This window comes from Rubellimicrobium sp. CFH 75288, from assembly GCF_009904055.1.
GTDB lineage: Bacteria > Pseudomonadota > Alphaproteobacteria > Rhodobacterales > Rhodobacteraceae > Rubellimicrobium.
The window spans coordinates 1-109,521 of the sequence record NZ_WYDP01000005.1 but is presented as its reverse complement, the minus strand read 5'-3'; the positions used below and the strand labels follow the sequence as shown (position 1 = coordinate 109,521).

Genomic DNA, 109,521 nt, shown 5'->3' with positions numbered 1-109,521 from the left:
GAACGATGCCTCCTCGCCGGGCAGGACCTTTTCGATGACGACGCGGGCAGCTTCGGCGGAAAAGGCGCTCTCCAGCGCGGCCTCCGCCTGGTCCAGCGTGGCGGCGACCGTCACACCCTTGCCGGCGGCGAGCCCGTCCGCCTTGACCACGATGGGCGCGCCCTCCGCCCGCACATGGGCGAGCGCCGCGTCCAGCCTGTCGAAGGCGGCCCAGGCAGCGGTGGGCGCTCCGCAGGCGTCGCAGATCGCCTTGGCAAAGGCCTTGGACGATTCGAGCCGTGCCGCTTCGGCCGAGGGTCCGAAGACGGCCAGCCCTGCGGCGCGCAACCGGTCGCCGATGCCGGCCGCAAGGGGCGCTTCCGGGCCCACGATCACCAGGTCCACCGCGGCCTCGTGGCAGAATTCCGCCACCGCATCCCCGTCCAGGGGGTCGATCGCGGCGCATTCGGCGATCGCGGCGATGCCGGGATTGCCGGGCGCCACGATCAGCCGGTCGCATTTGGGGTTCTGCTTGACCGCCCAGGCCAGCGCATGTTCCCGCCCGCCGCCGCCGAGGATCAGGATGTTCATCCGCGCCACTCCTGCTGCCGCGGGACCGGCTTGGCCCCCGTCGCCGCGCGTTCTAGGGTGCCGGTCCGCACCCCACAAGCGGCGAGGCGCCCATGACCCTTCTCGACGACGAGCCGCAGACCGGCGCCAACGTCCCGGAATGGCGGGTCTCTGACCTCGCGCAGGCGATCCGGCGGACGCTGGAGGGAGGCTTCTCCTTTGTCCGTGTCCGGGGCGAGGTGGGCCGGGTCACACGGGCCTCCTCGGGCCATCTCTACTTCGATCTCAAGGATGCCAACGCGGTCCTGTCCGCCGTGAGCTGGAAGGGGCAGGCCGCGCGCCTGACGGCCCGTCCCGAGGAGGGGCAGGAGGTCGTGGCGATCGGACGGCTGACGACCTTTCCGCCCCAGTCGCGCTACCAGATGGTGGTGGAGGACGTCATCCCCGCCGGGGCCGGCGCGTTGATGGCCCAGCTCGAGGCGCGTCGCCGCAAGCTGGCAGCCGAGGGCCTGTTCGATGTCGCCCGCAAGCGACCCATCCCGTTCCTGCCCCGGGTCATCGGCGTCGTGACCTCGCCGCAGGGTGCCGTGATCCGCGACATCCTCCACCGGCTGCGCGACCGGTTCCCGCGCGAGGTGCTGGTCTGGCCCGTGGCCGTGCAAGGCACGACCTGCGCGCCGGAGGTGGCAGCGGCCGTGCGCGGGTTCAACGCGCTCGCCCCGGGCGGGCGCATCCCGCGGCCGGACCTCATCATCGTCGCGCGCGGGGGAGGCTCCATCGAGGATCTGTGGGGGTTCAACGACGAGGCCGTGGTGCGCGCCGTCGCGGAATCGGCCATCCCCGTCATCTCGGCCGTCGGACACGAGACAGACACGACGCTGATCGATCATGCGGCCGACCTCAGGGCGCCGACGCCCACCGCGGCGGCCGAACTCGCCGTGCCCGTCCGGGCGGAACTCGCGGAGCGGATCGCGGGACATGGCGGACGGCTGCATCGCGGGTTGCGTCTGGCTCTCCGCCAGCGCCAGCAGCGTCTGGGCGATCTGGGCCGCGCCCTGCCGCGCGGCGAGGCGATTCTCGGCGCGGCCGGCCAGCGGCTCGACCTGCTCGCGCAGCGGCTGCCGGCCGCGCTCCGCCGCGCGGTGGCGAAGGGGCGCGTGCGCCTCGGGGAGGCCCGCGTGGGTCCCGCGATCCTGCGCCGGGCCCTGCACGACGGCAGACGCCGACTGGAGGAGGCGGATCGGGCGCTGCAGCCGGCGGCGGAGCGCAACGGCGCCGATGCGGCACGCCGGCTGGCCGTGCTCTCCGGCCGGTTCGACCTGGCCGCCGGCCGGTGGACCGTGGGCCGCACGGAGCGGCTGGCGGCGCTGGCTCCCCGGCTCGGCATCGCCGCGCGGCGCCAGATCGCCCTGAGCCGCACGTCCTTCGGCAGGGTGGGGAACTCCCTGATGCCCGGTCTCGTCCGCACGCTCCTGGAGCGTCGCGCCGCCCGCCTGGACGCGCTGGCGCGTCTCAACGAGACCCTGAGCCACCGGGCGACGCTGGCGCGCGGCTTTGCGCTGGTGCGGTCGGGCGACCGGGTGGTGACCAGCGCCGCGACGGCCGCGCGCGAGTCGCTTCTCGAGATCGAGTTCGCCGACGGCCGACTGTCCGTCGTGCCGCGCGGTCAGGCCCCGCGCCGCCGCGAGGCGACCTCGCCCGGTCAGGGCAGCCTGCTCTAGACGCCCACTCCGCCGCAGACCAGCGAGCCCGGCCGGTCCACCAGTTCGTAGAGGACCGAGGGTCCGCCGCCGCCCAGATAGACCGCCCGCAGGCCGTTGCCCTGGCGGAACACCTGCCAGCACTGGGTCTCGAACGGCGTGTCGTCGTAGACGAAGCAGATGGCCGGATCGTCGTTCGGTCCTTGCTGATACCACCGGCCCGACAGGCACTGGTCGTCCCCGATCCAGGCCCAGGTCACGCGACGGTTGGGGTGGTAGTGCTCGACCCCATACGCATCCGACCCTGCGGCACCGTAGGTGAGCGTGCGTCCCTCGACGAGCGATTCGAACTCCTCGGCCGTAAGGGGGCCGTCTTGGGCCGCGACAGGCAGCGCAGCCAGGAGGAGGGCGACAAGGATCGGGCGCATGGGGCGACCATAGGCGGGTCGCCTCCGCTGCGCCAGTCACCCTTGCGGGAGCATCCAGCGTCTGGCGCGACGATCCATCATGCGCCGCCAGAGGGGCGGGATCAGCGCGACCGTTCCCATGACCGGCAGGCTCCGCGGCAGACGCGGCGCATCCCGGTCCGAGGGCAGGGCGAGAACGGGATAGGCGCGGGACGGATGGGCATGATGGTCCGAGTGACGCGGTGCATTGAAGGTCAGCGCGGAGGAGGCGCGATGGGGGCTGTTCCATGAATGCCGCTCGTCCACCGGCTCGGGGCGGCCGTCGGGGCGCGTCCGGCGTCGCAGGCCGTAATGCTGCACGTAGTCGGTCAGCAGAAGCTGGCCCGAGGCGTGAAGGCCGATCAGCATCCAGACCGCCACGCCTGCAACGCCTCCCAGAAGCCATGCGAGCGCCCCCGCGCAGACGGTCGCGAGGACATAGCCGCCATAGGGATGCTGCCATGCCGCCCGTCCGGCCCGCCCGAGCCGCCGGCTCTCGGCCCGCCAGCCCTCGCGGAAGGACCCCCGCCAGGCCCGACCTGCGAACCGCCAGAACGACTGGCCGAGGGGCGCGCTGTTCGGGTCGCGGTCCGTGGCGACGTGGACATGGTGCACCAGCGGGTGAGCCGAGGCGTGATGCCCGAACAGAAGCGCCGCGTAATGGGCGATGCCGAGCCGCCGGAGCGCGCGTTGCGGCCGATGGATCAGTTCGTGGGCGCAGGCATTGCCGACCTGTCCGAGCCAGAGCCCGGCGGCCAGCACGAGCGCGCCAAGCGTCAGGGGGGAGAGCGTTCCGCCGCCGGCCGCCCGGACCACCAGCCCCAGAAGGACGAGCCCGCCGAGCGCCGTCACCGCCAGAAGCGCGTCCGACCCCGGATATTCCGCATCCGGCATCTCCGCAGGGGCCGCGGCCAGGACGCGGTCGAGCGCCGCGACCAGAAGGGTCATGGCTCCGAGCGCGAGCCACGGCCAGGGACCGCCCCAGACGGCACCCGCGAGCGCGAGGGCAAGGGGGCCGAGGGTGGCGGCGGCGAAGGCGGCCATGGATCTCCCGGAGACGACGGGGCGGCAGGCGCGTCGGCTTTGCATCGTCGCCCCGAGGCATTAGGTCAAGGGCGCACAACGCGGAGGCCGCATGTCCTTCTTCGGTAAGCTCAGGGAGCGCCTGTTCAAGTCCTCGTCCCGGCTGGAGGAAGGGCTGAACGACATCGTGGGAGAGGCCCCGCTCCCCTCGCCCGAGGCGGCGGCGGGGGCCGGTGCCCCGCCAGCTGCTGTCAGATCTGCCGCGTCGTCCGCCGCAGCCTCCGGCCCTGACGCTCTCCCGCCCTCCGGCCCTGACGCCTCCGCCCCGACCGGGCGGGGTCTGCTGGGGCGGCTGTTCGGCCGGCCTGCCGAGGCGGACCTGCCGCGCCGGGTGCTGGACGACGCCATGCTCGAGGAGATCGAGGACCTGCTCGTGGCCTCCGACATGGGGGTGGAGACGGCGCAGCGCGTCGTCGCCAACCTGGCCGAGGGGCGCATGGGCCGGCGCCTGTCGGTGCCCGAGATCAAGGGCCTGATCGCGGCCGAGGTGGCGCGGATCATGGAGGGCGTGGCGCGCCCCATGCCCCTGTTTCCGCGCCGGCCGCAGGTGGTTCTGGTCGTGGGCGTCAACGGCTCCGGCAAGACCACGACGATCGGCAAGCTCGCCGCGCAGTTCCGGGCCGCCGGCAAGTCGGTCGTGATCGCCGCCGGCGACACGTTCCGTGCGGCCGCGGTCGAGCAGCTCCAGGTCTGGGGAGAGCGCGCCGGGGTGCCGGTGCTGACCGCGCCGCAGGGCTCGGACCCCGCCAGCCTCGCCTTCGAGGCGATGGAGCGGGCGGGACGGGACGGGGCGGACCTTCTGCTGATCGACACGGCCGGGCGGCTGCAGAACCGGGCCGACCTGATGGAGGAACTGGCCAAGATCGTGCGCGTGATCCGCAAGAAGGACCCCTCGGCCCCGCACAACACGCTTCTGGTGCTCGATGCCACGACGGGGCAGAACGCGCTGAGCCAGGTCGAGACCTTCCGGCGCATGGCGGACGTGACCGGCCTCGTGATGACCAAGCTCGACGGGACGGCCAAGGGCGGCGTCCTGGTCGCGCTGGCCGACCGCTTCGGGCTGCCCATCCACGCGATCGGCGTGGGCGAGGGGATCGACGACCTCCAGCCCTTCGACCCGGAGGATTTCGCCCGCGCCCTGACCGGAGGGGATCTCGCGGCGGCCTAGTCGCTGCGGGGCGCGTGCGGCCGGTCGAACAGCCGCAGGACGAGCAGGACGAACAGCGTCAGCGCCGTCGCCAGCGCCGCGAGCGGCACCTGGCCCGCCCCGCTGGCCAGCCCGATCGCCCCGGCCAGCCAGAGCGAGGCGCCGGTGGTCACGTTCTGCACCCGTCCGTCCGCCCGGAAGATCAGCCCCGCCGCTAGAAAGGCCACGCCGGCCGTCACCGCCTCGATCAGGCCGAAGGGCTGGATGCGCACCTCTCCGCCGCCATAGTCGATCAGCGCGAGTTCCCGGCCCACCAGGATGAACAGGCACGCCGCCAGGCTGACGAGGACATGGGTCTTGATGCCTGCGGGCTTGGCCCGCCATTCCCGCTCGAACCCCACGCAGGCGCCCAGCACCACCGCGGAGACGAGGCGCAGCAGGGTGACGTCGAAGGGCACCGCGTCGAAACCGTAGAGGTCTCCGGCGATCGTGTCTTGCATCTGGCTCCGATCCGGGTTGGGGATGGCACGCTTCGTCCCTGCCGTGGAGTGTCACGAAAGCGTCATGGATTCCAAGCCCCCCACCGATCTTCGTCCCCGCGAGCAAGGCGTCCGCCCGCCTGTCAACCCGTGGTTGCGTCAGGCGCTGGAACTGGGGCCGACGATCCTGTTCTTCCTGCTCTACATGCGGATCAAGGACGACACCTTTGTCCTGGGCGGCACGGAATATTCCGGCTTCATCGTCGCCACGCTGGCCTTCGTGCCCGTCCTGCTGCTGGCCATGGCGGTGCTGTGGCGCCTGACCGGGCGGCTGGGGCGGATGCAGGTCTTCACCGCGGCGATGGTGGTGCTGTTCGGCGCGCTGACCGCCTGGTTCAACGACGAGAGCTTCTTCAAGATGAAGACGACGATCGTCTACGGCACGCTGGCCGCGCTTCTGGGGGCGGGGCTTCTGTGGGGCCGCTCCACCCTCGAATGGGTGATGGGAGAGATGCTTCCCATGCGGCACGAGGGCTGGATGATCCTGACCCGGCGCCTGGCGGCCGTGTTCGTCGCGCTGGCCGTCGCCAACGAGGCGATCTGGCGCACCCAGAGCACCGAGCTGTGGGTGACGCTCGAGACCTTTGCCTTTCCGGCCGCGCTGATGCTGTTCCTGTGGGTGCAGATCATGCGCCTGCAGCCCTACATGATCGAGGAGGAGGCCGAGGAGGCGCGCTAGCGCCGGCCGAACAGCACCTCGCGCGCCCGCGCGTCGAGGGGGCCCGGCGCCCGCGCCTCGGCCGCGACCGCAAGGCCCCGCGCGACGGCCGGGCGCGCCTCCATCGCCGCGAGCCACCGCGCCATGTGGGGCTTGTCGTCCAGGGTCTGCTCCTGCCGGGACCAGCCGCGGGCCCAGGGAAAGATCGCGAAGTCGGCGATCGTCGGCTCCTCGGTGGCGACAAAGGCGCCCGTGCGGGCGAGCTGGCGGTCGAGCACGCCGTAGAGGCGCGCGACCTCCGAGCGGTAGCGGTCCTGCGCATAGGGCAGGACCTGCGGCGGCTCCATCTGGGGGGCGTAGCGCAGGAAGTGGTTGGCCTGTCCCGCCATGGGACCGAGCCCGCCCATCTGCCACATCAGCCACTGGTCCACCGCGATGCGCTCGCGCTCGGTCCGGCCGCAGAAGGTGCCGGTCTTGCGGGCGAGGTATTGCAGGATCGCGCCCGATTCGAAGATCGAGACCGGTGCGCCGTCCGGCCCTTCGGGGTCCACGATGGCGGGCATCCGGTTGTTGGGCGCGATCTCGAGGAAGTCCGGGCGGAACTGGTCGCCCTGGCCGATGTCCACCAGATGCACCTCGTAGGGCAGGCCCATTTCCTCCAGCGCGATGGTGATCTTGTGGCCGTTCGGGGTGGGCCAGTAGTGAAGCGCGATCGGTGCGGGCATGGGGACTCGTCTCCTGTGTGCCGGGGCTGCCGCACGGGAGACCCGCACCGCCCGCGACAGGCCGGCTCCGGCCTGCCACAGCGGGGTGTCCGGCGCAAGGAAGGGCGCCCCTGGCGTGCGGCAGCCGCATGGGAGACGTCCCGGTGGGCTCGGGCGACGGAACCCGACGGAGCGTTGCGCCGGCCGGGTCGTTCAGGGATGCGAGACGGCCGGCGGCAGGGCGGCCGCCGATCGGCCGGGGCGGGGTGAAGCCGGCAGCGGCGCGGCCGCGCACAGCAGCGACCAGGGCGTGGCGTCCGGCTCGAGCAGGATCGAACGGTAGAGGCGCCAGATCCCGGGGCGCAGGTAGCCCGACCAGTGGCAGATCGCGCGCGAGGGGGGCGGGATGCGCCAGCCCGCGCGAGCCAGGGCCCCGAGTGTCGCCGGGCAGTCCAGCGGCAGGTCGAGCCAGCCCGGCGCGCGGACGTCCCCCCCCGAGAGCCGCGGCCCCTGCCAGGGCAGGGCTGCGCGCAGCACCCAGTCGAAGGGGCGGTTCTCGGCCCCCGTGACGTTGACGATCTCGGCCGTCCGGCCCGATGGGCTTTGCGCCAGGGCCAGCGCCTCGGCGCGCGAGAGCGCGGCGGCCAAGAGGATCGCGCGCCGCACCGATCCCGGGGGCAGCCGCATCATCGCGGCGGCGGCCACGCGCGCGCCCAGCGAATGGGCGAGAAGCCCGACCGGGCGGCCGGGGTCCAGCCGCCGCACCAGCGCGAGGTGCTGCGCCAGCGCCGCCCCGGCCTCCGCCGCGCGGGCATGCGCCCGCCAGAGCGAGCCCTTGGCGTCCCAGCCGAAGCCGAGCGCCAGCCCCGCCTGTCCGCCCAGTCCCAGGCGCCGGGGCCAGGACACCGCGCCCCAGAGGCTGCGGTCCGGGCTGAGCGACAGGATGTGGCGGAACGGGTCGTCCGGGCCGGCGCCGGGGCGGAAGCGGTAGCCGTGCACCAGCGCCACGACCGGCGCCCCCGGCGGCAGCACCGCCAGCGCGCGGGCGAGCGCGCCCGGGTCGGGGGGGTCTGTCTCGGTCGTGGCGAGCAGCATGGTCGGGCGGCCCTCCTGCCTCGGCCGCCCCGTAGCTTCCTTGTCTCACAACCCGGTGACGGCACGGTGACGATGCGGTGACAGCCGCGCTTGACGGGACCGGAAGGGGCCGCCATAGCCCCGCCGCGGCCGGAGGGGCGGAGGCGATCGGGGGGCGGCGATGGACCGTTGGAGCAAGCGCACGCGCGCCGTGCAGGCCGGCATCCGGCGCAGCCGGTTCGGCGAGATGAGCGAGGCCATCTTCCTCACGCAGGGCTTCGCCTACGGGAGCGCCGAGGAAGCGGAGGCGCGCTTTCTCGAGGCGGGGCCGGACGAATTCATCTATGCCCGCTACGGCAACCCCACCACGGCCATGTTCGAATCCCGCATGGCCGCGATCGAGGGGACGGAGGACGCGTTCGCCACCGCCTCGGGGATGGCGGCGGTGTCGGGGGCGCTCCTCGGCGTCGTGCGGGCGGGCGACCGGGTCGTGGCGGCGCGGGCGCTGTTCGGATCGTGCCTCTACGTGCTCGAGGAGGTGCTGCCGCGCTTCGGGGTGGAGACCGTGTTCGTGGACGGCACGGACATGGACCAGTGGGCCGAGGCGGTGACGCCCGGCACGCGCGCGGTGTTCTTCGAGACCGTCTCCAACCCCACGCTCGAGGTGGTGGACATCGCCGCCGTCGCAGGGATCGCGCGGGAAGCGGGCGCGCTCGTGCTCGCCGACAACGTGTTCGCCACGCCCGTCTTCTCGCGCGCGGCCGAGCTGGGCGCGGACGTGGTGATCTATTCCACGACCAAGCATGTGGACGGGCAGGGGCGCGCGCTGGGGGGCGTGGTGCTGGGGAGCCGGGCCTTCGTGCGCCGGACGCTCGAGCCCTTCATGAAGCATACCGGGGGGGCCATGTCGCCCTTCACGGCCTGGCTGATGCTGAAGGGCCTCGAGACGATGGACCTGCGGGTGCGGGCGCAGGCGGAGACGGCGCTGACGCTGGCCCGCGCGCTGGAGGAGCGGGGGGTGCGGGTCCTCTATCCCGGCCTGCCGAGCCATCCCCAGCACGCGCTGGCCCTGGCGCAGACGGGGTCGGGGGGGACGGTGCTGTCCTTCGACCTCGGCTCGCGCGAGCGGGCGTTCGCGTTCCTGAACGCCCTGCGGATCGTGACCATCTCGAACAATCTCGGGGATGCGAAGTCCATTGCCACGCATCCCGCGACCACCACCCATCAGCGGCTGCCGCAGGACCAGAAGGACCGGCTGGGCATCGGGCCGGGGCTGGTGCGGCTGTCCTGCGGGCTGGAGGCGCCCGAGGACCTGCTGGCCGACGTGACGGAGGCGCTGGACGGGTTGCCGTGATCCGGCTTGCGGGGCGGGGCGTAACCCCCGCATCGTTGCAGGGCCGTCGCCGCGACACCACATGACGGCCCTGCCTGCCGCGCCGAGGGGACCGGAGCCATGAACCTGCATTCGCCCGACCTGGAGCGGGACCTGACGCGCGCCGAGGCGGAGGAGGCGCTGGCCGCCCTGCGCCGCTGGGCCTCGCGCGCGACGCCCGAGGAGATCGCCGATCTCGAGCCCGCGCTGGCGCGGCTGCTGCCGGGGCGGGAGGTGGCCAACTACCCGGACCTGCGCCGGACCTATCCCGAGGATTTCGCGCCCGACGCGGCCTATCGCGCGGGGCTGCCGGACCTGCAGAACGGCCCCGCCTCGCTGATCCGCGGCGCGCGGGCGGCGATCCAGCATGTCGGCATCTCGGGCTTCCGGCTGCCCATCCGGTTCCGCCGGCGCGACGGGGGCGAGGTGGTGCTCGAGACCGCGATCACCGGGACGGTGAGCCTGGAGGCCGGCAAGAAGGGCATCAACATGAGCCGGCTGATGCGCAGCTTCTACCGCTTTGCGGGCGAGGAGTTTTCCTTTGCCGTGATGGAGCGGGCGATCGAGGCCTACAAGGCCGATCTGGGGTCCTGCGACGCGCGGCTGCAGATGCGGTTCCGGTTCCCCATGCTCGTCCCCTCGCTGCGGTCGGGGCTGGAGGGGTGGCAGTACTACGCGGTCGCGCTGGAACTGGCCGAGCGGGAGGGGGTGCGCAAGAAGATCTTCCACCTCGACTACGTCTATTCCTCCACCTGCCCCTGCTCGCTCGAACTGGCCGAGCATGCGCGGCAGGCGCGCGGCCAGCTCGCGGTGCCCCATGCCCAGCGCTCGGTCGCGCGGCTGTCGCTGGAGGTGCTGCCGGGGCCGCGGCTGTGGTTCGAGGACCTGGTGGAGATGTGCCGCCGCGCGCTGCCCACCGAGACGCAGGTGATGGTCAAGCGCGAGGACGAGCAGGCCTTCGGCGAGCTGAACGCGGCCCATCCCGTCTTCGTGGAGGATGCCGCGCGCCTCTTTGCGGCCGAACTCCTCGCGGACCGGCGGGTGGGCGATTTCCGCGTGGTGGCGAGCCATCAGGAAAGCCTGCACAGCCACGACGCGGTGAGCGTGCTGGTGGAGGGAGAGACGTTCCGGGCCGAGAGCCTCGACCCGCATCTGTTCGGGTCGCTGGTCCATGTGCCCTGATCCTGCTGCGGTGGATGGGGGCAGGATCGCGCAGACAGGTTAACGAGGCGTTACGGCACCGCGCGCAGGGGGCGCGGATCGCGCAACGGGGTTGACCGTGGCGCGGGAGCCGCGCGAATCGGGGGGTCAGGCTGCCGCCATCATCTCCTTGGTGGCGCTGAGGCGCAGGGCGGGGAAGTCGCGGCCGATGCGGTCGATGTCCCATTGCAGGCGCGTCAGGAACACCGTGTCGCCGTCGTGGTCGTGGGCGATGTGGCCCTTGTTCTTCGCCACCATCTCCTCCACGGCCTCGGGCGGGCCCGAGACCCAGCGGGCGGAGGTGAACTGCGTGCCCTCGAACCGGACGGGCAGGCCGTATTCCCCCTCGATCCGGGAGGCGAGCACGTCGAACTGGAGCGCGCCGACGACGCCGACGATGTGGCCCGAGCCGACGAGGGGCTTGAACACCTTGGCCGCGCCCTCCTCGGCGAACTGCATGAGCGCCTTCTCGAGATGCTTGGCCTTCATCGGGTCGCCGGGGCGGACGGCCTGGAGGAGTTCGGGGGCAAAGGAGGGGATGCCGGTCACGCGCAGCGCCTCGCCCTCGGTCAGGGTGTCGCCGATCCTGAGCTGGCCGTGATTGGGGATGCCGATGATGTCGCCGGCCCAGGCCTCCTCGGCCAGCGCGCGGTCGGAGGCGAGGAACAGGACCGGCGCGGAGACGGTGATCGGCTTGCCCGCGCGGACGTGGTGGAGCTTCATGCCGCGCTGGAAGTGGCCCGAGGCGAGCCGGACAAAGGCCACGCGGTCGCGGTGGCGGGGGTCCATGTTGGCCTGGACCTTGAACACGAAGCCCGTCACCGCCGGCTCCTCGGGGGCGATCATGCGGGGGGTGGCGCGCTGGGGCTGGGGCTCGGGGCCGTAGGCGCCGATGCCATCCATCAGTTCGCGCACGCCGAAGGTGTTGATGGCGGAGCCGAACCAGATCGGCGTGAGGTGCCCCTCGAGCACCGCCTTGCGGTCGAAGGGGGGCAGGAGGCCGCGCGCCATCTCCACCTCCTCGCGCAGCTTGTCCAGCAGGTCGGGGGGAACGTGGGCCGCGATGCGGGGGTCGTCGAGGCCGTCGATCCGGATCGACTCGGCCACGCGGTTGCGGTCGGCGCGGTCCATGATCTCGAGCCGCTCGCGCAGGAGATCGTAGGCCCCGAGGAAGTCTCGCCCCATGCCGATGGGCCAGGAGGCGGGGGTCACGTCGATGGCGAGCGACTCCTGGATCTCCGAGATGATCTCGAAGGTGTCGCGGCTCTCGCGGTCCATCTTGTTGCAGAAGGTGAGGATGGGCAGGTCGCGCAGGCGGCAGACCTCGAAGAGCTTGCGGGTCTGGCTCTCCACCCCCTTGGCGCCGTCGATGACCATGACGGCGGCGTCCACGGCCGTGAGCGTGCGGTAGGTGTCCTCGCTGAAGTCGGAGTGGCCGGGCGTGTCCACGAGGTTGAAGCGCCAGTCGCGGTAGTCGAAGGACATGGCCGAGGCGGAGACGGAGATGCCGCGCTCCTTCTCCATCTGGAGGAAGTCCGAGCGGGTGCGGCGCGCCTCGCCCTTGGCGCGGACCTGGCCGGCCATCTGGATGGCCCCCCCGAGCAGGAGGAACTTCTCGGTGAGCGTGGTCTTGCCGGCGTCGGGATGCGAGATGATCGCGAAGGTCCGGCGGCGCGTTATCTCGGCAGGAAGGGGGGCGCGGTTCGTCATGGCGCGCCCTTCTAGGCGGGGCGGGCCCGTTCGGCAATGCGCCGCGGCGGCGCCCCCGGAGAGGAGAGAGGCGGCCATGGGCCTGTGGACGAGTCGAGGACGGTGGATGGTGGCGGCCGCGGCCGCGCTGGCGGTGGCGGCGGGCTGCTCGTCGCGTGAGCGGGACGTGCTCGCGCGGTCGGGCGAGAGGCTGCAGGAGGCCGGGGCGCTGGCGGACCGGGTGGGGCGGCTGCCCGTGACGGATGCGGCGGCGCTGCCCCGGACGGGGACGGCGCGCTATGACGGCTTCGCGGCGCTGCGGCTGGAGCCGCCGACGTCGGGGCCGGGCGGGGGGGCGAGCGTGGTCGGCCGCGCCGACCTGCGCGCCGATTTCGGCCGCAACACGATCGGGGGCGAACTCAACGACTTCATCGGCGTGGTGGACGGCCGGCCGGTGACGGATTTCTCGGGCTCGCTCGCCGTGACGGAGGGCCGCATCGCGCGGGGGCCTGCGACCGGCTGGCAGGCGGATGTGGAGGGCCGGCTGCGCGGCGGCCGGGATCGCATCAGCGTGGACGGCGACCTGATCGGGGTGTTCCACACGGACGGCCGCCGGCCCGCGGCCGCCGTGAGCGCGATCACCGGGCCGCGCACGGACCTGCGGCTGAACGGCCAGCGCCGCGAGGGCGGCATCGTCGTCTCTGCCGAGCGTCCGCGCTGAGCATCAGGCTTGCCAGCCGGCCCGGCCGCGCGCCTGATGGCGGCGCGCGGTCGGGGAGGCGGAGATGATTCGGTCGTGGATGGCGGCGGCCCTGCTGGCTGCGGCAGGGTGCAGCGGGGCGAGCGTCGGCATGGATCCCGCGGAGCGGTATGCCGACCTGGCCGATCGCAACGCGGCCATGGCGCGGCGGGTGAACGCGGAGCCCGTCACGGGGCTTCTCGACATGCCGGTGACGGGGGCGGCGCGCTATGACGGCCATGCGGTGCTGGCCATGGGCGCCGGGAACCAGACCAGGCTGATCGGAGATGCCGCGCTTGTGGCCGAGTTCGGGCTGGACCGGATCAGCGGCACGGTGGGCAACATGGTGGGCTCGCTCGACGGTGGCGCGATCCAGGCGCTGGACGGCGAATTGCGCATCCGCAACGGCGACCTGCGCGCCGGCTCGCCCAGCCGGTTCACGGCCGACATCGCCGGGGTGCTGACGGGTCGCGAGAGCGGGGTCGTGGGAGTGGACGGCTCCATCTTCGGCAATTTCCGCGGCCGGTCGGCGGGTGTGCCGCCCGCGCTCAACGCTGCGCAGGGGGCGGGCACGCGCTTCACGCTGGACGGGCGGACGCAGCCGGGTCTTCTGGGGATCGTGGCCGAGCGGCGCTGAGGCGCGCGTCTCAGCGGGCGGAGGAGGCGCGGCGCAGCAATTCGGCCATGTCCGCCCCCGGCAGCAGGTTCTCGGCCACCTCGTAGGCGAGATGGCGCCGCGGACCGTGCGGACGCGCGCCCATGGGCAGGCCCGCGCAGGTGCGCAGGTCCACCAGGAGCGATTCGGCCGCGATCCCCTCGGCGAAGACGATCTGGTGGTCGTCGAACAGGAGCTGGAAATAGTCCACGAAGCCGCCTTCGCGGATCTGGACGCTGTCGCCGTTGACGAGGTGGCGGACGCGCACCAGCACCTCGGCGCGGCCGGCGCCGAGACGGTCCTCGCGCTGCCAGACGAAGATGCGGTGGTCCGGCGCTAGGACGAGGTCGCCTGCGTTGTGAAGCGCGCCCGCGCGGATGACGACCGGCGCGAAGGCCCCCGTCGCGCGCACCGTCCGGCAGCCGATCCAGCGCAGCGGCTGGGGCCCGTCGTCGCGCGTGAGCACCCGGTCTCCGGGGCGGAGATCCTCCACCGGGACCTGCGCGCCGGAGGCGAGCGCGATGCGCGTGCCGCGCGCAAAGGAGGCCGAGGCGAGTTCGGCCAGGCGTGCGGTGGCGGCGTGACGGTCGATCCCGACCAGGCGGTGCTCCGATCCCGGCTCGGCCCCGGCGAGCGGCAGGGCGTGGATCGCGGCCACGGCGTCGTTCTCGACCTCGACGAGGACCAGCATCTCCCACAGCCGGCCGTCCGCGGCCGCGAGGGTCAGCGCGCAGTCGAGATGGACGGCATGGCCCGTCTGCCCCGTCTCGGAGCCGGGCGCCACGGTCATCCGGCCCGCAGCGTCGAGCGCGACCCGCAGCTTGCGCGGCGCCGCGTCCGGCACGAGGCGGTAGAGGTCGTCGGGCACCAGGTCGTCGGCGATGCCCAGCGCCTCGCCGCGCGCGACGCCCCACACGACGACGAACGCCTCGGCCGGCAGGACGGCCAGGGTCTCGACCGTGGGCGACGGGGCGGGGGTCATGGAGGGCGACGGCCGATCGGGGTTGCACAGCCGCGACACGCTAGGATCATGCCGGGGCAGGGTCAACGCGGAGGACAGGCATGGATCTGGGGATCGCCGGGCGGCGGGCGGTGGTGACGGGCGCCTCGCGCGGGTTGGGGCGGGGCTGCGCCGAGGCGCTGGCGGCCGAGGGGGTGCATCTGGTCCTGGCCGCGCGGGGCCGCGAGGCGCTGGAGGAGGCAGCCGCGGCGATCCGCGCCGCCCACGGCGTCCCGGTGACGGCGGTGGCCGCGGACGTGACCGCGGCGGAGGGGAGGCAGAGGCTGATCGAGGCGGCCGGCGAGGCCGACATCCTCGTGACCAATGCGGGCGGGCCGCCGCCGGGCGCGTGGCACGAGTTCGGGCGCGAGGACCTGCTCGCCGCGCTCGAGGCCAACATGCTGTCCGCGGTGGCGCTCGCGGGCGCGTTCCTGCCGGGCATGTGCGCGCGCGGCTGGGGAAGGGTGGTCAACATCACCTCCTCGGCCGTGCGCGCGCCCAGCCGGTCGCTGGGGCTGTCCACGGCGGCGCGGATGGGCCTGACGGGCTGGGTCGCCGCCGTCGCCCGCGAGGTGGCGGGGCAGGGGGTGACGATCAACAACCTCCTGCCCGGAAGCCACGAGACGGACCGGATCGTGGCGCTGGACCGCGCCGCCGCAGAGCGCGAGGGCCTCAGCCTGGAGGCGGTGCAGGCCCGGCGGCGGGCGGAGATCCCGGCCGGGCGCTACGGCACGCCGGCCGAGTTCGGGGCGGCCTGCGCCTTCCTGTGCTCGGTCCGGGCGGGCTACATCGTCGGGCAGAACCTGCTGGTGGACGGGGGGGCGACCGCGCTCACGCTGTGACGGGTTGCGTCCCCGGCCGCAGGGTCCTAGTTGCCTGAGATGTTTTGTCGGAAACGGAGGCTCCCGTGGCGCCGAGGCTGGCCGTCGAGGGACTGACCCGCGCCTTCGGGGGGCGGACGGTCGTGCGCGACGTCTCGTTCGAGGTCGAGGCGGGGCAGGTGAGCTGCCTGCTGGGGCCCTCGGGCTGCGGCAAGTCCACGACGCTGCGGATCGTGGCCGGAGTGGACCGGCCCGATGCGGGCACGATCCGGGTCGAGGGAAGCCCCGTCGTGGGCGAGGGGGTGCACGTGCCGCCCGAGGCGCGCGGCATCGGGCTGATGTTCCAGGATTTCGCGCTGTTTCCGCATCTGAGCGTGGCCGACAACGTGGCCTTCGGCCTGCCGCGCCGGATGGCCGGTCGGGCGGAGCGGGTGCGCGACCTGCTGGCGCGGGTCAACATGGAGCGCCACGCCGACGCCCTGCCCCATCAGCTGTCGGGGGGCGAGCAGCAGCGCGTGGCGCTGGCGCGCGCGCTCGCCCCCCGGCCGCGCATCCTGCTGATGGACGAGCCCTTCTCGGGGCTCGACGGGCGGCTGCGCGACGAGATCCGCGACGAGACGCTGGCCGTGCTCAAGGCGGAGGGCGCGGCGGTCCTTCTCGTCACCCACGACCCGGCCGAGGCGATGCGGATGGCGGACGAGATCCTGCTGATGCGCGACGGCGCGATCGTCCAGCGCGGCGCGCCCTACACGATCTACAACAACCCCGTGGACCTGCGCGCGGCGGCCTTCTTCTCGGACCTGAACGTCATCCGCGGCGTGGTGCGGGGCGCATTGACCGAAACGCCGTTCGGCCCCTTTCTCGCCCCCGGCCTGCCCGACGGCACGGAGGTGGACATCGCGATCCGGCCCCAGCATCTGGCGCTCGACTTCGACCGCGGCGGGCGGGGCCCGCGCGAGACGGCGAGCCACGGCGTCGCGGCGCGCGGGGTGGTCGAGCGCGCGCGGTTCATGGGGCACGAGAGCCTGGTGGAGCTGCGCATGGATCATGACGGATCGGTGCTGAAGGCCACCGTGCCCTGGGTCTTCCTGCCGCGGCCGGGCACGCCGCTCTGGATCATGTTCCGGCGCGACCGCTGCTTCGTGTTCCCGCGCGGGGCTGAAGGTGCGGGCCGGGGAGCGGCGCCTGTTCAGGACGCGGCCGCCTGACGGTCGGCGAGGGTGCGGCCCGGCTCGTCGGCGAAGAGCTGCGGCAGGGGGGTGAGCGTCTCGATGAGGTCGGCGCGCAGGTCGGCGAAGCCTTCCGTCGTTTCGCACCAGACGGTGACGGTCCAGACGCGGCCCCAGTAGTCGAGGCGCAGCGGGCGGACCACCCGCAGGGGGGCGGCGGGATCGGCCGGCATCGCCACGCGCAGCTTCTGGCGCGCGCGCAGCGCGGCGCGCAGCGCGGGCAGATGGCGGAAGCCGCGAGAAGCCTCGGCAAAGGCATGAAGCGCGAGCCCCGCCGGTGCGGCGGCCGGCGGCAGCCGCCCCTCGGGCAGGGTGGCGTCGAGCTTGGCCGCGAGGCTGCGCGCGGCGGCGACGAGGTCGGGGTCGCCCCCCCGCTCCACCGCGGCGAGTCCGAGCTGGAGGGCCTCGAGTTCGGGCAGGGTGAGGTTCAGCGGCGGCAGGGTGACTGCGGCGGTGGCGGTGTAGCCGAGTCCGCGTTCGCCAGCGATGGGCACGCCCGAGGCGATCAGCGTGTCCATGTCGCGATAGACGGTGCGGCGGCTCACCCCGAGACGGCGCGCCAGATCCTCGGCCCGGTGCAGCCGGCCGTCGCGGAGAAGCCGCGCGAGAGCGAACAGGCGATCGGTGCGGCGCATGACGGCCCTCCTGACAGGTTTTTGTCACAAAAAGCGACTCCCGTCGCGGCTTCAAGGCGCCTGGACGGTTCCAGAGGCGGGCCGGGGCGATTATCTAGGGGCGGTCAGCAGAGGGAGACACCCCCATGGGACTCGGCAATATCGGCCCGATGGGCCTGCTTCTGATCGCCATCGTCGTCCTGGTCCTGTTCGGGCGCGGCAAGATCGCCTCCATGATGGGCGAGGTCGGCAAGGGCATCACCGCCTTCCGCAAGGGCATGGATGACGGGCGCCGCGAGATCGAGGACGCCAACGCGCAGGTCGCGCGCGACGTGACCCCGCCCGAGGCCGCACCGACCGTCAACCCGGTGCCGCCGGCCGCCGTCCAGCCCGCTCCCGAGCGCGAGCGGGTCTGAGGGCGCCGGTTCGCCGGTGCCGGTCGGCGGAGCGTGACACCGTCCCGTCGGGGACGGGGTGAGGAGGGCGGAGCATGTTCGATCTCGGCTGGACCGAGATGGTCATCATCGGCGTGGTCGCATTGATCGTGGTGGGTCCCAAGGAGCTGCCCGGCCTGTTCCGCGCCGTGGGGCAGATGGTCGGCAAGGCGCGCGGCATGGCGCGCGAGTTCAGCCGCGCCATGGAGGCCGCCGCCGACGAGGCCGGGGTCAAGGAGATCGACCGGACCATCCGCGCGGCCACGCGGCCGATGCAGTATGGCGCCGACCGCCTGCGCGAGGCGGCCCTGGGCGACCGGCCGGGCCGGACCCGCTCCGCGGCCCCCATCCCGCCGGCGGGAACGCCCATCGAGGGCGGCCGCCCCGCTCCCTCCGCCGGAACGGCCACCTCCGCCCTGGCCCAGCAGCGGGCCGAGGAGCGCGCGCGCCGCCTCGAGGAGGCCGCCGCGCGGGGCGCCGCCAGACCCCCGCCGGCCGCGCCGGTTCAGGCCGCGCAGGCGCCCGCTCCGGCGCCGGCCGCGCCCGCGACTCCCCCGGCGACACCCAAGGACGAGACGGCCGCATGAGCGCCAAGCCCCTTCCCGGCGCGGTTCCCGACGAGATCGAGGACAGCTCCGCCCCCCTGATCGAGCATCTGGCCGAACTGCGCACGCGGCTGATCTGGTCGGTGTTGGCCTTTGTGGCGGCCATGCTGGCCTGCTTCTTCGTGTGGCAACCCATCTACGGCTTCCTGACGCGGCCGCTCTGCGTGGCGCTGGAGGCGCGGGGGCAGAACTGCGCGCTGGTCTTCCTGAGCTTGCAGGAAGGGTTTTTCCTGGCCTTCTCCATCTCGATGATGGCGGGGCTCGTCCTGGCCTTTCCGGTCATCTCCTACCAGATGTGGCGCTTCGTGGCGCCGGGACTCTACCGCAGCGAGAAGAACGCCTTTCTGCCCTTCCTGATCGCCTCGCCCTTCATGTTCTTCCTGGGCGCCGGCTTTGCCTATTACATCGTCACGCCGATGGCGTTCTCGTTCTTCCTGACCTTTCAGGACACGGGCACGCTCGCCTCGCCCGAGGCGGCCGAGGCCGCCGCGCGCGAGGCCGGGACCGCGGCCATGGTCTTTCAGGGATCGGCCAAGGCCTATCTCAACCTCACCATGGCCTTCATCGTGGCCTTCGGCCTGTGCTTCCAGCTGCCGGTGCTGCTGACGCTGCTGGGGCGGGCCGGGATCGTGTCGGCGCGCGGGCTCGCGCGGGTGCGCAAGTACGCCCTCGTGGGCATCCTCGTGCTCGCCGCGGTGGCCACGCCGCCCGACGTGATGAGCCAGATCATCCTGTTCCTGGTGGTCTATCCGCTCTACGAGGTGTCCATCTTCCTCGTCCGTCGCAGCGAGCGCGCGCGGGAGGCGCGGCTGCGGGCCGAGGGGGTCCTGGGGCCGAACGAGTCGCTCTACGGCGAGGAGGACGAGGCCGCCGCGGCGGACGGCAAGGCGTGAGCCGCGAGGGGATGGCGGATTCGCTCCGCCGCATCGCCGCCGCGCTGGAGCGGCTGTCGCCGCCCGTCCCGCCGCGTCCCGACCTGTCGGCCGAGGGATATGTCTGGCATCCCCAGCCGGACCGGCTGGAGCCGGTGGAGCGGGTGAGCCGGGTGGATCTGCGCCTGCTGCATGGAGTGGACCGGGCGCGCGACATCCTGCTTGCCAATACCCGGGCCTTCGCCCGCGGCCTGCCGGCCAACAACGCCCTGCTGTGGGGTGCGCGCGGCATGGGCAAGTCGAGCCTCGTCAAGGCGGTCCATGCAGCCGTGGCGGCGGAGATGCCCGGCCTCAAGATCGTGGAGGTCGGCCGCGAGGACCTGCCCACGATCGGCCGCTGTCTGGCGCTGCTGCGGGAGGCGCCGGCGCGCTTCGTGCTGTTCTGCGACGACCTGTCCTTTGCGGGGGACGACCAGCACTACAAGGCGCTCAAGGCCGTGCTCGACGGCGGGATCGAGGGGCGGCCGGAGAACGTGATCCTCTATGCCACCTCCAACCGGCGCCACCTGATGCCGCGCGAGATGATCGAGAACGAGCGGCAGACGGGCATCCACCCCTCGGAGGCGGTGGAGGAGAAGGTCTCGCTGTCGGACCGCTTCGGTCTGTGGCTGGGCTTTCATCCCTGCTCGCAGGACGACTTCCTAGCCATGGTGCGGGCCTACCGGGACGCCTGGGCCATCCCGGTGGACGATGCCACGCTGCGCGCCGAGGCGATCGAGTGGCAGGCCACCCGCGGGGCGCGATCGGGCCGGGTCGCTTGGCAGTTCGTGACCGACTTGGCCGGTCGCCACGGCATCCGCCCCGGTTGAGGACCGAAGGCCCGGGTTCCGAGAAAGGCGAATCGTTCGCGGTTTGTCCGACTGGCGGGACGGGGAGGGGCAGGCTATCGTCGCCCGGCAGATCCGGGTCAACCGGACGCCACGAGGCAGAGGCGGTGCTCCATGACGGACCTGGTTCATGGGACGGTCCCCGCGCGCGCGGCGGACCCGATCCTTCCGCGATGGTGGCGAACCATCGACAAGGGCGCCCTGTCCTGCGTCATGGGATTGTTCGGAATCGGCCTCCTGCTAGGGCTGGCGGCCTCGCCGCCCCTGGCGGCACGCAACGGCCTCGACCCCTTCCACTATGTCGCGCGGCAGGCGGCCTTCGGGCTTCTGGCGATCGCGGTGCTGCTGGTCTTTTCGATGATGTCGCCGCGGCAGGTCCGGCGTCTGGCCGTCCTCGGGTTCGGCCTGAGCTTCGTGGCGCTGGCGCTGCTGCCCTTTCTCGGGACGGATTTCGGCAAGGGCGCGGTGCGCTGGTACTCGCTGGGCTTCGCGTCGTTCCAGCCGTCCGAGTTCCTCAAGCCCTGCTTTGTCGTGCTCTGCGCCTGGCTCATGGCCGGGGCGCAGGATCCGCACGGCCCGCCGGGGCGGCTGTGGAGCTTCGCCATCGCGGTCGTGGTGGTGGCCATGCTGGCGCTCCAGCCCGATTTCGGGCAGGCGGCGCTGGTGCTGTTCTCGTGGGGGGTGATGTACTTCGTCGCCGGAGCGCCGATGACGCTTCTGCTGACCCTGGCGGGGATCGTGTTCTTTGCCGGAACGCTGGCCTACGAGCGTTCGGAGCATTTCGCGCGGCGCATCGACGGGTTCCTGTCGCCGGATGTCGATCCGCGCACCCAGATCGGCTATGCGACCAACGCGATCCGCGAGGGCGGCTTCTTCGGCGTGGGCGTGGGCGAGGGCTCGGTCAAGTGGTCGCTGCCCGATGCGCATACCGACTTCATCATCGCGGTGGCGGCCGAGGAATACGGCCTCGTCCTCGTGCTTCTCATCATCGTGCTCTATGCCTGGGTCGTCGTGGGCTCGCTCGGCCGGCTGCTGCGCGAGCGCGATCCGTTCATCCGCCTGGCGGGGACCGGGCTGGCCTGCGTGTTCGGCGTGCAGGCGATGATCAACATGGGCGTGGCGGTGCGGCTGCTGCCCGCCAAGGGCATGACGCTGCCCTTCGTGAGCTACGGAGGCTCCTCGCTGATCGCGGGCGGCATCGCCGTGGGCATGCTTCTGGCGATGACGCGGACGCGGCCGCAGGGACAGATCCGCGACATCCTGGGGACCCGGCGGTGAGCGCGCGGGCGGCAGAGGCGCCCCGCCTCGTGGTCGCGGCGGGCGGCACGGGGGGGCACATGTTCCCCGCCCAGGCCCTGGCCGAGGCGATGCTGGCGCGGGGCTGGCGCGTGACGCTGAGCACCGACGAGCGGGGCGCGCGCTATGCGGACGGGTTCCCCCCCGAGGTCGTGCGCGAGGTGGTGGCCTCGGCCACGCCGGCGCGGGGCGGCGTGGCGGCCCGGGCGCTGGTGCCGCTGCGCGTCGGCCGCGGTGTGGCCTCGGCCTATCTGCGGGCCGGACGCGACCGGCCCGCCGTCGTTGCGGGCTTCGGAGGCTATCCCAGCATCCCCGCCCTGACGGCGGCCGTCCTGCGCGGCCTGCCGAGCCTGATCCACGAGCAGAACGGCGTCCTGGGCCGGGTCAACCGCGCCTTCGCGCGCCGCGTGGGCGCGGTGGCCTGCGGGACCTGGCCCACCGACCTGCCGGGCGACGTGGAGGGCGTCTATGTCGGCAACCCGGTCCGGAGCAGCGTGCGGGCCCGGGCGGCCTCGCCCTACCGGCCGCCAGACGAGGCGGCCGAGATCCACGTCCTCAGCATCGGCGGCAGCCAGGGGGCGCGGGCGCTGTCGGATCTCGTGCCGCCCGCGCTCGCGGCCCTGCCCATGGACGTGCGGCGGCGGCTGCGCGTGAGCCATCAGGCGCGCGAGGAGGACCGCGCGCGCGTGGAGGCCTTCTATGCCGCCGAGCACATCGCGGCCGAGGTGCGCCCCTTCTTCGACGACGTGCCCGAGCGCATGGTCCGGGCGCAGCTGGTGGTGGCGCGCGCCGGGGCCTCCACGATCGCGGACCTGTGCGCGATCGGCCGGCCGGCGATCCTGATCCCCTATCCGCACGCCGCGGCCGACCACCAGACCGCCAATGCCCGCGGTCCCGCCGCCGCCGGCGCGGCCGAGGTGCTGGCCGAGGCGGGCCTGTCGGTGGACGCCCTGGCCGAGCGGGTGGCGGCGATCCTCCTCGAGCCCGAACGGGCCGAGCGGATGGCGCGGGCCGCCGCCGCCCTGGGCCGCCCGGACGCAGCGGAAGCGCTCGCGGCGCTTGTGGAGCGGCTGGCCGCGGGCGAAGGGAGGGGCCTTTCGTGAAGGACGGAGACGCGCCGATGCAGAGGCCCACCATGCTGCCCCAGGATGTGGGGCCCATCCACTTCGTCGGCATCGGCGGGATCGGCATGTCCGGCATCGCCGAGGTGCTGCTGACGCTGGGCTATACCGTCCGCGGGTCGGACGCGCGCGAGAACGACAACACCGCCCGGCTGCGCCGGCTGGGGGCCGAGATCTGGATCGGTCAGGCGGCCGAGAACCTGGAGGGCGCGGAGGTGGTGGTCGTCTCCTCGGCCATCAAGCCGGGCAACCCGGAACTGGATGCGGCGCGGGCGCGCGGCCTGCCCGTCGTGCGCCGCGCCGAGATGCTGGCCGAACTCATGCGGCTGAAGTCCAACGTCGCCGTCGCGGGCACCCACGGCAAGACCACCACCACGACCATGGTGGCCAAGCTGCTGGAGGCCGGGGGCATGGACCCCACGGTGGTCAACGGGGGCATCATCCGCTCCTACGGCTCCACGAGCCGGATCGGCGGGGGCGAGTGGATGGTGGTCGAGGCCGACGAGAGCGACGGCACCTTCAACCGGCTGCCCGCCACCGTCGCCATCGTCACCAACATCGACCCCGAGCACATGGAACACTGGGGCAGCGTCGAGAACCTGCGACGCGGCTTCCACGAGTTCGTGTCCAAGATCCCGTTCTACGGCCTTGCGGTCTGCTGCACGGACCACCCGGAGGTGCAGGCGCTGGTGGGACGCATCACCGACCGGCGCGTGCGCACCTTCGGCTTCAACGCGCAGGCGGACGTCCGCGCAAGCCGGCCGACCTACAAGGCGGGGGTGGCGCATTTCGACGTGGCGCTGCAGGCCGAGGGGGACCGGATCGAGGGCCTGACCCTGCCCATGCCGGGCGACCACAACGTGTCCAACGCGCTCGCCGCGATCGCGGTCGCGCGCCATCTGGGCATCCCCAAGGACGTGATCCGCGACGCGCTGGCCGCCTTCGAGAGCCCGGCGCGCCGGTTCACCCGCGTGGGCGAGGCGGGAGGCGTGGAGGTGATCGACGATTACGGCCATCACCCGGTCGAGATCGCGGCCGTCCTGCGCGCCGCGCGGCAGGCCATCGAGGGGCGCGAGGGCGCGCGCGTGATCGCCATCCACCAGCCTCACCGGTTCACGCGCCTCCATCACCTCTTCGAGGAGTTCTGCACCTGCTTCAACGAGGCGGACGTGGTGGGCATCGCCGATGTCTATGCCGCGGGCGAGGAGCCGATCCCGGGGGCGGGGCGGGACGATCTGGTGGCGGGGCTGATCCGGCACGGCCACCGCCACGCCCGCGCCGTGCACGGCGAGGACGACCTGCTGCGCCTGGTGCGGGAACAGGCGCGGGCGGGCGACCTCGTCGTGTGCCTGGGCGCGGGCAGCATCACCCAGTGGGCTCAGGCCCTGCCCGAGCGGCTGCGCAGGGTGCAGGGCGGATAGGAAGGGGAGGGCGGGCATGGCGCCATCGCTTGTGGCGGGCTGTCTCTGGATCGTGACGGCGGCGCTCGTGGCTCTTCTGCCATGGCGCCGGCAGATCGGGCCGGGTCTGGTTCTGGCCGCGGCGGCACCCCCGGTGCTGCTGTGGATCGGCGCGGAGGCGGGCTGGGCTGCTGCGGCGCTGGGCCTTCTGGCCGTCCTGTCGATGATGCGTCGCCCGCTGGCCGGGGCCCTGCGCGGCCTCCGGCGGACGGAGGCCGGGGCATGAGCGCCGCGGCCGTTGCCACGCTGCTGTGGTTCGTGGGCGCCAACGTGCTGGCGATGATCCCGTCGCGGGACCACCACCGGACGCGGGCCTGCCTGCTGATCGTGGTGGGGGTTCCGCTTCTGGGCTGGCTCACGGTGGCGGAGGGGCCGGTCTGGGGCCTCCTGGCCCTGGCCGGGGGCGCATCGGTGCTGCGCTGGCCGCTCATCCAGCTGGGGCGCCGCCTTCTGGGGCGGCCCGGAACAGGCGCCGCCGCACGGCGCGAACCGGCGGAGTAGGCCCTGGACGCGGGGGCCCTGCGCGCGCTGCTGATCGCGCTGCTGCCCCTCTCCCTGGGGATCGGGTTCGGCTGGCTCTGCGGCCGGCGGGGCTGGCGCCTCGCGGGGATCGCGGCGGGGGCGGCGCTGCTGGGGATGCTGGCCCTGCTGCTGGTGCGCGCCCGGGGCACAACCGAGGGGATGCGGGCCCTCGCCGATTTCGTGACGGCGCTCGTGCTCGTCTTTCCTGCGCTGGTCGGTCTCTGTATCGGAGGGGCGGCAGGATGGATCGCGCGGCGGAGGCGGCATGGACGGTGAAGGCGGCAGGATGCGCTGGCCGCCCCTGCGGGGGAGCCTGAGCGAGGGGCGGGTGCTGGCGGACCTGACCTGGCTGCGGGTGGGCGGGCCGGCCGACGCGCTGGTCCAGCCCGCCGACGAGGCCGACCTCGCGGCCTTTCTGGGCGCCCTGCCGCCGGAGGTGCCGGTGTTTCCGATGGGCGTGGGCTCCAACCTGATCGTGCGCGACGGCGGCATCCGGGGCGCGGTGATCCGGCTGGGCCGCGGGTTCAACGCCATCGCGATCGAGGGGGGGCGCGTGCGCGCGGGCGCGGCGGCGCTCGATGCGCATGTGGCGCGCCGCGCGGCCGAGGCGGGGCTGGACCTGACCTTTCTGCGCACGATCCCCGGCACGATCGGCGGCGCGGTGCGGATGAACGCCGGCTGCTACGGCGCCTATGTGGCGGACGTCCTGGTGGAGGTGCGCGCGGTGCTGCGCGACGGAACGGTGGCCACCATCCCGGCCGCCGACCTGCGCCTGGCCTACCGCACGAGCGAGCTGCCCCCCGGCGCCGTGGTGACGGAGGCCGTGCTGGCCCCGCCCGCAGGCGACCCCGCGGCGCTGGCCGCGCGGATGGAGGAGCAGGTCGCGCGGCGCGACGCCACCCAGCCCGTCAGGGACCGCACGGCGGGATCGACCTTCCGCAACCCGGCGGGGTTCTCCTCGACCGGGCGGGCGGACGACGTGCACGACCTCAAGGCGTGGAAGCTGATCGAGGCGGCGGGGATGCGCGGCGCGCGGCTGGGCGGCGCCGTGATGAACCCGATGCACGCCAACTTCCTCACCAATGCGGGGGGCGCGACGGCGGCGGAGCTCGAGGCGCTGGGCGAGGCGGTGAGAAAGGCGGTTTACGATCACGCGGGCCTCACGCTAGAGTGGGAAATCATGCGGGTCGGCGAACCCGCCTGAGGGGCAGGACGGGCCGAACGGCCCGCATGTGGGGCAGATTCAGGCATGCCGGGCAGGGCAGGTCCGAGAGTTGCCGTCCTGATGGGCGGCCCGTCGGCGGAGCGCGAGGTGTCGCTGTCCTCGGGGCGCGGCTGCGCGGCGGCCCTGCGGGAGGCCGGCTACGACGTCGTGGAGATCGACGCGGGCCCCGACCTGCCCGAGCGGCTGCGCGAGGCGGCGCCCGACGTGGCCTTCAACGCGCTGCATGGCCGCTGGGGCGAGGACGGCTGCGTGCAGGGGATGCTGGAATGGCTGCGCATCCCCTATACCCATTCGGGGGTGCTGGCCTCGGCGCTGGCGATGGACAAGGGGCGCGCCAAGGACGTCTTCCGCGCCGCCGGACTGCCCGTGGCCGAGAGCCGGATCGTGCCCCGCGAGGAAGCCGAGGCCGCCCATATCCTGCCGCCGCCCTATGTGGTCAAGCCCAACAACGAGGGCTCCTCGGTCGGCATCCACATCGTGGCCGAGGGGGCGAACCGGCCCCCCGTGCTCGGCCCCTCCATGCCGGCGGAGGTCATGGTGGAGGCCTATGCGCCGGGGCGCGAGCTGACCGTGGCGGTGCTGGGCGACCGGCCGCTGGCGGTGACGGACATCCTGACGGAGGGCTGGTACGACTGGGAGGCCAAGTACGCGCCCGGCGGGTCGCGCCACGTGATCCCGGCCGAGATCCCGCCGGAGGTGGAGGCGGCCTGCCTGCGCATGGCGCTGGCGGCGCACCGGGCGCTGGGCTGCCGGGGGCTGACGCGGACCGACTTCCGCTGGGACGAGGGGCGGGGGCTGGACGGGCTGGTGGTGCTGGAGCTGAACACCCAGCCGGGGATGACGCCCACCTCGCTCGCGCCCGAGCAGGCGGCGGCGGCGGGGATGGACTTTCCGGCCCTGTGCCGCTGGATCGTGGAGGATGCCGGATGCGGACGCTGATCCTGCTGTGGCGCCTCACGTTGCCGTCGCTGCGGCGTCAGCCGCCTGCGGTGCCGGCGGGGATGCGGCGCGACCCGGCCCCCACGCTCTGGTCCTATCGCTACCAGCGGCTGATGCTGACCCCGTTCTACCGCCGCCTGGTGCGGGTGGGGCTGCCCGCCGCCGGCATGGCGGTGGCCTCCGCGCTGTGGCTGTCGGCCGACGCCAACCGGGCCTGGCTGGCCGAGCGGGCCGACGCGCTCCGGGACGCGCTCTACCAGCGGCCCGAATTCCTCGTCCACGACGTCGAGGTGACGGGGGCGGACCGCGCGCTCGCCGTGGCGATCCACGGCATCGTCGATCTGGAATTCCCGGTCTCCTCCTTCGACATCGACCTGCCGGCGCTGCGGGCGGCGGTGGCGGCGCTGACGGCGGTGCGCACCGTCGAGGCCGAGGTGGAGCCCGGCGGCCTGCTGCGCATCAAGGTCACCCAGCGCGTCCCGGTCGCCGTGTGGCGCTATGCCGACGGTCTCCGCCTGATCGATTCCGAGGGCGTGATGACGGGCATGATCGCCTCGCGCTCGGACCGCGCGGACCTGCCGCTGATCGCCGGCGACGGCGCCAAGGAGGCCATCGGCGAGGCGCTGGCCCTGTTCGCGGCCGCGGCCCCCATCGCGCCGCGCGTGCGCGGCCTCGTGCGGATGGGCGAGCGGCGCTGGGACATGGTGCTGGACGGGGACCTGCGCATCCTCTTGCCCGAACGCGATCCCGTCCCCGCGCTCGAGCGCGTCCTCGCGCTGCACGAGGCGCAGGACATGCTCGACCGCGACCTGGCCCTGGTGGACATGCGGCTGGGCGCGCGCCCGACCCTGCGGCTCAACCAGCCTGCGCTCAACGTCCTGCGGACCGCGGCCGCAGCCAGCGCGGCGGGCGTTCCCGCCGCCCCGATCGAGGAGGAGCACTGACCCCGATGCGCCCGCTCTACCAGTCCCAGCGCATGATGCGCGACCTGCGCCGCGCAGCGCTTCAGCGCGGCGTCATCGCCATCCTCGATCTGGGCACGACCAAGACCGCCTGCCTGATCCTGCGGTTCGACGGGCCCGAAGGATCGGCCGCCGACGGCGTGGGCCCCATGGCGGGGCAGTCGCGCTTCCGCGTGATCGGTGCGGCGGTGACGCGTTCGCGCGGGATGCGTCTGGGCGAGGTCGATTCCGCCATCGAGGCCGAGCGCGCCATCCGCACGGCCGTGCAGGCCGCGCAGAAGACGGCGCAGGTGCGCGTGGACCACGTCATCGCCTGCTTCTCGGGCGCCCGCCCCGAGAGCTTCGCGCTGAGCGGCGAGGCGGAGGTGGAAGGGCAGGCCGTCACCGGCGGCGATATCGGCCGCGCGCTGGCCGCCTGTGCGATGCCGGAGATCGGGGCCGGCCGCGAGGTGCTCCATGCCCAGCCCGTCAACTTCGCGCTCGACCATCGCAGCGCCGTGTCCGACCCGCGCGGGCAGGCGGGCCGGATGCTGTCCACCGACGTGCACCTTCTGGCCGTGGACGGGGCGGTGGTGGACACGGTCCTCCAGTGCCTCAAGCGCTGCGATCTCGAATGCGCGGGACTGGCCTCCTCGGCCTACGTCTCGGGTCTTGCCAGCCTCGTGGAGGACGAACAGGAACTCGGCGCGGTCTGCATCGACATGGGCGGCGGGTCCACGGGGCTGTCGGTCTTCATCCGCAAGCACATGATCCATGCCGATTCCGTGCGTCTGGGCGGCGATCATGTGACCGCCGACATCTCCATGGGCCTTCAGGTGTCCACCGCCACGGCCGAGCGTCTCAAGACGCTCCACGGCGGCGTGGTCGCGACGGGGCGCGACGACCGCGAGCTTCTGCCGCTCGATGCCGATACCGGCGACTGGGAGCACGACCGCCGCACCGTGAGCCGCACGGAGCTGATCGGGATCATGCGTCCGCGCGTCGAGGAGATCCTGGAGGAGGTGCGCGCGCGGCTGGATGCGGCCGGCTTCGACCATCTCCCCTCGCAGAGCATCGTGCTGACCGGCGGGGGATCGCTGATCCCCGGTCTCGACGGGCTGGCCAGCCGCATCCTGGGGCAGCGGGTGCGGATGGGCCGCCCGCTGCGAGTGCAGGGCCTGCCTCAGCCGGCCACGGGAGCGGCCTTCTCGGCCGCGGTGGGCCTGTCGCTGTTTGCGGCCAATCCGCAGGACGAATGGTGGGATTTCGAGGCGCCGCCCGACCGGGCCGGGGCGCGGTCGCTGCGGCGGGCCGTCCGCTGGTTCCGGGAGAACTGGTGATGCGCGGGGTCCCGCCGATCGGGGCGGCACACCGATTCGCCCCTTGCCAAAAGATCGCGCGATGGTGACGGGAGAAGAGTTTAGGGCGTGACGAGGGCGCAACACGCCAGTAGAGTCGATGCAACCGTCAGCGAAGTCCCGGCCCCGTGGCCGGAACGCCGACCGACGGCGGCCGATGGACAGCGGCACAGAGAAACGGACAAACAGGCGGACAGCGCGATGGCTCTCAATCTCTCCCTCCCCGGTCAGGAGGAGCTCAAGCCCCGGATCACGGTGTTCGGCGTGGGCGGTGCCGGCGGCAACGCGGTCAACAACATGATCGAGAAGCAGCTCGACGGTGTCGAGTTCGTCGTCGCCAACACGGATGCCCAGGCGCTCAAGCAGTCGCATGCGCCGGCCAAGATCCAGATGGGGGTCAAGGTCACCGAGGGGCTGGGGGCGGGGGCGCGGCCCTCGGTGGGAGCGGCCGCGGCCGAGGAATCGATCCAGCAGATCGTCGATCACCTGGCCGGGGCGCACATGTGCTTCATCACCGCCGGCATGGGCGGGGGAACGGGCACCGGCGCGGCCCCGGTGATCGCGCAGGCCGCGCGCGAGCTGGGCGTGCTGACCGTGGGCGTGGTGACCAAGCCCTTCCAGTTCGAGGGCGGCAAGCGGATGCGGCAGGCCGAGGAAGGCATCGAGGCCCTCCAGAAGCATGTCGATACCCTCATCATCATCCCCAACCAGAACCTGTTCCGCCTGGCCAACGAGAACACCACCTTCACGGAGGCCTTCGCGCTGGCCGACGACGTGCTCTATCAGGGCGTCAAGGGCGTGACCGACCTGATGGTGCGGCCGGGGCTGATCAACCTCGACTTCGCCGACGTCCGCGCGGTGATGGACGAGATGGGCAAGGCGATGATGGGCACGGGCGAGGCCGAGGGCCAGGACCGCGCCACCCATGCCGCCGAGAAGGCGATCGCCAACCCGCTTCTGGACGAGATCAGCCTCAACGGCGCCAAGGGCGTGCTGATCAACATCACCGGCGGCTACGACCTGACGCTGTTCGAGCTCGACGAGGCGGCCAACATCATCCGCGAGAAGGTGGACCCCGAGGCCAACATCATCGTCGGCTCCACGCTCGATCCCGACATGGGCGGGCGGATGCGGGTGTCGGTGGTGGCGACGGGGATCGACGCATCGGCGAGCCGGGCCGAGACCCCGCTGCCGCGGCGGTCCATGTCCGCCCCCCTGCGCGAGCGCGTGAGCCTGGAGGAGCCGGCCGCCGCGCCTGCCCCCCGTCCCTCCGCGCCCAAGCCCGCCTTCCAGCCGGCCGCCCGCCAGCCGCAGCCCGTCGCCCGGGTCGCCCAGCAGCCTGCGCCGCAACCGGCCTCTCCGGCGCCTGCCCGGGCGGCCGCCGCTGCGCCCGCCGTGCCGCGCCAGCCCGAGCCGGAACCGGCCGTGTTCGAGGCGCACCATTTCGACGGGATCGGCACCCCGCCGGTCGACGACTTTGCCGATATCGAACAGGCCCTCGCCGATGACGGGATGCCGCCGCCCGCCTACCAGCCCCAGCCTGCCCCCGCCGCCCAGGCGCCGCAACCCCCGGCCGGGCGCCCGGCCGCCGGCACCCCCACGCCCGAGGCGGTTGCGCGCCTGCGCACCCTCATGGCCCAGCGCGCCCAGGAGGCGCGCCAGACCGCTCCGGCCGAGCCCGTCCGGCCCGAACCGGCTGCGCGCCAGCCGGCGCCCGAGCGGCGGGGCGGCGGGCTGGGCCTGTCCTCGCTCATCCACCGGATGACCGGCCAGAGCGCAGAGGCGGCAGCGCCCGCCCCTGCAGCCCCGCGTCCGGCGCCCCGCGCCGAGACGCCAACCGATCCGGACGCCGAGCGGGCCGACATTCCCGCCTTCCTGCGCCGTCAGGCCAACTGATCGCAACCCCTTCGCGGTCTCCGGGGGCCGCCCGTCCGGGCGGCCCGTCCGCTCGGGCGCGGACGCCGCATGTTTCAGGCCGTCAGAAACCGTGAATTGGCTGCGCGTCCTGCTGCGCCTATGTCCAAGACGGCCACTTCGAGACCAGAGCAGAATGCCCGAGCAGACCACCCTTCAGGCCCCGGCCTCCGTCGCGGGCACGGGACTTCATACCGGCGCCCCCGTTCGGGTCTTGCTGCGCCCGGCGCCGGCCGGCAGCGGCATCGTGTTCCATCGGCTCGATGTGCCCGAGGGAACCGACCCCCGCATCCCGGCCCGCTGGGACCGGGCCCTGTTGTCGCCCCTGGCCACGCGGCTGGCCAACGGGTCGGGGCTGACGGTCTCGACCGTCGAGCATCTGATGGCGGCGCTGGTGGCTTGCGGGGTCCACAACGCCCTGGTCGAGCTGGAGGGACCGGAGGTGCCGATCCTCGACGGCTCCGCCGCCCCTTGGGTCGAGGCGATCCGCAGGGCCGGAACCGTCCCGCTGGACGCTCCGCTCGAGGCGATCGAGATCCTTCGGTCGGTGGAGGTGCGCGACGGCGAGGCGGTCGCCCGGCTCGATCCGCATGACGGATTCGCGATGCGCTTTGCCATCGACTTCCCCGACGCGGCCATCGGACGGCAATCCAAGGCTCTGGACCTCGGCGGTGAGGCCGTGCTGCGCGAACTGGCCGACAGCCGGACCTTCTGCCGGCAGGCGGATGTGGAGCGAATGCGGTCGATGGGGCTGGCGCTGGGCGGAACCTATCTGAATGCGGTGGTGGTGGAGGGGGCGCGCGTTCTCAGCCCCGGAGGGCTGCGCCATCCTGACGAGGCCGTGCGCCACAAGATGCTGGACGCCGTGGGCGATCTGGCGCTGGCGGGCGCGCCGATCCTCGGGCTCTATACCGGGCGGCGCTCGGGGCATGCCCTGACGGCACGGCTTCTGACCGCGCTCTTCTCGAACCCGGACGCCTGGCGGCGCATCCTGCCCAGCCCTGCGCAGGCCGCGCGCCTGGTCGGAGCCGGAGTGGGGCGGGCGCACATCGCCCCCGCCTCGGCGGCAGCCTGATCGCCGAAAGGCTTTCTCCCGCTCCGGCGCCCGTGCTACACCGGCGCCGGACGCGGCGCGCGTCCCAAGAGGACGGAACGGGCGGCGAGGCACGGCATGGCTGAACGATGGGGACGGCTGGCGCTCGCAGGGGTGCTGGCTCTGGCACTGGCGGGCTGTGGCGAGCAGCGCGGCGGCATCCGTGCGCCCGGCGCGCTCGACGCATTCACGCCGGAGCAGATCTATCTTCAGGGCGAACAGGCCTTGGACCGGGGACGGGAGCGCGACGCGGCCTTCCTCTTTGCGGAGATCGAGCGGCTCTATCCCTATTCCGAATGGGCGCGGCGCGGCCTCATCATGGCCGCCTTCGCCCATCACCGCGACCGCGACTACGAGAGCGCGCGCGCGGCGGCGCAGCGCTATCTCGACTTCTATCCTGCCGAGGAGGATGCGGCCTATGCCCAGTATCTCCTCGCGCTCAGCTATTATGACCAGATCGACGACATCGGGCGCGACCAGGGCCTGACCTTCCAGGCGCTGCAGGCGCTGCGCGAGGTGATCGAGGTCTATCCCGACAGCCCCTATGCCGCCGATGCCATGGTCAAGTTCGACCTGGCCTTCGACCACCTGGCCGGCAAGGAGATGGAGGTGGGCCGCTACTACCTGGCCCGGCGGCACTACAACGCGGCCGCCAACCGCTTCCGCGTGGTGGTGGAGGACTTCCAGACCACGCGCCACACGCCCGAGGCGCTGTATCGCCTGGTCGAGGCCTATCTGGCGCTGGGTCTGGACGCCGAGGCACAGACGGCCGGCGCCATCCTGGGCTACAACCACAACGGCACCGTCTGGTACCGCGACGCCTATGCGCTGCTGACGGGCCGGGGTCTGCGGGCCGAGGCGGTGGGCGACAACTGGCTGTCGGCGATCTGGCGGCAGGTCGTACGCGGCGAGTGGATCTGAGGCGACCCGCTCACATCACCGCGCCCATCTGCCACGGCACGAACTCCACCCCGCCGAAGCCCAGCTCCTCGGACCGGGTGCGGCGGCCGGAGGCCACGTCGAGGAACGCCTCGAAGATCTCCCGGCCCTTCTGCTCGACCGGGACGCCCCGGGCGACGATGTCGCCGCAATCGATGTCCATGTCCTCGCTCAGGCGGGCGAACATCTCGCTGTTGGTGGCGAGCTTCAGGCAGGGGACGGGCTTGTAGCCCGAGACCGAGCCGCGCCCCGTGGTGAAGCAGACGAGGTTGGCCCCCGACGCGATCTGGCCCGTGACCGAGCACGGGTCGTAGCCGGGGCTGTCCATGAACACGAAGCCGCGCGTCGTCACGGGCTCGGCGAAGCGGTAGACGGCGCGCAAGGGCGCGGTGCCGCCCTTGGCCACGGCGCCGAGGCTCTTCTCGAGGATCGTCGTGAGGCCTCCGCGCTTGTTGCCGGGAGAGGGGTTGTTGTCCATCTCGCCCCCCCAGCGGGCGGTGTACTCCTCCCACCAGCGGATGCGCTCGAGCAGGCGCTCGCCCACCTCGGGCGTCTCGGCGCGGCGGGTCAGCAGGTGCTCGGCGCCGTAGATCTCGGGCGTCTCGGACAGGATGGCTGTACCGCCATGGGCCACAAGCAGGTCGGAGGCGTGCCCGAGCGCGGGATTGGCGGTGATGCCGGAATAGCCGTCCGAGCCGCCGCATTGCAGGCCCACCACGAGGTGCTCGAGCGCCGCCGGCTCGCGCACCGCGCGGGAGGCGACCTCGGCCATCTCGCGCAGGATGGCCACCCCGCGCTCGACCGTGCGGCGGGTGCCGCCGGCGGCCTGGATCGTCATGTGGCGCAAGAGGCCGTCGGCGCGGATGGGGCGCGCGCCCACCAGTTCGGGGACCTGCATCACCTCGCAGCCCAGGCCCACGACGAGGATGCCGGCGAAGTTGGGGTTGCGCCCCCAGCCGCGCAGCGTGCGCAGCAGCGTCTCGTAGCCCTCGCCCGAGGCGGCCATGCCGCAGCCGGTGCCGTGGACGATCGGCACGACGCCGTCGATGGCGGGGTTGTCGCGCAACCACTCCTCGCGCTCGCAAGCCTCGGCGATGAAGCGGGCGACCGAGCCCGAGCAGTTCACCGTGGTGAGCACGCCGAGATAGTTACGCGTGCCCACCCCCCCGTCGGCGCGCCGGTAGCCGAGGAAGTGCCGCGGTGCCGCGACCGGTGGCAGGGGGCGCAGGTCGGTGCCGAAGGCGGGATCGGCGCGGTGCTCGCCCATGCCCAGATTGTGGGAATGGACGTGCTCTCCGGCCGCGACAGGGCGGGTCGCCGCGCCGATGATCTGGCCGTAGCGGGTGACGGGCTCGCCCGGGGCAAGCGGGCGCAGCGCGACCTTGTGGCCGCGGGGGATGGGATCGCGCAGGACGATGCCCCATTCGGGCAGCTCCGCGCCGGCAGGCAGATCCGCGAGGGCGATGGCGACGGCGTCCTCGGGATGGAGGCGGAGCATGCGGGCGGCGGCGGCATCGAGCATCGGGGGGTCCTGGTCAGCGGCGCGTTGACAGCCCGAAGGCTGCAGCTAGCATGCTAGCATGCCGGCGATGGGGCGCGACAGGGGGGGAGTGGCGGAGGCCGGCACGGCCGCTGCGCAGCCTGCCGCCACGGACCAGTCCTTCGGTCCCCTGCCGGAGGACGGCGGATCGCTCGGGGATCGTGTGCATCGGGTGCTGCGGTCGGCCATCGTCGAGTTGCGCCTCCGCCCGGGTGCGATCATCCGCAAGGCCGAGGTCTGCGCCGCCCTGGGCGTGTCGCGCAGTCCGGTCGCAGAGGCGGTGGCGCGGCTGTCCGTGGAGGGGCTGGTCAGGGTCGTGCCGCAGGCCGGTACCTTTGTCGCGCGGCTGAGCCTTGCCGCGGTGCGCGAGGGTGCGTTCCTGCGCGAGGCGCTGGAGGGGGCGGCGGCCGAGTCGGTGGCCGGAACCGCGAACCCTGCGGAGGTGGCGGCGCTGCGCGACTGCCTCGAGCGGCAGCGCGAGGCGGCGGAGTCCGGCGACGGAGGCGCGTTCTACCGGGAAGATGCCCGGCTCCACGAGACGATCCTGGGCATGACGGGGCACCGGACCCTGCCGGTCCTGTCCCGCACCGCCTGGGTCCATCTGGACCGGGCGCGGCGCCTGATGCTGCCGGTGCCCGGCCGGATGGCCGAGTCGCTGGAGGAGCACCGCAGGATCGTCGAGGCCATCGCCATGGGGGAGGCAGACGCCGCGCGCGCGGCCATGCGACACCATCTGCGGGCGGTCCTGGCACGGCTGGAAGAGGTCGCGGCCGAGCGGCCCGAACTGTTCTCCTGAGCGATCTGTGCGACCGACGGGGCGGGGCGGACGGATCGCCCGTCCGGCCGCGTCAGCTTGGCCGGCTCCAGTCGATCGGAGTCTCTCCGCGGTCCGCGAGCCAGTCATCGACGCGCGAGAACGGGCGCGAGCCGAAGAACCCGCGCCTGGCGGCCAGCGGAGAGGGATGGGCGCTGTGGTGGACGAGATGCGCGCCGGGGCGGATATGGCGGGCCTGGGCGCTGGCCGGACGCCCCCAGAGGATGAAGGCCGCCGGACGGCGGGAGACGCGATCGAGCACCTGGGCCGTGAGCGCCTCCCATCCCAGCCGCGCGTGACCGCCGGCCTCGCCGCTGGGAACGGTCAGATGCGTGTTGAGCAGCAGGACCCCCTGGCGCGCCCAGCCCGACAGGTCCCCGTTCGGCAGCCGGTCGCCCGTGTCCTCGGCCAGCTCGGCGAAGATGTTGCGCAGCGAGGCGGGAAGGGGGCGGACCTCCGGCGCGACCGAAAAGGCAAGCCCCATGGCGTGGCCGGGTGTCGGATAGGGATCCTGGCCGAGGATCACGACCCGCGCGGCCTCGGGCGGGCAGAGTTCGAGCGCCAGGAAGCGACAGGCCGGAGCAGGCAGGGTCGGGCGCGTCTCGGCCGCGAGATGGCGGGCGATGCGCGGCCAGTCCGTGCGCCAGAAGGGCAGGTCTGCCCAAGCGACGGGAGGGGTGCCCTCGGTGCGGGGCAGGGCGCCTGGGGGCGCGGCGAACAGGTCAGGCTGCTGCGGCATGGCCCCTCCGGCGGGTGCCGGAGAGGACGCGTCGGGAGCGGCGCCGGTTCCCTCTCCGGTCACTCCGCAGCGGCCGTGGCGGCGGCAAGGCGCTCGAGCGCACGGGCCGCTGCCCCCGAGTCGAGGCTCTCCCGGGCGATCGCGACTCCCTCCGGGAGGTTCGCGGCGCGATCGGCGATCACGAGGGCGGCCGCGGCATTGAGCAGCACCGCGTCGCGATAGGCCCCCGGCGCGCCCCCGAGCAGCGCGCGGAAGGCGCGGGCGTTGTCCTCGGGCGTGCCGCCGAGGATCGCCTCGAAGGGATGGACAGGCAGTCCCGCCTCCTCGGGATGGGTCTCGCGCTCGGTCACGGCCCCGTCGCGGAGTTCGGCCACGCGGGTCGGCCCGGCGATCGAGACCTCGTCCGTGCCGTCCGCGCCATGCACGAGCCAGGCGCGCTCGGACCCCAGCCGTCCCAGCGTCTCGGCCATGGGACGCAGGAGGTGGGGCGCATAGGCCCCCGTGAGCTGGCGGCGCACCCCGGCCGGGTTCGTGAGCGGACCGAGGATGTTGAAGATCGTGCGCGTCCCCAGTTCGGTCCGGGCGGGCATGACATGCTTCATGGCCGGATGGTGCATGGGGGCCATCATGAAGCCGATCCCGGCCTGTTCGAGCGCGCGCTCGACGGCTGCGGGACCGACCATCACGGCGACCCCCATCTGCCCGAGCGCGTCGGCCGCACCCGAGCGCGAACTGAGATTGCGGTTGCCGTGCTTGGCCACGGGGACGCCTGCGCCGGCAACGACAAAGGCCGCGGCGGTGGAGATGTTCAGCGTGCCCTTGCCGTCGCCCCCGGTGCCCACGATGTCGATGGCGTCCGCGGGGGCCCTGACGGCATGGCAGCGCGCGCGCATCTCGGCCGCGGCCGCTGCGATCTCCTCTACCGTCTCGCCGCGGGTGCGCAGCGCCATCAGCAGCCCGCCGATCTGGGCGGGGGTCGCGTCGCCTGCAAACAGGATGGCAAAGGCTTCCCGCGCCTCCTCGGGGCGCAGCGGCCGCTCGGCTGCGGCGGCGATGAGGGGGCGCAGCGCCTCGCTCATGCAGGGACCGGCAGCAGGTCGAGGAAGTTGCGCAGGAGCGCGTGGCCGTGCTCGGAAGCGATGGATTCGGGGTGGAACTGGACGCCTTCGATCGGACGGTCCCGGTGCCGCAGGCCCATGATCGTCCCGTCGGCCAGCTCGGCCGAAACCTCGAGCACGGAGGGGAGGGTCGCGCGCTCGACGACAAGGGAGTGGTAGCGCGTGGCCTGAAATGGGGAAGGCAGGCCGCGGAACACGCCCGCGCCCCGGTGGTGGATCGTGCCGGGCTTGCCGTGGACGGGCTCCGCCGCGCGAACGACACGGCCTCCGAACGCCTGGCCGATCGCCTGGTGCCCGAGGCAGACGCCGAGAAGCGGCACCCGCGCCTCGGCGGCCGCGGCGATCAGCGGCAGGCAGATGCCCGCCCGATCCGGATCGCAGGGCCCCGGCGAGAGCACGATGCCGTCGGCGCCCATGGCCATCGCCGCCTGCACGTCGAGCGCGTCGTTGCGCACGACACGCACCTCCGCCCCCAGCTCGCCCAGATAATGGACCAGGTTCCACGTGAAGCTGTCGTAATTGTCGATGAGCAGGATCATGGATGCTGGCGGGATCTGGCGCGGCAAGCGCTGGCGGGGCTACCGCCCGCCGGGGTGGCTGGTCTAAGACGGAGGCACCATGCGGCGGCCTGCGGGCGGGGTCAAGCGGACGGGCCGGAACGCGGACCGGCTGCGACACGGTGCGCGGGGCGCGGAGGGGGCGCGGTGTCGAGCGGAGGCAGGCCGGTGAGACGGGGGCTCTGGAGCGGGGTGGCGGCGGGCACGGCGACGGCGGTGCTGGGCCTCGGGGCGATGTCGCTGCTCGTTCCGCTGCAGGCGCCGCCCGTTGCTCCCCAGATGCCGCAGGCGGATGCACCGGACGCGCCGAGCGCCCCCGGGGGCACGGGAGCGCCGCCGGCGGCTCCGGCGGCGGATGGGGCCGGGAGCAGGGTCCGTGCGGATGACGCCCGGCCCGGCCGCCTCGATCCTCTGCCCGCCTCCGCAGGCGAGCCGATCGCCCTTGACGGCACGCTGCCTGCCAGGCCCGAAGCGGGGCGCGATCCGGCGCCGTTCCCCTCCCGAGCGATGCCGCTGCCACCCCCGGACCTGCAGGCGCCGCGTCCGGCGGTTCCCGGCGGTGCACCCCGTCACGCCGAGATGGCACCCGTCCTGCCCTCGGCCCCCGCCGAGATGGCGCCCGAGGCAGTCGAGAGGGTTTCACCGCCTCCCGTGTCGCCGGACCTGTTGCCGACAGCCCCCATGCAGTCCGGCGGTGCCGAGGATGGGCCTGCCCGGCTGCCCGTGAGAGCCTTGGCCGCGACGCCGCAGCCGGACGGCGGGCCTGCGGATATGGGTGCGCCGGATCTGACGGATGCGGCGATGGCCGTTCCGGCCCTGCCGGCGCCGCCGCCCGCGCTGGGTCCGGCCGTACCGGCGCTCGCCGGGCCCGGGACGGTGTCGGACGCTGTCGCGATGCTGGCGCCGGAGGCGCCGTCCGCGTCCCATCGGGCGCCCGGATTCCTCTCGTCCACCCGGGACGGCGAGGCAGGCGCTGTGCCCCGCCCCCCGGAGGGACCGCTGCATCCCGCTGTGGCGAACATCCCGCCCTTCGGGCTGGATGCTGCCCCAGCGGATGGTGCGGCGCCGGTCCTTCCGGACGAGGAGGCGGTGCCGGTCCGAACGGCCTTTGCCGGCCCTCTCGCGCGGCCCGACAGGCCGGCGCGCCAACCCGATCCGCCCGCGCCCCCTGGTGAGCCCCCGCAGGTATGGGCTGCGCCGGATGCGACTGCGGCCCCTCCCCGGACGCAGGAGCAGCCCGGCCTGCCCCCGGCGGCGGATGCCGTCCCGCCGGGCGCGGTGCTGCCGGAGCGGGTTCTGCCGGCCGCTCCCGACAGCGTTCCGCCCAGCGAGGTGGCCATCGGGGCAGAGCCGTCTGCGGGGGTCACCGGCATGGTCGTGCCGACGCGCCCGCCGATCCGACCTGGCCCGGCCCTGCCGCCGGATGAGGCGCTGGCGGAACTCGGGCCATCGGAGGCTCGGCAGGCAGAACCGGCGCGCGAGGCCGGCGAGGAGGAGACGGCGGAGGCTGCCTCCGTCGCCCCTGCTGTCGGCATGCCGGTTGCGGAGGGCACAGACGCCGGGACGATGCCGCCCGACGGAGCCGACAGCGCCGCGCGGGAGGCGCCGGCAGGGCGGATCGTGGTGGGCGGCCAGACCATGCCGGCCGGGGGCGCCGTGCCCGTGCGGCGGCCCCCGGCGCGCGAGCCATCCTCCACGGAGGCGGGGGAGGCAGCCGCCCTGGAGACCGACCCTTCCGCGCTGCGCCGTCATGCGGCGGACTGGACGCCGCCCGCGGTCGAACGACCGCTCCTGTCGGTGCTCCTTCTCGACGATCCGTCGCTCGACGGGGCCGAACTGGCCGTCGCTGCCCTGCCCTGGCCCGTCAGCGTCGCGATCGACCCTGCCGCTCCGGGAGCGACGGAACGGATGGCTGCCTATCGTGCAGCCGGCGTGGAGGTGCTGGCCCTGGCGGAACTGCCCGCGCGGGCGCAGCCCTCCGACGCGGCCGTGGCCTACGAAGCCATGCTCGCCACCCTGCCCGAGGCGGTTGCGGTGCTCGATCTGGGCGGGGGCGGACTGGCGCAGTCCGGGGGCGCGGGGAGCGTCGCGCTGGACCGTCTCGCCGAGAGGGGACTGGGCCTCGTCCTGGCGCCCGCGGGTCTGGGCGGCGCGGAGCGAGCCGCGGAGGCGGCGGGAGTGCCCGCGACCACGATCCTGCGCGATCTCGACGCGAACGGGCAGGACGACCGCGTGATCCGGCGCTTTCTCGACGACTCGGCCCGTCGGGCCGGACTGGACGGGTCGGCCGTGGTGCTGGCGCGGGTGCGGGCCGAGACGCTGACGGCCCTGTCGCTCTGGGCCGGCGCGCGCCGGGCGGCCGAGGTCTCGGTGGCGCCCGTCTCGGCGGTGTTGCGCGAGGACTGATCCGCAGTCTCCGGTGAGGGAGTCAGGGCAGCTTGGTGCGCGCCGCGCGGCCACCGCGGCGCCGCGTCAGGCGACCCTCGCGGCCGGGGAGGTCCGCCAGGATGGCCCGGCGTGCCTCCGATCCCATGGCAAGCCATCCCGCAATCTCGGCCCGGCTGCGCAGGCACCCTACGCAGAGCCCCGACTCCGGGTGGATGACGCAAATCCGCCGGCAGGGACTCTCCGGCTCGGCCCGCGACCAGACGGCCTCCGCCGACGCGTCCGTCAGGGCGGGGTCCTCGTGCCGGATCGCGGCGGCAGGGATCTCGTCCTTGGGTGTCACGGATTCTCCAGTCGGGCGAGGCGGTCGAGCATCCCTTGCAGAATGAACGCGGCCGCGACCGAATCGATCACCTGCGAGCGACGCTTTCGGGACGCATCCGCCTCGAGCAGGGCCCGCTCGGCTGCCACGGTGGACAGACGCTCGTCCCAGAACGCGATGGGCAGGGGGGTGAGACGTTCGAGGTTGCGCCCGAAGGCCCGGGCGGACTGCGCTTGCGGACCCTCGGAGCCGTCCATGTTGACCGGCAGGCCGATGACGAAGCCGACCAGTCCGCGCGCCTGCACGAACCCGAGCAGGGTCTGAGCATCCGCAGTGAATCGGGTGCGCCGGATCGTGCTGCCGGGAGTCGCGATGCGGCGGCGCGGGTCCGAGAGCGCCACGCCGATCGTGCGGGTGCCAAGATCGAGCCCCGCCAGTGCGCCGGACGGCGGCAGCGCGGCGGCAAACCCTTCGGCATCGGCGCAGATCACGGTGCCGGTCCCGCTGCGGGCGGCGGAGGCGGACCGACGAAGGCGGGCGGCGCCTCGCCCCCGGGGGCCGGGCCGGCACCGGCCGGCGCCTCCACGCCGGCCTGACGGGCAACGGCGGCCAGGACGGAGAGGGCGCGCTCGTCGTCGCGGAACGTCCGACGCGCATCCTCGAGCGCCTCCCAGGCAGCGGCCCGCTCGCCCAGCACGGCAAGTGCGTTGACAAGCTGCGCCCATTCCTCGGCCGACCCGCCCTCCTCCCGCAGGCGCGATTCCATGGACTCGACCATCCCCCGGACCATGGCGGCGCGTGCGGCGGGGTCCATCGTGGCTGCAGCGTCCATGTCCTCGGCCGAGGGTCCGGGGATGGCCGGCGCCGGCGGCGGCGTCCAGTCCTGACCGGCCAACCAGGCGACCTCCTCCATGCCGGTCAGAGCGAGGCGCCGGTGGAGACTGTCCGGCCCGTCCTCGATCACCCGCCGCCAGAGGGGAAAGGCGCGGTCCGGCCGGCCGGTCTGCGCCTCCAGAAGGCCCCGGTAGTAGAGAAGACCCGGATTGAGGGGTTCGCGCTCCTCGATGCGGGCGAGGACGGCCTCGGTCTCCTGCGTCACGAGGCCGCCGGCAGCGGCCACCATCCGGTCGGCGAGGTCGAGCCAGTCGGCCGTGGTCGCCCGGTCGCCCTTGAGCAGGATCACGCGCTCCTGGGCACGGGCGGCGTCGGCATAGCGGCCGAGCCGCGCCTCGTGCTGGGCGAGGAGCGTCCAGCCCTGCAGGTCGTCCGGCCGGTCGGGAACGATCTGCCGGAGCTGCTCGACCATGGCGAGGTAATCCTGCGGCAGGTCGCCGGGCTCGGGCGGCGGCATGAGCGCGAGGGCCTGCTCCTCGGCCTCCTCCTGGGAAGGGCGGGCTGCGCGCAGCGCCTCGGCCTGGGCGAGACGTTCGGCGCGCGGCGCATCGGGCAGGGCGGGCCAACCGAGCGCGGCATAAAGCCCCAGACCTCCCCCCACCACCAGCAGGGCGGCAGACGCCACCGCAAGGCGCGCCAGCGGACGCGGGGCGAATCCGACCCCGGCCATGCCGCGGCGCGCCCGGTCGGCCGCAAGGAGGCGTCGGGCGATCTCCGTCCGGGCGCGCTCGGCCTCGGCCGGATCGAGGACGCCACGGGCGACGTCGCGCTCCACCTCGCGCAGCTGGTCACGATAGATGGCAGCCTCGGCCTCGGGCGCCTCGTAGGCGGCACGCTCCCGCACGAGGATCGGCCGGGCCAGCAGGGCAGCCACGACGAGGGCGAGACCCGCTGCGAGGAACCAGAACAGTGCCATCCTTCTCCTTCCGCGCGCGCCTTCGGGCGCCATCGCCCCCTCTATCCGGTCCGCGCCTTCGGCGGAAGGTCGCAATCACGAGGCGTTGCGCCGCAGTCGCGCCGGCTTTCCCCCTCTGGCACGCTCTAGTACATCGCGGACCGCGGCGCGCGCGTGGCGCCGATCCGGCCGGAGGGGTGAAGCATGCGACGCTATTCCGCCTGGGCGTTGTGGCGCGAGGGGCTGCGCGGCCATGCGGGGTGGGACCGCGCCTGGACCTCGCCGCTGCCCAAGCCGCGCTACGAGGTGGTGGTCGTGGGGGCAGGGGGGCACGGGCTCGCCACGGCCTACTACCTCGGCAAGAACTTCGGCATCACGGACGTGGCCGTGGTGGAGAAGGGGTGGCTGGGCGGCGGCAATACGGGGCGCAACACGACCATCATCCGGTCGAACTACCTGCAGGACCCCTCGGCTGCGATCTACGAGAAGAGCCGTTCGCTCTATGAGACGCTGAGCCAGGAGCTGAACTACAACATCATGTTCTCGCCCCGTGGCGTGATGATGCTGGCCCAGACGGAGCACGAGGTCCGCGGCTACAGGCGCACAGCCGAGGCCAATGCACTCCAGGGCGTGCAGACGGAGTTCATCGGCCCCGAGCGCGTCAAGGAGCTCTGCCCCATCATCCATATCGAGGGGCCGCGCTATCCGGTGCTGGGAGCCCTCTGGCAGCCGCGCGGCGGCACCGCCCGGCACGATGCGGTGGCCTGGGGCTATGCGCGGGCCTGCTCGGACATGGGAATGGACATCATCGAGCAGTGCGAGGTGACGGGGATCGACAGCGCCGGCGGCGCGGTGACCGGCGTCCGGACCACGCGCGGCGCGATCGGCTGCAACAAGCTCGCCATCGTGGTGGCCGGGCATTCCTCCGTCCTGGCCGAAATGGCGGGGTTTCGCCTGCCCATCGAGTCGCTGCCCCTTCAGGCGCTGGTGAGCGAGCCCATCAAGCCCTGCATGGACGTGGTGGTGATGGCCAACACGGTCCACGGCTACATGAGCCAGTCGGACAAGGGCGAGATGGTGATCGGCGGCGGGACCGACGGCTACAACGCCTACACGCAGCGCGGCTCGTTCCACCACATCGAGGAGACGGTGCGCGCCCTCTGCGAGACCTTCCCCATCATCTCGCGGCTGAGGATGCTGCGGCAATGGGGCGGGATCGTGGACATGACGGGCGACCGATCGCCCATCATCTCGCGCACGCCCCTGGGCAACTGCTTTGTGAATTGCGGCTGGGGCACGGGCGGGTTCAAGGCCATTCCGGGCTCCGGCTGGGCGATGGCGGAGCTGGTGGCCAAGGGCGCGCCCGGACCGCTGGCCGCGCCCTTCGGCCTCGAGCGGTTCCGCGAGGGGCGCTTCATCGATGAATCGGTGGCGGCCGGAGTGGCGCATTGAAGAAGAAGATGGCCGCTCCGTGGAACCGCTCGCGGGGGCGTGACGTTGCGCCGTGGCAAGGACTAGCCACGGAGCCCAACCCATGTCGGATCCCGCCTACAATCCCCCGCCGCCACCGCCGCGCCGGAGCTCGGGCAGCACGATCGCCTTTGTGGTCGGCGCGCTCGTGGTCGCCGTGTTGCTGCTGTGGTTCTTCTTCTGGCGCGGCACCGCGCAGCCCACGGTGGTGGATACCACCGCGCCGGCCACGACGACCGAACCGGCCGCGACCGGCACTGCTGCGACCGACACCGGCGCTGCCGCCACGGGTGGCGACGTCAACGTCACCGTGGACACCACGGCGCCCGATCCGGCCGACGCTCCGCCGGCGATCGATCCCGAGGCCGTGGCCGACGACGCTGCCCCTGCCGCGACCGATGCCGGTACCCAGACGCCTCAGGACACGACCACGCCGGCCACGCAGGCCAGCCCCACCGAGGGTGAGGCCGCTCCTGCTCCGGGCACCGGCGCCGACCAGTAAGACCCGCGTTCCGGCGCGGACCCTTCGCGCGTGCATCGCGATCGGGCCGTCCCCCTCCGGGGGGCGGCCCTTCGGCATGGGCGATTGCCGGATTGCCATCAGGGAGAGTGCATCGTGCTGATCCTGTTCTGCCCCCATTGCGGTGTAGAGGCCGACGAAACGGAACTCGCTCCCGGCGGCGAGGCGCATCTGCGCCGCGAAGGTCCGGGATCGGCCGACGAGGCGTTCGAGGGCTATCTGTTCGGACGGGTGAATCCCAAGGGCGTCCATTTCGAGCGATGGCGGCATGCCTATGGCTGCGGGAAGTGGTTTCTGGCGGCCCGCGACACGGCGACAATGCGCGTCTGGGGCACCTATCCCGCCTCGGAGGCCGGGCCGCCCGACCCGCTCCGCGATGCGGTGACCGCGGACCGGCCCGGCTGGGCGTGGCGCGATCTGGGAGGGGCGGCATGAGCACCCGGCTGAGCACCGGCGGACGGCTTCTCGACCGCTCGCGTTCCCTGCGGTTCAGCTTCGACGGTCATGCGGCCGAAGGGTTCGCGGGCGACACGCTGGCCTCCGCGCTTCTGGCCTCGGGCCGGATGCTGCTGGGGCGGAGCTTCAAGTATCACCGCCCGCGCGGTCTGCTCGCGGCCGGGGTCGAGGAGCCCAACGCGCTCGTCAACCTGGGCGAGGGAGAGCGCATGGAGCCCAACCGGCGCGCCACCTCCGTGCCGCTGCGCGATGGGCTGGTTGCCACGTCGCAGAACCGCTGGCCGAGCCTCGAGACGGATGTGGGGGCGGTCAACGACGCGCTCGGCCGTTTTCTGCCGGCGGGCTTCTACTACAAGACCTTCATGTGGCCGGGCGCCTTCTGGAAGAGCGTCTATGAGCCCTTCATCCGCCGCGCGGCCGGGTTGGGCCGTGTGCCCAAGGGGCGCGATCCGGACCGCTACGAGCATTTTTACGCCCATGTGGACGTGCTGGTGGCGGGCGGCGGCGTGGCCGGACTGGCCGCCACCCTGGCTGCGGGGCGCGCGGGGCGGCGTGTCCTGCTCATGGAGCAGGAGGGCTGGTGGGGTGGACGGGCGGGCGTGGACGCCCCCGAGATCGACGGCATGACCGCCCCCGCCTGGATCGAGCGCACGGTGGCCGAGCTGCGGCGGATGCCCAACGTGCGGATGCGTCTGCGCGCGCAGGTGGCCGGGATCTACGACCACGGCTATGCGGTCGCGGCCGAGGATCTCGAGGCCTTGGCACCGGGGCGGCACGAGGGGCCGCGCCAGCGCCTGTGGCGCATCCGCGCCCGGCGCATCGTCGCGGCGACCGGGGCGATCGAGCGTCCGCTGGCCTTTGCCGGCAACGACGTGCCGGGCGTGATGCTGGCCTCCGCGGTGCGGGACTATCTGGCGAACTGGGCGGTCAGCGTCGGCGACAGGGTCGTGGTCGTGACCAACAACGACGATGCCTATCGTACCGCCCTGGCGGTGCATCGCGCAGGTCTGGTCGTGCCCGTCATCGTCGATGCCCGGCCGCGCCCCGAGGGCGAACTGGTGCAGCGCGCCCGCGAGATGGGTCTCCGGATCGAGGCGGGTCGCGGGATCGCCAAGGTCCACGGGCGCAAGCGGGTGCGGGGTGTGACGCTTTGCGCGCTGGCGGGCGAAGGGTCGGGTCTCGAAGACATCGCCTGCGACGCCGTGGCCATGTCCGGCGGCTGGAGCCCGGCCGTCCACCTGTGGTCCCATTGCGGCGGCAAGCTGCTCTGGGACGAGGCGGCGGCGCTCTTCCGCCCGGACCGGGACCGGCCGCCGCGCGGTGCGGACGGAGAGCCGATGGTCCTCTCCGCAGGCTCGGCCGACGGGGCGCTGCGGACGGCCGATGTTCTGGCCTCGGGTCTGCTGGCCGGTGCGGAGGCGGCCGGATCGGACGAGGAGCCCGCCCCGCTTGCTGCGCACGATGCCGAGGAGGGGCCGATCCTGCCCGTCTGGGTGATGCCTCAGGGGGCCAGCCCGGAGCTGCGCCGCAAGATGTGGCTCGACTTCCAGAACGATGTGAAGGTGTCGGACGTCGAACTCGCCGCGCGGGAGGGCTTCATCGCGGTCGAGCATGCCAAGCGCTACACGACGCTGGGCATGGCCACCGATCAGGGCAAGACGTCCAATATCAACGGTCTGGCGGTGCTGTCCCAGAGCGTGCAGTTGCCCATTCCGGAGGTCGGCACGACGACCTTCCGCCCGCCCTACACGCCCCTCACGCTGGGGGCGATCGCGGGCGTGGCCAAGGGCGACCTGTTCCAGCCGGTCCGCGAGACCCCGATGCACGCCTGGCACGCCGCCCACGGCGCTGTGTGGGAGCCGGTAGGCCTGTGGCGGCGCCCTTGGGCCTATCTTCGCGAGGGCGAGGACCGTCACGCCGCCGCGCTGCGCGAAGTCACGGCCGTGCGGCGGCAGGTCGGGATGCTCGATGCCTCCACGCTGGGCAAGATCGTCGTCAAGGGGCCCGATGCGGGCCGGTTCCTCGACATGATCTATACCGGCGTGATGAGCACGCTGCCCGTGGGCAAGTGCCGCTACGGGCTGATCTGCTCCGAGAACGGGTTCCTGATCGACGACGGCGTGGTGGCGCGGCTGTCGGAGGATGCCTGGCTCTGCCACACCACCACGGGCGGAGCCGAGCGCATCCACGCCCATATGGAGGACTGGCTGCAGTGCGAGTGGCACGACTGGCGCGTGTTCACCGCCAACCTGACCGAGCAATGGGCCCAGATCGTCGTCGCCGGCCCCCGCGCACGCGCGGTGCTGGAGCGGCTGGGGGGGATGGACCTGTCGGCCGCGGCGCTGCCCCACATGACATGGGCCGAAGGCATGCTGGCGGGCCTGCCCGTCCGGGTGCACCGGATCAGCTTCTCGGGCGAGTTGTCCTTCGAGATCGCCGTGCCTGCGGCGTCGGGTCTGGCGCTGTGGGAAGCGATCCGGGAGGCCGGCGCGCCGGAGGGGATCACCCCCTACGGCACGGAGGCCATGCACATCCTGCGGGCCGAGAAGGGCTACATCATGATCGGCGAGGAGACGGACGGCACCGTGATCCCGCAGGACCTCAACCTCGGCTGGGCGATCTCGAGGAAGAAGCCCGACTACATCGGCAAGCGCGCGCAGGAGCGCTCGCACATGGCCTCGCCCTTGCGCTGGCGGCTCGTGGGTCTGGAGACGATGAACGGGTCCGTGCTGCCGGAGGGCGCCTACATCCTCGCACCGGGTCAGAACGCGGTGGGCCAGCGCAACACGCAGGGACGCGTGACCTCCACCTACTACTCGCCCACTCTGGCGCGTGGCATCGCCATGGCGCTCCTGGAGCGGGGGCCCGAGCGGATGGACGAGGTGGTGGAGGTGGCCCGCAAGGGAGCCGATCCGGTCCTCGCGCGCGTGGTCGATCCGGTGCTCTATGACAAGGCGGGGGAGCGGCTCCATGGCTGATGTGCGGGCGCTGGGCCCTCTGGGAATGGTGACACTGCGGACCGACCTCGCTGCCGCGGCCGGGGCACTGAGGGACGGGCTGGGCCTTGATGTGCCCGAGCGGTTGCGGATTGCGGGCGACACCCGCCGCGGGGCGGCCTGGATGGCGCCGGACGAGCTGCTGCTGTTCGTTGCCCCAGGCGAGGGGGGGGCAGTCGCGGCCGATCTGGGGCGACGGCTGGGGGAGGTGCCGCATCTGTGTGCGGATGTCTCCGACCTGCGCGTGGGGTTTGCCGTCGAGGGGGAGGGCTGGCGCGAGGTCCTGGCCAAGCTCTCGCCGGCCGACCTGCATCCGGACGCCTTCGGCTCCCGCGCTTTCCGGCGCACGCGGCTGGGTCAGGTCGCGGCGGCGATCTGGCCCGAAGGCGACGGCGCGCATGTTCTGGTCTTCCGGTCGTTCGGAGACTATACGCTGCGGCTCCTGCGGCAGTCCGCCTTCGACGGGGCTGTCGGGTTCTTCTAAGACGCCGGGAGCGGCCTTGCCTGCATCGGTCGGTTTCCGTTGCGGCACCGTGGCGTTCGTGTTACACTGCCTGAACGAGATACGGTCGCGGCCTGGCCTCGACCGTGATGCCCGGGCCGGTGACCCGGGCTGGCCCCCGGACGCTGGCCAGCGTGACGGGGGCCTCCTCTTGGGCGGCGCGTCTTGCGGTCAGAGGGGCAGGGCCGTGGTGCTCTTGATCTCCTCCATCGAGAGCAGGGCCGTGATGGTGTGGATGCTCACCTCCGCGATCAGCGCCTGATAGAAGGCATCGTAGGCGCGGGCATTCGGGACGCGCACCTTCAGGATGTAGTCGATATCGCCGGCGAGCCGATGCGCCTCCTGCACTTCGGGGCGGGCACGCAGGGCCGCGAGAAAGCGGGCCTGCCAGGCGGCGTCGTGCGCAGCGGTGCGGATCAGGACAAAGAACGTGGCTTCGAAGCCCAGCGCTTCGGCATCGGCCACGACGACCGGAGGGCCGATCACGCCGGCCTCGCGCAGGCGGCGAATGCGATTCCAGACCGGCGTCTTGGACGAGCCGACCGCACGGGCGATCTCGTCCAGCGAGCGGCCTGCATCGCGCTGCAGCTCCGCAAGGATCTTCCGGTCCAGAGCGTCGAGCCGGAACGCCATCCCCTCTCCCGTCCTCCCCAAAAGCAACCGCCACCTGTTTACCGCTTCGACAGAACAAGCGTCCTTATCTTTGTGGCCGAATAGCCTCTGGAAGGGAAGATGTTCTATATCGGGAGGCGAAGGGGCGGAGGGAGCGATGCAACACTTTCCGGTCTTCATGGCGGTGGCAGGGCGGCGGATCGTGGTCGCCGGCGGTGGCGAGGCCGCCTGCGCCAAGCTGCGCCTTCTGCTGCGGACGGAGGCGCAGATCCATGTGTTCGCGACCAAGCCGGCTCTGGAGATCCGCCGATGGGCCGAGGCCGGGCGTCTGGTGCTGCACCGCCGCGCGCTCGAGGCCCCGGATCTGTCGGGGGCCGTCTTGGCCTACGGGGCCGAGGAGGACAGGGCGGCGGACGGGCAGCTTGCGGAGTGGGCGCGGGCGGCGGGCGTGCCGCACAACATCGTGGACGATCTGGACCGCTCGGCCTTTCTCACGCCGGCCCTTGTGGATCGCGACCCCGTCGTGGTGGCGATTGGCACGGAAGGAGCGGCGCCGGTGCTGGCCCGGCGGATCAAGGCCGATCTCGAGGAGCGCCTGCCGACCTCGCTGGGGATGCTTGCCCGGGCCGCCGCCGGGTTCCGCCGGGCGGCCGAGGCGCTGCCTGCAGGTGCAGCCCGCCGGGCCTTCTGGAGCGCCTTCTTCGAAACGGCCGGTCCTGAGGCGGCGCGCAACGGCGGTGCGGGAGAGGTGGCGGATGCGCTTCGCCGCCTTCTGGGCCGCCATCTCGCGCGTGCCCCACGCACGGGCTTTGTCGAGTTCGTGGGTGCGGGCCCCGGCGATCCGGATCTGTTGACGCTGAGAGCACGACGCGCACTCGATCGCGCCGATGTCGTCGTCCACGACCGGCTCGTGACGGCCGGCGTGCTGGACTTGGCCCGGCGCGAGGCCCTGCTGATCGACGTGGGCAAGGAGGGTTTCGGTCCCTCGACGCCCCAGGAGGCGATCCACGCGCTTCTGGTCGAGCACGCGCGGGCCGGCCGGCACGTGGTTCGGCTGAAGGGGGGCGATCCGTCGGTCTTTGGCCGGCTGGAGGAGGAGATTGCGGCCGTGGAGTCCGCGGGTCTCGCCTGGTCGGTGGTGCCCGGCATCACCGCCGCCTCGGCCGCCGCGGCCGCGATCGGTCAGCCCCTGACCGCCCGGGGTCGCAATGCGGGCCTGCGGCTGCTGACCGGGCATGATGCGGCCGGCTTGGCCGAGCACGACTGGCGTGCGCTGGCCCGGCCCGGGGAGGTCGCCGCGATCTACATGGGCCGGCGTGCCGCGCGACGGATGCAGGGCCGCCTTCTGATGCACGGCGCCGACCCGTCGACGCCCGTCTCGGTGGTGGAGAATGCCGGTCGCGCGGGGCAGCGGGTGCTGGCCACGACCCTGGCCCGACTCGAACCCGACCTGTCGGATGCCGGGATGTCCGGACCGGTCCTGATCCTCTATGGGCTTGCCCCCCGCCTGGCGGGGGCCGCCCTGCCTGGTCTGGAGGAGGTTGCGTCATGAGCCGCCGCTTTGTTCCCAAGGTCGTCTCCGCCAACGATCTGCTGGAGGGTCATGCCGTCTGGCTGACCGAGGACGACCGCTGGAGCCCTGACATGGGGGAGGCCGAGCTTCTGGAGGACGAGGCGCATGCGCAGATCCGCCTCCTGTTCGCACGTGCCCAGCCTCACATCGTCGGAGCCGATCTGGTGGACGCCGCTCCCTCTCCGACCGGTCCCGTGCCGCTCCATTTCCGCGAGGCTTTCCGCACTCACGGTCCGACCAACTACCATCACGGCAAGCGCGCCGAGGGTCTGACCCCGCGCGGCCGCATTCCCGGAGCACAGGACGGTGTATAGCTACGACGCCTTCGACGAAGCCTTTGTACGCGATCGCGTACGCCAGTTCCGCGCGCAGGTGGAGCGCCGCATCGACGGCTCGTTGACCGAGGAGGAGTTCCGTCCCCTGCGGCTGATGAACGGCCTCTATCTCCAGCTCCATGCCTACATGCTGCGCGTGGCGATCCCCTACGGCACGCTGAGCCCGGCCCAGATGCGCCAGCTCGCCATGATCGCCGAGCGGTGGGATCGCGGCTACGGACACTTCACCACGCGCCAGAACATCCAGTTCAACTGGCCGCGCCTGCGCGACGTGCCCGACATCCTCGACGCCTTGGCCGATGTGGGGATGCATGCGATCCAGACCTCTGGCAATTGCGTGCGGAACGTCACCGCCGATCACTTCGCAGGCGCCGCCGCCGACGAGATTGCTGACCCGCGGCCCGTGGCCGAGCTGATCCGGCAATGGAGCACCGACCACCCGGAGTTCCAGTTCCTGCCGCGCAAGTTCAAGATCGCCGTCTCGGGCAGCCCGCGCGACCGTGCGGTGACGCGCGCTCACGACATCGGCCTGCGGATGGTCAGGGGTGCGGACGGCGAGCCGGCGTGGGAGGTTTCCGTCGGAGGCGGGTTGGGCCGGACGCCGATGCTGGGGCAGGTGATCCGCCCGGCTCTGCCGGAGGCGGACCTGCTGCCCTATCTGGAGGCGATCCTCGGGGTCTACAACCTGCGCGGCCGGCGCGACAACAAGTACAAGGCCCGCATCAAGATCACGGTCTTCGAGGGCGGGCTCGAGGCGTTCCGCAACGCGGTGGAGGAGCGCTTCGCGCAACTGCGCGGGGAGTGGGGCGGCGCGGATCGCGCCATGCTCGAGCGGATCAGGGCGATGTTCGCACCCCCTGCCTGGAAGGAGCGGGACGATGGCGACTATCTCGCGTTCCGTGCGGCCTCTCCCGCCTTCCGATCCTGGACGGACACGAATCTCCATCCGCATCGTGCCCCGGGCCATGTCATCGTCACCGTCTCGCTCAAGGCGCCGGGGGCGACGCCGGGCGATGCGACGGCGGCGCAGATGCGGACCCTCGCGGACCTTGCAGAACGTCACGGCTATGGCGAGCTGCGGGTGAGCCACGAGCAGAACATCATCCTGCCCCACGTCCACCGCGCGGACCTGCCCGCGGTCTGGCGCGCTCTCCGCGAGGCGGGGCTCGCCACGGCCAATGCGGGTCTTGCGTCCGACATCATCGCCTGCCCGGGCATGGATTACTGCGCGCTCGCCACCGCGCGCTCCATCCCCATTGCGCAAGGCATCGCACGGCGGCTCGTCGAAAGCGGCCTCGAGCGCGAGACCGGGCCGCTCGGCATCAGGATCTCGGGCTGCATCAACGCCTGCGGACACCATCATGTCGGGGCTATCGGGATCCTTGGGCTCGACCGGGGGGGCGTGGAGACCTACCAGATCACGTTGGGGGGAGATCCCACGGAGACCGCCGCGATCGGCGAGAAGACGGGCCCCGGCTTCGCGGCGGACGAAGTGGTGGATGCCGTCGAGCGGCTGGTGCGCGGGTATCTGACGGTGCGGCGCGATGCGCAGGAAAGTTTCCTGCACTGTGTGCGCCGCCTGGGTCTGGAGCCGTTCCGCGGCTTTCTCTACGGCGCGGAGGCAGCCGATGCGGCCTGATGCCGAGGCGCGCGCCGCGCGGCTCAACGACCGCTACCGCCATCACGCGGCCATGGCGGTGCTGAGCCATGCGCTGACGGACCCGGAGGTGGGCCCGCTCGCGCTCGTCTCCTCCTTCGGGACCGAGTCGGTGGTGCTGCTGCACATGGTGGCGGTGCTGGACCGGCGTCTGCCGGTACTGTTTCTCGACACCGGGATGCTGTTTGCAGACACTCTGGCCTATCAGCTCGAGGTGACGGAGCGGCTCCGGCTCGAGGATGTGCGGGTGATCCGGCCGGATCGTGCGGCGCTCCTCGAACGCGATGCGGACGGCCTGCTGCATCAGGCGCAACCCGACGCCTGCTGTGTCCTGCGCAAGGTGGAGCCGCTTGCCCGGGCGTTGAAGGGCTTCGACGGCTGGATCACGGGCCGCAAGCGCTTTCAGGGCGGGGCGCGTGCTGCGCTCGAGTTCTTCGAGGCCGACGGCGAGGGGCGGATCAAGGTCAACCCGCTCGCCCATTGGCGCCCCGAGGACGTCGCCGAATACATGGCGGAGAACCGCCTGCCCCGGCATCCCCTTGCCGCGCGCGGCTATCGGTCCGTGGGATGCGTCCCCTGCACGACGCGGACCGCCCCAGGCGAGGGCGTGCGTGCCGGGCGCTGGCGCGGGCTCGACAAGACGGAATGTGGCATCCATCTGGTAGATGGCCGGGTGGTGCGCGGCATGCCGGCCTGAGGAGCGGGACCATGTCCGTGATCGTGACCGACCGGGGTTTCGGCCCCGACGATTTTGCGGGGCCTGTCCGTCCGCTCGCCGAACTGGACAGGCTGGAGGAAGGCGACGGCGTGGAGATCGCGCCGGGGGACGATCCGTCCGAATTGGTCGGCACGCTCGGCCAGCTCGGCCTGGTCCGGGTCCGCTTCCCCTCCTTCTCGGACGGGCGCGGCTTTACCCTCGGGCGCGATCTGCGGCGGCTGGGCTTCCGGGGCCGGCTGCGGGCGGCGGGGCCGATCCTCGCCGACCAGTACCCGATGTGCCGGCGCGCAGGCTTCGACGAGGTGGAGATTCCCGACGATCTGGCGGCGCGCCAGCCCGAGGCGCAGTGGCTAGCGCGAGCGGACTGGCGCAGGGGCGATTACCGGGACCGCCTGCGCGGATCGGCCGCGCTTTCCCCTGGCGGAGCCTCGCGCTAACAGGCTGAAACCGTGAAAGGCCCCCGATGACCGCTCAGCCCTCCCTCCGTACTGCCGCAGCCCTGTCCGATGCCCAGATCGTCACCGATGTGCGGCACTACACCGACCGCCTGTTCGCGTTCCGCTGCACGCGCCCGCGCAGCCTGCGCTTCCGGTCGGGCGAGTTCGTCATGATCGGGCTGCCGGGCGAAGACGGACGGCCGATCCTGCGGGCCTATTCCATCGCATCGCCGGCATGGGACGACGAGCTGGAATTCTACTCGATCAAGGTGCCCGACGGGCCGCTGACGTCACGGCTGCAGCATATCCGGCCGGGTGACGAATTGATCCTGCGGCCCAAGGCGGTGGGCACGCTGGTCCATGATGCCCTCCGGCCGGGCCGACGGCTCTGGCTCTTCGCAACCGGGACGGGATTCGCGCCCTTTGCCTCCCTGCTGCGCGATCCCGAGACGTGGGAGCGGTTCGAGGAGGTGGTCGTCACCCACACCTGCCGGCAGGTGGCGGAATTGGCTTACGGGCGCGAGATCGTGGAATCCCTTCCCGGAGACCCCCTGATCGGAGATCTCGTCGCGGGCAAGCTGCGCTATTATCCGACCACCACGCGCGAGCCGTCGGACCGCATGGGACGCATCACGACGCTGATCGAGAGCGGCGAGATCTTCCGCGATCTTGGACTGCCGCCGCTCGATCCGGCTGCGGATCGGGCGATGGTCTGCGGCAGCCTGGCTTTCAACCTCGACCTCAAGGCGCTGCTCGAGAGCGCAGGGCTGCGCGAGGGGGCCAACAGCGACCCGGCCGAATTCGTGATCGAGAAGGCGTTTGTCGGCGACGGGATCTGATCCGCCGCGTCGGATCAGATCCCTGTCAGGATGGCGCGGATCCGCTCGAGCACGGCCTCGAGTTGCTCGGGTTGCCCCTGCGCCTGGTCGAGGTCTGCCAAAAGGCTCGAGCGCTCCGCAGGGGTCAGGCGCCCCGAACGGGCCAGAGCGGCACGGATGGCCTCGGGATCGAGCGCAGCAGGGTCGAGCAGGACGTCCAGATCGGCCGGCACCGTGACAAAGGCGCGGGGCGGGGCGGCGGTCGCCTGAGCGGGCGCATTCTCGCCGTCCGTACCGGGGGGCGGGGCGACGGCCGCGGCCGACGGGTCGACATTCGTGCCGTCAGGGGCAGCCTCCTCGGGTGTGCCGGCAGGGGCGGCAGAGTCGGGTTCTGCCGGATCGCCGGCCGGATTGGCCGTGTCGTCGGGGACCGTGCCGGGCTGCGGCGGGTCGCCCTCGCCGCCGGGGCTGCCCTGCTCGGGCGTCTCGCCGGTCTCGTCGGGTGCCGGGACGTCGCTGCCGTCCCCGGCCAGAGGAAGGTTGGCATCGGCTCCGGGCACGGCGACGGCCCCGGCATCGGTACCGCCAGGCGCGGTCTGGGTAGAGGTCACGACGCCGCTTTCGGCGGCGCGATCGCTCCGGCTCCAGACATAGGCGAAGATCGCCACCGCCACCACTGCCACGAGAGCCACGATCCGCGTCATCTGCCCGTCCTTCCCTACGTCCACCGGCCGGTCCTGCTGCCCCGTCCGGGTCTTGCGGCAGCTATGTCAGATGGTCCGCAGCTTGGGAAGGGCAAGCGGCCGGCCAGACGCGGAGCGCGGCTGCACCGGTGTCGATGTAGGGTGCCCAGTAGGCGACCGACTCGGCCAGCTCGGCCACCACGCGGCGATCGTCGGGCTCCCGCTCCTTCCACGACAGCTCGAGGCAGATCTCGTTGTCCGTGGCGCCGCCTTCGGCGAGGGCGGCCAGAAGCGGCCCCGGACGGATACGGCCTGTGGCGTTGTGCCGGGCGGTAAAGGGACGGTGGCCGCCCTTGTCCATCATCGACTGCTTGATGTGGATGATGGGTGAGTGGCGCGGCACGGCCCGCGCCCAGGCATAAGGGTCGGTGTCGTCCGGGTCTGGCGAGGTGACGTCGCCATGGTCGATGTCGGCCATCATCCGCAACGGGAGGGACAGGCCCGCAGCGTCGATGCGCGCCTGAAGGGACAACGCGGCAGGGATGGTCTCGCCGAACTCGCGGGTGATGGACATGGGCTCCCAGAACAGGAACGACAGGCCCGCCTCCCGCGCATGGTCGGCCAGCTCGGCCCAGCAGTCGAGGGCGATGCGGATCATCGCCTCGCGGCGCGCAGGGTCGTCCTGATCGCGGAAGGTGAGGATCGCGAACTGGGTGCCGATCGCGCGCCCACCGAGATCGGCAATCAGGTCGGCAAAGGTCTTGAACCAGTCGAGGTGATAGCGCCGCACGTCGCGGTCGGGATGGCCGAAATGGTTGAGCCGTCCATAGGGTCCTGTCATCCCCGACGTCACGCGGATTCCCGTCCGCTCCATCGCCCGGCCGAAGGCGCGCACCCGTCGCCGCAGGACCGCTGCCGGCCAGGAGGGATCAAGGAATTCGTGCGTCAGCTGCAGGTCGCGCACCCGGATGTCACGGGCCACGGTCTCGGTCAGGTCATCGGGCTCCGCGAAGCGGTTGACGAGCGGGTTGGTGGAGATGGAGAGAGTCAGGCGCATCGGTTCAGGCCGCCGCCTCGAGCGCCGCGCCGCTCCACCACTCCCGGAAGGCCGCGTGTTCGGCCGGCGTCAGGTGCAGATGGTGCTTGGTGCGCCGTAGCAGGACATCCTCGGGCGTGCGGGCCCATTCCTCGGCCGCGAGATGGCGCGCCTCGGCCTCGTAGAGGAGCCCTCCAAAATGGCGCCCGAGTCCTTCGAGGCTCGTGGCCTGCTTGACGATGCGATCGGCCCGGGTGCCGTACAGACGGGCGTAGTGAAGGGCGAGGGGGCGCGGCATCCACGGGTAGCGCCGTCGCAACGCTCCGAAGAACGCCTCGAAATCCGCGCCGGGCATGTCGCCGCCGGGCAGCGGGGCGTTGGCCGTCCAGTCGGCTCCCATGTGCGGGAACACTTCCCGCAGCCGGTGCAGACCGCGTTCGGCCAGTTCGCGGAAGGTGGTGATCTTGCCGCCGAAGACGTTGAGCATCGGCACGCCGCCCGTGCGGTCGAGGTCGAACACGTAGTCGCGCGTGACGGCCGACGGGTTGCCCTTTCCGTCGTCGAAGAGCGGCCGGACTCCCGAGAAGCTGTAGAGAACGTCCCCGCGCGTCAGCCCTTCCTTGAAGTACCGGTTCACGGCGGCCAGCAGGTACTCGACCTCGGCCTCGTCCGCGGACACCTCCTCGGCCGCGCCGTCATAGGGAATGTCCGTGGTGCCGATCAGGGCCAGGTCCCCTTCGTAGGGGTTGATGAAGATCACACGCCGATCGTGGTTCTGAACGAGGTAGGCGTGCGCTCCCGACCAGAACTTGGGCACCACGATGTGGCTGCCCTTGACCAGACGCACCTTGCGCGCGGAATTGGCTCCGGCGACGCGCCCGATCACGTCGGCCACCCAGGGGCCGGCGCAGTTGACCAGACAGCGGGCCCGGAACCGATGCTCCTCGCCCGAAAGGCGGCTGCGAGCCTGGACCGTCCAGGCGCCGTCCTCCCGCCGGGCCGAGACAGCCGGGCAGCGCGGCAGAACAAGGGCGCCGCGCTCGGCCGCATCGAGCGCGTTGAGCACGACCAGCCGCGCGTCGTCCACCCAGCAATCGGAATACTCGAAGCCTTTGGTGTACTCGTCGCGCAGCGGCAGGCCCTCCGGCGCGCGGCGCAGGTCCAGCACGCGGGTGCCGGGGAGCTGCCGGCGCCCGCCGAGATGGTCGTACAGGAACAACCCCGTCCGGACGAGCCAGGCCGGCCGGTCCTGCGGAGAATGCGGCAGGACGAACCGCATCGGCCAGATGATGTGGGGAGCCGCCCGGAGCAGGACTTCGCGTTCGATGAGGGCTTCGCGCACCAGCCGGAACTCGTAGTATTCGAGGTAGCGCAAACCTCCATGGACGAGCTTGCCCGAACGGGACGACGTCCCCTCCGCCAGATCGTCCCGTTCGAGAAGGACGACGGAGAGACCCCGTCCGGCCGCATCCCGGGCGAAGCCGGCCCCGTTGATGCCTCCTCCGATCACCACAAGATCCACGAGATCGGTCATCGCGGTCCTCCCGAGCAGCAGGCCAAACCGGTCCAGGCGGGCGCCAGACCCCGACGCGCGGCGAGATAGGCCGCAAAGCGCCTGTCGTACAGGGTTGCAAGGTCGGGGTCCGGCGGCTCCGGCGGACCCAGATGGGGCGTCACCCAGGCGCGGATGCAGGCGTCCATCGAAGGTTGAAGGCCCAAGGCGACCGCAGCCATCATCGCGGCGCCGGCCGCTCCGGCCTCCTCGCGCAGGCAGACCCGTGCACGAGCGCCGCAGGCGGCCGCGAGAATGGCGCGCAGCGCCGGCGACCGGACGGCGCCGCCCGTCAGGCGGATCTCGGCAGGCAGCGGTCCCATGACGCCGTAGCAGTCCCGCATCGCATAGCCCAAGCCCTCGATGACGGCGCGCACCAGATCCGCGAAGCGATGACGCCGGCTGAGCCCGTTGAAGCCGGCCCGGGCACGCGGTTCCACGAAGGGACCACGCTCCCCTGCTTCCGAGATGTAGGGGTGATACAGGACCTGCCCTGGCGTGCTCTGCGCAAGCCAACCTTCGATCCGACCGACCAGGTCGGCGCGCTCGACCGGCCTGCCCATCTCCGCCAACAGGTCCCCGGCGAGATCAAGCAGCCAATCGAGGTTGAGCGTGGCGGCCATGTTGGTCTGGACCTGCGTCACGCGGTCCGGCACGGGAATCGGGATCGCGTATCCGGTGCCTTCGGCATTGAGGTGAAACCCTTCCGGCGGCACGGCGCGCAGGTGCACCCCGGTGGAACCGATCACCGAGCAGGCGGCATCCGACTCGTCCGGCAGATGAACGCCTGCGCCGAGCGCGGTCATGGCCATGTCCACATAGCCGAGGCAGACCGGTGTGCCGGCGCGCAGCCCGGTTGCTGCAGCCGCTTCGGGCAGGAGCGGATGGGTGACCTCGGTGCCCTCGAGAATGGGTGGCAGCAGATGCCGGTAGGCCTCGAGTCCCAAGGCCGCGATCACGCGGTCGTCGTAGCGCCGCGTCCGGAAGTCCCCGAAGGTGAAGGAGGCTTCGGAAGGATCGGTTGCTGCCACTCCGGTCAGCCGCAGATGGAGCCAGTCCTTGCAATGGAGGGCATGGGCCGCCGCCTGCAGCCGGTGGGGCTCGGTCCGGGCGATATGGGCGAGCTGGGCGCCCATCTGGCAGGTATTGAGACCCGTCCCTGTCGTCTCGAACCGCACCCGTTCCTCCGAGGAGGCTGTCAGGCGCCGGACGGTGGGCGCGGCGCGGGCGTCGAGCCAGAGCCAGGCCGCGCCCACGGGCTGCCCCGCCGCGTCCACCAGCCAGGTGCCGTCGCCCTGTCCCGTGACAGCCAGCCCGACGGTCCGGCCGGCGAGGTCTTCGACCTGTCCGGCCAGGCTGCGCAGCGCGGCGGCGGCGTCCTGCCACGTGCGCTCCATGTCCTGGGTCGCCGCGCCGTCGGCGCCCGATTCATAGCGGTTGGGCACCGAGGCAACCGCGATCTGTGTCCCGTCGGGATCGAAGGCCACCGCCTTGATGACCGAGGTGCCCGAATCAAGACCGACGATCAGGTCGCCCATCGGACTGGCCCGCTCAGGCGGCAACAAGCGCACGGGCCGTGCGCTCGTCCGTGATCAGGCCGCTGAGCAGACCCGTGTGCAGGACTGCTCGGATGGCAGACGTCTTGACCGCTCCGCCGGCGAGGGCCACGACGCGACGACCGGCCAGCGAGCCAAGATCGGGTGAAAGGGTGCGGGCGGCGAGCGACGTTTCGACCGGATGGCCTGCCGCATCGAAGAAGTGGCCGAGCATCTCGCCCACTCCGCCGCGCTCCTGGACCTCCCGGATCTCCTCGGGCGCGATCATCCGCGCGGTGACAAGCTGCGCGTCGGGTTGAGCGGTGCCGATGCCCACGAACAGCAGATCCGCGCTGGCCGCCAGGTCCACCACCTCGCGCACGCCGGGCTGGGAAAGCAGCACGGCCCGATCCTCGGCCGTGTTGGCGAAAAAGGGGACCGGCATGACATAGGCCTCGGCCCCGGTCTTCTCGGCCAGACGGTGCATGACGTCGTGAGGGTTGGCGGCGTAGCGGCGGGTCAGCACCCCGACGAGCGAGACGAAGCGCGTTGCGCCTGCGTCCTGACGCGGCATGGCCGCGATGGCTGCCGCAAGCGTGCGCCCGTTGCCGACCCCGATCACCCGCGGCTCGGCGCCCCCGATGATGCGTCCCAGGAACGCAGCTCCCCCATGTCCGAGCGCGCGAAGCGGCAGGCCTTCCTCGCCCAGATCGGGAATCACCTCGGCCGTGGCGAGGCCGAACCGCTCGACCAGCCGCTGTTCGAGCCGCAGGCAGTCCGTCACGGACCCCTCGACCGAAACCTTCACGGCACCGTTTTGATTGGCCCAGGCGACCAGCCGGTGAGCCTTGACCGCCGAGACGCCCAGGCGCGCCGCCACCTCGGTCTGCGTGAGACCGCCTGCATAGTGGAGCCAGGCCGCCCGGATGGCGAGGCTTTCGTCATCGCGTGGCGCCGCAGCCCTGCCCATCGCTTCCCCGGATTTGTGACTTGAAGAAATCTTCAAGATGAGAAAAATCTTTCAACATATGCACCGATCTGTCAAGGTGGCGGGGCGGAGCAGGGCGGCTCAGACCAGCGGGACGGGGCCGCTGGTCTGCGGGTTGCAGCCGGGCTGGTGGAGGAGGCGGCCATGATCCGGGGGACGCGGATGGGGCAGGATGTGGGGGTCTGGCCGTGACGGCCGCGTCTGCTTCCCCAAGGCGCCGACGAACCCGGCGGACCGGCCTGCGCGTCGCGCTTGCGGTCGGGGTCGCCGTGCTGGTCCTGGCGCTGATTGCCCTTGATACGACGGTCGTGCCGATCGGATCGGAACTCGATGCGCGCCAGCAGGCCTTCGATCCTGCAGCCTGGGCCGCCGCGGAGTTTCCGCGCATCCAGGCTGCCATCGAGGAGCGGGCCGTCCCCGCAGCCGAGCTGGCCGCAGCGATCGCGGCCGATCCCGCCCGGGCCGCCGAGGAGTTCGGGGTCATGTCGAGCGGGATGCCTGTCTATGCCGTCACCTTCTCGGGCACCGCCGGAGAGGCGCGTTCGGGCGTCTACGACGTGACGGTCGAGGGTCTGGAGGGCATCCGCGTGCGTGTTCAGACCGGCCCGGCGATCAACGGAACGGATGTGCGCGATGCCACGGGCACTGTCGCTTTCGGCGATTTCCGCAACCAGATCGAGTATCAGGACGCAGGCGCCGCCCTCAACAACCGGGTGCGGGAGGATGTGCTCGCGGGGATCGACACGGCCAACCTGACCGGCCGCACGGTCACCGTCACCGGCGTCTTCCGCCTCGTGAATCCCGAGAACTGGCTCGTGACGCCCGTCCGGATGAGCGTGCCATGACCACAGCCCTTCTCACCCGCGACGTGCCGGCCGCGCCTGTCATCGGGCAGACCGTTCTCGAGGCTCGCGGCGTGGCCAAGTCCTTCGGGTCCATTCACGCCCTCAAGGGGGTCAACTTCGCGGTGCGGGCCGGTCAGGTCACAACCCTGTTCGGAGAGAACGGGGCCGGCAAGTCCACCCTGATGAAGATCCTTTCGGGCGTCCTCCAGCCCTCGGCGGGCGAGATCCTCCTGGATGGCGTGCCCGTGGTCTTTGCCTCCTCCGCGGATGCGCAGGAGCGCGGGGTCTCCATCATCCATCAGGAACTGTCGCTCGCCCCCAACATGTCGGTGCGCGACAACATCTTCATGGGCCGGGAGATCCGGGGTCCCTTTGGCGTGGATTTCGCCGAGGAGGAGCGCCAGACCCGCGCACTCATGCAGGAGCTCGAGGAGGAGATCGACCCGCTCACGCTCGTGGAGGACCTGCGCCTGGGTCAGCAGCAGATCGTGGAGATCGCCCGGGCGCTGTCCATCAACTCGCGTATCCTCATCATGGACGAGCCCACCTCGGCGCTGTCGGCGTCCGAGGTGGAGGTCCTCTTCCGCGTGATCCGCGACCTGAAATCCCGCGGCGTCGCGATCGTCTACATCTCCCATCATCTGGAGGAGGCGCTGCTCATCACCGACCACGCGGTGGTGCTGCGCGACGGGGCGATGGTCGCTCAGGCCGAGCGCGCCTCGATCGACCTGCCCTGGATCGTCCGGCACATGACCGGCGAGAACTACGACCTTGGCTCACCTCCGACGGATTACGAAATGGGCGAGACCGCTCTCGTCGTCGAGGGTGTGTCGGTCCCGGACGCCTCGGGGGCAGACCTGGTGGACCGTCTGTCGCTGTCCGTGCGCGCGGGCGAGATCGTCTGCCTCTACGGGTTGATGGGCGCTGGTCGCACGGAGCTTCTGGAGGCCATCGCGGGTCGGCTGCCGCTGAGCGCAGGCCGCGTGCTTCTGCACGGTCGGGACGTGTCGCACCTCTCCATCGCGGAGCGCATCCGTGAGGGCCTCGTGCTTGTGCCCGAGGATCGGCAGCGCGACGGGCTGGTTCAGACCATGAGCGTGGGCGAGAACCTCTCGCTGGCCTCGATCATGGACTTCACCCGGGGCTTCTTCACCTCGCGCGAGCGCGAGCGAACGGTCATTGCGGAGGCGATCCGGCGTACGCATATCAAGACGGCAGGTCCCGGGGCGCCGATCGGCTCGCTGTCGGGCGGCAACCAGCAGAAGGTGGTCATCGGCAAGATGCTGGCCACCGGCCCCAGGGTTGTCCTCCTCGACGAGCCGTCGCGAGGCATCGATGTGGGCGCCAAGGCCGAGGTGTTCCGGCTGCTTGTGGAAGGCGCACGGCAGGGCCTGGCCGTCGTGTTCTCCACCTCCGAACTCGCGGAATGCCTTTCGGTGGCGCATCGCATCGTGGTCATGCGCAAGGGTCGCATCGCGGCCGAGTTCGGGCCGGACGTGGCCAAGGAACGCATCATGGCGGCTTCCGGCGAAGGGGTTCACTGACGATGGCCGAGATCTCCGAATCCAGCCGGTCCGAGCGCCGCATCGCTGCCGCGCCGTCGCGGCGCTTCAGTCTCGGTTGGCTTCTCCTCGAAGGGCGGGCCTTCTTCGCCCTGATCGCGATCATCGCGGTCTTCTCGGCCCTCTCGCCGGTCTACTTTACCGTCTCCAACTTCCTGACGATGTCGAGTCAGGTGGCCATCTTCGGCCTTCTGTCCATCGGGATGCTGCTCGTGATTCTGAACGGCGGAATCGACCTGTCGGTCGGCTCGATCCTCGGCCTGTGCGGCGTCGTGGCGGGAGCCATGATGAAAGGGGTGGAAGTGGAGGCGCTCGGCGTCATCCTCTACCCGCCGGTTTGGGCCGTGGTGGTGCTGACGCTGGCGCTGGGTGCCCTGGTCGGGGCGCTCAACGGCGTCCTGGTGGCCTTCCTGAAGGTGCCGGCCTTCGTGGCCACGCTGGGGGTGATGTATGTGGCGCGCGGGGTGGCGCTGCTGCTGACCAACGGCCTGACCTTCAACAATCTCGATGGCGATCCGGCGCTCGGCAACACGGGCTTCGCCTGGCTGGGGCGGGAACGGCTGCTGGGTATTCCCGTCTCGATCCTGATCTTTGCGGCCGTGGCTCTCGCGGCAAGCCTGCTTCTCACCCGAACGGCCTTCGGCCGCTGGCTCTACTCGTCGGGCGGCAACGCGCGCGCGGCCGAACTTTCGGGCGTGCCGGTCCGCACTGTCCAAGTGACGGTTTACGTCCTCTCGGGGATCTGTGCAGCCATCGCGAGCCTGGTTCTCGCCTCGAGGCTGAACTCGGCCGGACCGACGGCCGGAACGACCTACGAGCTGACCGCCATCGCTGCGGTGGTCATCGGCGGCGCTGCCCTGACCGGCGGGCGCGGCACGGTGCAGGGGACGCTGCTCGGGGCCTTCGTGATCGGGTTCCTGTCCAATGGCCTCGTCATCATCGGGGTCTCGGCCTACTGGCAGACCGTCTTTACCGGTGCGGTGATCGTGCTGGCTGTCCTGCTCAACTCCATCCGCTACGGCGGCCGCGTCCGAAGGCCGGCCGTCGTCTCCGCTTCCCCGCCGACGGCGCCTTCCGGCTGAGGCCCGCCGGCACGGGAAACCCGCACTTCCGGCAATCCGCCGGGGGGCATTCACGATCCAAGGGAGGATGACGTGACACTCACAATTTCCCGCCGCCTGCTGATCGCCGGCGCAGCCTCTGCCCCACTGGTTGCCCGCGCGGCCTGGGCGCAGGACAAGGGGCTCATCACGATCATCGTGAACGACCCCGCCAACCCCTACTGGTTCACGGAAGGCGAAGTGGCGCGCACCACCGCCGAATCCATGGGCTACAGCGCCACGGTGGCGGCCCATACGGGCGACACCAACATCGAGTCGAACCTGATCGACACGGCCATCACCAACCGCTCGGTGGCGATCGTGCTCGACCCCGCCAATGCCGACGGCTCCATCGGCAACATCCAGCGGGCGATCGACGCCGGCATCCCGGTGATCCTCGTCAATGCCGAGATCAATCAGGAAGGTCTTGCCATCGCGCAGCTCGTCTCCAACAACGCCCAGGGCGCGGCGCTCGGAGCCCAGCGCTGGGTGGAGGTCATGGGCGAGCAGGGCAACTATGTCGAGCTGGTCGGCGCGCCCTCTGACAACAACGCGGCCACGCGCTCCAACGGGTACATGACGGTGATCTCGCAATATCCCGACCTCGTTCAGGTCGGGCGGGAGGTTGCCAACTGGGACCGCACCCAAGGCTACAACCGGATGCAAGCCCTGCTGCAGGCCAACCCCGACCTCCAGGGGGTCATCTCCGGCAACGACGAGATGGCGCTGGGCGCCATCGCGGCCTTGCAGGAGGCCGGGCGCCTCGAGGGCGTGGTGGTCGGCGGCTTCGACGGCTCCCCCGATGCCGTGGAGGCCGTGCGGGCTGGAACGCTCGCCTATACCGTGCTCCAACCGGTCGCGGTCTTCTCGGCCGAGGCGATCCGGCAGGTCGACAACTATCTCACCACCGGCTCGACAGGGGCAGACAGCGAAAAGCAGCTGTTCGACTGCCTTCTCATCACGCCGGAGAACATCGACCAGTACACCGGACCGTTCACCATGGCGAGCTGAGGGAAGGGCGGGCGCCTGCCCCGGCGCCCGCCGGCTCCTCGCCCGATCCCGGACATGCGATGGCATCCCTGCTCGGTCTCGACTGCGGGCTGACCGTGACCAAGGCAGTGCTGTTCGATGCGGACGGCACCCTTCTGGCCGCGGCCCGCATGCGCGTTCCCCGCATGATGCCGCGGCCACGCCACGTCGAGCGCGATCTGGACGTGCTGTGGCAGGCGGTAGCGGCGGCCATCCACGAGGTTCTGGAGCGGTCCGGGCGCGCGCCTGCAGATGTGCGTGCCGTCGCCGCAACCGGGCATGGCGACGGCCTTCACCTGCTCGACCGGAACGGGCGGCCCCTGGGATCGGGCATCCTGTCGCTCGACAGCCGGGCGGGTGCGCTCGTCGCGCGCTGGCGGGCCGAAGGGGTTGCAGCCGAAGCCCTGGCCCTGACGGGACAGGAGCCCCATGCCGCTTCCCCTGCCGCGCTGCTGGCCTGGCTGCGCGCTGAGGAGCCGGACCGGTTCGCACGGATCGGACATGTTCTCTCGTGCAAGGACTGGGTCTGCTATCGGCTGACCGGCGAGATCGGCACCGACCGGACAGAAGCCAGCACGGCCTTCGCCGACTGGCGGACGCAGATGTGGTCGCGTCAAGCCCTGGAACTTTACGGCCTCGGCGATCTCGAGGGCGCGCTGCCGCCCATCGCACAGCCGGCCGAGCTGATCGGAGCCGTGAGGCGCGAAGCCGCAGAGGAAACGGGTCTGCCCGCAGGAATCCCCGTTGCTGCCGGACTCCACGACGTGACGGCCTCGGCCCTCGGCATCGGGGGACACAGGGAAGGCATCGTCGCCGTTGTGGCCGGAACCTACTCGATCAACGAGACGGTTACCACAGTGCCGCATGTCGATCCGCGCTGGTTCCTGCGTAGCGCCGTCGCGCCGGGGACTTGGCATGCGATGGCCATCTCCCCCGCCTCGTCGGCCAACTATGACTGGTTTCTCGACAGGCTCTGCCCTCGCGAGCGGCAGGACTGGGGTCCGGAGATCCACGACCACCTGATGCCCGAGATCGAGGCGGCCTTCGCACGCCAGTCTCCGCCGATCTTCCACCCCTTCCTGTTCGGATCTCCCTATGGCCCCGAGGCCTCCGGAGCGTTTCTCGGCCTGCGCGGCTGGCATGAGCGCGGCGATCTGCTGCGGGCCGTCCTCGAGGGGATCGCCCTGACCCACCGACTCCATGTGGATGCGCTTCGCGAGACCTTTCCAGTCGAAGCGTGCCACCTCACGGGAGGCGTCTCGCGCCATCCGGCCATGGCACAGCTGTTCGCCGACATGCTCGGCCTGCCCGTGGTCACGACCGACACGCCCGAGGCGGCCGCCTGGGGGGCTGCGCTCTGTGCGGGTGCGGCCTCGGGGCTGTTGCCCGGCTGGGACAGCGACCCGCGCGACCTGTCGGCCTTGTCGACGGTCACCGAACCGGATCCGGACCGCCGTGCCGAGATGGAGGACCGCTTCGCTCTCTACAAGCGCGCGGCAGAGGCTCTGGCGCCGGTGTGGCGATCGCTCGAGGGTGCCGAAGCATGACGCCGGCTGACCGGGAGGCCCGGCTGGCCGCGATCCTCCGGAGGGGTGTGGACGTCCTCATCGTCGGCGGAGGGATCAACGGAGCCGGGCTGTTCCGCGACCTGTGCCTTCAGGGGATCACCTGTCTGCTCGTGGACAAGGGGGATTGGTGCTCGGGAACCTCCGCTGCGCCATCCCGTCTGATCCACGGCGGCATCAAGTATCTCGAGACGGGGGACCTGCGCCTCGTCTCGGAATCCACGCTCGAGCGGAACCGGCTTCTGCGCAACGCTCCCCATCTGGTCCGTCCGCTTCCTACGGTGCTGCCGGTCTTTTCGTGGACGCGTGGAACCGGGGCGGCGCTGCGGACGCTCCTGGGATCGCGCACGGCGCCGCGGTCGCGCGGAATGCTGCCTGTCGCGCTGGGCCTGTGGCTCTATGACGCCTACGGGGCGCGCGAGCGGATCATGCCACGCCACCGCCTGTGGAGCCGGTCCAAGGCTCTGGGCGACATGCCCGCCCTGTCGCCGCGGATCGTGGGTGCGGGTCTCTACTGGGACGCCTGGGTGACGAGCCCCGAGCGGCTTGTTCTCGAACTCGTCCAGGACGGTCTGGCCGCCGATGCGTCTTCGGCGGCCGTGTCCTATACGGAACTGGCAGAGCGCCAGGGCGGAACGGTGCGGCTTCGTCGCGAGGCCGGCACGGTGATGGCCGTTCGGCCGCGGGTTGTCGTCAATGCGGCCGGTCCCTGGATCGACCACGTCAACGAGAGGCTGGACGTGCCGGGACGGCTGATCGGCGGGACGCGCGGCAGCCATGTCATCCTCGACCACCCCGAACTCTGGCGGCAGCTCGCCGGACGGATGGTCTATTTCGAGGCGGATGATGGCCGCATCTGCCTGGCGTTTCCTTATCTGGGACGGGTGCTTGCAGGCTCGACGGACATTCCCGACGACAATCCGGATCAGGCCCGCGCCAGCGAGCAGGAGGTGGCATATATCCTCCAGAGCCTGCGGCATCTGTTTCCGCATCTGGACTTCGCGCGCGAGCAGGTGCGGCACGTCTATGCGGGGGTCCGCCCCCTGCCGCACTCGGATGCAGCGACGCCGGGCCTGATCAGCCGCGACCATTCTGCCCCCGTGGCCGAGCCGGAGGGGGATCGGCCGTTTCCCGTCGTCAGCCTAGTGGGAGGCAAGTGGACGACGTTTCGTGGCTTTGCCGAAGAGGTTGCGGATCTCGTGCTTCACCGTCTCGGCCGGCCGAGGCGGGCCTCCACCCGGGAGGCCGCGATCGGCGGCGGACGCGACTGGCCGGAGGACCCGGTTGCATGGAGCGCCGATCTTGCGGCGGAGACGGGCCTTGCGCCGGACCGGGTAGCCGAACTGCTCGGCCGCTACGGGACGACAGCACGGTGCGTGGCACTCCGCTATGCCGGGGATCGGGACAATCAGCGACTCGACAGTGACGCGTCGTGGAGCCTGGGCGAGATCGAACGCATCCTCCGGGAAGAGGATGTCGTTCATCTGGAGGACGTCGTCCTGCGCCGCACCACGTTGGCCATCACGGGCCGCCTTGGGCACGCCGATCTCGAGCGGATCGCCGCGCTTGCCGGCCGTGTGCTGGGCTGGGACGAGGAGCGTCGGCGACGGGAGGTGGAGGGGACGCGCCGACGCCTCGAGACGGTTCACGGGATGCGCCTCGACCCGGCGGACCGGGCCGCCTGAGCCTCAGCCTCTTCGATACCGGGCATCCACGGCCTCGATGTCGCGCACGTTCGCCGCGGAATGGCTCTGCGGGTCGAAGCGGCCCGTCTGAGCCAGCCATGCCTCGACCACCGCCTTGGCGAGTTCGGGGCCGATGACCCGTGCGCCCATAGTGATGATCTGGGCGTCGTTGGACAATGCCGCCCGTTCGGCCGAGTAGGTGTCGTGGACCTGCGCGGCGCGGATGCCCGGCACCTTGTTGGCCGCGATGGCCACGCCGATCCCTGTCCCGCAGCAGAGGATCGCGCGGTCGAAGGTTCCTGCCCGGACGGCCTGAGCCACCCGCTCGGCCAGCGAAGCGTAGAGTTCTGTCTGCCCCTCAGGCGGGTCGGAGATCTCCTCGATCACGAGGTCGTCGCGCTGACGCAGATGGTCGGCCAGGATCTTGGCAAGGGGCAGGCCGGCGCTGTCGCCGGCAATGGCGAGTTTCATGTGTTTTCCTCCGGGTGGGGGCGACGGGCAGTCCCGATCGGTGCAGCGTCTTGCTGCAGCGCGAGGTCTAGGACAGCCCGGCAATTGGGGGCCGAGGTGGCCAGCACGTCGATCACGCCCGTCCGCAGCGCACCGAGGATCGCCGTGACCTTGCTCGGCTCGGCCGCGACCGCGATGGTGCAGCCGATCCGGGCCAGATCCTCCCGGCCGAGACCGATCACCCGTCCGCCGAGTCGCTCGTTCCGGGCCTCTCCCGACAGGGTGAAGAAGTCGTAGCCCATGAGGTCCCCCACGACCCCTTCCGCTTGGGCCTGGCGGATCTCGTCCGGGCTGAACCAGCCCATGCGCGCCATGTGGCTGTCGGGTCCGAGATCCCCGATTCCCATGATCGCCACATCCGCGCCCCGCGCGCGGTTGAGGGTGCGGCGCACCGTCTCGTGCCGCATGAGGGCTTCGCGGAGGGCAGGGTCCGGGACATAGGCCGGGGCATAGAGCGTTGTGGCGGTGCCGCCGAAGCGTCGCGCGAAGGCGCGGCAGATGTGGTCGGCGTTGCCCTCCTCTCCTGCCTCGGACGCGCCCCCGGAGGCGGAGACCCATTCGATTCCGTCAAAGCCACGGCCCGCCTGGGCGGCAGCGACCGCCGCCACGTTGCGCCCCATGCCGATGGCCACCACGGCATTCTCCCGCAGGGTGGATTCGAGAAAGTTCGACACCAGTCCGGCCACGGCCGCGCGCTGCCGCACCGGCGCGGAAGCCTCGGGCGCGACGAGAAGATGCCGCAGGCCGAACCGGCGCGCGAAAGCCGCCTCGAGATCCCGGGTCTGGGACGAATGAAGCCGGACGCGGATCTCGACGAGCCCCTCCTCCTGCGCCTCGCGCAACAGACGGTTGACCTTCATCCGCGAGAGCGAGAGCGCCCGGGCGATGGTGTCCTGCGTCTCGTTCTCGATGAAATAGCGTCGGGCGATCTCCACCAGGAGGCCGACGCTGTCACCTCGAGAGGGGCCACCGTCCGCTGCCATGCGACTCCTCCACCACTGTGCGAACATGTGTGCATGATCTGTTCAATTGTCAATCACACAACCCGCCCTTGCCGCGATGCAGCAACGATTTCCTGCTCCACCACGCTTGACGAACCGAACAAATGGACACAGTTGTGTGCTAAAGCACGGCCCGGGGCCGGGCAGGGGAGGACATGATGCCGCTCTTCGAGGTGGAGGGCTTGCGCAAGTCGTTCGGCGGCGTGATGGCGCTGCGGGACGGCCGCTTCCGTCTCGATGCCGGCTCGGTTCATGCGCTGTGCGGCGGCAACGGGGCGGGAAAGTCCACATTCCTCAAGATCGTCATGGGAATCGAGAGCCGCGACGGCGGACGCATCCGGCTAGACGGCCGTGAGGTCCGTTTCGCCTCGCCGCGCGAGGCCTTGGCTGCCGGCGTCGCCATGGTGGAGCAGGAACTGAGCCCTGTCCCAGCCATGACGGTGGCCGAGAACATCTTCCTGGGTCGCGAACCCACTCGCGCCTTCGGCCGGGTCGATTTCGCACGGATGAACCGCGAGGCGGCGGAGCTTCTGGGCCGGCTGGGCTTCCACCTGCCGCCCGACCGCCCCATGATGGACCTGACCGTGGCGCAGGTCCAGCTGGTCGAGATCGCCAAGGCGCTGAGCCACGAGGCCCGCGTCATCATCATGGACGAGCCGACATCGGCGCTCGGCGAGGCGGAGGCTGGCCACCTGTTCGACGCCATCGAGCGGCTGCGCGCGCAGGGCGCCGGGATCATCTACGTCTCGCACCGCCTCTCGGAAATCTTCCGCATCGCCGATCGCTGGACGGTGTTCCGGGACGGCTGTCACGTGGCCGAGGGCTCGATGGCCGAAGTCACGCGCGAAACGCTGATCCAGCACATCGTGGGCCGCCCCCTGGCGGAGGAGTTCGTCAAGGAGAACGTGCCCGGCCCCGAGACCATGCTCGAGGTCGAGGGCCTGACCCGCGAGAGGCTGATCCGCGACGTGTCGTTCTCGGCCCGGCGAGGCGAGATCCTGGGGATCTATGGCCTGATGGGTTCGGGGCGCACGGAGATCCTCGAATGTCTCTTCGGTCTGGCGCCCGATCGCAAGTCGGGTCGCATCCGCCTCGACGGGCGCGAGGTGCGCATCCGCTCGCCCAAGGATGCCATCCGGGCGGGTCTCGCCCTGGTGACGGAGGACCGGAAGGGCTCCGGCCTCGTGCTGACGGGCAGCGTGCGCTCTAACATTACCCTGGCAGGACTCGAAGGGCTGTCGATCGGTCCGGCGATGAACGTGCGGCGCGAGCGTGCCGCCGCACGGCGGATGATCGAGGCCTTTTCCATCAGGACGCCGCACGACGCGCTGGAGGTGTCCGGCCTCTCGGGGGGCAACCAGCAGAAGGTGGTTCTCGGCAAGTGGTTTCTGACCGAGCCGAGGGTGCTGCTGCTCGATGAGCCGACGCGCGGAGTCGATGTGGGCGCCAAGCGTGAGATCTACCGCGTCATGTCGGATTTTGCAGGCGCCGGCGGCACGGTGGTCCTGGTCTCGTCGGAGACCGAGGAGGTCCTGGGGATGGCGGACCGGATCGTGGTGATCCGAGACGGCCGGGTGGCGGGCGAGATGGTGCGCGAGGCCGCGACGGCCGAGGACCTCGTTCATCTGGCGGCGTGAGGGGAGAGACGATGGCGGTCGGAACGGCAAGGCGGATCGACACGGGCGAGATCATGCGCCGCTACGGCATCCTCATCGCCTTCCTGGTGCTCTGCGTCGTGCTGGCGGTGGTCAACCAGAACTTCCTGACCACACGCAACATCCTCAACGTCCTGCGTCAGACCTCCATCAACGGCATTCTGGCGATCGGAATGACCTTCGTGATCCTGGCGCGTGGGATCGACCTGTCGGTGGGTTCGATCGTGGCGCTGGCGGGCGTCGTCTCGGCCTCCCTCGCCACGATGGCGACGACGGCGATGGTGCCCGGCGGGCCCTATCCCGCGGCGCTGGCGATCCTTGCCGGGCTGGCGGTGGGGGCAGCCTGCGGCGCGGTCAACGGCGTGATCGTGGCGCGCTTTCACGTGCCCTCCTTCGTGGTCACGCTGGGGATGCTGTCGGCGGCGCGGGGGCTCACGCTGCTCTATGCAGGGGGGCGGCCGGTGCCCAATCTGACGGACAGCTACCGGTTCATGGGCAACGGCTCGCTTTGGGGCATTCCCATGCCGGTCGTGATCTTCGCGGCCGTGTTCCTCGTGGCGTGGTGGGTGCTGAGCCAGAGCCGCTTCGGACGGCAGGTCTATGCCGTGGGCGGCAACCCCCATGCAGCCCGCGTTTCGGGCATCTCCGTCGCATCCATCCGGATCTGGATCTTCGTGATCTCGGGCACCCTGGCGGGGCTGGGTGGCATGATCCTCGCGGCGCGCACGGGGTCGGCGCTGACCCAAGCCGGGATCGCCTACGAACTCGACGCGATCGCGGCAGTCGTGATCGGGGGCACGTCGCTCGCGGGCGGGGTGGGGCGGGTCACGGGCACGCTGATCGGGGCGCTGCTGATCGGAGTGATGAACAACGGCCTCGACCTCATGGGGGTCCAGTCCTACTACCAGCAGGTCATCAAGGGCGTGCTGATCGTGGCCGCCGTGATGCTCGACCAGTCACGGAACAGACGGGATTGATTTGGCCCCCGATCCGGCCGGGCCGGGGGAGACGACCACGCGCAATCGGGAGGATGACGCGCATGAGACGACTTCTGACCCTCGCTTCGACCCTGGCTCTCGCCGCCGGCGCGGCGGCCGCACAGGACGAGCCCCTTCGCATCGGCGCCGCCGTCTATGGCCTCAATGCCGAGTTCATGCAGATCTGGTCTGCGGCGCTCGAGGAGCATCCGGCCGTGCAGGAGGGGATCGTGGACGTCACGATCTTCGACGGCCGCTACGACGCGCTCGTCCAGCAGGAACAGTTCGAGACGATGATCACGCAAGGCTTCGACGCGATCATCTTCGTTCCCATCGACATCGAGGCCGGTGCCGCCGCGGTGCAGGCCGCGCATGACGCGGGCATCCCGGTCGTCGGCTCCAACACCCGCGTCAACAGCGATCTGCTCCACTCCTATGTCGGCTCCGACGACGTGATGTCGGGCCGGATGGTGGCCGAATACGTGCTGGAGCAGATCGGCTGCGAGGGCAATGTCGTGATCCTGGAAGGTCCGATCGGGCAATCCGCACAGATCCAGCGCCTGGAAGGCAACATGCAGGCCTTGGCCGAGTGCCCGGATGTCACCGTGCTGGAACAGCAGACGGCCAACTGGTCGCGGGCCGAGGCCCAGACGCTGATGGAGAACTGGCTGACCACCCATGGTGATGCGATCGACGGGGTGATCGGGCAGAACGACGAGATGGCGCTGGGCGCCATCGAGGCCATCAAGGGTGCGGGCCTGAACGTCGAGGATTTCGCCATCGCCGGGATCGACGGGATCACGGATGCGCTCAATGCCGTCAAGGCCGGCGAGATGCAGTCGATCCTGCAGGACGCGCGCGCGCAGGCGCAGGGCGCACTCGATGTCGCCATCAAGGCCGTGAAGCCGGACTACGAGCCGATGTCCGACATCTGGGAGCAGTATCCGGAGATGCCGTGGAATGACGGCGCGGATGCGGAATACAACGTCCCCTGGACGCCCGTGACGGAAGAGAATGTGGACGAGCTGCTGGCCCAGCGCCAGTAGGCAACCGCAGCGACAAGACGGGAGCGGCCGGAGCGATCCGGCCGCTCGCCCACATGAACGGGGTGAAGCCTTGGACCTGACCTTCGGACTCGACGGGCGCACGGCGCTCGTGACCGGCGCGGCCTCGGGGATCGGTGCGGCCATCGCCGGAGCCTTCGCGAACAAGGGCGCGCGGGTGGCTCTGGTGGACCGTGCCCTCGACACGGCGCGCGAGCGCGCGGCAGCCCTGGAGGGCGCGGAGGCCTTCGGCTGCGACGTCACCGATCCCGACAGCGTTGCGCAGACCATCGCCGCCGTGCACTCCGCCTTCGGGCGCATCGACATCCTTGTGAACTCGGCGGGCATCGTGGACCTTGCCCCCGCGGAAGAGATCGGGCTGGAAGCCTGGCGCCGGACGCTCGACATCAACCTGACGGGCAGCTTCCTCGTGGCGCAGGCAGTCGGCCGCGTGATGATCGCGCAAGGGAACGGGCGGATCATCAATCTCGCCTCGCAGGCCGGATCGGTAGCCATCGAGGGTCATGTCGCCTATTGCGCCTCCAAGTTCGGCGTGATCGGGATGACCAAGACCCTCGCGCTCGAATGGGGACGCCACGGGATCACGGTGAACTCCATCTCGCCCACGGTGGTGATGACGGAGCTGGGCCGCAAGGCATGGGAAGGGCCGAAGGGCGAGGCGATGAAGGGGCTGATCCCCGTGGGCCGCTTTGCCGAGCCCGAGGAGATCGCGGCCGCGGCGGTATTTCTGGCCTCGGACGCAGCGGCGATGATCAACGGGGCCGACCTTCTGGTGGACGGCGGCTACACGGTGCGCTGAGGGGAGACGGCCATGCTGACGCAGAAGCTCATCAATGACGGCGACGCCGCGGTCGACGAGATGCTGGAGGGCGTTCTCGCCGCCCACGGCGACATCCTGCGCCGCCCCGAAGGGTCGCGCCGCGCGGTCGTCGCGACGGATGGCCCGCGCGAGGGGAAGGTGGGGCTCGTGATCGGAGGGGGTTCGGGGCACGAGCCCACCTTTCTCGGCTTCGTCGGTCGGGGTCTCGCGGATGCCTGCGCGATCGGCAACGTCTTCGCCTCGCCCCCGCCGCAGCCCGCCGTGGAGGCCGCGATGGCCGCGAACGGCGGTGCGGGCGTCCTGTTCATGTACGGCAACTATGCCGGCGACGTGATGAACTTCGACATGGCCTCCGAGATGCTGGAGATGGAGGGCATCGAGGCGCGCACCGTCCTGACCACGGACGACATCGCCTCCGCGCCGCGGGACCAGCGGGACCGTCGCCGGGGCGTGGCGGGCAACGTGTTCATCTTCAAGGCCGCAGGCGCGGCGGCGGACCTGATGAAGCCTCTGGACGAGGTCGAGCGGCTGGCGCGGCACGCCAACGCGCGCACCTTCACGATGGGTGTTGCGCTGTCCGCCTGCTCGCTGCCCCAGACGCGGCGGCCGAACTTCGACCTGCCTGCAGGCGAGATGGAGATCGGCATGGGCATCCACGGAGAGCCCGGGGTGCGCCGCGGTCCCCTGCGCCCAGCCGACGAGGTGGCCGACGAGATCATGGATGCGATCCTGGAGGAGATGGGGGCGTCGCGGGGCGACCGGGTGGCCGTGCTGGTCAACTCGCTCGGCTCCACACCTCTGATGGAACTCTACATCCTCTACCGGCGCGTGGCGGATCGCCTTGCCGATGCAGGGCTTGCGATCCACAAGGCCTTGGTCGGACCCTATTGCACCTCGCTCGAGATGGCGGGGGCGTCGATCACCGTCATGCATCTGGACGACGAGCTGCTGCCGCTCATCGACCATCCCTGTCGCTGCGCCATGTTCCGCGAGGGCTGATGACCACCGAGTTCTCCACATCCGATCTCGATCACCTCTTTGATGCCCTCGTGACGCGCATGGAAGCGGAACGGGATGCGCTCTGCCGGCTCGACGGGGTGATCGGCGACGCCGATCATGGCGTCGCCATGCTGCAGGGGATGAGCGCTGCCCGGGATGCCGTGCGGGCCACGAACGGAACGCTGCAGGACAAGCTCAATGCGGCGGCCAAGGGGTTCCTGAACGCGGTGGGCGCCTCCTCCGGTCCTCTCTATGCGACCGGCTTCATGCGCGCGGCCAAGGCGGCGGGCCCACGCCAAGCCATGCCGCGCAAGGACACACCCCTGCTGATCGCGGCCATGGCCGAAGGGATTGCCCATCGGGGCAAGGCGATGCCGGGCCAGAAGACGATGCTGGATGCGTGGGCTCCCGCAGCGGAGGCAGCGGGCGGAGACGGTCCGCTGACGGATCGTCTGGACCGCGTGGCCGCTGCTGCGAGGAAGGGGGCGGAGGCCACGGCTGGAATGGTGGCCAGCCTCGGGCGGGCCGCCCGGCTGGGTGAGCGCAGCCTCGGCCATCCCGATCCCGGCGCGGTTTCGGCCGCCATGATCGTGGAGGAAATGGCGAGGGCCTTCCGCGGCTGAGGGTCCTATTCCGGCAGCCGGCCCGAGCGGCGCATGGCGGCCAGCATCCTCTTCATGTCCGCAACGCGGATGCGCTGGATCTCGGGTCGCCGCATCGCGACCGCGGTGGAGAGGACGTCGAGCACGACCAGCGCTGCCAGCCGCGACACGGTCGGCGTGTGTCGTTCGGTGTTCTCCAGGGTCTCGATGACGAGACCGACATCGGCATGCCGAAGGAGGGGTGCCGAGTCGGTGCCCGTGATCGCGATGCAGGCGGCGCCGCGGCCACGGGCCAGGCGCAATGCGCGGACGACCTCCTGCGTCTCCCCCGTATGCGAGATCGCGACAGCCGCATCGCCGGGCTCGAGAAGGGCCGCCAGCATGACCATCTGGTGAGCATCCGTGGTAGCGCCGCAGGGCACGCCGAAGAGCGGAAACTTCTGCTGGGCATCGAGGGCGACGATCCCGCTCGCCCCCAGACCGAAGAACTCAATGCGACGGGCGCCGGCCAGAAGGTCGGTGGCGCGGCGCATCGCCTCTGCATCGAGCCGCCCGCGCGCCCAAGCCAAGCTGGCGAGGTTCACGTCGAACACTTTCTCGATGAGAGTCGGCAGATCGTCTCCCGGAACGACCACGCTGTGGGACGTGGCACGGGAAAAGGCGAGCGACCGGGCGAGCTTCACGCGCAGGTCGCGGAATCCTTCGCAGCCGATGGCCGCGCAGAGCCGGATCACCGTGGGTTCGCTGACTCCGGCGCGCTGCGCAAGACCCGCCAGTGTGAGGGTCAGCACCCCCTCCGGATCGGCCAGGATCGCCTCGGCGACGCGGCGTTCGGACGGTCGCAAGCCCGGAAGGCGCCGGATCAGGACTTCGAGTAGGCCGTTCTCGATCCCGCTGGCTTCCGCTGCCTCCATCGCCTCACCTCACGAGGCAGAGCGTCTCGCCGGGTTGTGGCACCACCACTGTCGGTGGTCCGGTCCCTGCGGCCAGTCTGACTTCGGCCGGATCGGCGCTGTTGAAGGCGAAAAGGCCCCAGTGATGCGGCACGAGGACCGCAGCGCCGAGGGCACGGGCAAGATGGACCGCCTCGGCCGGGTGGAAGTTCCCGGGCACGCCCATGGCGGCACGCCTCGCGTCGCGCCCGTTCACCGGGAGAAGGGCAATGTCGGCACGGCCGACGGCTTCGGGAAGGCCGTCGAACGGAACGCAATCTCCTGAATGCCACAGGCGCACGCCGCCTGCCTCGAGAGCGTAGCCAAGAAAGAGGTCCCGGCCTTGCCCATCCTGCTCGCGGCGTTCATGCGCGGCGGGCGTGACGTCGATCACGAGGCCGGGCAACGGTTCGACCCGGGCCCCGGCCAAGGCGCCGACGATACGGGCACCCGGTGCCCGCGCCCGTGCGAGATCCGCACAGGCCGCCGGTGCGACCACGACCAGCCCCGGAAACCGTGCGGCCAGCGGCCCCAGCGTGTCCGGATCGAGATGGTCCGTATGTGCATGGGTGACGAGGATCGCGTCCGGACGGGGCAGATCCGCCACCGCGATCGGAACCGGCATGAGCCGCCGGTGATCGGGCCCGCGATCGGCATATTTGGCGGCGAGGCTGTCGCTGAGATAGGGATCGATCAGGATGCGGTGACGCTCCGTCTGGATCCAGAATCCCGCCTGTCCGAGCCAGGCCAGCCCGGGCACACCCTCCTGGGGCCAGCCGGATCGCCGTTCAAGCCGCACGGCCCAGTTCCTCGAGCAGGTTGGCCACCGCGACGCTGGCGGCACGCCCCACCGACTCTACTGTCAGCCCGCCAAGATGCGGCGTCAGGATGGTCCGCGGATGCAGCAGAAGCGGGGCGAGCGGCGGCGGCTCGGTCGCGAAGGCGTCCACCGCATAGGCCCGCAGGCGCCCGTCCTGCAGGGACCGGAGCACGGCACCCTCGTCCACGAGTCCCGCACGGGCGGTGTTGACGAGGACAGCTCCCGGTTTCATCCGCGCGACCATCGCTGCAGTCATGAGCGGCTCGCCTGCGGGGGGACGGGGCACGTGGAGCGTGACCGCGTCAGCGGCGGCGACCGTCTCCTCCAGGGAGGTCCGTCGCAGGCGCGGATGACGGACCCGGTCCGGAGGCGCCAAGGGATCGTGCGCCAGCACGGACGCGCCGAGAGCGAGAACCATGTCGGCCAGCCGGCTTCCGACGGCACCCAGTCCGACGATGCCGATTGTTGCCGTTTCGATCTCGCGCCCAAGCGGCCTTGGCCACTGGCCCTGCCGTACCCCCTCATGGCACTCCACCATCTGGCGCAGCCCCGCAAGGATCAGAAGGAGCGCCAGTTCCGCCACACCGCGGGCATTGGCCGCCTCGGCGCGTCTGACCACGATTCCGCGTTCGGCCAGAGCGGCGAGCGGCAGGTTGTCGATCCCCGTTCCGTTGCGGCTGATGATGCGGAGCGCGTCGGCTGCTGCGATCACACCGGCGTCCACCGGCTCGATCCCGCAGAGCCAGCCGACACAGCCGGGGAGGGACCTCATCAGCTCGTCGCGCTGCGGCATCCGGCCGGGCGCGGGCCGCACAAGCCGGTATCCCGCTTCGCGCAGGGGCCGGAGAGCCGGATGGTCTCCCGCCGAAAGCGATCGCGGGGTGACGAGGATTGCGCCACGATCAGCCACGGGCGGAGGCCTCCGCCGCGATCGTGGCGATCCGATCCCATTCCGGACCTCGGGTCGGCAGGGCGAGCCCGAAGACCTCGGCGATGACCTGGGTCCAGCCGTGAAGGAAGTAGGTCCAGCCGTCCTCGACTCGCAGTCGTCGGCCGTCGGCCTGATCGCGTGCCTGATCAAGAAAGACGAGGGAGCCTCGGTAGTTGAGTTCCCAGACGAGCCCGGCCTGCGGAAACCGGGCCGCGGGCGAGAGCGGAGAGCCCGGCCGGTCCTTGCCGAGGCCGGTCGCGTTCACCACGAGGCTGCCGGGCGGCAGGCCCGCGAGCGCGGCATCGTTGTCGGCGGCCGTCCTGACGAGACGGGGTTCGACGGCCGGTCCCTCCGCACCAGCCCGGTGGTGGAGGGCGGCCAGATGGTCCAGCCGCTCCGCGGCCACGTCCGTCACGATGATCCGGGGCGGGCGATCGGACCGTCGCGCCAGAGCCAGGGAGATAGCCACCGCCGACCCTCCGGCGCCCAAGAGAAGGGCCTCTGCGCCAGTGCGGGCGAAATGGTCCGGGGGGACAAAGGCCTCCAGCGCGAGGGCGGACGAGATCGGGTCCTTGGCATGGGCCAGGAGGCGGCCGTCGCGCTTGCTGAGGCAGCTCGTCTCTCCCGTCAGGGCTGCAAACGGGTCCACGAAGTCGAACAGGTCGCGCGCCGCACGAAAGAGGTCGATCTTGTGGGTCGTGACCAGCGCGCCGCGCGACAGGGGATCGTCGCGGATGAAGGCCGTGGCCTCCCGGAGACGTTCGGGGGCAACGCCCGGAGGGAAGTCCATCCCCCGCAACTCGGCATCGAGCTGCCAGTGGCAGGCCCAGGCGGGAAACACCCGATTGATGGACGAGCCTGCCGTGCTCACCCCGACGAAGTGCAATGTCGGACGTGCGGCGGGGTGGAACATCAGCCGGGACCCCCGTCCTGCGGCGCATCGGCCGCCAGCCTGATCGCCTTGATCTCCTCGGCGCTGCGGCCTCTCCAGTGGCGGTTGGGCTCCGCGATCCAGCCGCCTGCTCCGTCATCCATGATGCGCAGCCTCATGCCGCCGGCCCGTTCGATGATCGCGTAATCCTGACCCGCATCGGCCGGATAGCAGAAGGTCATCACCAGACGGTCGGCCCCGGTATTGACGGACCGGTGAATCCAGAAAGGAGGAACCACCACTGTCACGCCGGGACTGATCGCAAGAACCCGCACATCGCCCTCGGGCGACTCGAGCAGCATGACCCCGGAGCCGCTTTCGCCGCGATAGGTTTCGGGCCGGTTTGGGATGGCATGGATGTGGCCGCGGGTAAGAAAGAACTCGCGGCCGATGCGCCCCGGTTCCATGGCAGTGGTGCCGATGATCAGTCCGCCATGCGCCACCGGGGGGCGCACCTCGTCCACCCGATACACCGTGCGTGCGCCGTCCCGACGGACCGCCTCGGCAAAGGCAGCTTCATCCGCGTAGAGACCCGCCAGATCCTTCAGGCGTTTGTCGTACCGCCCGGTGGCTCCGTGGAGCGTGCCCGTCTGCGGATCGAAGCGGTAGGCTGCCGGCTCCTCCATGCCACCCCCCCCCTGGCTGTAGCTAAACTACATATGCCCTGCAATCTGGCAAGACCATCACCATGATCCGGCCTCGCGACCGGCCGTCCACCCCGATGAGGCATCGGCAAACCGTCCGGTCCGATTCAGACTTCCTGATATCGGACTGCCAACGCCGGGGAGACGGTAGTTTTTCTACAGCGGGGACTTGATCGGGGGGTCTGCCTGTCGCATCGTGACGACCGGGAGGATCGGGATGAGCGCCGGGCTGTCGCAGGACCGCATCAAGCACGCCTTTCTGTGGCCGGCCTTTCTTCTGGTTCTGGCGATCTCCCTCTTTCCCCTCATCTACGCCCTGATTGTCAGCTTTCAGTCCGTCCGCCTCGTCCCGCCGCTGCCGCCACGGTTCGTCGGCTTCGACAACTACGCCGAGATCCTGCAATCGGCCCGGTTCTGGGGCTCGATGCGGGTGACGGCAACGATCACCCTTGCCTCGGTGGCCCTGCAATATGTCCTGGGTTTCGCGCTCGCGCTGGCCCTGCATCACAATGTGCCCGGAGCGTCGCTTTACCGGGTGACATTTCTTCTCCCGATGTTCCTGGCGCCTGTCGGGGTGGCCCTGATCGCGCGCATGATCTTCCACCCTTTCCTCGGGCCCGTGAACGACCTGTTCACCACCCTCGGGTTCGGACATGTGGAGTTCCTGACGCGGGCGGGTCCGGCCATTGCCGTGCTCGTGACCATCGAGGTCTGGCAGTGGACGCCCTTTGTGACGCTTCTGATGCTCGCCGGTCTCCAGAGCCTGCCGCATGAGGTGTTCGAGGCGGCGAAGGTGGACGATATCTCGCCCTGGCGCCGGTTCTGGGACATCACCTTCCCGATGCTTCTGCCGCTGTCGGTCGCGGTCGTGTTCATCAGGCTGGTGGAAGGCTTCAAGGTCATCGACACGGTGTTCGTGCTGACCGGAGGCGGGCCGGGCACGGCGACCGAGACGTTGACGCTCTTTGCCTACAACGAGGGGTTCAAGAAGTTCAACCTCGGCATGACCTCCGCGCTCAGCTTCACCTTCCTGTTCGTGGTGATCGTGTTCGGCACGATCTACCTGGCCTTGGCCCAGCGGCTTGTGCGGAGGGTGACGTGACCGAGGGAAGCGGCTTCCGGCGCGCAGGTCTGTTGCTTGCGTTCCTGTGGTTCGTCCTGTCGATCTTTCCGATCTATTTCGTGTTCGTCACCGCCTTCAAGCCGCCGCTCGCGGTGAGCCGGGGTCCCACCTACATCCCGTGGGTCGATTTCCAGCCCACCCTTCAGGCCTTCCGCGATGCCTTTGCCGGCCTCAGGGGCGATTTCCGGGGACCCGTGGTATCCTCCGTTCTGGTGTCGCTCACCGCCACCGCCCTGTCGGTGCTGCTGGGCACCATGGCGGCCTATGCCTTGGTCCGGTTCACCTTCCGGATCAGGCTGCTGGCAGGGCTGCTGTTCGCAGTGATCGCGATCGGAGGGTTCGTGTTGCTCAACGGGATCTGGGGGATGCGGGTGCCCTACGCGCTCGCGCTGGTCCTAGTGGTCGCGCTCGCGGTGTCGGTCTGGGCCAACAGCCTTCGCCTTCCGGGGCCCGTTCTCGGCAACAACGACGTGACCTTCTGGTTCGTCTCGCAGCGCATCTTCCCGCCCATCGTGTCGGCCTTCGCCCTGTTCCTCCTCTACAGCGAAATCGGGCGGATCGGACCGCGCCTCCTGGACAGCTTCCCCGGTCTCGTGCTCGCCTATACCGCCTTCGGGCTGCCCTTTGCCGTCTGGCTGATGCGCGATTTCCTCTCCTCGGTGCCGGTCGAGGTCGAGGAAGCGGCGCTCGTGGACGACATCGGCCGCTTCCGCATCTTCTTCGGAATCGTCCTGCCGATGGCGGTTCCGGGACTCATCGCCACGTCCATGATCGTGCTGGCCTTCATCTGGAACGAGTTCCTGTTCGCCCTTCTGCTGACCACGGGGCGCTGGCAGACGCTGCCGGTGCTGCTTGCCGGGCAGCAGTCGAGCCGGGGGGACGAGTGGTGGGCCATCTCGGTCGCGGCGCTGATCTCTATCGCGCCCATGGTCGTGGTCGCCACCATCCTCGGCCGCATGATGCGGTCGGGGCTTCTGTCCGGGTCCATCAAGTGACCCAATCAACCGGGAGGATGACGATGAACCGACTGACGATCCCGGCGGCCGCGCTCGCTGCGCTGGCCGCCGCTCCGGCCCTGGCCTGCGAGCCGGACTTCACCGGCGTGACGCTCACGGTCTCCACCCAGAACGGGCCCGCCATCGCCTCGGCGCTTCAGGCCGCCGGACGCTCCTGGAGCGAGCGGACCTGCGGGACGGTCAACGTGGTCGAGTTCCCCTTCGGCGAGCTTTACCCCAAGTTCCTGACGGCCATGTCCCAGCAGACGGGCGACTTCGACGTGATCGGCTTCGTGCCCGCCTGGCTGCCCGACTTCGCCCCATTCCTTGCCACGGCTCCCGAGACCTTCACGCAGGGCGAGGACTGGGAAGACATCCACCCCGTCTATCGCGAACGGCTGATGGTCTGGGAGGGCGAGGTCAAGTCCGTCACCATGGACGGCGACATGCACATGCTCAACCTGCGGGCCGACCTGCTGGAGGACCCCGAGGAGCAGGCCGCCTTCGAGGAGCGCTACGGCTATCCGCTCGCGGCGCCGACCACCTGGGCCGAGTATCGCGACCATGCCGAATTCTTCACTCGCCCCGACGAGGGGCTCTACGGCACGGCCGAGGCCTACCGGCGGGGCGGCCAGCAGTTCTGGTACTTCTTCAGCCGCGCAGCGAGCTACACCAACCACCCCGACAATCCCGGCTCCATGTTCTTCGACCCCGAGACGATGGACGCCCAGATCAACAATCCCGGCTGGCTGCGCGCGCTGGAGGAGTACAAGGCTGCGCTCGAGTTCAACCCGCCCGGTGCGCTCAACAACGGCTCGGGCGACGTGCGCCCGCTCTATGCCGGCGGCACGGTGGCGATGAACATCGACTGGGCCGATTCCGGCGTGCTGCGTGCGACCGAGGGCGGACCGGAGGCCGAAGGAACCGTGCGGACGGCCATGCTGCCCGGCTCGACCGAGATCTGGAACCATGTGACCGGCGAATGGGACTCGTTCGACGAGGTGATCCACTCGCCCTTCCTGGCCTTCGGGGGCTGGCAGCTCGGCGTGCCCGCGGACAGCCGCAACCAGGAGGCCGCCTGGGACTTCGTGGCCGAGGTCGTCTCGCCCGAAGTGTCCTCGGCGGCGCTCGTGACGGCGAATTCCGGCGTCAACCCATACCGCTTCTCCCACTATGCGGACACGCAGAACTGGTCGGCCATCTTCACCGAGGAGGAGGCGGCCTCCTATCTCGGCGCCCAGCGCGCCTCGCTCGATGCGCCCAACGTCGCGCTCGACCTGCGCCTTCCGGGCTTCTTCTCCTACACGGAGGTCCTGGAGATCGAACTCTCCAAGGCGCTCGCGGGCGAGGTGGAGCCGCAGGCTGCCCTTGATGCCATCGCGGCCGAGTGGAACCGCCTGACCGACGAGTTCGGGCGCGACTCGCAGCTGGCGGCCTATCGCGCCTCCGTGGGCCTCGACCCGATCGAGTGAGCCCGCCCGCTCCCGGCCTTCGGGCCGGGAGCCCTTCCGCCTCGAAAGGAGACCCGATGCCGCACGTGGAAATGGAAGGCGTCACCAAGGCCTTCGGGGCCGTGACCGTCATTCCGCCGCTCGACCTGATGATCGACAAGGGCGAGTTCCTCGTGCTGGTCGGCCCTTCGGGCTGCGGCAAGACGACGACGCTGCGGATGCTCGCGGGGCTCGAGGAGGTGTCGGGTGGCACGATCCGCATCGGCGGCCGGGACGTGACCCATCTGCGACCCGGAGCGCGTGACTGTGCGATGGTGTTCCAGAACTACGCGCTCTATCCGCACATGACCGTGCGCGAGAACATCGGCTATGCCATGCGCGTTCACGGAACGCCGCGCGCGACCATTGCCGAACGGGTGGAGGAGGCGTCGCGGCTCCTCGGGCTCGAGCCCTATCTCGACCGCAAGCCGCGCATGCTGTCGGGCGGCCAGCGCCAGCGCGTGGCCATCGGGCGGGCGCTGGTCCGCCATCCCGAAGTGTTCCTGTTCGACGAGCCGCTGTCGAACCTCGACGCCAAGCTGCGCGTGGAGATGCGCACGGAGATCAAGCTGCTCCAGCGTCGCCTCGGGACCACAGCCGTCTATGTCACCCACGACCAGGTGGAAGCCATGACGATGGCCGATCGGGTCGTGGTCATGCGTGCGGGCGTGATCGAGCAGGCGGCCGACCCCATCACCCTCTACGAGAAACCCGCCAACCGCTTCGTGGCGAACTTCATCGGCTCGCCCGCGATGAACTTCCTGTCGGCCCGGCTGGCCGATGGCTCGGTCGTGACGGACGGACAGGTCCTGCCGCTCGCGCCCGAGGATGCGGCGCGGCTGGGGCCTCGCGAGAGCATCGTGTTCGGCATCCGCCCCGAGCATATGCGCAGCTCCGAACATCAGGCCAGTCTCACCTTCGGGGCAGAGGCGGTGGAGCCGCTCGGCCCCCACACGCTGGTCCTGGGCCGACTGGGAGGCGAGAGGGTGACCGCCCAGGTGGACCCGCGCTTTCCGGTTGCGGCGGGGCAGCCCTGCACCGTGCCTGTGGACATGACGCAGGCGCATTTCTTCGACCCCGACACGGGTCTGCGCCTCTGACCATGCGGGATCTGGCGCTGGCTGTGGATGTGGGCACGGGCAGCGTCCGGGTCGCCCTTGTCGATCGGACGGGCCGCCTGCTCGCTATCCGCCATCGTGAACATGACCAGATCGTTCCGCGCCACGGCTGGTCGGAGCAGCGTCCGGCGGATTGGTGGGAGGGGGCGGTCGAGGCGATCCGGGCGGTCCTGTCGGAAGTCGAGGGGGCAGCGAATCGCGTCGCCGCACTCTGCGCCTGCGGGCAGATGCATGGCTCGGTCCTGGTGGATGCGGACGGGCGCCTCACGCGCGAGACTGCGCTTCTGTGGAACGACAAGCGCACGCAACCGCAGGTGGAGGCGTTCGCCGCCCGTGCGGACGTTCGGGCAACGCTCGATCGGACTGCCAACTGGCCTGCTCCGGCTTGGCCCGCCTTCAAGCTCTTGTGGTTGATGGAGAACGATCCCGACGCCGTGGAGCGGGCGAGCCACCTGCTGATGCCCAAGGACTGGATCAACTTCCGCCTCACAGGGCAGCGCGCGCAGGACCGGACCGAGGGCTCGATGTCGTTCCTGATGGATTGGCGGACCCGCGGCTGGTCGGCATCCCTGGGTGAGATGACGGGCGTGCCGATGCGCCTGCTGCCGGCCCTGCGGGACCCTGCCGATGTGCTGGGCGCCCTCACGCCGGAGGCGGCGCATACTCTCGGTCTCCCTGCGGGACTCCCCGTTGCGGTCGGAGCGGGAGACTACCCGGCCTCGCTTCTCGGCTCGGGGGTCACGGCGCCGGGGCTTGCCTCGGATGTGACCGGCACCTCCACCATCCTGACGATCCTCCATGACGAGCCAGTCCTCGCCGAAGGGCTGTCCAACGTCCTTGCGCCCACGGGACACTGGGGCAGCCTGACGCTGCTCGATGCGGGCGGGGATGCCGTGCGCTGGGCGCGGCGTGCGTTTCACGACAACCGACGATCCTACGCGGAACTGGCCGAGGCGGCCGAGCGCGCCGAGGCGGGGGCAGGGGGCCTTCTCTTCCTGCCCTTCCTGTCGGGCGAGCGCTTCGGACGCCACCCGAATTCCCGCGCGCAGTTCTTCGGACTGACCGCGGCACACGGTCTGGCCGACCTCCATCGCGCGGTGCTCGAGGGCGTGGCCTTTTCGGTCCGCCACCGGCTCGAGGCGGCTCAGGGCGGCCACGGCCGGCCCGAGCGCGTGGTGGCAGCAGGCGGCGGGGCGCGGCACGCGCTGTGGCTGCGGATCAAGGCCTCCGTCTACCGCGTCCCCTTCGTGCTGCCCGAGGAGCCGGAATGCGGCGTCGTCGGGGCGGCCGCGCTCGCCTTCGCCGCCCATGACGGAGAGGCGCCGGCCGCGCTCGCCGCGCGCATGGTCCGCTGGAGCGGGGAGATCGCGCCGGACCCGCACTGGGCCGAACTCTACGACCGGATGATGCCGCTCTGGGCGGACCTCTACACCGCCGTGCAGCCCTTCTACGACCGGCTCGACGCGCTCACGCGGTGAGGCCCTCCGGCTCGGGCAGATTGTGGAGCCGGGCGCAGGCCACAACGGTGTTGGCGAGCAGGCAGGCGATGGTCATGGGACCGACGCCGCCCGGTACCGGGGTGATCGCCCCTGCCACAGCCGCGGCCGAGTCGTAATGGACATCCCCCACCAGACGCTCCTTTCCCTCGCCCGGCAGGCGGTTGATGCCCACGTCGATCACCGTGGCGCCCGGCCTGATCCAGTCGCCCCGCACCATCTCGGGCCGGCCGACGGCGGCCACCACGATGTCGGCCCGCCGCGTTACCGCCGGCAGGTCACGCGTGCGGCTGTGGGCGATCGTGACGGTGCAGTTCTCCCGGAGGAGAAGCTGGGCCATCGGCTTGCCGACGATGTTGGAGCGTCCGATCACGACAGCCTCCATCCCCGACAGGTCGCGGTGCAGGTCGCGCAGCAGCAGCAGACAGCCCAGCGGCGTGCAGGGGATCATCGCCTTCTGGCCGGTCCCGAGCAGCCCCACATTGGAGATGTGGAACCCGTCCACGTCCTTGCGCGGATCGATGCTGTTGATGACGAGGTCGCTGTCGAGATGACGCGGCAGGGGAAGCTGCACGAGGATGCCGTGGACCGCCTCATCCCCGTTCAGCCGGCGAATCAGCGCCAGGAGATCCGCCTCGGACGTGTCGGCGGGCAGCCGGTGCTCGAAGCTCTCCATCCCAGCCTCGAGGCACTGGCGGTGCTTGGAGCGCACATAGACCTGACTGGCGGGATCTTCGCCGACGAGGATCACGGCGAGGCCCGGCGTCACGCCGGCTGCCCGGAGGTCGTGCACGGCCCCTGTGACGCGCTCGCGCAGCCGCGCTGCAAAGGCCTTGCCGTCGATCACCCGCGCCCGGTCCGACCCGTCCGCCATCCCTATCGCTCCTCGCTGGTAGATTCGGGCCATTCGGGCCCGAGAACTCCTTCCTCCCGGGCAATGGACCAGTCGATGAGCCGCCGCCACAGCTTCTCGATCAGGTCCGGGGGCAGACCGTGGACGGCGGCCTCGGCCCGGACATTGGCCACCACCTCCTCCACCCGCGACGGGATGCGCGCGGGCAGACGCATGGGTCCCTTGATGGCGGCCGCGCGGTCGATATAGGCCGTCCGCTCCGCAAAGAGGCGCACGAGTTCCCGATCCACCCGGTCGATCTCCGCCCGGATATGGGCCATCGTCTCGCACGCCTCCGGCGGTCTTGCCACATCGTCCCCCATGTCCTGCAAGCGACCGGGGGCGCCAAGCCCCGGTCCATCGGTCAGAACAATCCTTCGATCCGGCCCTGGTCGTCCAGCCGGATCACCTCCGCCGACGGGGTACGAGGCAGGCCTGGCATCGTCATGATCTCGCCGCAGATCGCCACCACGAAGCCCGCTCCGGCCGCCAGCCGCACCTCCCGCACGGGGACTGTGTGCCCGGTCGGTGCGCCGCGCAGGTTCGGGTCGGTGGAGAAGGAGTACTGCGTCTTGGCCATGCAGATGGGCAGGTGGCCGTGCCCCGCCGCCTCCCATGCCTTCAGTTGGTCGCGCACCGACTTGTCGGCGATCACCTCGTCGGCATGGTAGATCCGCTTGGCGATGGTCTCGATCTTGGCGAAGAGCGGCATGTCGTCCGGATAGAGGGGCGCGAAGGAGGTCGGACCCTCGGCCAGCTCCACCACCTTGCGCGCCAGATCCTCGATCCCCGCCGAGCCTTCGGCCCAGTGGCGGCACAGGATCGCCTCGGCCCCCTGCTGGGCGACGTAGTCCTTGACGGCCGAGATTTCCGCCTCGGTGTCCGAGAAGAAGTGGTTGATGGCGACCACGACCGGCACCCCGAAGCCCTTCACGTTGGCGATGTGCCGCCCGAGATTGGGGCAGCCCTTGCGCACGGCTTCCACGTTCTCCACGCCGAGATCGGCCTTGAGCACGCCGCCGTTCATCTTCATCGCCCGCACGGTGGCGACGATCACAGCGGCGGCGGGCTTCAGCCCGGCCTTGCGGCACTTGATGTCGAAGAACTTCTCCGCACCCAGGTCGGCGCCGAACCCGGCCTCGGTCACGACATAATCCGCCAGCTTCAGGGCGGTGGTCGTGGCGATCACGCTGTTGCAGCCATGTGCGATGTTGGCAAAGGGACCGCCGTGGACGAAGGCGGGGTTGTTCTCCAGCGTCTGGACGAGGTTGGGCTGCATCGCGTCCTTGAGCAGCACCGTCATCGCCCCGTCGGCCTTGAGGTCGCGGCACAGGATCGGCTGCTTGTCCCGCGTGTAGGCCACCACGATGCGACCCAGCCGTTCCTGCAGATCGGCGAGATCGCGGGCAAGACAGAGGATCGCCATGACCTCCGACGCCACGGTGATGTCGAAGCCGGTCTGCCGCGCGAACCCGTTGGCGACGCCGCCGAGGCCCACGACCACGTCGCGCAGGGCGCGGTCGTTCATGTCCATCACGCGCCGCCAAGCGATGCGCCGTTCGTCGATGCCCAGCGCGTTGCCCCAGTAGATGTGGTTGTCGATCATCGCGGCCAGCAGGTTGTGCGCGGCCGTGATCGCATGGAAGTCTCCCGTGAAATGGAGGTTCATGTCCTCCATTGGGACGACCTGCGCCATGCCGCCGCCGGCCGCGCCGCCCTTCATGCCGAAGTTCGGCCCGAGCGACGCCTCGCGGATGCAGACCACGGCCTTCTTGCCGATCCGGTTCAGCCCGTCGCCCAGACCCACGGTGGTCGTCGTCTTGCCCTCGCCCGCTGGCGTCGGGTTGATGGCCGTCACGAGAATAAGCTTGCCGTCCGGGCGGTCGCCGAGCGAGGCGATGAAGTCCTGGCTCACCTTCGCCTTGTCGTGCCCGTAGGGCAGCAGCCCCTCGGTCGGGATGCCGAGCTTCTCGCCGATCTCCAGGATAGGCTTCTTCTTGGCTTCGCGCGCGATCTCGATATCGGTCTTCATGGCTCCCCTCCGCGTCGCGCCTTGCGTAGCGGAGGCCGGACACGCCCGGAACGGCGATTGCGACAGGTTTCGGCCGCATTTCGGCCTCGCCTGCGGAAACTCCTGACGCAGATCGGAACCTTCCGCTCAGGTCGTCGCCGCGTCCGGCTGCCAGCCACGCCGAGCTGGGACGAACAGGCGCAGCGCTCCGCCGAGATAGTCCGGGCCGGCTCATGACAGGGCAGGTTCTCGATGTCCGCGATCAATGTGCAGCCTTCCTCGGCCTGAAGGTGCGAGGACGGGGGCAGATGCGTGGAGTCCGGGATGCCCGAGACGGCGACCGAGGCGCCGAGCCAGGCATGGTCCATGGCCGCAGGCCAGAGGACACGGGCTACTGCCGGCATCTCCTCCTCGGAGACGACCGAGAGCTGGCGGACGTCGCGGATCGGCGTGTTGCGCGGGTGGAGGTCACGCACCCGCGTGCAGGCGGAGCGCCTCTCGCCCGTGTGGATCTCGGTGGCGAAGCCGGCGAAGATGAGCGGCATTTCGGCCACCGGCTCGCCGTGGATGATGAGGTCGTCGCCAACGGGCTGGGTGACCCGCCCCAGCCAGACGATGGTGCCGCGATGGGGGGGCCGACGAGGGCGGGCATGGCGTCTCCTGCGTTGTGGCCTTCCTGCCCTCCCCTGTCGCCTCCCCGCAAGTCGGCGCAATCGCATCGCAGTGCCACGAGGAACAGACAGCGGTAGCGATAGAGGATCGTCCCGTCCGCCTCGGCCGGATAGGCGACGGACAGAGCGGCGTCGTAGGCTACAAGGAACTGGCGCCTCTCCCCTTCGCTCATCCACGGGAAACAGGACTGCAGCTCGGTGGCCTGCGTGATGGCGCGCACGGGGCGCCCTTCGCGACGGGCATGAGGGGATGGAGATACTCGGTCTCCCAGACCTCGACCTGCGCCATCGGCGCGAGCAGGCGGCGATAGGCGGCGGGCGGGGCCACCGGGTCGGACTGGTCATCCGGGAAGCGCTCGGGATCGAGGCGGAAGGTGATTTCGCGAATGAGACGGTGCGAGGGAGCTGCGAACTGGCGCGGAATCTGCACGGCGAGCAGTCCACCCGGGGCCAGCAGTTCGACCAGTCCGGGAAGAAGGCTGTTGTGCCGCTCCGTGTCGGGGATCCCGTTGCCACAGAAGATGAGCGCGTTGGACCGCTCCTGGCTCCAGCGGAAGTCGCCGTACCGCCAGATCTCGTCGTAGCCCCATGCCGCTTCCATCTTCCTCAGGGAGGAGTCCACGCCGATCAGGCGCCGGCCGGGGAAGCGGGCGCGCAGGGCCGGAACCATGGCGCTCTCGCCACAGAACAGGTCCACGACCGCACCTTCCGGCGGCGCACCCAGCAGGCGCAGAAGGTCGAGGCCCGGCCTGACTCACAGTTCGCGGAGACGGCGCGTAGGCGACCGGATCCCAGTCAGGGGCGCCGTGGGCCATGCATCAGGCAGAGGGTTCGGGCTCCATCTCCTCGTCGCGGCGGCGGCGGGGTCGGGGCGTCTTGGGGATTGCGGTGATCGAGGCGCCGCCCGAGGGGGGGGGCGGCGCCGCGTCCTCTCCGCGATGGAGCGGCTCGCCGGCGATGACGCGCGTGATCTCGGACCCCGTGAGGGTCTCGTACTCGAGAAGGCCCTGCGCCAGGCGCTCGAGGTCATCCCGCTTCTCGGTCAGGATCCGCTTGGCCGTCTCGTAGCCTTCGTCGATGATCCGCTTGACCTCTGCGTCGATCAGCTTCTGCGTCTCGGCGGAATGGTTCACGGCGCCCTGATAGGCCCCGAGAAAACTCTGCTGCTCGTTGGCGTAATCGACATAGCCGAGCTTCTCGGACATGCCGAACTGCGTCACCATCGCACGTGCGATGCGGGTGGCCTGCTGGATGTCGCTCGTGGCGCCGGATGTCACCTGCTCAGGCCCGAAGACCAGTTCCTCGGCGACACGACCCCCCATGGCCATCGCGATCTTGGACTTGTACTTGGTGTAGGTCACCGAGAGCTGGTCGCGTTCGGGCAGCGACAGCACAAGGCCAAGGGCCCGGCCGCGCGGAATGATGGTCGCCTTGTGGATCGGGTCGTGCTGGGGCACGTTGAGACCCACGATCGCGTGGCCGGCCTCGTGATAGGCGGTCAGGCGCTTCTCCTCCTCGGACATGACCATGGAACGGCGCTCCGCGCCCATCATGACCTTGTCCTTGGCGCTCTCGAAATCGACCATGGTGACGAAACGCCGCCCCACCCGGGCCGCCATCAGAGCCGCCTCGTTGACGAGGTTGGCTAGGTCGGCGCCCGAGAAGCCGGGGGTGCCGCGGGCGATGATGCGCAGGTCCACGTCCGGGCCGAGCGGCACCTTGCGGGCGTGCACGCCAAGGATCTTCTCGCGGCCCTTGATGTCGGGGTTGGGCACCTGAACCTGCCGGTCGAAGCGGCCTGGGCGCAGGAGGGCGGGGTCCAGCACATCGGGGCGGTTGGTGGCCGCGACGATGATGATGCCCTCGTTGGCCTCGAAGCCGTCCATTTCGACCAGAAGCTGGTTCAGCGTCTGTTCGCGCTCGTCGTTGCCGCCGCCATAGCCTACCCCGCGCGAGCGGCCCACGGCGTCGATTTCGTCGATGAAGACGATGCAGGGAGCGTTCTTCTTGGCCTGCTCGAACATGTCGCGCACGCGGGAGGCGCCCACGCCCACGAACATTTCCACGAAGTCGGAGCCCGAGATGGTGAAGAACGGCACGCCCGCCTCGCCCGCGATGGCGCGAGCGAGCAGCGTCTTGCCGGTGCCGGGGGGGCCGACGAGCAGCGCGCCCTTGGGGATCTTGCCGCCGAGGCGCGAGAACTTCTGCGGGTTGCGCAGGAACTCGACGATCTCCTCCAGCTCCTCCTTGGCCTCGTCGATGCCCGCCACGTCGTCGAAGGTGACGCGGCCATGCCGTTCCGTCAGCAGCTTGGCGCGGGACTTGCCGAAGCCCATCGCGCCCCCGCGCCCGCCGCCCTGCATCCGGTTCATGAAGTAGATCCAGACGCCGATGAGAAGCAGGAAGGGCAGAAGCGACAGGATGAACGCGGTGAACCCCGATTGCTGCTGCGAACGGGCCGAGACGGGCACGTTGTTCTGGAGCAGGAGGTTGGTCACCTCGGCATCCGGTGGGAGGATGGTCACGTAGTCGCGTCCGTCCACGCTGCGGAAGCGCACTTCCTCGCCGTCGATCGTGGCCTGTGCGACCTGGCCCGACTGAACCGCGGCCACAAAGTCTGAATAGGACCGCGCGTTGGAGGCCGTGTTCGCCTGACCCCCGGAGAACAGGTTGAACAGGGCCAGGACCAGAAGAAACAGGACGACCCAGAAGGCGATGTTGCGCGCGTTGCCCAAAACAGCGGACTCCCCCAAGCGCGGACGGCCTGCCCGCGGCGATGGGCCAAAGATAAGGGTCCCTGCCCGACGTTCAATCCGAAAGCCGCGCCGTCCGGCGGCCGGCGGCGCTCCGCCGCAGGGGGTCTGCTCAGGAGCCGACAGGGAGGGGGAAGGGGCTGGCGGGAGTGCAGGACCAACCCCGGGACCCTCCGGCCAGTGGCGCGGCCACAAGGCAGTCGCCCGTCCAGATTGCAGGGCTTGCCATGAGCGAGACAGCGGGCAGGTTGCGGGGGACGGACGCAAGTTGTGCCAGTCCCGCCGGGCCCAGGGCGGCGACGCGCAGATCCCCCGTCGGGCTGGCTTCTGGCGGCACGATCGTCCAGCGGTCCCAGATCATGGGGCCATCGGATCGGACCGGGACCGACAGCCCCGCCACCGCCCGCATCTCGCGCGTCACGCGGACGCCGCCCGGAGCCGCGCCCCAAGGTTCCGGCAGGAGCGTACAGCCGCCCAGAGCGGCCCGGCGGCCGCGTTGCACGAGCGCCGCAGCCCGGAGCAGCGCCTCCCAGCGGGGCTTGCCGCTGCCGCCGATCCATTCCAGCGCCGCGCGCAGCAGCCGGCCGGCCGTCTCGTCCGCCTGCAGATGCAGGCAGCGCGGGGAGAGAAGCACATCGCCCTGCTCGATCCGCAGATCGGTCTGCGCCCGGCCGATCGCAGCCGCCTCGAGCACCTCCCTCGCCCGAGCCATGTGGCCGGCTGTCCGGCAGAGGCGCTCCCGCGTCAGCCCAAGCGGGGCGAGTGCCTCCATGAGCCTGCGGGCCCGCGCCCGGTCGTGGCGAAGATCGTCGTTGGAGGGATCGTCGATCCATGTCTTTCCGCGATCTGCCAGCCAGCGCCGCAACCCGGCCCGCGGAAGATCGAGAAAGGGGCGGCCCCAGGCCACACCGTCCGCCATCCACCACGCGCGCATCCGGGCCAGTCCGTCCACACCCGACCCGCGGGCGAGCCGGAGCAGGACCGTCTCGGCCACGTCGTCGGCCGTATGCCCGAGCAGGACGAGTGACACGCCCTCGCGCAGAGCCCATGCGCTCAGGAGACGCCGGCGCGCCTGTCGCGCCGCCTGCTGGAGGTTTCCATGTCCGGGCGCATCCGCCCAGGGCAGGATGGCGTGCCCAACCCCCAGGCCGGTGCAGACCGCGCCGACCTGGCGCGCTTCTGCGTCCGATCCCGCTCTCAGCCGGTGATCGACAGTCGCTGCCGTCAGCGGGAGGCTCCGCTGCCTTGCCAGGAGGGCTGCCGCGTGGAGAAGCGCCATGCTGTCGCTACCCCCTGACACCGCGATGCCGATCCCCCCACCGGCCGTGGGATACAGGTCCAGAAAGGCGGCAAGAGCCGCGACCGGGTCCGCCGCGGCTCGGTCGGTCAAGGGCAGCCGAGACTGTCCCGCTCGCTGCGCGCCTGCGCCACGAGGGGCGAAGCCGGAAACCGCGCTTCGATCTCCGCCAGCGTCACGCAGGCATCGGCTCCCTGGCCAAGGCGCCCGAGATTGCGCCCCAGCGCCAGAAGCGCATCGGCTGCCAGGGCGCCGGACGGGTCCGCCGAGAAGGCGTCCAGATAGGCCCGCGCGGCGTTGTCCGTCTCCCCCAGCGCGTCGAGGGCCTCTCCACGGGCCATTTGCGCCCGCGCCGTCAGGGGGCTGCCCGGATAGGCCTGGACAAAGGCCGCAAAGCCGTCAGCGGCGCCGCGAAAGTCACGGTTTGCGAGCGCCTCCTGCGCCCGCTCGAAATCCGCCTGTTCGCTGACGGCCAGGTCGGGGCCGGTATCGGGAAGGGGGGTCGGCGCCACCGGCTGCGCCGCCTCTGGCAGGGGTACCACAGCGGCATTGTCCACCCCGCCCAGGGACGGGGTCGTGCCGAGATTGGCGATGTCGCAGCCTGGCTCGATCTCGCACAGGCGGAATTCGATGTCGCCCAGCCGGTTCGTGCCGTCGGCCGTGATCCGGTTGATGCGGAACTCGAGCTCCTCGGTCTTGGCGGTCAGGCGTTGAAGCTCCGACTCGATGGCGTTGAGCCGATCCAGCGGCGTGCCGCCCGGCACGCCTGCGGCCAGCGCACCGGAGGCGCTCAACTCTGCCCGCAACCCGTCGATCTGACCGGCGAGAGCGGCCACCTGGGCGCGAATGTCCGCCAGGGTCTGCGGATCGGCCTGCGCCTGCACCGCCACGGGCCAGGCGATCAGGAGCAGGGAAGCGAGGCGGCGCATCAGCTCAGTCCTGCCGCCGCAATCACCGTGACGGCCCGGCGGTTCTGTGAATAGCAGCTTTCGTCCGAGCAGGTCGCGACAGGCCGCTCCTTGCCGTAGGAGATGGTGCGGATCCGGTTGCCGGGGACACCCTGCGAGATGAGGTACTCACGAACTGCATTGGCGCGTCGTGCTCCCAGGGCGACGTTGTATTCGCGCGTGCCCTGCTCGTCGGCATGGCCTTCCACCACGATCTGGTAGGAGGCGTTCGACAGCAGCCAGCGCGCCTGACCGTCCAGCGTCTGGATGGCCTGGGGCGACAGGGTGGATTGGTCCACCGCAAAGAAGACCCGGTCGCCCACGGTCTGCTGGAAATAGGCCGGCGAGGTCGGATCGGAGGGTCCTCCGAGCCCGCCGGTGCCCACGCCCGGCACGCCCGCCCCGGGCAGGCCCGCCGCGCCGCCGGGACCGCCGATCCCGCCTGCGCCGCCCGCGCCGCCAGGGCCGAAGCGGTCGGGCCTCGTGCAGGCCGACAGCCCCAGCGACAGGCCGATCGCGGCCACCAGCATCCACTTCGTCATGGGTCCACCCCCTCCATCCATCCTATCGCGCCCACCGGACGCGTGCCAAGCCTCAGGGCAGCAGCGGTCCCCAGGACGGATCGGCCGCCATGCCGATCCCCGGAACCTGCCGCAGGTTCCGCCCCGACACATCCACCGTGTAGAGCGACGGTGCCCCCTGCGCGCCCTGTGTCTCTCGCGTGAACATCAGCACGCGCCCGTTCGGCGCCCAGGTGGGCCCCTCATCGAGGAAGCTTGCCGTCAGCAGCCGTTCCTCCGAGCCGTTCGTCCGCATGACCCCGATATGGAACCGGCCGGCATGCTGCTTGGTGAACGCGATCAGGTCGCCGCGCGGCGACCAGACCGGCGTGGAATAGCGCCCCTCGCCGAACGAGATGCGCTGAGGCTCGCCGCCGCCGGCGCCCATCACGTAGAGTTGCTGCGTTCCCGACCGGTCGCTCTCGAAGACCAGGCGCGAGCCGTCGGGCGAGAAGGAGGGCGCCGTTTCGATGGAGGGTGCGGAACTGAGCCGCGAGGACGAGCCCGAGCCCAGATCCGTCGCGTAGATGTCCGTGTTCCCGCCCGTGGAGACGGAATAGACGATCCGCCGGCCGTCCGGGGCGAAGCGCGGAGAAAAGGTCATCTCGCCCGGTGCGGTCGGCACGCGGGCCCGCGAGACGGTCGCCACGTCGATCAGGTAGATCGCGGGCTGACCCGATTCGTAGCTGGTATAGAGGACGCGATCTCCGCGCGGGCTGAACCGGGGTGCGAAGAGGAGCGTGGACGCGTCGGTGAGATACTGGACGTTCGCCCCGTCGTAATCCATCACGGCCAAGCGATGGGTCCGCGCGTCCTTGGGGCCGGACTGGGAGACGAAGACCACGCGGCTGTCGAAATAGCCGCCTTCGCCCGTGATGCGGGAATAGACCGCATCGGCGACCTTGTGGGCCATGCGTCGCCAGCCTGCTTGTGTTCCGGCAAACTGGAGCCCCTCACCGAGTTCGGCGCCCGCGAAGATGTCGTAGAGGCGGAACTTGACGACCAGGTTTCCGCCTTGGACGCCCACCGCTCCGGTGACGAGGGCCTGCGCATTGATCGCCCGCCAGTCGGGATAGTTCGGCGCCTGACCGAAGGATGACGGCACCGAGATGAACGCCGAGGCGGGGATCTGGCGGAACAGGCCTGTCCCGACCAGATCGGCTGCCACGAGGCCTGCGATGTCGCGTGCGGCACCTTCGGCTCCGCCCGTCTCGACCTGGAACGGCGCGATGGCAAAGGGGATCGGCTCCACCACGCCCTGCGTGACGTCGATCCGCAACGGCCCCTGTGCGCGGGCAGGTGCGGCGACGAGCGCGGGTGCGGCCAGCGCTGCACCCGACAGGAACAGGAAACGGCGGCGGGAAGGCATGGCAAACCTCTTGCAAGGGGGGCGGCCTGGGGGGGTCATCGGATCGTCATCGCCTCCGGGTTGAAGGTCATCTCCACGACCCGCCATTGCTCGTACTTCTCGGCGGGGAGGGGGAAGCCGTCGCCCTGGCAGCGCAGGATCGCGCGGCGCGCCGACGCGAAGGCGCTGTCGGCAGCCGAACTCGACTCGGCATTGTGGGTGAGCAGACGGATGTCGCCCGCCACCTTCGCGTCCCGCCCGAGCTCGAAGGCGACGGTCACCGTGACACGACCGGCCTGGCTGCCCGGATCGACGATCCAGCATTGCTGGACGGCCACGCGGAAGGCATCCCGCTCGGCGCCTGTCATCGGCGGACCGGGATCGGCCCTCTGCGCACCCTCTCCCGACTGGCCCGAGGCGGCGGCCGAGGATGCGGCAGCCAAGGCGGCCGCCACGGCGTCGTCCACCGCAGGCTCCGGTCGCGCAGGAGCCGCTGCCGGCTCGGTGGGTGGTGTCGGCCGCTCGGCTGCGGCGGACGCGGCCGCCACCTGCGTCTCGGCGGGCTGCGTCGCTGCGGGACGCGCCGGACGCGAGGCCGGCCGGACAGCCCGGGCCACCGCCGTGATCGGCGGCGCGGGCGTAGGCGGCTCGGGGGCCGCGGCTGGCTGCTCGGCCTCGGTGACGATCTCGGTTGCCGCCTCCGGCGGTGCGGCCTCCTCCTGGGGCGGGGTCGGTTCGGGATCGGGGGCAGGGGCCGGTTGCGCGGCCGCCTGCTGGACGGGGGCCGGTGCCGCCTCGCTTGGGGGTGCCGCCTCGGGGGCGACGCGCGGCGCCGGCCGCGGGATCGGTCGCGGCGCCTGCGCCACCGCAGTCACAGGGGGCGGCGGGGGTGGGGGTGGAGCAGGTTCCGGCACAGCCGGAGCCGGCTCCGGCGCGGGCGGCGGCGGAGGCGGCGGCTCGGGCACGACGCTGACCGGCTCGGGTGCGGGCGGCGGCGGCTCGGGTGGCGGGGGCGGAGGGGCTTCCTCGGCGGGCGCCGGCTGCGGCTCGGGCGCCGGTGCGGGGGTGGGTTCGGGCTCGGCCGCCGGCGGAGCAGGGGGCGTCTCGGCGGGGGGGGGCGCCGGAGCGGTCTCGCCCTGGATCTCCGGCCGCGGTGCGGTGCGCTGGACCAGCGCCGCGAATTCGGCGCCCGAGACCACCGTCACCGGCGTGACCCGGAAATCCAGGGGTTCGGGACGCATGCCGGGCCCGAACAGCACGAGGCCGATCAGAACCGCATGCGCAGCGGTCGAGATATAGCCCCCGGGAGACACGATCGGTCAGCCTTCCGTGATCAGGGATGCGCCCATGTCGGGCCCGCCTGCATCCGTCACGAGGCCGATATCGTTGAAGCCCCCGGCATTGAGCGCGCCCATGACCTGGGCCACACGGCCCCAGGCATTCGCGCCGTCGGCGCGCAGATACACCCGCCGCGACGTGCGCTCCGCGGCGATTGCGGCCAGGCGGGGGATCAGCTCGCTTTCGGGCACCTCGGTGGTCTGGATCATGATGCGCCCGTCCCCGGTGACGGTGACAGTCAGCGGCTCCTCCTGGTCGAGGGGCAGCGCGTTCGCCGCCGTCTGCGGCAGCTCCACCGGCACGCCGACCGTCAGCAGGGGGGCTGCCACCATGAAGATGATGAGCAGCACCAGCATCACGTCCACGAAGGGCGTGATGTTGATCTCGCTCATCGGCTGGGCGCGTCGTCCCCTTCGGCGACGCGATCCGCCGGACGGATCAGAGGTCTGAAGGCTCGCGCCCATGCTCCGTCCTCCTCAGGCCGCTGCGTCGAGCTGGCGCGACAGGATGGTGGAGAACTCGTCGGCAAAGGCCTCCCAGCCCGCCACGATCCGGTTGGAATCGCCCGAGAACTTGTTGAAGAAGATCACGGCCGGGATGGCGGCGAGCAGCCCCAGCCCGGTGGCGAGAAGCGCCTCGGCGATCCCCGGCGCCACCACGGCCAGATTGGTGTTCTGCTCCTGCGCGATCCCGATGAAGCTGTTCATGATGCCCCAGACCGTCCCGAAGAGGCCGATGAACGGAGCGGTGGAGCCAACGGTCGCCAGCACGCCGAGACCCTTCTGGAGGCGCTCCGACTCGCGAGCGATGGCCACGTCCATGGCCCGGTCGATGCGGCTCTGCGCTCCCGCGATGAGACCCCCGTCGTCGCGATGCGACCTGCGCCATTCCGTCATGCCGGCCGCAAAGACCCGCTGGGAAGGACCCTTGGGATCGGGCCCGATCGCGTCGTAGAGCCCGTCGAGCGGCTGGCCCGACCAGAAGGCGGCGTCGAACACCGCAGCCTCGCGCCGGGTGCGGCGATATTGCCACCACTTGTCGATGATGATGGCCCAGCACCACACCGAGGCCAGCACCAGCATGATCATGATCGCCTTCACCACGAGGGTGGCGTGGGCGAAGAGTCCCCACATCGAGTAGTCGGTCGCCGCGTCCATGCTGACTGCCCTCTGCCGCCGGGTCCGCGCCTCTCGGGGGCGCGCTTCGGAGGCTGGGGATAACGCAGGCGGGAGGCGAAATCCAATAACCTCCGCGACAGCGGGGCCGATCGTGACCTGTCTGTGGCGCCCGCGCGCCGGCCGCGTCGTCAGGACGGGGCGAGCAGATCGGCGGGAAGCCGCCGGGGTCGACCGTCGGAGCCCAGCGCCACAAGGGTGACCCGCGCCCGAAAGAGAACCTCGCCGTCGCGCAGGACCTCCTGGAGCAGGACGAGGCGCGCCGTCGTCGCCTCCGCCGGTGCCGTCGCGACCTCCAGCCGGTCGTCGAACCGTGCGGGCCGGAGATAGTCGGCCTCGATCTGCCGGACGGCGAAGACGAGACCCGATTCGCGGTGCAGCCGGAGCTGGTCCACCCCGCGCGCCCTCGCCCACTCGGTCCGGGCGCGCTCGATGAAGCGGAGGTAGTTGGCGTAGTAGACGATCCCCGCGAGGTCCGTGTCCTCGTAGTAGACGCGCAAGGCGAAGCGGTGTGTCATGGTGCGCCCCTCTAGCGGAGCGCCCGGCCCTTGACGATGGCCGCCTCGCCCCAGCGGCTCCGGATCGCATCGGCGGCCCGTTCGGCCGCACGACGCCGCGCTGTATCGGGATCCAGAAGGTCGCCCAGCCGGTCCGCATCCACAGCCGGACAGATCCCGCCGAGGCCCACGCCGAGCAGGCGGAAGGGTCCGGCTTCCGGAACCGAGTCGAACAGGAGGCGCCCGGTCCGGTAGAGCGTGTCCGCCATCTGGGTGGGCTCGCGCAGGGTCGTGCGGCGGGTCAGCAGGCTGTGATCGGCCCTCTTGAGCTTGAGGAGGACCACCCTGCCGGCCAGACCGCGGGTCTTGGCTCGTGCCGATACCTTCTCGGACAGCCGCCAGAGATGCCCGTCGAGGCGGTCATGGTCGAGCAGGTCGGCCTCGAACGTCAGCTCGTGAGAGATCGAGCGGATCGGGCGATCCCGGCAGACCGGCCGCGCGTCCTCGCCGCGCGCGAGGTGCCAGAGCCGCTCTCCGAGGGAGCCGAAGCGCGTGCGGAGCGCCTCGATGTCCCATCGCTCCAGATCGCGGATGCGGTGAATGCCCGCGCGGGCCAGCGCCTGCCGTCCGGCCTCCCCCACACCCCACAGGTCGCTGACCGGACGCGCGGACAGGCGCTCCACCGCCTCGTCCCGGGCGAGGACGGCGAAGCCGCGCGGCTTGTCGAGATCGGAGGCGAGCTTGGCCAGGAACTTGTTCTCGCTCAGCCCGATCGAGAGGGTCACGCCCACCTCCCGCTCGACGGCCAGCGCGAACCGCGCGAGCACGAGGGCGGGGGGCGCGGCATGCACGCGCTCGGTGCCCCGCAGATCGAGAAACGCCTCGTCGAGCGACAGCGGTTCCACCCGGTCGGTCAGACCCTCCATCAGCGCTCGGATCGCGCGCGACGCCTCCTCGTAGGCGGCAAACCGCGGTCGCACCACGGCGGCCTCGGGGCAGAGACGGACCGCCTGTACCATCGGCATCGCCGAGCGCACCCCCCGCAGCCGTGCAAGGTAGCAAGCCGTCGAGACCACGCCCCGCACCCCCCCGCCCACGATCACGGGACGGTCCCGCAGGTCGGGATTGTCGCGCTTCTCCACCGCGGCATAGAAGGCGTCGCAGTCGCAATGCGCGATCGCGAACGACCAGAGCCGCGGGTGGACGAGCATTCGCGGCGAGCCGCAGGAGGGGCACCGGCTGCCGGCCGGCGCATCGAATCGCTCAAGGCAGTCGCGGCAGAGGGCAGGCATGACTTATCCTAGGGCGGACGACCCTCGCGACGCCACCGACTTCGTGGGCGCGAAGGGCGCTCTCCTGTTCGGCTCCCGCATGCTCTGGCTGCTGCGCGACGACCGGCCAGACCTGCCCTTCGCCGGGCTCTGGGACCTTGTCGGCGGGGGCCGCGAGGGCCCGGAAACTCCGCGCGAGACCCTGATCCGCGAGGCGCGGGAGGAGACGGGTCTCGATCTCGAGGCGGCCGAATGGCTCTGGCAGCGTCCCTTTCCGGCCATGGGAGCGCCCCACCGGACGGGATGGTTCTTCGTCCTGCAGCTGCCCGAGCATCATGCGGCCCGCATCACTCTGGGCGAGGAGGGGCAGGGCTGGCTCCTCGCGCAACCGGCCGATTTCGTCCGCCATCCCCAAGCCGTACCCGCGCTGCGCGACCGTGTGGCCCTGTGGCTTTCTGTCCTTGGACACCGGCCCGAGGCGGGCTAGCGTCCCGGGCGTCGCAACGGAGCAGGCCATTCATGGACATCCAGACACCGATCGGCGCTGTTCCCGGCTTCACGCTCGTGCTGGGACTCTTTGCGCTTCTTCTCATCGTGGCGATCTTCCGCGGGATCCGGGTCGTTCCCCAGTCGGAGAAGTATGTGGTCGAACGGTTCGGCCGCCTCCGCGCCGTCCTGTCGCCGGGTCTCAATCTCATCGTTCCGTTTCTTGACCGGGTGGCGCACCGCGTGTCGATCCTTGAGCGGCAGCTCCCCACGTCCAAGCTCGATGCGATCACCTCCGACAACGTGCTCGTCAGCGTGGACACCTCCGTGTTCTACCGGATCATCGAGCCCGAAAAGACGGTCTATCGCATCCGCGACGTGGACGCGGCGATCACCACGACGGTGGCCGGCATCGTACGCTCCGAGATCGGCCGGATGGAACTCGATCACGTCCAGTCCAACCGCTCGCAGCTCATCGCGGCCGTCAAGGCGCAGCTTGCCGACCAAGTGGACGACTGGGGCATCGAGGTGACGCGCGCCGAGATCCTCGACGTCAATCTCGACGAGGCCACCCGCGCCGCCATGCTCCAGCAACTCAACGCCGAGCGCGCCCGGCGCGCGCAGGTCACGGAGGCCGAGGGTCGCAAGCGCGCGGTCGAGCTCCAGGCCGATGCCGAACTCTACGCGGCCGAGCAGCGCGCCAAGGCGCGCCGGGTCGAGGCCGATGCCGAAGCCTATGCGACCGGTGTCGTGGCCGAGGCGATCGGCCGCAACGGCATCGAGGCGGCCCAGTATCAGGTTGCGCTCAAGCAGGTGGACGCGCTCAACGCCCTGGGCCAGGGCGCAGGCCAGCGCACCATCGTGGTCCCCGCCGCCGCGCTTGAAGCATTCGGCGATGCGTTCAAGCTCCTGGGGGCGCGGCGGCCGTGACGTGGTGGGCCGAATGGTGGGTCTGGATGGCGCTCGCGGTCGCGCTGGGCATCCTCGAGGTCGTCCTTCCGGTTTTCGTCTTTCTGGGCTTCGCGGTCGGAGCCGGGGCCACCGGGCTTCTGCTGCTGTTCGGCCTCGACTGGAGCTTCGGCGCACTGGCGCTGCTCTTTGCGGTGATCTCGGGTCTGGCCTACCTCGTCCTGCGCCTTGCTCTGGGAGGGCAGGGGGGCAGCGCCCGGATTGTCCGGCGCGACATCAACGACGATCCCTGAAGACATCCGGCGGAGGCGTTCTGCAGGACGAGGGCGCGCCTCCGGAGGAAGCGCGCCCCCCGCTCCGCGGGCCACGGTCGCGGAGCTGGTCGGGTCACCCCGCCTAGCGGGGACGCACCCGACCCGAATCCGATTGCCGCAGGGCCGCCTCCGCCAGCGCAGCCTCGATCCAGTCGCGGGGCGCATCCGCCGGTGCCGCGAGGCGGCAGGGATAGCGGTAGGTGACTCCACCCCGCACCACATCCACCCGTGCCTCGAAGCGCCCATGGGCCGCATCGTAGCGCAGCGATTTCAGACGCACCCCCATGATCATCCCCTCCTGCTCGCCTTCACCGGACAAACGAGCAGCCGGCGAAAAGGTTGCACGCGATCTGCGTCGGCATGCGACGGAACGCGCAGCCCCCGCAGGCGTTGATGCACCGAAGCCGGAGACGCTCCGGCGATCCGCGCACCGGCACCACAAGCCCGCAGGACAAGGTTTTCGACGAGTGCGCGGGTAACGAGTACGGGGGGTCGCGCCGCCCGGCGCGATCCCCCTCCGTGTCACGGCAGATCGGACAGGATGGCCCCTAGCGCCCGAACAGGGTCCGCGGCCTGCCAGATGGGGCGCCCGACCACCACATGGTCCGCGCCGGCGGCCAGGGCGGCACGCGGGGTCTCGGTCCGCTTCTGGTCTCCGGCCGCGACTCCGGGAGGGCGGATGCCGGGGGTCACGATCAGGCGGCCATGGGCCTGCGGGAGGGCGCGGATCGCTGCCGCCTCGCGGGCCGAGGCGACGACGCCATCCGCCCCCGCCTCGAAGGCGCGGCAGGCCCGCTCGAGAACGATCTCCTCCAGCCCGCCCGCCCGGATGAGACCCTCGTCGAGATCGTTGCGGTCGAGCGAGGTCAGGATCGTCACGGCGAGAATGCGCGTGGACGACCCGGCCGCTCCGGCCGCCGCCGCGCGGACCACCTGCGGGTCGCCGTGCACGGTCAGCAGGTCGAGGTCGAAGCGCGCCAGACCACGAACCGCCGCCTCGACGGTGGCGCCGATGTCGAACAGCTTGAGATCGAGAAAGACCCGCTTGCCCCGCTCGTCCTTGAGTTCCCGCGCAAGCGCGAGCCCTCCTCCGGTGAGCATGCCCAGACCGATCTTGTAGAACGAGGCCAGTCCGCCCAGACGGTCGGCCAGGGCCAGGCCCGAGACCGCGTCCGGCACGTCGAGGGCGACGATGAGCCGGTCGTCGGCACGGGGCGCGGGCGAAGGGTCCTGCATGGGCGTCTCCGGAACTGCCGGTCCTGCCGTTATGCGGCCCGGATCGTCCGCGCAAGCGCGAGGCGTCCCGTCGTGCTGGACCCGGAGGCGTCCCGCAGGCATGGTGGGGGGACACGGGCTGGAGACACGACATGGGACGGGTGATCCGGCGACAGGACGGCGAGCGGGCCGATTTCGGCAGCTTCGGCGCCCGGTTCCTTCTCGATGCGGGCGCCTCGCAGGGGGGCATCGCGCTGGTCGAGCACTGGGTGCCGCCGCGGACGCTGGCCGCGCCGCTCCACCGGCACGGGCGCGAGGACGAATACACCCTCGTCCTGCAGGGCCGCATGGGGGCGCAGCTCGGCGAGGATGTTGTCGAGGCGGGAGCGGGCGAGGTCGTGCTCAAGCCGCGGGGCGAATGGCACACCTTCTGGAATCCCGGCGACGAGGAATGCCGGCTGATCGAGATCATCGCGCCGGGGGGGTTCGAGGGGCTGTTCCGCGCCATGGCGGCCGATCCCGACGCCATGCTGGGCGAACGCGCGGCTGCGCTCGATGCGCGGTTCGGGCTCGAGGTGGACTACGACAGCATTGCCCCGCTCTGCGCCCGCCACGGATTGCACTTCCCCGCCTGACAGATCTTGCGGGAGACCTCCCGCCATCACACATCCACGCCGAGGCCCAGGGGGACGCGCCGCAATGCGGGCGTCTCCGGCCGGGGTGCTTGGAAAGGAGAAACCATGAACTTGGAGAAGTTCACGGAACGCTCGCGCGGGTTCCTTCAAGCCGCGCAGACCATCGCGATCCGCGAGAGCCACCAGCGCGTGATGCCGGAGCATCTGCTCAAGGCGCTGATGGACGATCCCGAAGGATTGGCGGCCAACCTGATCGACCGCGCCGGCGGCTCGTCGGCCCGCGTGCGCGAGGCGGCCGACCTGGCGGTGGCGCGCCTGCCGCGCGTGACCGGCGATGCAGGACAGGTCTATGTGGACACGAGCCTCGGCCGCGTTCTCGACGAGGCGGAGCGCGTCGCACAGAAGGCGGGCGACAGCTTCGTGCCCGTGGAGCGGATGCTCACCGCGCTCGCGCTCGTGCCGTCCCGCGCGCGCGAGGCGCTCGAGCAGGGCGCCGTGACCGCCCAGAAGCTCAACGCCGCCATCAACGACCTGCGCAAGGGGCGCACGGCCGACACCGCCTCGGCCGAGGAAGGTTATGACGCGCTCAAGAAGTATGCCCGCGACCTCACCGAGGCGGCGCGGGAAGGCAAGATCGACCCGATCATCGGCCGCGACGAGGAGATCCGCCGCGCCATGCAGGTGCTGTCGCGCCGGACCAAGAACAACCCCGTCCTGATCGGCGAGCCGGGTGTGGGCAAGACCGCCATCGCCGAGGGGCTTGCCTTGCGCATCGTCAACGGGGACGTGCCCGAATCGCTGCGCAACAAGCGGCTGATGGCGCTCGACATGGGCGCGCTGATCGCAGGTGCGAAATATCGCGGCGAGTTCGAGGAACGCCTGAAGGCCATCCTCAAGGAGATCGAGGCCGCCGCGGGCGAGATCATCCTCTTCATCGACGAGATGCACACGCTGGTCGGGGCGGGCAAGGCCGACGGCGCCATGGATGCCGCCAACCTCGTCAAGCCTGCGCTTGCTCGCGGCGAGCTGCACTGCATCGGCGCCACCACGCTCGACGAATACCGCAAGCATGTCGAGAAGGACGCAGCGCTCGCCCGTCGCTTCCAGCCCATCTTCGTCAACGAACCCACGGTCGAGGATACCGTCTCGATCCTGCGCGGCATCAAGGAGAAGTACGAACTCCATCACGGCGTGCGCATCTCGGACTCCGCGCTCGTGGCGGCCGCGCAGCTCAGCCACCGCTACATCACCGACCGCTTCCTGCCCGACAAGGCGATCGACCTCGTGGACGAGGCGGCCTCCCGGCTGCGCATGGAGATCGACAGCAAGCCCGAGGAGCTCGACGCGCTCGACCGCCAGCTTCTGCAGATGCAGATCGAGGCGGAGGCCCTCAAGAAGGAGGACGATGCCGCCTCGCGCGAGCGGCTCGAGCGGCTGGAGCGCGAGATGGCCGACCTGCGGGAGCGGTCTGCCGAACTGACAGCCCGCTGGCAGGCCGAGCGCGAGAAGCTCGAATCTGCGCGCAGCCTCAAGGAGCGGCTGGACGCGGCGCGGGCCGAGCTCGATCGCGTCAAGCGGGAAGGCAATCTCGCCCGTGCGGGGGAGCTGGCCTATGGCGTCATTCCGTCGCTCGAGCGCGAACTGGCCGAGGCGGAGTCGACCGAAGGACTGATGGTCGAGGAGGCTGTGCGCCCCGAACAGATCGCCGAGGTCGTGGAGCGCTGGACGGGCATTCCCGTCTCCAAGCTGCTCGAAGGCGAGCGTGAGAAACTGCTGCGGATGGAGGAGGAGCTGGGCAAGCGCGTCGTCGGCCAGGAGGCGGCCGTGCGCGCCATCGCCAATGCCGTGCGCCGGGCGCGGGCGGGCCTCAACGACGAGAACCGCCCCCTGGGGTCGTTCCTCTTCCTGGGCCCGACCGGCGTGGGCAAGACGGAACTGACCAAGGCGGTGGCCGAGTTCCTGTTCGACGACGACAGCGCGATGGTGCGCATTGACATGTCCGAGTTCATGGAAAAGCACGCCGTCGCGCGGCTGATTGGCGCGCCGCCGGGCTATGTCGGCTACGACGAAGGGGGTGTTCTGACCGAGGCGGTCCGCCGCCGGCCCTATCAGGTCGTGCTCTTCGACGAGGTCGAGAAGGCCCATCCCGACGTGTTCAACGTCCTGCTGCAGGTGCTCGACGACGGCGTGCTGACCGACGGACAGGGGCGCACGGTGGACTTCAAGCAGACCCTCATCGTGCTGACCTCCAATCTCGGCAGCCAGGCGCTCAGCCTCCTGCCCGAAGGCGCCGACTCGTCGCTTGCCCGCCGCGAGGTGATGGAGGCGGTGCGGGCCCACTTCCGGCCCGAATTCCTCAACCGGCTGGACGAGATCGTGCTGTTCGACCGGCTTGACCGCGCCGACATGGCCAAGATCGTCGAGATCCAGCTGCGGCGTCTGGAGGCGCGGCTCGCCTCGCGCAACATCACCCTCGATCTCGACGAGGCTGCCAAGGCGTGGCTGGCCACGGAAGGCTACGATCCCGTGTACGGGGCGCGTCCGCTCAAGCGGGTGATCCAGTCCGCGCTGCAGGACCGGCTGGCCGAGGCGATCCTGTCCGGGGACATCCGCGACGGGGAAACCGTCCGCGTGACTGCCGGTCCGGAGGGGCTGATCGTCGGAAACCGCGTCGCGCCTCCCCGCGACAGCGGTCGGCCCATGCAGGCCGTGGTGCACTGAAGTCCCGATCCCGGAATGCGGAAACCCCCGGCGGAGCGATCCGCCGGGGGTCTTGGCTCGGTGGCGCCGGGCGATCAGCCTTCCGGCGGCATGATGACGGAGTCGATCACGTGGATGACCCCGTTGGACGCCTCGATGTCGGGTTGCGAGATCATCGCGTCGTTGATCATCGGCCCGCCTTCGAGCGTGAAGGTCACTTCGGAGCCCTGAACCGTCTCCGCCGTCATGCCTTCGGTGAGATCCGAGGACATCACGCGACCGGGCACCACGTGATAGGTCAGGATGTTGGCCAGCGCTTCGGGATCGGCCAGCAGCGAATCGACGGTGCCTTCGGGCAGGGCCGCGAAGGCTTCATCGGTCGGCGCGAACACGGTGAAGGGTCCTTCGCCCCGCAGGGTCTCGGTCAGGCCGGCCGCCTCGACAGCGGCGAGGAGCGTGGTGAAGTTGCCGGCATTCTGCGCGGTGTCGATGATGTCCATGTCCTGAGCGAACGCGGCCGTGCCAAGCGCGAGGGCGCCGGCGGACGCCAGAAGGGTCGTACGAAGCATGTCGAGTCTCCCTTGATTGCGTAATGCCTGGAGGCGCCGAGGCGCGCTCCGGCATCGCAGGGGCTACGGGGAGTCTTTCCGGCCGGATCAGTCGCCCATCGCCCCGGCGGCGGTCGAGAGCCGCCGGACGCGGCTTTCCGCCGAGACCGCAGCACGGCAATGTGAGGTGCGTGAAACTCTCCGGCCGTCCATCCGTGTCTGGACGCGAACGGATTCCGGACGGGAGGATCCCATGGCCCATCGCTGGCGCAACGATCTCACGCGGGCGGATGTGACGCCGCCGGGGCTCTGGACCGACCGGCGCCGTCTTCTCGTCTCGGGTGCGGCCGCCGCCGCTCTCGGCCCGGCTGTCGCCATTGCCGAGGAACGGCTCGAGCCCAACAGCTTCGAGGAGATCACCACCTACAACAACTTCTACGAATTCGGCTACGACAAGACCGATCCCGTCCGTCATGCCGCGGCCATGGTCACGGAGCCCTGGTCCGTCCGGGTCGACGGGCTGGTGGAGCGACCGGGCGAGTACGCCCTAGCCGAGCTGCTCGAGGGTCTCGAAGCCGAGGAGCGGATCTACCGGTTCCGCTGCGTGGAGGGCTGGTCGCGCGTCGTGCCGTGGCTGGGGGTGGAGCTGGCGGACGTGCTCGAGCGGATCGGAGTCCGGGGCGAGGCGCGCTATGTGGCGTTCGAGACCACCGTTCAGCCCGACGCCATGCCGGGCGTGCGACGCGGCGTGCTCGACTTCCCCTATGTCGAAGGGTTGCGGCTGGACGAGGCCCGCCACCCCCTCACCCTTCTGGCAACGGGGCTCTACGGCCAACCCCTGCCGAACCAGAACGGGGCGCCGATCCGCCTCGTCGTGCCGTGGAAGTACGGCTTCAAGTCCACCAAGTCGATCGTGCGCATCACGCTCGTGGCTGAGCAGCCTCCCACCACCTGGAGCCGGATGGCGCCCCAGGAATACGGCTTCTATGCCAATGTGAACCCGAACGTGGATCATCCGCGCTGGAGCCAGGCCACCGAACGGCGCATCGGCGGGGGCCTGTTCTCGCGCCGCCAGCCGACCCTGATGTTCAACGGCTACGAGAGCGAGGTCGCATCCCTCTACGAGGGCATGGACCTGTCGCGCCACTACTGACGTGGCGCTGTCCGACGCGATCAACCGGGCCGTCCGGCACGTGCCGGTCTGGCCTCTCTATGCCGGTGGGATGGTGTGGCTGGTCTGGCTGTTCTGGCGCGCGGCAACGGACCCTGCCCTGATCGAGCCCGTGGACTGGCTCGAGCGGGCCTACGGGCTTGCGGCCCTGCAGCTGCTCGTGGCGTCCCTTGCCATCAGCCCGGTTCGGCGGCTCGCCGGCATCAACCTTCTGCGGTTCCGGCGCGCCACGGGCCTGCTCGCCTTCGCCTTTGCCGCCGCCCATGTGGCCGTCTGGGCATTGCTGGACCTCCAGGCGGTCTCGGCGATCATGGCCGACATCGTCAAGCGTCCCTACATCACGGTGGGATTCGCGGCCTTCGTGCTGCTCGTGCCCCTGGCACTGACATCCACCGACGGAGCGATCCGCCGCATGGGCGGGGTGGCGTGGCGGCGTCTGCACCGGCTCGTCTATCCGGCCGCATTCCTCGCGGCGCTCCATTTCCTCTGGCTCGCCCGGGGGTTTGCCCTCGAGCCGCTCGTCTATGGCGGGCTGATCCTGACCCTGCTTGCGGCGAGACTGAAGCCGCGGGACTGGATTCGCCGCCAGGCGTCGCGGGCGGGTGGCGGCGTCAGGGGCGCGTGAGCCGACCGGCCTGCGAAGCCGGGATGAAGGTCAAGCCCCTGATTCCGAGGCATTCCTGACCAACCGGAAAAAAGTTGCAACTTTTGTGACGGACCCTCTTGCGGAGGGCGGGCCCCATCCGTAAATACCCGCTCACCGACGACGCCGGGGGCGCCGCCGAGACGCCGAGGGCCGGACGACAGACCGGCAGCGAGGCGGACGATCTCGGAGATGATCCGCTCTGCCGCAGCCCTTCGGGGCGATGGGGAAGGGTCTTCGCCGAAACCTGCTCTTTGACAGTGATGGTA

The 109,521-nt window shown here is 71.1% G+C and carries 110 protein-coding genes (1 of these 110 only partly in view); 63 read left to right on the top strand and 47 right to left on the bottom strand.

Translation table 11 applies throughout. The annotated features are described in order from the left end of the window. Window positions 1–570, bottom strand: partial view of a phosphoribosylamine--glycine ligase gene (gene purD, locus GT358_RS06270; protein ID WP_166581743.1) — the 5' end (the start) only. Its footprint begins 690 nt before the window's first position; 570 of the gene's 1,260 nt are visible here — the first part of the coding sequence; its start codon is at window positions 568–570; the stop codon falls past the left edge of the window. 92 nt (window positions 571–662) lie between these two features. On the opposite strand from purD, the gene xseA reads away from it, so the two are divergent. Then, window positions 663–2,270 (top strand): exodeoxyribonuclease VII large subunit, encoded by a 1,608-nt coding sequence (xseA, locus tag GT358_RS06265; RefSeq protein ID WP_166581742.1) that lies wholly within the window; start codon window positions 663–665, stop codon window positions 2,268–2,270. Here the strand turns inward: xseA and GT358_RS06260 are convergent. Further along, entirely contained in the window at window positions 2,267–2,677 is a 411-nt protein-coding gene (locus GT358_RS06260; RefSeq protein WP_166581741.1) for a hypothetical protein, read from the bottom strand. The genes xseA and GT358_RS06260 overlap by 4 nt on opposite strands. 36 nt (window positions 2,678–2,713) lie before the next feature. Next, window positions 2,714–3,739 (bottom strand): alkane 1-monooxygenase, encoded by a 1,026-nt coding sequence (locus GT358_RS06255; RefSeq protein WP_166581740.1) that lies wholly within the window; start codon window positions 3,737–3,739, stop codon window positions 2,714–2,716. Window positions 3,740–3,830: 91 nt separating this feature from the next. On the opposite strand from GT358_RS06255, the gene ftsY reads away from it, so the two are divergent. Further along, window positions 3,831–4,946, top strand: coding sequence for a signal recognition particle-docking protein FtsY (gene ftsY, locus GT358_RS06250; RefSeq protein ID WP_166581739.1), 1,116 nt, complete (start codon window positions 3,831–3,833; stop codon window positions 4,944–4,946). On the opposite strand, the gene GT358_RS06245 is transcribed toward ftsY, so the two are convergent. Then, window positions 4,943–5,425: an MgtC/SapB family protein gene (locus GT358_RS06245; RefSeq protein WP_166581738.1), complete on the bottom strand. Its 483-nt coding sequence runs from the start codon at window positions 5,423–5,425 to the stop codon at window positions 4,943–4,945. The genes ftsY and GT358_RS06245 overlap by 4 nt on opposite strands. Before the next feature lie 64 nt (window positions 5,426–5,489). Here GT358_RS06245 and GT358_RS06240 point away from each other — a divergent pair, with 64 nt between their 5' ends. Then, window positions 5,490–6,143 (top strand): inner membrane-spanning protein YciB, encoded by a 654-nt coding sequence (locus GT358_RS06240; RefSeq protein ID WP_166582027.1) that lies wholly within the window; start codon window positions 5,490–5,492, stop codon window positions 6,141–6,143. Here the strand turns inward: GT358_RS06240 and GT358_RS06235 are convergent. Beyond that, the gene (locus GT358_RS06235; RefSeq protein WP_166581737.1) at window positions 6,140–6,847 is read right to left on the bottom strand and encodes a glutathione S-transferase N-terminal domain-containing protein; all 708 of its coding nucleotides are present in this window, start codon (window positions 6,845–6,847) and stop codon (window positions 6,140–6,142) included. The genes GT358_RS06240 and GT358_RS06235 overlap by 4 nt on opposite strands. Before the next feature lie 192 nt (window positions 6,848–7,039). Beyond that, a complete protein-coding gene (locus tag GT358_RS06230; RefSeq protein WP_166581736.1) occupies window positions 7,040–7,921 on the bottom strand; it encodes a hypothetical protein in 882 nt (293 codons plus the stop codon). Window positions 7,922–8,081: 160 nt separating this feature from the next. Here GT358_RS06230 and metZ point away from each other — a divergent pair, with 160 nt between their 5' ends. Both metZ and folE2 read left to right on the top strand, forming a co-directional pair. Next, complete coding sequence (metZ, locus tag GT358_RS06225; protein ID WP_166581735.1) at window positions 8,082–9,254, top strand: O-succinylhomoserine sulfhydrylase; 1,173 nt, start codon at window positions 8,082–8,084, stop codon at window positions 9,252–9,254. Between the two features lie 99 nt (window positions 9,255–9,353). Continuing rightward, window positions 9,354–10,454, top strand: a complete 1,101-nt coding sequence (gene folE2, locus GT358_RS06220; protein ID WP_166581734.1) for a GTP cyclohydrolase FolE2 — start codon at window positions 9,354–9,356, stop codon at window positions 10,452–10,454. Between the two features lie 126 nt (window positions 10,455–10,580). Here folE2 and GT358_RS06215 read toward each other — a convergent pair whose 3' ends face one another. Then, entirely contained in the window at window positions 10,581–12,182 is a 1,602-nt protein-coding gene (locus tag GT358_RS06215) for a peptide chain release factor 3 (protein WP_166581733.1), read from the bottom strand. A 76-nt stretch (window positions 12,183–12,258) separates the two neighbouring features. On the opposite strand from GT358_RS06215, the gene GT358_RS06210 reads away from it, so the two are divergent. Together GT358_RS06210 and GT358_RS06205 are read left to right on the top strand one after the other, a co-directional pair. Further along, on the top strand, window positions 12,259–12,882 hold the full coding sequence (locus GT358_RS06210) for a hypothetical protein (protein ID WP_166581732.1): 624 nt from the start codon (window positions 12,259–12,261) through the stop codon (window positions 12,880–12,882). 64 nt (window positions 12,883–12,946) lie between these two features. Next, the gene (locus GT358_RS06205) at window positions 12,947–13,537 is read left to right on the top strand and encodes a hypothetical protein (protein WP_166581731.1); all 591 of its coding nucleotides are present in this window, start codon (window positions 12,947–12,949) and stop codon (window positions 13,535–13,537) included. Window positions 13,538–13,547: 10 nt separating this feature from the next. Here GT358_RS06205 and GT358_RS06200 read toward each other — a convergent pair whose 3' ends face one another. Continuing rightward, window positions 13,548–14,537 (bottom strand): Hint domain-containing protein, encoded by a 990-nt coding sequence (locus tag GT358_RS06200; protein ID WP_166581730.1) that lies wholly within the window; start codon window positions 14,535–14,537, stop codon window positions 13,548–13,550. Between the two features lie 80 nt (window positions 14,538–14,617). On the opposite strand from GT358_RS06200, the gene GT358_RS06195 reads away from it, so the two are divergent. Together GT358_RS06195 and GT358_RS06190 are read left to right on the top strand one after the other, a co-directional pair. Then, window positions 14,618–15,397, top strand: a complete 780-nt coding sequence (locus tag GT358_RS06195; RefSeq protein ID WP_166581729.1) for an SDR family oxidoreductase — start codon at window positions 14,618–14,620, stop codon at window positions 15,395–15,397. Between the two features lie 65 nt (window positions 15,398–15,462). Beyond that, entirely contained in the window at window positions 15,463–16,584 is a 1,122-nt protein-coding gene (locus GT358_RS06190) for an ABC transporter ATP-binding protein (RefSeq protein WP_371416234.1), read from the top strand. On the opposite strand, the gene GT358_RS06185 is transcribed toward GT358_RS06190, so the two are convergent. After that, window positions 16,566–17,240 (bottom strand): YafY family protein, encoded by a 675-nt coding sequence (locus GT358_RS06185; protein WP_166581728.1) that lies wholly within the window; start codon window positions 17,238–17,240, stop codon window positions 16,566–16,568. The genes GT358_RS06190 and GT358_RS06185 overlap by 19 nt on opposite strands. Before the next feature lie 125 nt (window positions 17,241–17,365). Here GT358_RS06185 and GT358_RS06180 point away from each other — a divergent pair, with 125 nt between their 5' ends. The 17 genes from GT358_RS06180 to GT358_RS06100 all read left to right on the top strand — a co-directional run bounded on the left by GT358_RS06180 (window position 17,366) and on the right by GT358_RS06100 (window position 32,807). Next, entirely contained in the window at window positions 17,366–17,635 is a 270-nt protein-coding gene (locus GT358_RS06180) for a twin-arginine translocase TatA/TatE family subunit (protein ID WP_166581727.1), read from the top strand. Window positions 17,636–17,709: 74 nt separating this feature from the next. After that, window positions 17,710–18,240, top strand: a complete 531-nt coding sequence (tatB, locus tag GT358_RS06175; protein WP_166581726.1) for a Sec-independent protein translocase protein TatB — start codon at window positions 17,710–17,712, stop codon at window positions 18,238–18,240. Beyond that, the gene (tatC, locus tag GT358_RS06170; RefSeq protein ID WP_166581725.1) at window positions 18,237–19,151 is read left to right on the top strand and encodes a twin-arginine translocase subunit TatC; all 915 of its coding nucleotides are present in this window, start codon (window positions 18,237–18,239) and stop codon (window positions 19,149–19,151) included. The genes tatB and tatC overlap by 4 nt, the downstream gene beginning before the upstream one ends. Window positions 19,152–19,162: 11 nt before the next feature. Further along, complete coding sequence (locus GT358_RS06165) at window positions 19,163–19,999, top strand: ATP-binding protein (protein ID WP_166582025.1); 837 nt, start codon at window positions 19,163–19,165, stop codon at window positions 19,997–19,999. Between the two features lie 132 nt (window positions 20,000–20,131). After that, on the top strand, window positions 20,132–21,295 hold the full coding sequence (gene ftsW, locus GT358_RS06160) for a putative lipid II flippase FtsW (RefSeq protein ID WP_166581724.1): 1,164 nt from the start codon (window positions 20,132–20,134) through the stop codon (window positions 21,293–21,295). Then, a complete protein-coding gene (locus GT358_RS06155; RefSeq protein WP_166581723.1) occupies window positions 21,292–22,416 on the top strand; it encodes a UDP-N-acetylglucosamine--N-acetylmuramyl-(pentapeptide) pyrophosphoryl-undecaprenol N-acetylglucosamine transferase in 1,125 nt (374 codons plus the stop codon). Before ftsW ends, GT358_RS06155 begins: the two co-directional genes overlap by 4 nt. 17 nt (window positions 22,417–22,433) lie before the next feature. After that, window positions 22,434–23,855: a UDP-N-acetylmuramate--L-alanine ligase gene (gene murC / locus GT358_RS06150; protein WP_166581722.1), complete on the top strand. Its 1,422-nt coding sequence runs from the start codon at window positions 22,434–22,436 to the stop codon at window positions 23,853–23,855. Window positions 23,856–23,871: 16 nt separating this feature from the next. Beyond that, window positions 23,872–24,120 carry a DUF2484 family protein gene (locus GT358_RS06145; RefSeq protein WP_166581721.1) on the top strand — a complete coding sequence of 83 codons (249 nt, stop codon included), beginning with the start codon at window positions 23,872–23,874 and terminating at the stop codon, window positions 24,118–24,120. Beyond that, window positions 24,117–24,395, top strand: coding sequence for a DUF2484 family protein (locus GT358_RS06140; RefSeq protein ID WP_166581720.1), 279 nt, complete (start codon window positions 24,117–24,119; stop codon window positions 24,393–24,395). The genes GT358_RS06145 and GT358_RS06140 overlap by 4 nt, the downstream gene beginning before the upstream one ends. A 135-nt stretch (window positions 24,396–24,530) precedes the next feature. Then, the gene (locus GT358_RS06135; RefSeq protein ID WP_166581719.1) at window positions 24,531–24,692 is read left to right on the top strand and encodes a hypothetical protein; all 162 of its coding nucleotides are present in this window, start codon (window positions 24,531–24,533) and stop codon (window positions 24,690–24,692) included. A gap of 10 nt (window positions 24,693–24,702) precedes the next feature. Then, the gene (gene murB, locus GT358_RS06130; protein WP_166581718.1) at window positions 24,703–25,620 is read left to right on the top strand and encodes a UDP-N-acetylmuramate dehydrogenase; all 918 of its coding nucleotides are present in this window, start codon (window positions 24,703–24,705) and stop codon (window positions 25,618–25,620) included. A 45-nt stretch (window positions 25,621–25,665) separates the two neighbouring features. Continuing rightward, a complete protein-coding gene (locus tag GT358_RS06125) occupies window positions 25,666–26,580 on the top strand; it encodes a D-alanine--D-alanine ligase (protein ID WP_166581717.1) in 915 nt (304 codons plus the stop codon). Next, window positions 26,568–27,524: a cell division protein FtsQ/DivIB gene (locus GT358_RS06120; RefSeq protein ID WP_166581716.1), complete on the top strand. Its 957-nt coding sequence runs from the start codon at window positions 26,568–26,570 to the stop codon at window positions 27,522–27,524. The genes GT358_RS06125 and GT358_RS06120 overlap by 13 nt, the downstream gene beginning before the upstream one ends. Window positions 27,525–27,529: 5 nt before the next feature. Beyond that, window positions 27,530–28,861, top strand: a complete 1,332-nt coding sequence (gene ftsA, locus GT358_RS06115) for a cell division protein FtsA (RefSeq protein ID WP_166581715.1) — start codon at window positions 27,530–27,532, stop codon at window positions 28,859–28,861. 219 nt (window positions 28,862–29,080) lie between these two features. Continuing rightward, window positions 29,081–30,775 (top strand): cell division protein FtsZ, encoded by a 1,695-nt coding sequence (gene ftsZ, locus GT358_RS06110; protein ID WP_166581714.1) that lies wholly within the window; start codon window positions 29,081–29,083, stop codon window positions 30,773–30,775. A gap of 154 nt (window positions 30,776–30,929) precedes the next feature. Then, the gene (gene lpxC, locus GT358_RS06105; RefSeq protein WP_166581713.1) at window positions 30,930–31,868 is read left to right on the top strand and encodes a UDP-3-O-acyl-N-acetylglucosamine deacetylase; all 939 of its coding nucleotides are present in this window, start codon (window positions 30,930–30,932) and stop codon (window positions 31,866–31,868) included. A gap of 96 nt (window positions 31,869–31,964) precedes the next feature. After that, window positions 31,965–32,807: an outer membrane protein assembly factor BamD gene (locus GT358_RS06100; protein WP_166581712.1), complete on the top strand. Its 843-nt coding sequence runs from the start codon at window positions 31,965–31,967 to the stop codon at window positions 32,805–32,807. A 10-nt stretch (window positions 32,808–32,817) separates the two neighbouring features. Here GT358_RS06100 and GT358_RS06095 read toward each other — a convergent pair whose 3' ends face one another. Next, window positions 32,818–34,347: a UxaA family hydrolase gene (locus tag GT358_RS06095; RefSeq protein WP_166581711.1), complete on the bottom strand. Its 1,530-nt coding sequence runs from the start codon at window positions 34,345–34,347 to the stop codon at window positions 32,818–32,820. A 58-nt stretch (window positions 34,348–34,405) separates the two neighbouring features. On the opposite strand from GT358_RS06095, the gene GT358_RS06090 reads away from it, so the two are divergent. Then, a complete protein-coding gene (locus tag GT358_RS06090; RefSeq protein WP_208103369.1) occupies window positions 34,406–35,161 on the top strand; it encodes a GntR family transcriptional regulator in 756 nt (251 codons plus the stop codon). Window positions 35,162–35,213: 52 nt separating this feature from the next. On the opposite strand, the gene GT358_RS06085 is transcribed toward GT358_RS06090, so the two are convergent. Genes GT358_RS06085 through GT358_RS06075 form a run of 3 tightly spaced genes read right to left on the bottom strand, consistent with a single transcriptional unit; the run spans window position 35,214 to window position 37,575 of the window. Next, a complete protein-coding gene (locus tag GT358_RS06085; RefSeq protein ID WP_166581710.1) occupies window positions 35,214–35,918 on the bottom strand; it encodes a uracil-DNA glycosylase in 705 nt (234 codons plus the stop codon). 59 nt (window positions 35,919–35,977) lie between these two features. After that, window positions 35,978–36,997, bottom strand: a complete 1,020-nt coding sequence (gene trpD / locus GT358_RS06080) for an anthranilate phosphoribosyltransferase (RefSeq protein ID WP_166581709.1) — start codon at window positions 36,995–36,997, stop codon at window positions 35,978–35,980. Beyond that, window positions 36,994–37,575 carry an aminodeoxychorismate/anthranilate synthase component II gene (locus GT358_RS06075; protein WP_166581708.1) on the bottom strand — a complete coding sequence of 194 codons (582 nt, stop codon included), beginning with the start codon at window positions 37,573–37,575 and terminating at the stop codon, window positions 36,994–36,996. Before GT358_RS06075 ends, trpD begins: the two co-directional genes overlap by 4 nt. A 1,584-nt stretch (window positions 37,576–39,159) precedes the next feature. On the opposite strand from GT358_RS06075, the gene GT358_RS06070 reads away from it, so the two are divergent. After that, window positions 39,160–39,999: a divergent polysaccharide deacetylase family protein gene (locus GT358_RS06070; RefSeq protein ID WP_166581707.1), complete on the top strand. Its 840-nt coding sequence runs from the start codon at window positions 39,160–39,162 to the stop codon at window positions 39,997–39,999. 22 nt (window positions 40,000–40,021) lie between these two features. Here GT358_RS06070 and GT358_RS06065 read toward each other — a convergent pair whose 3' ends face one another. Genes GT358_RS06065 through ccmI form a run of 3 tightly spaced genes read right to left on the bottom strand, consistent with a single transcriptional unit; the run spans window position 40,022 to window position 42,110 of the window. Then, window positions 40,022–40,321: a DUF1289 domain-containing protein gene (locus GT358_RS06065; protein ID WP_371416233.1), complete on the bottom strand. Its 300-nt coding sequence runs from the start codon at window positions 40,319–40,321 to the stop codon at window positions 40,022–40,024. Further along, window positions 40,318–40,791 carry a Holliday junction resolvase RuvX gene (ruvX, locus tag GT358_RS16630; RefSeq protein WP_166581706.1) on the bottom strand — a complete coding sequence of 158 codons (474 nt, stop codon included), beginning with the start codon at window positions 40,789–40,791 and terminating at the stop codon, window positions 40,318–40,320. Before ruvX ends, GT358_RS06065 begins: the two co-directional genes overlap by 4 nt. Continuing rightward, window positions 40,788–42,110 (bottom strand): c-type cytochrome biogenesis protein CcmI, encoded by a 1,323-nt coding sequence (gene ccmI, locus GT358_RS16625; protein WP_166581705.1) that lies wholly within the window; start codon window positions 42,108–42,110, stop codon window positions 40,788–40,790. The genes ruvX and ccmI overlap by 4 nt, the downstream gene beginning before the upstream one ends. 183 nt (window positions 42,111–42,293) lie before the next feature. On the opposite strand from ccmI, the gene GT358_RS06050 reads away from it, so the two are divergent. From GT358_RS06050 to GT358_RS06030, 5 genes are all read left to right on the top strand, one after another. After that, window positions 42,294–43,541: a sarcosine oxidase subunit beta family protein gene (locus tag GT358_RS06050; protein ID WP_166581704.1), complete on the top strand. Its 1,248-nt coding sequence runs from the start codon at window positions 42,294–42,296 to the stop codon at window positions 43,539–43,541. An 82-nt stretch (window positions 43,542–43,623) separates the two neighbouring features. Then, complete coding sequence (locus GT358_RS06045; protein WP_166581703.1) at window positions 43,624–44,061, top strand: hypothetical protein; 438 nt, start codon at window positions 43,624–43,626, stop codon at window positions 44,059–44,061. A gap of 114 nt (window positions 44,062–44,175) precedes the next feature. Beyond that, window positions 44,176–44,514, top strand: coding sequence for a sarcosine oxidase subunit delta (locus GT358_RS06040; protein WP_166581702.1), 339 nt, complete (start codon window positions 44,176–44,178; stop codon window positions 44,512–44,514). Further along, window positions 44,511–47,513, top strand: coding sequence for a sarcosine oxidase subunit alpha family protein (locus tag GT358_RS06035; RefSeq protein WP_166581701.1), 3,003 nt, complete (start codon window positions 44,511–44,513; stop codon window positions 47,511–47,513). Before GT358_RS06040 ends, GT358_RS06035 begins: the two co-directional genes overlap by 4 nt. After that, complete coding sequence (locus GT358_RS06030) at window positions 47,506–48,015, top strand: sarcosine oxidase subunit gamma (RefSeq protein ID WP_243730738.1); 510 nt, start codon at window positions 47,506–47,508, stop codon at window positions 48,013–48,015. The genes GT358_RS06035 and GT358_RS06030 overlap by 8 nt, the downstream gene beginning before the upstream one ends. 189 nt (window positions 48,016–48,204) lie before the next feature. On the opposite strand, the gene GT358_RS06025 is transcribed toward GT358_RS06030, so the two are convergent. Continuing rightward, the gene (locus GT358_RS06025) at window positions 48,205–48,666 is read right to left on the bottom strand and encodes an Lrp/AsnC family transcriptional regulator (protein WP_166581699.1); all 462 of its coding nucleotides are present in this window, start codon (window positions 48,664–48,666) and stop codon (window positions 48,205–48,207) included. Window positions 48,667–48,802: 136 nt separating this feature from the next. On the opposite strand from GT358_RS06025, the gene cysG reads away from it, so the two are divergent. The 6 genes from cysG to GT358_RS05995 are packed head-to-tail and all read left to right on the top strand — an operon-like array spanning window position 48,803 to window position 54,204. Beyond that, complete coding sequence (cysG, locus tag GT358_RS06020) at window positions 48,803–50,197, top strand: siroheme synthase CysG (RefSeq protein WP_166581698.1); 1,395 nt, start codon at window positions 48,803–48,805, stop codon at window positions 50,195–50,197. Then, window positions 50,194–50,532, top strand: a complete 339-nt coding sequence (locus GT358_RS06015) for a DUF2849 domain-containing protein (RefSeq protein WP_166581697.1) — start codon at window positions 50,194–50,196, stop codon at window positions 50,530–50,532. The genes cysG and GT358_RS06015 overlap by 4 nt, the downstream gene beginning before the upstream one ends. Further along, entirely contained in the window at window positions 50,525–52,192 is a 1,668-nt protein-coding gene (locus GT358_RS06010) for a nitrite/sulfite reductase (protein WP_166581696.1), read from the top strand. Before GT358_RS06015 ends, GT358_RS06010 begins: the two co-directional genes overlap by 8 nt. Continuing rightward, a complete protein-coding gene (locus GT358_RS06005) occupies window positions 52,182–52,907 on the top strand; it encodes a phosphoadenylyl-sulfate reductase (RefSeq protein ID WP_166581695.1) in 726 nt (241 codons plus the stop codon). Before GT358_RS06010 ends, GT358_RS06005 begins: the two co-directional genes overlap by 11 nt. Window positions 52,908–52,918: 11 nt before the next feature. Continuing rightward, on the top strand, window positions 52,919–53,365 hold the full coding sequence (locus GT358_RS06000) for a DUF934 domain-containing protein (protein ID WP_166581694.1): 447 nt from the start codon (window positions 52,919–52,921) through the stop codon (window positions 53,363–53,365). Between the two features lie 26 nt (window positions 53,366–53,391). Next, complete coding sequence (locus tag GT358_RS05995; RefSeq protein ID WP_166581693.1) at window positions 53,392–54,204, top strand: ferredoxin--NADP reductase; 813 nt, start codon at window positions 53,392–53,394, stop codon at window positions 54,202–54,204. 14 nt (window positions 54,205–54,218) lie between these two features. Here the strand turns inward: GT358_RS05995 and GT358_RS05990 are convergent, their stop codons facing one another. The 5 genes from GT358_RS05990 to GT358_RS05970 all read right to left on the bottom strand — a co-directional run bounded on the left by GT358_RS05990 (window position 54,219) and on the right by GT358_RS05970 (window position 59,959). Beyond that, window positions 54,219–54,887, bottom strand: coding sequence for a hypothetical protein (locus GT358_RS05990; protein ID WP_166581692.1), 669 nt, complete (start codon window positions 54,885–54,887; stop codon window positions 54,219–54,221). 61 nt (window positions 54,888–54,948) lie between these two features. Further along, entirely contained in the window at window positions 54,949–55,923 is a 975-nt protein-coding gene (locus GT358_RS05985; RefSeq protein ID WP_166581691.1) for a sugar phosphate isomerase/epimerase, read from the bottom strand. Window positions 55,924–55,927: 4 nt separating this feature from the next. After that, on the bottom strand, window positions 55,928–57,436 hold the full coding sequence (locus tag GT358_RS05980) for a glycerol-3-phosphate dehydrogenase (protein WP_166581690.1): 1,509 nt from the start codon (window positions 57,434–57,436) through the stop codon (window positions 55,928–55,930). Next, complete coding sequence (locus tag GT358_RS05975) at window positions 57,433–58,992, bottom strand: FGGY-family carbohydrate kinase (protein ID WP_166581689.1); 1,560 nt, start codon at window positions 58,990–58,992, stop codon at window positions 57,433–57,435. The genes GT358_RS05980 and GT358_RS05975 overlap by 4 nt, the downstream gene beginning before the upstream one ends. 13 nt (window positions 58,993–59,005) lie before the next feature. After that, window positions 59,006–59,959 (bottom strand): sugar-binding transcriptional regulator, encoded by a 954-nt coding sequence (locus GT358_RS05970; RefSeq protein ID WP_166581688.1) that lies wholly within the window; start codon window positions 59,957–59,959, stop codon window positions 59,006–59,008. Between the two features lie 287 nt (window positions 59,960–60,246). Between GT358_RS05970 and GT358_RS05965 the strand changes: the two genes are divergently transcribed. The 6 genes from GT358_RS05965 (at window position 60,247) to GT358_RS05940 (ending at window position 67,763) form a co-directional block, all read left to right on the top strand. Further along, window positions 60,247–60,822: a DUF2291 family protein gene (locus tag GT358_RS05965; protein ID WP_371416232.1), complete on the top strand. Its 576-nt coding sequence runs from the start codon at window positions 60,247–60,249 to the stop codon at window positions 60,820–60,822. Then, window positions 60,819–62,366: a sugar ABC transporter ATP-binding protein gene (locus GT358_RS05960; RefSeq protein WP_166581686.1), complete on the top strand. Its 1,548-nt coding sequence runs from the start codon at window positions 60,819–60,821 to the stop codon at window positions 62,364–62,366. Before GT358_RS05965 ends, GT358_RS05960 begins: the two co-directional genes overlap by 4 nt. 2 nt (window positions 62,367–62,368) lie before the next feature. Then, window positions 62,369–63,466 (top strand): ABC transporter permease, encoded by a 1,098-nt coding sequence (locus GT358_RS05955; RefSeq protein WP_166581685.1) that lies wholly within the window; start codon window positions 62,369–62,371, stop codon window positions 63,464–63,466. A 72-nt stretch (window positions 63,467–63,538) separates the two neighbouring features. Beyond that, complete coding sequence (locus GT358_RS05950; RefSeq protein ID WP_371416231.1) at window positions 63,539–64,495, top strand: D-ribose ABC transporter substrate-binding protein; 957 nt, start codon at window positions 63,539–63,541, stop codon at window positions 64,493–64,495. A gap of 59 nt (window positions 64,496–64,554) precedes the next feature. After that, window positions 64,555–66,060, top strand: coding sequence for an FGGY-family carbohydrate kinase (locus GT358_RS05945; RefSeq protein ID WP_166581684.1), 1,506 nt, complete (start codon window positions 64,555–64,557; stop codon window positions 66,058–66,060). Then, window positions 66,057–67,763 (top strand): glycerol-3-phosphate dehydrogenase/oxidase, encoded by a 1,707-nt coding sequence (locus tag GT358_RS05940; RefSeq protein ID WP_166581683.1) that lies wholly within the window; start codon window positions 66,057–66,059, stop codon window positions 67,761–67,763. The genes GT358_RS05945 and GT358_RS05940 overlap by 4 nt, the downstream gene beginning before the upstream one ends. A 3-nt stretch (window positions 67,764–67,766) precedes the next feature. Here GT358_RS05940 and GT358_RS05935 read toward each other — a convergent pair whose 3' ends face one another. Then, the gene (locus GT358_RS05935; RefSeq protein ID WP_166581682.1) at window positions 67,767–68,234 is read right to left on the bottom strand and encodes an RpiB/LacA/LacB family sugar-phosphate isomerase; all 468 of its coding nucleotides are present in this window, start codon (window positions 68,232–68,234) and stop codon (window positions 67,767–67,769) included. Then, window positions 68,231–69,256: a sugar-binding transcriptional regulator gene (locus GT358_RS05930; protein WP_166581681.1), complete on the bottom strand. Its 1,026-nt coding sequence runs from the start codon at window positions 69,254–69,256 to the stop codon at window positions 68,231–68,233. The genes GT358_RS05935 and GT358_RS05930 overlap by 4 nt, the downstream gene beginning before the upstream one ends. 173 nt (window positions 69,257–69,429) lie before the next feature. Here GT358_RS05930 and GT358_RS05925 point away from each other — a divergent pair, with 173 nt between their 5' ends. The 6 genes from GT358_RS05925 to dhaL all read left to right on the top strand — a co-directional run bounded on the left by GT358_RS05925 (window position 69,430) and on the right by dhaL (window position 75,412). Further along, the gene (locus GT358_RS05925) at window positions 69,430–70,911 is read left to right on the top strand and encodes a sugar ABC transporter ATP-binding protein (protein ID WP_166581680.1); all 1,482 of its coding nucleotides are present in this window, start codon (window positions 69,430–69,432) and stop codon (window positions 70,909–70,911) included. Between the two features lie 11 nt (window positions 70,912–70,922). Beyond that, window positions 70,923–71,906, top strand: coding sequence for an ABC transporter permease (locus GT358_RS05920; protein ID WP_166581679.1), 984 nt, complete (start codon window positions 70,923–70,925; stop codon window positions 71,904–71,906). 62 nt (window positions 71,907–71,968) lie between these two features. After that, window positions 71,969–72,952, top strand: coding sequence for a substrate-binding domain-containing protein (locus tag GT358_RS05915; RefSeq protein ID WP_166581678.1), 984 nt, complete (start codon window positions 71,969–71,971; stop codon window positions 72,950–72,952). A gap of 70 nt (window positions 72,953–73,022) precedes the next feature. Further along, on the top strand, window positions 73,023–73,769 hold the full coding sequence (locus tag GT358_RS05910) for a GolD/DthD family dehydrogenase (RefSeq protein WP_243730737.1): 747 nt from the start codon (window positions 73,023–73,025) through the stop codon (window positions 73,767–73,769). Between the two features lie 12 nt (window positions 73,770–73,781). Then, window positions 73,782–74,789 (top strand): dihydroxyacetone kinase subunit DhaK, encoded by a 1,008-nt coding sequence (locus GT358_RS05905; protein ID WP_166581676.1) that lies wholly within the window; start codon window positions 73,782–73,784, stop codon window positions 74,787–74,789. Beyond that, on the top strand, window positions 74,789–75,412 hold the full coding sequence (gene dhaL / locus GT358_RS05900) for a dihydroxyacetone kinase subunit DhaL (protein ID WP_166581675.1): 624 nt from the start codon (window positions 74,789–74,791) through the stop codon (window positions 75,410–75,412). Before GT358_RS05905 ends, dhaL begins: the two co-directional genes overlap by 1 nt. A 5-nt stretch (window positions 75,413–75,417) precedes the next feature. On the opposite strand, the gene GT358_RS05895 is transcribed toward dhaL, so the two are convergent. From GT358_RS05895 to GT358_RS05875, 5 genes are all read right to left on the bottom strand, one after another. Continuing rightward, window positions 75,418–76,305, bottom strand: a complete 888-nt coding sequence (locus GT358_RS05895; protein ID WP_166581674.1) for a MurR/RpiR family transcriptional regulator — start codon at window positions 76,303–76,305, stop codon at window positions 75,418–75,420. Between the two features lie 4 nt (window positions 76,306–76,309). After that, a complete protein-coding gene (locus GT358_RS05890) occupies window positions 76,310–77,083 on the bottom strand; it encodes an MBL fold metallo-hydrolase (RefSeq protein WP_371416230.1) in 774 nt (257 codons plus the stop codon). A 28-nt stretch (window positions 77,084–77,111) separates the two neighbouring features. Continuing rightward, window positions 77,112–77,936 carry an NAD(P)-dependent oxidoreductase gene (locus GT358_RS05885; RefSeq protein ID WP_256371800.1) on the bottom strand — a complete coding sequence of 275 codons (825 nt, stop codon included), beginning with the start codon at window positions 77,934–77,936 and terminating at the stop codon, window positions 77,112–77,114. Between the two features lie 109 nt (window positions 77,937–78,045). After that, the gene (locus tag GT358_RS05880; RefSeq protein WP_166581672.1) at window positions 78,046–78,987 is read right to left on the bottom strand and encodes a shikimate dehydrogenase; all 942 of its coding nucleotides are present in this window, start codon (window positions 78,985–78,987) and stop codon (window positions 78,046–78,048) included. Next, entirely contained in the window at window positions 78,987–79,631 is a 645-nt protein-coding gene (locus GT358_RS05875) for a glucose-6-phosphate isomerase family protein (protein ID WP_166581671.1), read from the bottom strand. Before GT358_RS05875 ends, GT358_RS05880 begins: the two co-directional genes overlap by 1 nt. A 235-nt stretch (window positions 79,632–79,866) precedes the next feature. Here GT358_RS05875 and GT358_RS05870 point away from each other — a divergent pair, with 235 nt between their 5' ends. Genes GT358_RS05870 through GT358_RS05850 form a run of 5 tightly spaced genes read left to right on the top strand, consistent with a single transcriptional unit; the run spans window position 79,867 to window position 85,853 of the window. Next, window positions 79,867–80,751, top strand: coding sequence for a carbohydrate ABC transporter permease (locus GT358_RS05870; RefSeq protein ID WP_166581670.1), 885 nt, complete (start codon window positions 79,867–79,869; stop codon window positions 80,749–80,751). Further along, the gene (locus tag GT358_RS05865) at window positions 80,748–81,767 is read left to right on the top strand and encodes a carbohydrate ABC transporter permease (RefSeq protein ID WP_166581669.1); all 1,020 of its coding nucleotides are present in this window, start codon (window positions 80,748–80,750) and stop codon (window positions 81,765–81,767) included. The genes GT358_RS05870 and GT358_RS05865 overlap by 4 nt, the downstream gene beginning before the upstream one ends. A 23-nt stretch (window positions 81,768–81,790) precedes the next feature. Then, a complete protein-coding gene (locus tag GT358_RS05860) occupies window positions 81,791–83,239 on the top strand; it encodes an extracellular solute-binding protein (protein WP_166581668.1) in 1,449 nt (482 codons plus the stop codon). A gap of 56 nt (window positions 83,240–83,295) precedes the next feature. Next, on the top strand, window positions 83,296–84,357 hold the full coding sequence (locus GT358_RS05855) for an ABC transporter ATP-binding protein (RefSeq protein ID WP_166581667.1): 1,062 nt from the start codon (window positions 83,296–83,298) through the stop codon (window positions 84,355–84,357). Window positions 84,358–84,359: 2 nt separating this feature from the next. Then, complete coding sequence (locus GT358_RS05850; RefSeq protein ID WP_166581666.1) at window positions 84,360–85,853, top strand: FGGY-family carbohydrate kinase; 1,494 nt, start codon at window positions 84,360–84,362, stop codon at window positions 85,851–85,853. Here GT358_RS05850 and folD read toward each other — a convergent pair. The 15 genes from folD to GT358_RS05775 form a co-directional block, all read right to left on the bottom strand. Next, window positions 85,843–86,745, bottom strand: coding sequence for a bifunctional methylenetetrahydrofolate dehydrogenase/methenyltetrahydrofolate cyclohydrolase FolD (gene folD, locus GT358_RS05845; protein ID WP_166581665.1), 903 nt, complete (start codon window positions 86,743–86,745; stop codon window positions 85,843–85,845). The two genes, GT358_RS05850 and folD, sit on opposite strands and share 11 nt — an antisense overlap. 2 nt (window positions 86,746–86,747) lie before the next feature. Then, window positions 86,748–87,044, bottom strand: coding sequence for a chorismate mutase (locus GT358_RS05840; RefSeq protein ID WP_166581664.1), 297 nt, complete (start codon window positions 87,042–87,044; stop codon window positions 86,748–86,750). Between the two features lie 83 nt (window positions 87,045–87,127). Continuing rightward, the gene (locus GT358_RS05835; RefSeq protein ID WP_166581663.1) at window positions 87,128–88,795 is read right to left on the bottom strand and encodes a formate--tetrahydrofolate ligase; all 1,668 of its coding nucleotides are present in this window, start codon (window positions 88,793–88,795) and stop codon (window positions 87,128–87,130) included. Next, window positions 88,792–89,319 (bottom strand): MOSC domain-containing protein, encoded by a 528-nt coding sequence (locus tag GT358_RS05830; protein ID WP_166581662.1) that lies wholly within the window; start codon window positions 89,317–89,319, stop codon window positions 88,792–88,794. Before GT358_RS05830 ends, GT358_RS05835 begins: the two co-directional genes overlap by 4 nt. A 295-nt stretch (window positions 89,320–89,614) precedes the next feature. Next, the gene (locus GT358_RS05825; protein ID WP_166581661.1) at window positions 89,615–90,142 is read right to left on the bottom strand and encodes a hypothetical protein; all 528 of its coding nucleotides are present in this window, start codon (window positions 90,140–90,142) and stop codon (window positions 89,615–89,617) included. 121 nt (window positions 90,143–90,263) lie between these two features. Next, window positions 90,264–92,180 (bottom strand): ATP-dependent zinc metalloprotease FtsH, encoded by a 1,917-nt coding sequence (gene ftsH / locus GT358_RS05820; protein WP_166581660.1) that lies wholly within the window; start codon window positions 92,178–92,180, stop codon window positions 90,264–90,266. A gap of 130 nt (window positions 92,181–92,310) precedes the next feature. After that, a complete protein-coding gene (gene tilS, locus GT358_RS05815) occupies window positions 92,311–93,588 on the bottom strand; it encodes a tRNA lysidine(34) synthetase TilS (protein WP_166581659.1) in 1,278 nt (425 codons plus the stop codon). Further along, complete coding sequence (gene ybgF / locus GT358_RS05810) at window positions 93,585–94,424, bottom strand: tol-pal system protein YbgF (protein ID WP_166581658.1); 840 nt, start codon at window positions 94,422–94,424, stop codon at window positions 93,585–93,587. The genes tilS and ybgF overlap by 4 nt, the downstream gene beginning before the upstream one ends. Continuing rightward, the gene (gene pal, locus GT358_RS05805) at window positions 94,424–94,984 is read right to left on the bottom strand and encodes a peptidoglycan-associated lipoprotein Pal (protein ID WP_166581657.1); all 561 of its coding nucleotides are present in this window, start codon (window positions 94,982–94,984) and stop codon (window positions 94,424–94,426) included. Before pal ends, ybgF begins: the two co-directional genes overlap by 1 nt. A 52-nt stretch (window positions 94,985–95,036) precedes the next feature. Beyond that, window positions 95,037–96,371: a Tol-Pal system beta propeller repeat protein TolB gene (tolB, locus tag GT358_RS05800; RefSeq protein WP_166581656.1), complete on the bottom strand. Its 1,335-nt coding sequence runs from the start codon at window positions 96,369–96,371 to the stop codon at window positions 95,037–95,039. A gap of 35 nt (window positions 96,372–96,406) precedes the next feature. Continuing rightward, window positions 96,407–97,663, bottom strand: coding sequence for a hypothetical protein (locus GT358_RS16850; protein ID WP_371416229.1), 1,257 nt, complete (start codon window positions 97,661–97,663; stop codon window positions 96,407–96,409). Window positions 97,664–97,669: 6 nt separating this feature from the next. Further along, the gene (locus GT358_RS05790) at window positions 97,670–98,152 is read right to left on the bottom strand and encodes an ExbD/TolR family protein (protein WP_166581655.1); all 483 of its coding nucleotides are present in this window, start codon (window positions 98,150–98,152) and stop codon (window positions 97,670–97,672) included. Window positions 98,153–98,164: 12 nt separating this feature from the next. After that, window positions 98,165–98,845, bottom strand: coding sequence for a protein TolQ (tolQ, locus tag GT358_RS05785; RefSeq protein ID WP_208103364.1), 681 nt, complete (start codon window positions 98,843–98,845; stop codon window positions 98,165–98,167). A gap of 149 nt (window positions 98,846–98,994) precedes the next feature. Next, the gene (gene ybgC / locus GT358_RS05780; RefSeq protein WP_166581654.1) at window positions 98,995–99,381 is read right to left on the bottom strand and encodes a tol-pal system-associated acyl-CoA thioesterase; all 387 of its coding nucleotides are present in this window, start codon (window positions 99,379–99,381) and stop codon (window positions 98,995–98,997) included. Between the two features lie 11 nt (window positions 99,382–99,392). Next, the gene (locus GT358_RS05775; protein ID WP_166581653.1) at window positions 99,393–100,652 is read right to left on the bottom strand and encodes a DNA polymerase IV; all 1,260 of its coding nucleotides are present in this window, start codon (window positions 100,650–100,652) and stop codon (window positions 99,393–99,395) included. Here GT358_RS05775 and GT358_RS05770 point away from each other — a divergent pair. The 3 genes from GT358_RS05770 to GT358_RS05760 are packed head-to-tail and all read left to right on the top strand — an operon-like array spanning window position 100,651 to window position 102,319. Then, entirely contained in the window at window positions 100,651–101,118 is a 468-nt protein-coding gene (locus GT358_RS05770; protein ID WP_166581652.1) for an NUDIX domain-containing protein, read from the top strand. The genes GT358_RS05775 and GT358_RS05770 overlap by 2 nt on opposite strands. Window positions 101,119–101,150: 32 nt before the next feature. Beyond that, the gene (locus GT358_RS05765; protein WP_166581651.1) at window positions 101,151–102,047 is read left to right on the top strand and encodes an SPFH domain-containing protein; all 897 of its coding nucleotides are present in this window, start codon (window positions 101,151–101,153) and stop codon (window positions 102,045–102,047) included. Next, a complete protein-coding gene (locus tag GT358_RS05760) occupies window positions 102,044–102,319 on the top strand; it encodes an NfeD family protein (RefSeq protein ID WP_371416228.1) in 276 nt (91 codons plus the stop codon). Before GT358_RS05765 ends, GT358_RS05760 begins: the two co-directional genes overlap by 4 nt. 103 nt (window positions 102,320–102,422) lie before the next feature. Here GT358_RS05760 and GT358_RS05755 read toward each other — a convergent pair whose 3' ends face one another. Together GT358_RS05755 and pyrF are read right to left on the bottom strand one after the other, a co-directional pair. Continuing rightward, window positions 102,423–102,626, bottom strand: a complete 204-nt coding sequence (locus tag GT358_RS05755) for an orotidine 5'-phosphate decarboxylase (RefSeq protein WP_166581650.1) — start codon at window positions 102,624–102,626, stop codon at window positions 102,423–102,425. A gap of 236 nt (window positions 102,627–102,862) precedes the next feature. Beyond that, window positions 102,863–103,576 (bottom strand): orotidine-5'-phosphate decarboxylase, encoded by a 714-nt coding sequence (gene pyrF, locus GT358_RS05750; protein ID WP_166581649.1) that lies wholly within the window; start codon window positions 103,574–103,576, stop codon window positions 102,863–102,865. A 131-nt stretch (window positions 103,577–103,707) separates the two neighbouring features. Between pyrF and GT358_RS05745 the strand changes: the two genes are divergently transcribed. Both GT358_RS05745 and clpB read left to right on the top strand, forming a co-directional pair. Then, the gene (locus tag GT358_RS05745) at window positions 103,708–104,190 is read left to right on the top strand and encodes a cupin domain-containing protein (RefSeq protein WP_166581648.1); all 483 of its coding nucleotides are present in this window, start codon (window positions 103,708–103,710) and stop codon (window positions 104,188–104,190) included. A 105-nt stretch (window positions 104,191–104,295) separates the two neighbouring features. Next, window positions 104,296–106,911, top strand: a complete 2,616-nt coding sequence (clpB, locus tag GT358_RS05740) for an ATP-dependent chaperone ClpB (RefSeq protein ID WP_166581647.1) — start codon at window positions 104,296–104,298, stop codon at window positions 106,909–106,911. A gap of 74 nt (window positions 106,912–106,985) precedes the next feature. Here clpB and GT358_RS05735 read toward each other — a convergent pair whose 3' ends face one another. Beyond that, window positions 106,986–107,459, bottom strand: coding sequence for a fasciclin domain-containing protein (locus GT358_RS05735; RefSeq protein WP_166581646.1), 474 nt, complete (start codon window positions 107,457–107,459; stop codon window positions 106,986–106,988). 232 nt (window positions 107,460–107,691) lie between these two features. Here GT358_RS05735 and msrP point away from each other — a divergent pair, with 232 nt between their 5' ends. Beyond that, window positions 107,692–108,591 carry a protein-methionine-sulfoxide reductase catalytic subunit MsrP gene (msrP, locus tag GT358_RS05730; protein WP_166581645.1) on the top strand — a complete coding sequence of 300 codons (900 nt, stop codon included), beginning with the start codon at window positions 107,692–107,694 and terminating at the stop codon, window positions 108,589–108,591. 1 nt (window position 108,592) lies between these two features. Continuing rightward, the gene (gene msrQ / locus GT358_RS05725; protein WP_166581644.1) at window positions 108,593–109,234 is read left to right on the top strand and encodes a protein-methionine-sulfoxide reductase heme-binding subunit MsrQ; all 642 of its coding nucleotides are present in this window, start codon (window positions 108,593–108,595) and stop codon (window positions 109,232–109,234) included. The last annotated feature ends 287 nt before the right edge of the window (window positions 109,235–109,521 follow it).

Excerpts from the sequence above, each read along its gene's own strand:
- xseA (WP_166581742.1), top strand. The coding sequence starts at position 663 with ATGACCCTTCTCGACGACGAGCCGCAGACCGGCGCCAACGTCCCGGAA.
- GT358_RS06260 (WP_166581741.1), bottom strand. The coding sequence starts at position 2,677 with ATGCGCCCGATCCTTGTCGCCCTCCTCCTGGCTGCGCTGCCTGTCGCG.
- GT358_RS06255 (WP_166581740.1), bottom strand. The coding sequence starts at position 3,739 with ATGGCCGCCTTCGCCGCCGCCACCCTCGGCCCCCTTGCCCTCGCGCTC.
- ftsY (WP_166581739.1), top strand. The coding sequence starts at position 3,831 with ATGTCCTTCTTCGGTAAGCTCAGGGAGCGCCTGTTCAAGTCCTCGTCC.
- GT358_RS06245 (WP_166581738.1), bottom strand. The coding sequence starts at position 5,425 with ATGCAAGACACGATCGCCGGAGACCTCTACGGTTTCGACGCGGTGCCC.
- GT358_RS06240 (WP_166582027.1), top strand. The coding sequence starts at position 5,490 with ATGGATTCCAAGCCCCCCACCGATCTTCGTCCCCGCGAGCAAGGCGTC.
- GT358_RS06235 (WP_166581737.1), bottom strand. The coding sequence starts at position 6,847 with ATGCCCGCACCGATCGCGCTTCACTACTGGCCCACCCCGAACGGCCAC.
- GT358_RS06230 (WP_166581736.1), bottom strand. The coding sequence starts at position 7,921 with ATGCTGCTCGCCACGACCGAGACAGACCCCCCCGACCCGGGCGCGCTC.
- metZ (WP_166581735.1), top strand. The coding sequence starts at position 8,082 with ATGGACCGTTGGAGCAAGCGCACGCGCGCCGTGCAGGCCGGCATCCGG.
- folE2 (WP_166581734.1), top strand. The coding sequence starts at position 9,354 with ATGAACCTGCATTCGCCCGACCTGGAGCGGGACCTGACGCGCGCCGAG.
- GT358_RS06215 (WP_166581733.1), bottom strand. The coding sequence starts at position 12,182 with ATGACGAACCGCGCCCCCCTTCCTGCCGAGATAACGCGCCGCCGGACC.
- GT358_RS06210 (WP_166581732.1), top strand. The coding sequence starts at position 12,259 with ATGGGCCTGTGGACGAGTCGAGGACGGTGGATGGTGGCGGCCGCGGCC.
- GT358_RS06205 (WP_166581731.1), top strand. The coding sequence starts at position 12,947 with ATGATTCGGTCGTGGATGGCGGCGGCCCTGCTGGCTGCGGCAGGGTGC.
- GT358_RS06200 (WP_166581730.1), bottom strand. The coding sequence starts at position 14,537 with ATGACCCCCGCCCCGTCGCCCACGGTCGAGACCCTGGCCGTCCTGCCG.
- GT358_RS06195 (WP_166581729.1), top strand. The coding sequence starts at position 14,618 with ATGGATCTGGGGATCGCCGGGCGGCGGGCGGTGGTGACGGGCGCCTCG.
- GT358_RS06185 (WP_166581728.1), bottom strand. The coding sequence starts at position 17,240 with ATGCGCCGCACCGATCGCCTGTTCGCTCTCGCGCGGCTTCTCCGCGAC.
- GT358_RS06180 (WP_166581727.1), top strand. The coding sequence starts at position 17,366 with ATGGGACTCGGCAATATCGGCCCGATGGGCCTGCTTCTGATCGCCATC.
- tatB (WP_166581726.1), top strand. The coding sequence starts at position 17,710 with ATGTTCGATCTCGGCTGGACCGAGATGGTCATCATCGGCGTGGTCGCA.
- tatC (WP_166581725.1), top strand. The coding sequence starts at position 18,237 with ATGAGCGCCAAGCCCCTTCCCGGCGCGGTTCCCGACGAGATCGAGGAC.
- GT358_RS06165 (WP_166582025.1), top strand. The coding sequence starts at position 19,163 with ATGGCGGATTCGCTCCGCCGCATCGCCGCCGCGCTGGAGCGGCTGTCG.
- ftsW (WP_166581724.1), top strand. The coding sequence starts at position 20,132 with ATGACGGACCTGGTTCATGGGACGGTCCCCGCGCGCGCGGCGGACCCG.
- murC (WP_166581722.1), top strand. The coding sequence starts at position 22,434 with ATGCAGAGGCCCACCATGCTGCCCCAGGATGTGGGGCCCATCCACTTC.
- GT358_RS06145 (WP_166581721.1), top strand. The coding sequence starts at position 23,872 with ATGGCGCCATCGCTTGTGGCGGGCTGTCTCTGGATCGTGACGGCGGCG.
- GT358_RS06140 (WP_166581720.1), top strand. The coding sequence starts at position 24,117 with ATGAGCGCCGCGGCCGTTGCCACGCTGCTGTGGTTCGTGGGCGCCAAC.
- GT358_RS06135 (WP_166581719.1), top strand. The coding sequence starts at position 24,531 with ATGCTGGCCCTGCTGCTGGTGCGCGCCCGGGGCACAACCGAGGGGATG.
- murB (WP_166581718.1), top strand. The coding sequence starts at position 24,703 with ATGCGCTGGCCGCCCCTGCGGGGGAGCCTGAGCGAGGGGCGGGTGCTG.
- GT358_RS06125 (WP_166581717.1), top strand. The coding sequence starts at position 25,666 with ATGCCGGGCAGGGCAGGTCCGAGAGTTGCCGTCCTGATGGGCGGCCCG.
- GT358_RS06120 (WP_166581716.1), top strand. The coding sequence starts at position 26,568 with ATGCGGACGCTGATCCTGCTGTGGCGCCTCACGTTGCCGTCGCTGCGG.
- ftsA (WP_166581715.1), top strand. The coding sequence starts at position 27,530 with ATGCGCCCGCTCTACCAGTCCCAGCGCATGATGCGCGACCTGCGCCGC.
- ftsZ (WP_166581714.1), top strand. The coding sequence starts at position 29,081 with ATGGCTCTCAATCTCTCCCTCCCCGGTCAGGAGGAGCTCAAGCCCCGG.
- lpxC (WP_166581713.1), top strand. The coding sequence starts at position 30,930 with ATGCCCGAGCAGACCACCCTTCAGGCCCCGGCCTCCGTCGCGGGCACG.
- GT358_RS06100 (WP_166581712.1), top strand. The coding sequence starts at position 31,965 with ATGGCTGAACGATGGGGACGGCTGGCGCTCGCAGGGGTGCTGGCTCTG.
- GT358_RS06095 (WP_166581711.1), bottom strand. The coding sequence starts at position 34,347 with ATGCTCGATGCCGCCGCCGCCCGCATGCTCCGCCTCCATCCCGAGGAC.
- GT358_RS06090 (WP_208103369.1), top strand. The coding sequence starts at position 34,406 with ATGCCGGCGATGGGGCGCGACAGGGGGGGAGTGGCGGAGGCCGGCACG.
- GT358_RS06085 (WP_166581710.1), bottom strand. The coding sequence starts at position 35,918 with ATGCCGCAGCAGCCTGACCTGTTCGCCGCGCCCCCAGGCGCCCTGCCC.
- trpD (WP_166581709.1), bottom strand. The coding sequence starts at position 36,997 with ATGAGCGAGGCGCTGCGCCCCCTCATCGCCGCCGCAGCCGAGCGGCCG.
- GT358_RS06075 (WP_166581708.1), bottom strand. The coding sequence starts at position 37,575 with ATGATCCTGCTCATCGACAATTACGACAGCTTCACGTGGAACCTGGTC.
- GT358_RS06070 (WP_166581707.1), top strand. The coding sequence starts at position 39,160 with ATGCCGCCCGACGGAGCCGACAGCGCCGCGCGGGAGGCGCCGGCAGGG.
- ccmI (WP_166581705.1), bottom strand. The coding sequence starts at position 42,110 with ATGGCACTGTTCTGGTTCCTCGCAGCGGGTCTCGCCCTCGTCGTGGCT.
- GT358_RS06050 (WP_166581704.1), top strand. The coding sequence starts at position 42,294 with ATGCGACGCTATTCCGCCTGGGCGTTGTGGCGCGAGGGGCTGCGCGGC.
- GT358_RS06045 (WP_166581703.1), top strand. The coding sequence starts at position 43,624 with ATGTCGGATCCCGCCTACAATCCCCCGCCGCCACCGCCGCGCCGGAGC.
- GT358_RS06035 (WP_166581701.1), top strand. The coding sequence starts at position 44,511 with ATGAGCACCCGGCTGAGCACCGGCGGACGGCTTCTCGACCGCTCGCGT.
- GT358_RS06030 (WP_243730738.1), top strand. The coding sequence starts at position 47,506 with ATGGCTGATGTGCGGGCGCTGGGCCCTCTGGGAATGGTGACACTGCGG.
- GT358_RS06025 (WP_166581699.1), bottom strand. The coding sequence starts at position 48,666 with ATGGCGTTCCGGCTCGACGCTCTGGACCGGAAGATCCTTGCGGAGCTG.
- cysG (WP_166581698.1), top strand. The coding sequence starts at position 48,803 with ATGCAACACTTTCCGGTCTTCATGGCGGTGGCAGGGCGGCGGATCGTG.
- GT358_RS06015 (WP_166581697.1), top strand. The coding sequence starts at position 50,194 with ATGAGCCGCCGCTTTGTTCCCAAGGTCGTCTCCGCCAACGATCTGCTG.
- GT358_RS06005 (WP_166581695.1), top strand. The coding sequence starts at position 52,182 with ATGCGGCCTGATGCCGAGGCGCGCGCCGCGCGGCTCAACGACCGCTAC.
- GT358_RS06000 (WP_166581694.1), top strand. The coding sequence starts at position 52,919 with ATGTCCGTGATCGTGACCGACCGGGGTTTCGGCCCCGACGATTTTGCG.
- GT358_RS05995 (WP_166581693.1), top strand. The coding sequence starts at position 53,392 with ATGACCGCTCAGCCCTCCCTCCGTACTGCCGCAGCCCTGTCCGATGCC.
- GT358_RS05990 (WP_166581692.1), bottom strand. The coding sequence starts at position 54,887 with ATGACGCGGATCGTGGCTCTCGTGGCAGTGGTGGCGGTGGCGATCTTC.
- GT358_RS05985 (WP_166581691.1), bottom strand. The coding sequence starts at position 55,923 with ATGCGCCTGACTCTCTCCATCTCCACCAACCCGCTCGTCAACCGCTTC.
- GT358_RS05980 (WP_166581690.1), bottom strand. The coding sequence starts at position 57,436 with ATGACCGATCTCGTGGATCTTGTGGTGATCGGAGGAGGCATCAACGGG.
- GT358_RS05975 (WP_166581689.1), bottom strand. The coding sequence starts at position 58,992 with ATGGGCGACCTGATCGTCGGTCTTGATTCGGGCACCTCGGTCATCAAG.
- GT358_RS05970 (WP_166581688.1), bottom strand. The coding sequence starts at position 59,959 with ATGGGCAGGGCTGCGGCGCCACGCGATGACGAAAGCCTCGCCATCCGG.
- GT358_RS05960 (WP_166581686.1), top strand. The coding sequence starts at position 60,819 with ATGACCACAGCCCTTCTCACCCGCGACGTGCCGGCCGCGCCTGTCATC.
- GT358_RS05955 (WP_166581685.1), top strand. The coding sequence starts at position 62,369 with ATGGCCGAGATCTCCGAATCCAGCCGGTCCGAGCGCCGCATCGCTGCC.
- GT358_RS05945 (WP_166581684.1), top strand. The coding sequence starts at position 64,555 with ATGGCATCCCTGCTCGGTCTCGACTGCGGGCTGACCGTGACCAAGGCA.
- GT358_RS05940 (WP_166581683.1), top strand. The coding sequence starts at position 66,057 with ATGACGCCGGCTGACCGGGAGGCCCGGCTGGCCGCGATCCTCCGGAGG.
- GT358_RS05935 (WP_166581682.1), bottom strand. The coding sequence starts at position 68,234 with ATGAAACTCGCCATTGCCGGCGACAGCGCCGGCCTGCCCCTTGCCAAG.
- GT358_RS05930 (WP_166581681.1), bottom strand. The coding sequence starts at position 69,256 with ATGGCAGCGGACGGTGGCCCCTCTCGAGGTGACAGCGTCGGCCTCCTG.
- GT358_RS05925 (WP_166581680.1), top strand. The coding sequence starts at position 69,430 with ATGATGCCGCTCTTCGAGGTGGAGGGCTTGCGCAAGTCGTTCGGCGGC.
- GT358_RS05920 (WP_166581679.1), top strand. The coding sequence starts at position 70,923 with ATGGCGGTCGGAACGGCAAGGCGGATCGACACGGGCGAGATCATGCGC.
- GT358_RS05915 (WP_166581678.1), top strand. The coding sequence starts at position 71,969 with ATGAGACGACTTCTGACCCTCGCTTCGACCCTGGCTCTCGCCGCCGGC.
- GT358_RS05905 (WP_166581676.1), top strand. The coding sequence starts at position 73,782 with ATGCTGACGCAGAAGCTCATCAATGACGGCGACGCCGCGGTCGACGAG.
- dhaL (WP_166581675.1), top strand. The coding sequence starts at position 74,789 with ATGACCACCGAGTTCTCCACATCCGATCTCGATCACCTCTTTGATGCC.
- GT358_RS05895 (WP_166581674.1), bottom strand. The coding sequence starts at position 76,305 with ATGGAGGCAGCGGAAGCCAGCGGGATCGAGAACGGCCTACTCGAAGTC.
- GT358_RS05885 (WP_256371800.1), bottom strand. The coding sequence starts at position 77,936 with ATGCCGCAGCGCGACGAGCTGATGAGGTCCCTCCCCGGCTGTGTCGGC.
- GT358_RS05880 (WP_166581672.1), bottom strand. The coding sequence starts at position 78,987 with ATGTTCCACCCCGCCGCACGTCCGACATTGCACTTCGTCGGGGTGAGC.
- GT358_RS05875 (WP_166581671.1), bottom strand. The coding sequence starts at position 79,631 with ATGGAGGAGCCGGCAGCCTACCGCTTCGATCCGCAGACGGGCACGCTC.
- GT358_RS05870 (WP_166581670.1), top strand. The coding sequence starts at position 79,867 with ATGAGCGCCGGGCTGTCGCAGGACCGCATCAAGCACGCCTTTCTGTGG.
- GT358_RS05860 (WP_166581668.1), top strand. The coding sequence starts at position 81,791 with ATGAACCGACTGACGATCCCGGCGGCCGCGCTCGCTGCGCTGGCCGCC.
- GT358_RS05855 (WP_166581667.1), top strand. The coding sequence starts at position 83,296 with ATGCCGCACGTGGAAATGGAAGGCGTCACCAAGGCCTTCGGGGCCGTG.
- GT358_RS05850 (WP_166581666.1), top strand. The coding sequence starts at position 84,360 with ATGCGGGATCTGGCGCTGGCTGTGGATGTGGGCACGGGCAGCGTCCGG.
- folD (WP_166581665.1), bottom strand. The coding sequence starts at position 86,745 with ATGGCGGACGGGTCGGACCGGGCGCGGGTGATCGACGGCAAGGCCTTT.
- GT358_RS05840 (WP_166581664.1), bottom strand. The coding sequence starts at position 87,044 with ATGGCCCATATCCGGGCGGAGATCGACCGGGTGGATCGGGAACTCGTG.
- GT358_RS05835 (WP_166581663.1), bottom strand. The coding sequence starts at position 88,795 with ATGAAGACCGATATCGAGATCGCGCGCGAAGCCAAGAAGAAGCCTATC.
- GT358_RS05830 (WP_166581662.1), bottom strand. The coding sequence starts at position 89,319 with ATGCCGCTCATCTTCGCCGGCTTCGCCACCGAGATCCACACGGGCGAG.
- ybgF (WP_166581658.1), bottom strand. The coding sequence starts at position 94,424 with ATGCGCCGCCTCGCTTCCCTGCTCCTGATCGCCTGGCCCGTGGCGGTG.
- pal (WP_166581657.1), bottom strand. The coding sequence starts at position 94,984 with ATGACGAAGTGGATGCTGGTGGCCGCGATCGGCCTGTCGCTGGGGCTG.
- tolB (WP_166581656.1), bottom strand. The coding sequence starts at position 96,371 with ATGCCTTCCCGCCGCCGTTTCCTGTTCCTGTCGGGTGCAGCGCTGGCC.
- GT358_RS05790 (WP_166581655.1), bottom strand. The coding sequence starts at position 98,152 with ATGGGCGCGAGCCTTCAGACCTCTGATCCGTCCGGCGGATCGCGTCGC.
- tolQ (WP_208103364.1), bottom strand. The coding sequence starts at position 98,845 with ATGGACGCGGCGACCGACTACTCGATGTGGGGACTCTTCGCCCACGCC.
- ybgC (WP_166581654.1), bottom strand. The coding sequence starts at position 99,381 with ATGACACACCGCTTCGCCTTGCGCGTCTACTACGAGGACACGGACCTC.
- GT358_RS05770 (WP_166581652.1), top strand. The coding sequence starts at position 100,651 with ATGACTTATCCTAGGGCGGACGACCCTCGCGACGCCACCGACTTCGTG.
- GT358_RS05775 (WP_166581653.1), bottom strand. The coding sequence starts at position 100,652 with ATGCCTGCCCTCTGCCGCGACTGCCTTGAGCGATTCGATGCGCCGGCC.
- GT358_RS05765 (WP_166581651.1), top strand. The coding sequence starts at position 101,151 with ATGGACATCCAGACACCGATCGGCGCTGTTCCCGGCTTCACGCTCGTG.
- GT358_RS05755 (WP_166581650.1), bottom strand. The coding sequence starts at position 102,626 with ATGGGGGTGCGTCTGAAATCGCTGCGCTACGATGCGGCCCATGGGCGC.
- pyrF (WP_166581649.1), bottom strand. The coding sequence starts at position 103,576 with ATGCAGGACCCTTCGCCCGCGCCCCGTGCCGACGACCGGCTCATCGTC.
- GT358_RS05745 (WP_166581648.1), top strand. The coding sequence starts at position 103,708 with ATGGGACGGGTGATCCGGCGACAGGACGGCGAGCGGGCCGATTTCGGC.
- clpB (WP_166581647.1), top strand. The coding sequence starts at position 104,296 with ATGAACTTGGAGAAGTTCACGGAACGCTCGCGCGGGTTCCTTCAAGCC.
- GT358_RS05735 (WP_166581646.1), bottom strand. The coding sequence starts at position 107,459 with ATGCTTCGTACGACCCTTCTGGCGTCCGCCGGCGCCCTCGCGCTTGGC.
- msrP (WP_166581645.1), top strand. The coding sequence starts at position 107,692 with ATGGCCCATCGCTGGCGCAACGATCTCACGCGGGCGGATGTGACGCCG.